Annotated in this window: 106 protein-coding genes (1 of these 106 cut by a window edge); 58 read left to right on the forward strand and 48 right to left on the reverse strand. The window is 31.1% G+C overall.

Annotated features, from left to right (window positions below; genetic code table 11):
- Positions 1-670, forward strand: partial view of a tRNA guanosine(34) transglycosylase Tgt gene (tgt, locus tag V9L04_RS02255; protein WP_338792440.1) — the 3' portion only. 461 nt of this gene lie to the left of the window's left edge; 670 of the gene's 1,131 nt are visible here — the last part of the coding sequence; its start codon lies beyond the left edge, outside the window; the stop codon is at positions 668-670.
- An 87-nt stretch (positions 671-757) separates the two neighbouring features.
- Here tgt and V9L04_RS02260 read toward each other — a convergent pair whose 3' ends face one another.
- Together V9L04_RS02260 and V9L04_RS02265 are read right to left on the reverse strand one after the other, a co-directional pair.
- Positions 758-1,270, reverse strand: a complete 513-nt coding sequence (locus V9L04_RS02260; RefSeq protein WP_338792441.1) for a DUF5362 family protein — start codon at positions 1,268-1,270, stop codon at positions 758-760.
- A 165-nt stretch (positions 1,271-1,435) separates the two neighbouring features.
- Positions 1,436-1,897, reverse strand: a complete 462-nt coding sequence (locus tag V9L04_RS02265) for a DUF4440 domain-containing protein (RefSeq protein ID WP_338792442.1) — start codon at positions 1,895-1,897, stop codon at positions 1,436-1,438.
- A gap of 121 nt (positions 1,898-2,018) precedes the next feature.
- Here V9L04_RS02265 and V9L04_RS02270 point away from each other — a divergent pair, with 121 nt between their 5' ends.
- The 3 genes from V9L04_RS02270 to V9L04_RS02280 all read left to right on the forward strand — a co-directional run bounded on the left by V9L04_RS02270 (position 2,019) and on the right by V9L04_RS02280 (position 7,513).
- The gene (locus V9L04_RS02270; RefSeq protein WP_338792443.1) at positions 2,019-2,471 is read left to right on the forward strand and encodes a hypothetical protein; all 453 of its coding nucleotides are present in this window, start codon (positions 2,019-2,021) and stop codon (positions 2,469-2,471) included.
- Positions 2,472-2,609: 138 nt separating this feature from the next.
- The gene (locus tag V9L04_RS02275) at positions 2,610-5,978 is read left to right on the forward strand and encodes an AAA domain-containing protein (RefSeq protein WP_338792444.1); all 3,369 of its coding nucleotides are present in this window, start codon (positions 2,610-2,612) and stop codon (positions 5,976-5,978) included.
- A gap of 89 nt (positions 5,979-6,067) precedes the next feature.
- Positions 6,068-7,513: a hypothetical protein gene (locus tag V9L04_RS02280; protein WP_338792445.1), complete on the forward strand. Its 1,446-nt coding sequence runs from the start codon at positions 6,068-6,070 to the stop codon at positions 7,511-7,513.
- Between the two features lie 227 nt (positions 7,514-7,740).
- On the opposite strand, the gene V9L04_RS02285 is transcribed toward V9L04_RS02280, so the two are convergent.
- Both V9L04_RS02285 and V9L04_RS02290 read right to left on the reverse strand, forming a co-directional pair.
- Positions 7,741-9,810: a T9SS type A sorting domain-containing protein gene (locus V9L04_RS02285; protein WP_338792446.1), complete on the reverse strand. Its 2,070-nt coding sequence runs from the start codon at positions 9,808-9,810 to the stop codon at positions 7,741-7,743.
- Between the two features lie 338 nt (positions 9,811-10,148).
- Positions 10,149-11,030 (reverse strand): DUF2167 domain-containing protein, encoded by an 882-nt coding sequence (locus V9L04_RS02290; RefSeq protein ID WP_338792447.1) that lies wholly within the window; start codon positions 11,028-11,030, stop codon positions 10,149-10,151.
- A 303-nt stretch (positions 11,031-11,333) separates the two neighbouring features.
- Between V9L04_RS02290 and V9L04_RS02295 the strand changes: the two genes are divergently transcribed.
- Positions 11,334-11,972 carry a vWA domain-containing protein gene (locus tag V9L04_RS02295; protein ID WP_338792448.1) on the forward strand — a complete coding sequence of 213 codons (639 nt, stop codon included), beginning with the start codon at positions 11,334-11,336 and terminating at the stop codon, positions 11,970-11,972.
- Positions 11,973-12,116: 144 nt separating this feature from the next.
- Here the strand turns inward: V9L04_RS02295 and kynU are convergent, their stop codons facing one another.
- The 4 genes from kynU to pckA all read right to left on the reverse strand — a co-directional run bounded on the left by kynU (position 12,117) and on the right by pckA (position 17,463).
- Positions 12,117-13,418: a kynureninase gene (gene kynU / locus V9L04_RS02300; protein WP_338792449.1), complete on the reverse strand. Its 1,302-nt coding sequence runs from the start codon at positions 13,416-13,418 to the stop codon at positions 12,117-12,119.
- A gap of 39 nt (positions 13,419-13,457) precedes the next feature.
- Entirely contained in the window at positions 13,458-14,273 is an 816-nt protein-coding gene (locus V9L04_RS02305) for a polysaccharide biosynthesis/export family protein (protein WP_338792450.1), read from the reverse strand.
- Between the two features lie 93 nt (positions 14,274-14,366).
- On the reverse strand, positions 14,367-15,185 hold the full coding sequence (locus V9L04_RS02310; protein ID WP_338792451.1) for a glycosyltransferase family 2 protein: 819 nt from the start codon (positions 15,183-15,185) through the stop codon (positions 14,367-14,369).
- 664 nt (positions 15,186-15,849) lie between these two features.
- Positions 15,850-17,463, reverse strand: coding sequence for a phosphoenolpyruvate carboxykinase (ATP) (pckA, locus tag V9L04_RS02315; RefSeq protein WP_338792452.1), 1,614 nt, complete (start codon positions 17,461-17,463; stop codon positions 15,850-15,852).
- Positions 17,464-18,126: 663 nt separating this feature from the next.
- Between pckA and V9L04_RS02320 the strand changes: the two genes are divergently transcribed.
- From V9L04_RS02320 to V9L04_RS02370, 11 genes are all read left to right on the forward strand, one after another.
- Positions 18,127-18,615 (forward strand): YHS domain-containing (seleno)protein, encoded by a 489-nt coding sequence (locus tag V9L04_RS02320; protein ID WP_338792453.1) that lies wholly within the window; start codon positions 18,127-18,129, stop codon positions 18,613-18,615.
- Positions 18,616-18,649: 34 nt separating this feature from the next.
- Positions 18,650-19,618, forward strand: coding sequence for a LytTR family transcriptional regulator DNA-binding domain-containing protein (locus tag V9L04_RS02325; protein WP_338792454.1), 969 nt, complete (start codon positions 18,650-18,652; stop codon positions 19,616-19,618).
- A gap of 180 nt (positions 19,619-19,798) precedes the next feature.
- Complete coding sequence (locus tag V9L04_RS02330) at positions 19,799-20,548, forward strand: AraC family transcriptional regulator (protein ID WP_338792455.1); 750 nt, start codon at positions 19,799-19,801, stop codon at positions 20,546-20,548.
- 76 nt (positions 20,549-20,624) lie between these two features.
- Positions 20,625-22,130 (forward strand): serine hydrolase, encoded by a 1,506-nt coding sequence (locus tag V9L04_RS02335; RefSeq protein ID WP_338792456.1) that lies wholly within the window; start codon positions 20,625-20,627, stop codon positions 22,128-22,130.
- Positions 22,131-22,348: 218 nt separating this feature from the next.
- Entirely contained in the window at positions 22,349-23,653 is a 1,305-nt protein-coding gene (locus V9L04_RS02340; RefSeq protein ID WP_338792457.1) for a hypothetical protein, read from the forward strand.
- Positions 23,654-23,666: 13 nt separating this feature from the next.
- Positions 23,667-24,041, forward strand: coding sequence for a hypothetical protein (locus V9L04_RS02345; RefSeq protein WP_338792458.1), 375 nt, complete (start codon positions 23,667-23,669; stop codon positions 24,039-24,041).
- Between the two features lie 18 nt (positions 24,042-24,059).
- Complete coding sequence (locus V9L04_RS02350) at positions 24,060-24,737, forward strand: hypothetical protein (RefSeq protein ID WP_338792459.1); 678 nt, start codon at positions 24,060-24,062, stop codon at positions 24,735-24,737.
- A gap of 70 nt (positions 24,738-24,807) precedes the next feature.
- On the forward strand, positions 24,808-25,548 hold the full coding sequence (locus V9L04_RS02355; protein ID WP_338792460.1) for a hypothetical protein: 741 nt from the start codon (positions 24,808-24,810) through the stop codon (positions 25,546-25,548).
- A 21-nt stretch (positions 25,549-25,569) separates the two neighbouring features.
- Entirely contained in the window at positions 25,570-26,724 is a 1,155-nt protein-coding gene (locus V9L04_RS02360; protein ID WP_338792461.1) for a pepsin/retropepsin-like aspartic protease family protein, read from the forward strand.
- Between the two features lie 17 nt (positions 26,725-26,741).
- Entirely contained in the window at positions 26,742-27,971 is a 1,230-nt protein-coding gene (locus tag V9L04_RS02365) for a serine hydrolase domain-containing protein (protein ID WP_338792462.1), read from the forward strand.
- A 79-nt stretch (positions 27,972-28,050) separates the two neighbouring features.
- Entirely contained in the window at positions 28,051-28,728 is a 678-nt protein-coding gene (locus V9L04_RS02370; RefSeq protein ID WP_338792463.1) for a DUF1684 domain-containing protein, read from the forward strand.
- Between the two features lie 293 nt (positions 28,729-29,021).
- Here the strand turns inward: V9L04_RS02370 and V9L04_RS02375 are convergent, their stop codons facing one another.
- Positions 29,022-30,305 carry a CAP domain-containing protein gene (locus V9L04_RS02375; RefSeq protein ID WP_338792464.1) on the reverse strand — a complete coding sequence of 428 codons (1,284 nt, stop codon included), beginning with the start codon at positions 30,303-30,305 and terminating at the stop codon, positions 29,022-29,024.
- A gap of 246 nt (positions 30,306-30,551) precedes the next feature.
- On the opposite strand from V9L04_RS02375, the gene tyrS reads away from it, so the two are divergent.
- Together tyrS and V9L04_RS02385 are read left to right on the forward strand one after the other, a co-directional pair.
- Positions 30,552-31,877, forward strand: a complete 1,326-nt coding sequence (gene tyrS, locus V9L04_RS02380) for a tyrosine--tRNA ligase (RefSeq protein ID WP_338792465.1) — start codon at positions 30,552-30,554, stop codon at positions 31,875-31,877.
- A 120-nt stretch (positions 31,878-31,997) separates the two neighbouring features.
- Positions 31,998-33,137, forward strand: a complete 1,140-nt coding sequence (locus tag V9L04_RS02385; RefSeq protein WP_338792466.1) for a TIR domain-containing protein — start codon at positions 31,998-32,000, stop codon at positions 33,135-33,137.
- 209 nt (positions 33,138-33,346) lie between these two features.
- Here the strand turns inward: V9L04_RS02385 and V9L04_RS02390 are convergent, their stop codons facing one another.
- The 4 genes from V9L04_RS02390 to V9L04_RS02405 form a co-directional block, all read right to left on the reverse strand.
- The gene (locus tag V9L04_RS02390) at positions 33,347-34,699 is read right to left on the reverse strand and encodes a peptidylprolyl isomerase (protein ID WP_338792467.1); all 1,353 of its coding nucleotides are present in this window, start codon (positions 34,697-34,699) and stop codon (positions 33,347-33,349) included.
- A gap of 180 nt (positions 34,700-34,879) precedes the next feature.
- The gene (locus tag V9L04_RS02395) at positions 34,880-35,788 is read right to left on the reverse strand and encodes a peptidyl-prolyl cis-trans isomerase (protein WP_338792468.1); all 909 of its coding nucleotides are present in this window, start codon (positions 35,786-35,788) and stop codon (positions 34,880-34,882) included.
- Positions 35,789-35,931: 143 nt separating this feature from the next.
- Entirely contained in the window at positions 35,932-36,702 is a 771-nt protein-coding gene (locus V9L04_RS02400; protein ID WP_338792469.1) for a VWA domain-containing protein, read from the reverse strand.
- A gap of 187 nt (positions 36,703-36,889) precedes the next feature.
- Positions 36,890-37,048: a hypothetical protein gene (locus tag V9L04_RS02405; RefSeq protein WP_338792470.1), complete on the reverse strand. Its 159-nt coding sequence runs from the start codon at positions 37,046-37,048 to the stop codon at positions 36,890-36,892.
- A gap of 166 nt (positions 37,049-37,214) precedes the next feature.
- Here V9L04_RS02405 and V9L04_RS02410 point away from each other — a divergent pair, with 166 nt between their 5' ends.
- Positions 37,215-38,315 (forward strand): AI-2E family transporter, encoded by a 1,101-nt coding sequence (locus V9L04_RS02410; RefSeq protein ID WP_338792471.1) that lies wholly within the window; start codon positions 37,215-37,217, stop codon positions 38,313-38,315.
- 267 nt (positions 38,316-38,582) lie between these two features.
- Complete coding sequence (locus tag V9L04_RS02415) at positions 38,583-39,836, forward strand: proline dehydrogenase family protein (protein WP_338792472.1); 1,254 nt, start codon at positions 38,583-38,585, stop codon at positions 39,834-39,836.
- A gap of 345 nt (positions 39,837-40,181) precedes the next feature.
- On the opposite strand, the gene V9L04_RS02420 is transcribed toward V9L04_RS02415, so the two are convergent.
- Positions 40,182-41,048, reverse strand: coding sequence for a hypothetical protein (locus V9L04_RS02420; protein ID WP_338792473.1), 867 nt, complete (start codon positions 41,046-41,048; stop codon positions 40,182-40,184).
- Between the two features lie 228 nt (positions 41,049-41,276).
- Complete coding sequence (locus tag V9L04_RS02425; RefSeq protein ID WP_338792474.1) at positions 41,277-41,477, reverse strand: KTSC domain-containing protein; 201 nt, start codon at positions 41,475-41,477, stop codon at positions 41,277-41,279.
- A gap of 293 nt (positions 41,478-41,770) precedes the next feature.
- On the opposite strand from V9L04_RS02425, the gene V9L04_RS02430 reads away from it, so the two are divergent.
- Positions 41,771-43,996 carry a S9 family peptidase gene (locus V9L04_RS02430; RefSeq protein WP_338792475.1) on the forward strand — a complete coding sequence of 742 codons (2,226 nt, stop codon included), beginning with the start codon at positions 41,771-41,773 and terminating at the stop codon, positions 43,994-43,996.
- 69 nt (positions 43,997-44,065) lie between these two features.
- Here the strand turns inward: V9L04_RS02430 and ruvX are convergent, their stop codons facing one another.
- Positions 44,066-44,485 (reverse strand): Holliday junction resolvase RuvX, encoded by a 420-nt coding sequence (ruvX, locus tag V9L04_RS02435; RefSeq protein WP_338792476.1) that lies wholly within the window; start codon positions 44,483-44,485, stop codon positions 44,066-44,068.
- A gap of 133 nt (positions 44,486-44,618) precedes the next feature.
- On the opposite strand from ruvX, the gene V9L04_RS02440 reads away from it, so the two are divergent.
- On the forward strand, positions 44,619-45,158 hold the full coding sequence (locus V9L04_RS02440; RefSeq protein WP_338792477.1) for a hypothetical protein: 540 nt from the start codon (positions 44,619-44,621) through the stop codon (positions 45,156-45,158).
- A gap of 54 nt (positions 45,159-45,212) precedes the next feature.
- On the opposite strand, the gene V9L04_RS02445 is transcribed toward V9L04_RS02440, so the two are convergent.
- Positions 45,213-45,779: a biopolymer transporter ExbD gene (locus V9L04_RS02445; protein WP_338792478.1), complete on the reverse strand. Its 567-nt coding sequence runs from the start codon at positions 45,777-45,779 to the stop codon at positions 45,213-45,215.
- A 253-nt stretch (positions 45,780-46,032) separates the two neighbouring features.
- Between V9L04_RS02445 and V9L04_RS02450 the strand changes: the two genes are divergently transcribed.
- The 3 genes from V9L04_RS02450 (at position 46,033) to V9L04_RS02460 (ending at position 48,757) form a co-directional block, all read left to right on the forward strand.
- On the forward strand, positions 46,033-47,043 hold the full coding sequence (locus tag V9L04_RS02450; protein ID WP_338792479.1) for a hypothetical protein: 1,011 nt from the start codon (positions 46,033-46,035) through the stop codon (positions 47,041-47,043).
- A gap of 117 nt (positions 47,044-47,160) precedes the next feature.
- Positions 47,161-48,066 carry a hypothetical protein gene (locus V9L04_RS02455; protein ID WP_338792480.1) on the forward strand — a complete coding sequence of 302 codons (906 nt, stop codon included), beginning with the start codon at positions 47,161-47,163 and terminating at the stop codon, positions 48,064-48,066.
- Between the two features lie 52 nt (positions 48,067-48,118).
- On the forward strand, positions 48,119-48,757 hold the full coding sequence (locus tag V9L04_RS02460) for a hypothetical protein (RefSeq protein ID WP_338792481.1): 639 nt from the start codon (positions 48,119-48,121) through the stop codon (positions 48,755-48,757).
- On the opposite strand, the gene V9L04_RS02465 is transcribed toward V9L04_RS02460, so the two are convergent.
- The 4 genes from V9L04_RS02465 to V9L04_RS02480 form a co-directional block, all read right to left on the reverse strand.
- Positions 48,697-49,566, reverse strand: coding sequence for a glycosyltransferase (locus tag V9L04_RS02465; protein WP_338792482.1), 870 nt, complete (start codon positions 49,564-49,566; stop codon positions 48,697-48,699). The two genes, V9L04_RS02460 and V9L04_RS02465, sit on opposite strands and share 61 nt — an antisense overlap.
- Positions 49,567-49,679: 113 nt before the next feature.
- Positions 49,680-51,632, reverse strand: coding sequence for a T9SS type A sorting domain-containing protein (locus V9L04_RS02470; protein ID WP_338792483.1), 1,953 nt, complete (start codon positions 51,630-51,632; stop codon positions 49,680-49,682).
- A gap of 625 nt (positions 51,633-52,257) precedes the next feature.
- Positions 52,258-53,385: an AI-2E family transporter gene (locus V9L04_RS02475; protein WP_338792484.1), complete on the reverse strand. Its 1,128-nt coding sequence runs from the start codon at positions 53,383-53,385 to the stop codon at positions 52,258-52,260.
- Between the two features lie 151 nt (positions 53,386-53,536).
- Positions 53,537-54,172, reverse strand: coding sequence for a rhomboid family intramembrane serine protease (locus tag V9L04_RS02480; RefSeq protein ID WP_338792485.1), 636 nt, complete (start codon positions 54,170-54,172; stop codon positions 53,537-53,539).
- A gap of 337 nt (positions 54,173-54,509) precedes the next feature.
- Here V9L04_RS02480 and V9L04_RS02485 point away from each other — a divergent pair, with 337 nt between their 5' ends.
- Positions 54,510-54,962, forward strand: coding sequence for a DUF2061 domain-containing protein (locus tag V9L04_RS02485; protein ID WP_338792486.1), 453 nt, complete (start codon positions 54,510-54,512; stop codon positions 54,960-54,962).
- A gap of 151 nt (positions 54,963-55,113) precedes the next feature.
- On the opposite strand, the gene gpmI is transcribed toward V9L04_RS02485, so the two are convergent.
- A complete protein-coding gene (gene gpmI / locus V9L04_RS02490; RefSeq protein WP_338792487.1) occupies positions 55,114-56,679 on the reverse strand; it encodes a 2,3-bisphosphoglycerate-independent phosphoglycerate mutase in 1,566 nt (521 codons plus the stop codon).
- Between the two features lie 116 nt (positions 56,680-56,795).
- Complete coding sequence (locus V9L04_RS02495; protein ID WP_338792488.1) at positions 56,796-57,374, reverse strand: DUF1569 domain-containing protein; 579 nt, start codon at positions 57,372-57,374, stop codon at positions 56,796-56,798.
- A gap of 126 nt (positions 57,375-57,500) precedes the next feature.
- Between V9L04_RS02495 and V9L04_RS02500 the strand changes: the two genes are divergently transcribed.
- The 9 genes from V9L04_RS02500 (at position 57,501) to V9L04_RS02540 (ending at position 66,858) form a co-directional block, all read left to right on the forward strand.
- A complete protein-coding gene (locus V9L04_RS02500) occupies positions 57,501-58,406 on the forward strand; it encodes a hypothetical protein (RefSeq protein WP_338792489.1) in 906 nt (301 codons plus the stop codon).
- Entirely contained in the window at positions 58,403-59,692 is a 1,290-nt protein-coding gene (locus tag V9L04_RS02505; protein ID WP_338792490.1) for an APC family permease, read from the forward strand. Before V9L04_RS02500 ends, V9L04_RS02505 begins: the two co-directional genes overlap by 4 nt.
- 123 nt (positions 59,693-59,815) lie before the next feature.
- Positions 59,816-60,955 carry a DUF3800 domain-containing protein gene (locus tag V9L04_RS02510; protein ID WP_338792491.1) on the forward strand — a complete coding sequence of 380 codons (1,140 nt, stop codon included), beginning with the start codon at positions 59,816-59,818 and terminating at the stop codon, positions 60,953-60,955.
- A 99-nt stretch (positions 60,956-61,054) separates the two neighbouring features.
- Positions 61,055-62,509, forward strand: a complete 1,455-nt coding sequence (gene murC / locus V9L04_RS02515) for a UDP-N-acetylmuramate--L-alanine ligase (protein WP_338792492.1) — start codon at positions 61,055-61,057, stop codon at positions 62,507-62,509.
- Positions 62,510-62,620: 111 nt separating this feature from the next.
- On the forward strand, positions 62,621-63,172 hold the full coding sequence (locus V9L04_RS02520; protein WP_338792493.1) for a YtxH domain-containing protein: 552 nt from the start codon (positions 62,621-62,623) through the stop codon (positions 63,170-63,172).
- 256 nt (positions 63,173-63,428) lie between these two features.
- Positions 63,429-63,932, forward strand: coding sequence for a hypothetical protein (locus V9L04_RS02525; RefSeq protein WP_338792494.1), 504 nt, complete (start codon positions 63,429-63,431; stop codon positions 63,930-63,932).
- Between the two features lie 70 nt (positions 63,933-64,002).
- Positions 64,003-65,532 (forward strand): BCCT family transporter, encoded by a 1,530-nt coding sequence (locus tag V9L04_RS02530; protein WP_338792495.1) that lies wholly within the window; start codon positions 64,003-64,005, stop codon positions 65,530-65,532.
- Between the two features lie 310 nt (positions 65,533-65,842).
- Positions 65,843-66,343 (forward strand): hypothetical protein, encoded by a 501-nt coding sequence (locus tag V9L04_RS02535; protein ID WP_338792496.1) that lies wholly within the window; start codon positions 65,843-65,845, stop codon positions 66,341-66,343.
- The gene (locus V9L04_RS02540; RefSeq protein ID WP_338792497.1) at positions 66,340-66,858 is read left to right on the forward strand and encodes a hypothetical protein; all 519 of its coding nucleotides are present in this window, start codon (positions 66,340-66,342) and stop codon (positions 66,856-66,858) included. Before V9L04_RS02535 ends, V9L04_RS02540 begins: the two co-directional genes overlap by 4 nt.
- Positions 66,859-66,902: 44 nt before the next feature.
- Here the strand turns inward: V9L04_RS02540 and V9L04_RS02545 are convergent, their stop codons facing one another.
- Positions 66,903-68,159 (reverse strand): pitrilysin family protein, encoded by a 1,257-nt coding sequence (locus V9L04_RS02545; RefSeq protein WP_338792498.1) that lies wholly within the window; start codon positions 68,157-68,159, stop codon positions 66,903-66,905.
- Between the two features lie 60 nt (positions 68,160-68,219).
- Complete coding sequence (locus V9L04_RS02550) at positions 68,220-68,495, reverse strand: hypothetical protein (protein WP_338792499.1); 276 nt, start codon at positions 68,493-68,495, stop codon at positions 68,220-68,222.
- A gap of 246 nt (positions 68,496-68,741) precedes the next feature.
- On the opposite strand from V9L04_RS02550, the gene V9L04_RS02555 reads away from it, so the two are divergent.
- From V9L04_RS02555 to V9L04_RS02565, 3 genes are all read left to right on the forward strand, one after another.
- Positions 68,742-69,626 (forward strand): alpha/beta hydrolase, encoded by an 885-nt coding sequence (locus tag V9L04_RS02555; RefSeq protein WP_338792500.1) that lies wholly within the window; start codon positions 68,742-68,744, stop codon positions 69,624-69,626.
- Positions 69,627-69,649: 23 nt separating this feature from the next.
- Positions 69,650-70,222 carry a Crp/Fnr family transcriptional regulator gene (locus V9L04_RS02560; RefSeq protein ID WP_338792501.1) on the forward strand — a complete coding sequence of 191 codons (573 nt, stop codon included), beginning with the start codon at positions 69,650-69,652 and terminating at the stop codon, positions 70,220-70,222.
- A 96-nt stretch (positions 70,223-70,318) separates the two neighbouring features.
- Positions 70,319-71,143 carry a DJ-1/PfpI family protein gene (locus V9L04_RS02565; protein ID WP_338792502.1) on the forward strand — a complete coding sequence of 275 codons (825 nt, stop codon included), beginning with the start codon at positions 70,319-70,321 and terminating at the stop codon, positions 71,141-71,143.
- A gap of 44 nt (positions 71,144-71,187) precedes the next feature.
- Here the strand turns inward: V9L04_RS02565 and thrC are convergent, their stop codons facing one another.
- A complete protein-coding gene (gene thrC, locus V9L04_RS02570; protein ID WP_338792503.1) occupies positions 71,188-72,495 on the reverse strand; it encodes a threonine synthase in 1,308 nt (435 codons plus the stop codon).
- Between the two features lie 79 nt (positions 72,496-72,574).
- Between thrC and V9L04_RS02575 the strand changes: the two genes are divergently transcribed.
- Both V9L04_RS02575 and V9L04_RS02580 read left to right on the forward strand, forming a co-directional pair.
- Positions 72,575-73,027, forward strand: coding sequence for a hypothetical protein (locus V9L04_RS02575; protein ID WP_338792504.1), 453 nt, complete (start codon positions 72,575-72,577; stop codon positions 73,025-73,027).
- A 14-nt stretch (positions 73,028-73,041) separates the two neighbouring features.
- The gene (locus V9L04_RS02580) at positions 73,042-73,527 is read left to right on the forward strand and encodes a GNAT family protein (protein ID WP_338792505.1); all 486 of its coding nucleotides are present in this window, start codon (positions 73,042-73,044) and stop codon (positions 73,525-73,527) included.
- Positions 73,528-73,578: 51 nt separating this feature from the next.
- Here the strand turns inward: V9L04_RS02580 and V9L04_RS02585 are convergent, their stop codons facing one another.
- The 4 genes from V9L04_RS02585 to bshB1 all read right to left on the reverse strand — a co-directional run bounded on the left by V9L04_RS02585 (position 73,579) and on the right by bshB1 (position 79,562).
- Positions 73,579-73,893, reverse strand: a complete 315-nt coding sequence (locus tag V9L04_RS02585) for a YbjQ family protein (protein ID WP_338792506.1) — start codon at positions 73,891-73,893, stop codon at positions 73,579-73,581.
- Positions 73,894-73,951: 58 nt separating this feature from the next.
- Entirely contained in the window at positions 73,952-76,375 is a 2,424-nt protein-coding gene (locus V9L04_RS02590; RefSeq protein WP_338792507.1) for a TonB-dependent receptor, read from the reverse strand.
- Between the two features lie 115 nt (positions 76,376-76,490).
- Positions 76,491-78,521, reverse strand: a complete 2,031-nt coding sequence (uvrB, locus tag V9L04_RS02595) for an excinuclease ABC subunit UvrB (protein ID WP_338792508.1) — start codon at positions 78,519-78,521, stop codon at positions 76,491-76,493.
- Between the two features lie 279 nt (positions 78,522-78,800).
- Positions 78,801-79,562: a bacillithiol biosynthesis deacetylase BshB1 gene (bshB1, locus tag V9L04_RS02600; RefSeq protein ID WP_338792509.1), complete on the reverse strand. Its 762-nt coding sequence runs from the start codon at positions 79,560-79,562 to the stop codon at positions 78,801-78,803.
- A gap of 354 nt (positions 79,563-79,916) precedes the next feature.
- Between bshB1 and V9L04_RS02605 the strand changes: the two genes are divergently transcribed.
- A complete protein-coding gene (locus V9L04_RS02605) occupies positions 79,917-81,083 on the forward strand; it encodes a hypothetical protein (RefSeq protein ID WP_338792510.1) in 1,167 nt (388 codons plus the stop codon).
- 84 nt (positions 81,084-81,167) lie between these two features.
- Here the strand turns inward: V9L04_RS02605 and V9L04_RS02610 are convergent, their stop codons facing one another.
- On the reverse strand, positions 81,168-82,310 hold the full coding sequence (locus V9L04_RS02610; RefSeq protein WP_338792511.1) for an SUMF1/EgtB/PvdO family nonheme iron enzyme: 1,143 nt from the start codon (positions 82,308-82,310) through the stop codon (positions 81,168-81,170).
- Positions 82,311-82,749: 439 nt separating this feature from the next.
- Between V9L04_RS02610 and V9L04_RS02615 the strand changes: the two genes are divergently transcribed.
- The 6 genes from V9L04_RS02615 to V9L04_RS02640 all read left to right on the forward strand — a co-directional run bounded on the left by V9L04_RS02615 (position 82,750) and on the right by V9L04_RS02640 (position 89,827).
- The gene (locus V9L04_RS02615; protein ID WP_338792512.1) at positions 82,750-83,604 is read left to right on the forward strand and encodes a glycogen/starch synthase; all 855 of its coding nucleotides are present in this window, start codon (positions 82,750-82,752) and stop codon (positions 83,602-83,604) included.
- A gap of 247 nt (positions 83,605-83,851) precedes the next feature.
- Positions 83,852-85,219, forward strand: coding sequence for a hypothetical protein (locus V9L04_RS02620; RefSeq protein ID WP_338792513.1), 1,368 nt, complete (start codon positions 83,852-83,854; stop codon positions 85,217-85,219).
- A gap of 154 nt (positions 85,220-85,373) precedes the next feature.
- On the forward strand, positions 85,374-87,215 hold the full coding sequence (glmS, locus tag V9L04_RS02625; RefSeq protein ID WP_338792514.1) for a glutamine--fructose-6-phosphate transaminase (isomerizing): 1,842 nt from the start codon (positions 85,374-85,376) through the stop codon (positions 87,213-87,215).
- A 323-nt stretch (positions 87,216-87,538) separates the two neighbouring features.
- Positions 87,539-88,318 carry an arylamine N-acetyltransferase gene (locus V9L04_RS02630; protein ID WP_338792515.1) on the forward strand — a complete coding sequence of 260 codons (780 nt, stop codon included), beginning with the start codon at positions 87,539-87,541 and terminating at the stop codon, positions 88,316-88,318.
- 139 nt (positions 88,319-88,457) lie between these two features.
- Positions 88,458-89,018: a Crp/Fnr family transcriptional regulator gene (locus tag V9L04_RS02635; protein WP_338792516.1), complete on the forward strand. Its 561-nt coding sequence runs from the start codon at positions 88,458-88,460 to the stop codon at positions 89,016-89,018.
- A 116-nt stretch (positions 89,019-89,134) separates the two neighbouring features.
- Entirely contained in the window at positions 89,135-89,827 is a 693-nt protein-coding gene (locus tag V9L04_RS02640; protein WP_338792517.1) for a type 1 glutamine amidotransferase domain-containing protein, read from the forward strand.
- A gap of 63 nt (positions 89,828-89,890) precedes the next feature.
- Here the strand turns inward: V9L04_RS02640 and V9L04_RS02645 are convergent, their stop codons facing one another.
- Both V9L04_RS02645 and rsmI read right to left on the reverse strand, forming a co-directional pair.
- Positions 89,891-90,778 carry an alpha/beta hydrolase-fold protein gene (locus V9L04_RS02645; RefSeq protein WP_338792518.1) on the reverse strand — a complete coding sequence of 296 codons (888 nt, stop codon included), beginning with the start codon at positions 90,776-90,778 and terminating at the stop codon, positions 89,891-89,893.
- Positions 90,779-90,823: 45 nt separating this feature from the next.
- On the reverse strand, positions 90,824-91,558 hold the full coding sequence (gene rsmI / locus V9L04_RS02650; protein ID WP_338792519.1) for a 16S rRNA (cytidine(1402)-2'-O)-methyltransferase: 735 nt from the start codon (positions 91,556-91,558) through the stop codon (positions 90,824-90,826).
- Between the two features lie 244 nt (positions 91,559-91,802).
- On the opposite strand from rsmI, the gene V9L04_RS02655 reads away from it, so the two are divergent.
- Positions 91,803-93,536, forward strand: a complete 1,734-nt coding sequence (locus V9L04_RS02655; RefSeq protein ID WP_338792520.1) for an amidohydrolase — start codon at positions 91,803-91,805, stop codon at positions 93,534-93,536.
- Between the two features lie 164 nt (positions 93,537-93,700).
- Here V9L04_RS02655 and V9L04_RS02660 read toward each other — a convergent pair whose 3' ends face one another.
- Complete coding sequence (locus V9L04_RS02660; protein WP_338792521.1) at positions 93,701-94,582, reverse strand: N-acetylglucosamine kinase; 882 nt, start codon at positions 94,580-94,582, stop codon at positions 93,701-93,703.
- 136 nt (positions 94,583-94,718) lie between these two features.
- Here V9L04_RS02660 and V9L04_RS02665 point away from each other — a divergent pair, with 136 nt between their 5' ends.
- The 4 genes from V9L04_RS02665 (at position 94,719) to V9L04_RS02680 (ending at position 99,313) form a co-directional block, all read left to right on the forward strand.
- Positions 94,719-96,647: an AAA family ATPase gene (locus V9L04_RS02665; protein ID WP_338792522.1), complete on the forward strand. Its 1,929-nt coding sequence runs from the start codon at positions 94,719-94,721 to the stop codon at positions 96,645-96,647.
- Between the two features lie 71 nt (positions 96,648-96,718).
- Positions 96,719-97,780, forward strand: coding sequence for a 5-methylcytosine-specific restriction endonuclease system specificity protein McrC (mcrC, locus tag V9L04_RS02670; RefSeq protein WP_338792523.1), 1,062 nt, complete (start codon positions 96,719-96,721; stop codon positions 97,778-97,780).
- Between the two features lie 19 nt (positions 97,781-97,799).
- Complete coding sequence (locus tag V9L04_RS02675; RefSeq protein ID WP_338792524.1) at positions 97,800-98,558, forward strand: hypothetical protein; 759 nt, start codon at positions 97,800-97,802, stop codon at positions 98,556-98,558.
- Between the two features lie 17 nt (positions 98,559-98,575).
- Positions 98,576-99,313, forward strand: a complete 738-nt coding sequence (locus tag V9L04_RS02680) for a protein phosphatase 2C domain-containing protein (RefSeq protein WP_338792525.1) — start codon at positions 98,576-98,578, stop codon at positions 99,311-99,313.
- A gap of 9 nt (positions 99,314-99,322) precedes the next feature.
- Here V9L04_RS02680 and V9L04_RS02685 read toward each other — a convergent pair whose 3' ends face one another.
- Complete coding sequence (locus tag V9L04_RS02685; protein WP_338792526.1) at positions 99,323-99,691, reverse strand: hypothetical protein; 369 nt, start codon at positions 99,689-99,691, stop codon at positions 99,323-99,325.
- A gap of 229 nt (positions 99,692-99,920) precedes the next feature.
- Here V9L04_RS02685 and V9L04_RS02690 point away from each other — a divergent pair, with 229 nt between their 5' ends.
- Both V9L04_RS02690 and V9L04_RS02695 read left to right on the forward strand, forming a co-directional pair.
- On the forward strand, positions 99,921-100,412 hold the full coding sequence (locus V9L04_RS02690; RefSeq protein ID WP_338792527.1) for a hypothetical protein: 492 nt from the start codon (positions 99,921-99,923) through the stop codon (positions 100,410-100,412).
- Positions 100,413-100,448: 36 nt separating this feature from the next.
- Entirely contained in the window at positions 100,449-100,856 is a 408-nt protein-coding gene (locus V9L04_RS02695) for a hypothetical protein (RefSeq protein ID WP_338792528.1), read from the forward strand.
- Between the two features lies 1 nt (position 100,857).
- Here the strand turns inward: V9L04_RS02695 and V9L04_RS02700 are convergent, their stop codons facing one another.
- The 4 genes from V9L04_RS02700 to V9L04_RS02715 form a co-directional block, all read right to left on the reverse strand.
- Positions 100,858-101,280: a hypothetical protein gene (locus V9L04_RS02700; protein ID WP_338792530.1), complete on the reverse strand. Its 423-nt coding sequence runs from the start codon at positions 101,278-101,280 to the stop codon at positions 100,858-100,860.
- 5 nt (positions 101,281-101,285) lie between these two features.
- On the reverse strand, positions 101,286-101,930 hold the full coding sequence (locus V9L04_RS02705) for a hypothetical protein (RefSeq protein WP_338792531.1): 645 nt from the start codon (positions 101,928-101,930) through the stop codon (positions 101,286-101,288).
- A gap of 19 nt (positions 101,931-101,949) precedes the next feature.
- Entirely contained in the window at positions 101,950-102,987 is a 1,038-nt protein-coding gene (locus V9L04_RS02710; RefSeq protein WP_338792532.1) for a quinone-dependent dihydroorotate dehydrogenase, read from the reverse strand.
- A gap of 189 nt (positions 102,988-103,176) precedes the next feature.
- Complete coding sequence (locus V9L04_RS02715; RefSeq protein ID WP_338792533.1) at positions 103,177-103,791, reverse strand: hypothetical protein; 615 nt, start codon at positions 103,789-103,791, stop codon at positions 103,177-103,179.
- Between the two features lie 343 nt (positions 103,792-104,134).
- Between V9L04_RS02715 and V9L04_RS02720 the strand changes: the two genes are divergently transcribed.
- Both V9L04_RS02720 and folE read left to right on the forward strand, forming a co-directional pair.
- Positions 104,135-104,542 (forward strand): 6-carboxytetrahydropterin synthase, encoded by a 408-nt coding sequence (locus V9L04_RS02720; RefSeq protein WP_338792534.1) that lies wholly within the window; start codon positions 104,135-104,137, stop codon positions 104,540-104,542.
- Positions 104,505-105,305 carry a GTP cyclohydrolase I FolE gene (folE, locus tag V9L04_RS02725; protein ID WP_338792535.1) on the forward strand — a complete coding sequence of 267 codons (801 nt, stop codon included), beginning with the start codon at positions 104,505-104,507 and terminating at the stop codon, positions 105,303-105,305. Before V9L04_RS02720 ends, folE begins: the two co-directional genes overlap by 38 nt.
- Before the next feature lie 119 nt (positions 105,306-105,424).
- Here folE and V9L04_RS02730 read toward each other — a convergent pair whose 3' ends face one another.
- Entirely contained in the window at positions 105,425-106,009 is a 585-nt protein-coding gene (locus V9L04_RS02730; RefSeq protein ID WP_338792536.1) for a T9SS type A sorting domain-containing protein, read from the reverse strand.
- A gap of 497 nt (positions 106,010-106,506) precedes the next feature.
- Positions 106,507-106,896 (reverse strand): fluoride efflux transporter CrcB, encoded by a 390-nt coding sequence (gene crcB, locus V9L04_RS02735; protein WP_338792537.1) that lies wholly within the window; start codon positions 106,894-106,896, stop codon positions 106,507-106,509.
- A gap of 139 nt (positions 106,897-107,035) precedes the next feature.
- On the opposite strand from crcB, the gene V9L04_RS02740 reads away from it, so the two are divergent.
- A complete protein-coding gene (locus V9L04_RS02740) occupies positions 107,036-107,611 on the forward strand; it encodes a hypothetical protein (RefSeq protein WP_338792538.1) in 576 nt (191 codons plus the stop codon).
- 97 nt (positions 107,612-107,708) lie between these two features.
- On the opposite strand, the gene atpG is transcribed toward V9L04_RS02740, so the two are convergent.
- From atpG to V9L04_RS02775, 7 genes are all read right to left on the reverse strand, one after another.
- On the reverse strand, positions 107,709-108,644 hold the full coding sequence (gene atpG, locus V9L04_RS02745) for an ATP synthase F1 subunit gamma (RefSeq protein ID WP_338792539.1): 936 nt from the start codon (positions 108,642-108,644) through the stop codon (positions 107,709-107,711).
- Between the two features lie 147 nt (positions 108,645-108,791).
- A complete protein-coding gene (gene atpA / locus V9L04_RS02750; RefSeq protein WP_338792540.1) occupies positions 108,792-110,387 on the reverse strand; it encodes a F0F1 ATP synthase subunit alpha in 1,596 nt (531 codons plus the stop codon).
- Between the two features lie 134 nt (positions 110,388-110,521).
- On the reverse strand, positions 110,522-111,058 hold the full coding sequence (gene atpH, locus V9L04_RS02755) for an ATP synthase F1 subunit delta (RefSeq protein WP_338792541.1): 537 nt from the start codon (positions 111,056-111,058) through the stop codon (positions 110,522-110,524).
- Positions 111,059-111,183: 125 nt separating this feature from the next.
- The gene (gene atpF, locus V9L04_RS02760) at positions 111,184-111,693 is read right to left on the reverse strand and encodes a F0F1 ATP synthase subunit B (protein ID WP_338792542.1); all 510 of its coding nucleotides are present in this window, start codon (positions 111,691-111,693) and stop codon (positions 111,184-111,186) included.
- A 214-nt stretch (positions 111,694-111,907) separates the two neighbouring features.
- Entirely contained in the window at positions 111,908-112,174 is a 267-nt protein-coding gene (atpE, locus tag V9L04_RS02765; RefSeq protein ID WP_291725959.1) for an ATP synthase F0 subunit C, read from the reverse strand.
- Between the two features lie 292 nt (positions 112,175-112,466).
- On the reverse strand, positions 112,467-113,654 hold the full coding sequence (gene atpB / locus V9L04_RS02770) for a F0F1 ATP synthase subunit A (RefSeq protein ID WP_338792543.1): 1,188 nt from the start codon (positions 113,652-113,654) through the stop codon (positions 112,467-112,469).
- Positions 113,655-113,754: 100 nt separating this feature from the next.
- Entirely contained in the window at positions 113,755-114,183 is a 429-nt protein-coding gene (locus V9L04_RS02775; RefSeq protein ID WP_338792544.1) for a hypothetical protein, read from the reverse strand.
- A gap of 244 nt (positions 114,184-114,427) precedes the next feature.
- On the opposite strand from V9L04_RS02775, the gene V9L04_RS02780 reads away from it, so the two are divergent.
- Complete coding sequence (locus V9L04_RS02780; protein ID WP_338792545.1) at positions 114,428-115,339, forward strand: TIGR01777 family oxidoreductase; 912 nt, start codon at positions 114,428-114,430, stop codon at positions 115,337-115,339.
- Positions 115,340-115,343 lie beyond the last annotated feature (4 nt).

Consider the following 115,343-nt stretch of genomic DNA (forward strand, 5'->3'; position numbering starts at 1 on the left):
TTATGAGTATGCCAAAAAATCAATGGAAATGACACATCGTTGGCTGACACGTTGTATCAATCGTTTTGATTCGACAGAAGGAAAATATGGATACAAACAAACACTTTTTCCTATTGTGCAAGGAAGTACCTATAAAGATTTGCGTAGAGCTTCTGCCGAATTTGTAGCCGAGCAAAACCGAGATGGAAATGCCATTGGTGGACTTTCTGTAGGTGAGCCAGCCGAAAAAATGTATGAATTTACTGAGCTTGTTTGTGATATTTTACCAAAAGACAAACCTCGTTATTTGATGGGTGTAGGAACTCCAGCTAATATTTTGGAAGGAATTGCGCTTGGTGTGGATATGTTTGATTGTGTAATGCCTACCCGAAATGCAAGAAACGGAATGCTTTTTACTACAAAAGGGATTATTAATATCAAAAATAAGAAGTGGGAAAAAGATTTTAGCGTTTTGGATGATGGTTTTGATTGTTATGTCAGTAACACATATTCAAAATCATATTTAAGACATTTGAATAAAGCCAATGAACTTTTGGGTGCGTATATCGCCTCTACTCATAATTTGGCTTTTTATCTTCATTTGGTAGGAGAAGCCAGAAAACATATTTTGGCTGGCGATTTTGCAAGTTGGAAAAAAGAACAAGTAGAGGTTTTGATGCAGAGGTTGTAATTTGATGATGTTCTTTAAAATTATCTTAAAAAAGCACAAGAGGATATAGTCTTGTGCTTTTTTAAGTAACAACAAAACCTATTTAATTTACATCATTTGCGAACCAAAAAACATTCCTCCAATCACTCCTACAACAGCTAAAATAATATACACTACAAAAGTAACAATGATAAACATTCCCAAAAATTTGTAGTGGGATTTGAGGTGAGACATTGATTTTTCTAAACTAATTTCATTTCCTGTACGGATAGCAGCACTAGCATTTGAGCCAAAACGAAATAGATGTGTGATAGGAAATAGATAGATAATTCCTATGAGAATATAAATAATTCCCATTACCAAAGGTAAATAACTATAAGCTCCTGTACTGAGGCTAGAAATATCAAAACCTGCTTGATTCATCTGGTCGGTTGGGAGATTTGGGTTTTGTAAAAGTAAACCAAGATAAGGTAAAAAAGTACCAAAAGACATAAGTCCAATAGCTACTGTAAAAACAAAAAAGACATTTATAAAACCTAAAACAGCTAAAAATTTTGCCCAAGAAGAAGCTGATTTAAGCATCGTTTGAGCTTGTGCAGAAAAAGTAAGATTGTGATTCATAGTTGTGAGTAATTTGATGATAAATAATTCTGTCTTATTTTGTTAAACAACTAAACTACACAAAAAAGCTCACTTTTGAATTATGTATTGCAAACTATACTGTAGTGAAGAACCTTAGGTAATTTGAAAGAAAACCTATAAATGCTGCAATAACTCTCATGTTTTTTAATCTCTAGCAACTCGTGTAGAGTGTAGCATTTGTAATTTCCACCCTTGTTTGGTTTTTATGGCTACAGCACTTTCCAACCATTGTAAATCCATTATTTTTTTACCATCTATACTAAGAGTTGCATAGTTTTGATAGGCAAACCAAATTGAATTTTTAGATTTTACAAATCTGATAAACTCAAAACTATTCGTTCTTTTGGGTAGTTTTTCGGCTGTACGAGCCTTAGCAATATAGCTTTTTATGGTATCATTTGTCCATATTTCACCGTGTTCTAAAAGCAAAAAATCATCAGTATGATATTTTTCTATTTTAGTAGAATCTAATTCTCCCCAAACATCATCAAAAACATTTTGTATGAGCTGTTTTAAAGCTGTTTCTTCTTCTTGTTTTATGTTTTGTGCTTGAACTGAATAAATAGCAGACAAGAAAAATATAATTGCGATGGTTATTCTTTTCATAATTAAAATCTGTGATTTTTGATGTAAATTAGTGAATTATGTAGTTATAGTTTTATCAGAATAATTGATAAATACGATGCTAAGATACGAAAGCTGAATATAGAAAATAAATGTAAACAAAATGAACATACTGAATGAAGCATACCATAATACAAACTGGGGAAAAGCATACTATGATAGCAGAGGTGTATCTATATCGCTTTTGGGAATCAAAAAGAAAATATTTATTGAATGGAACAATGTTGAATTTGTTTGTCCAAATCCTTATTTAGAAAAAAACAATGGAGAATGGAGAGATTTTGAGGGTAAAGATTCACAAGAATTAAAACACTTAGAACTCAAATTATCAGTAAAGAACCGTTACAAAATACTGGACAAAATTCATACTTTACTTAGGATTTGTTTTGGGTTAATTTTAAACATAAAGCCTTTAATAGGAGCAGATGATAACTATCTTTCAGAAAAAGGTGTAATCACAATCAATGTCAAGCTAGGAAGTCTATCTTGTAGTAAAAACGAATTTTTAGATTTATTATCACAACATGCAAAGTTTGGTTTGATTGTATCTTTCTAATTTGCTCAAATTTTTTGCAAAAATCTAAAAAATAGAGTAACTTCGATACTAATTGTATAACAGACTTCCAGTCTGTTGTTTTAAAAAACTTATAGTCATTTTGTTCAGACAGGGATGTCCGAACTACAGGAAAACATTATGCGAAAAACCATTCTCAACGCACTAGAAACGCAATACTATTACGACCAACTTCAACATTTATCTACAAAAGGCGAAGAAACTCCAAAACAGCGTTTGCAGCGTTTGTATGTTGCTTTTTTGAGTCTTTTGAATAATCTGACAGAAGATAGAGAGCAGCAAATTTTTACAGGTTGGTATGCAAAATTGCATTTTGTGTGTCAAGCGTATGGATTGGGAAGTGAATGGGAAAGTGAATTGCAAGGACTACGAAGACTTTTGAGAAAGAACAGTTTGCAAGTTTTTTTTAATCCTTCAGAGGTTCAATTTCTGACGGCTTTGTCGCTACTTACTCGTTTGGTTCAGATTTTTGCAACAGAAGATGCCCCCAAATTATTAAAAGAAAAGTATGAAAATGAAGAACTAATTAGTCTAGCTTTTAAAGAAGAAGCAGAGCAAAAAGTGGGTAGAATTTTCGGAACAGTTCAAGACAAAGACACAGAAATTATTTATGATGATAAAGGACGTGGAACAGCTTCTTTCCAACTTTTCACAGAAGAACATGGAATGATTAGCATTTCGGTTGCTGATGTTCATTATTATTCAAAGAAAAATACTATTTTTCATCAGCATAATTTGAGTAGAGAAATTCCTCGTTTGATGCCCTATCAGCCTGTCAGCGTTACAAATTTGGAATTGGTAGGAGAAAATCAGTTTGTCAGTACAGATAAATCACTCATTATTCTCAATCCAGATTATTTGGTTGATGCTTCTGCCATTGCAAAATGTAAAACTTTTAAAGGGCAAACACCTTATTTGTATCTTCTTTCTAAACTAGAATTTTTTGCAGGAAATGAAGGAACATTTAGAGGAAAAGTAATCAACGAACTTTTAGATAAATTAGTAGAAAATCCAGAAATTACCTTTCAAGAAGCCTATAAAGATGCTTTTATAGAAAATAGCATTGATGCAGCTTTTATTGATAAAGAAAAATTAAAAGAAATTAGCCGACAGCTAAAAGAACATTTTTTTGTAGTTCAAAAACATGTCAGTCCCTATTTTGAGAATTTACTAACGACAGAACCGACTTTTATTTCTAGCAAATATGGTTTGCAAGGTCGTATAGATTTGCTCGTCGAACACAATGAACCTGAACTAAAAGAACGAAAAGATATTATAGAATTAAAAAGCTCAAAAGCTCCTGAAATGCAAATTTCGAACGGTTGGAAAAACGATTTGATACAAGTGGCTTGTTATAATCTTTTGATTGATAGCACTTTCGAAAAACGAACAGGAATTAGTGCGCTTTTATATTCTAGTGATTCTCAAAACGGTTTGCGAGATTGTGGAAGTCTTGATTTTGATAAACAAACGGCTATGGAAATTCGTAATCGAATTGTGGCAATGGATATGTGGATTGCAAATGGAAGTGTAAAAGTTTTTGATAATTTATTGAAATCTGTCGAAATGTCGAATCCTGCTTTTTTTGATATGGATAAAGCAAAAGATTTTAATGATAAATGGCAAAAAGCAAGTCAGTTGGATAGAGCTTATTTTATCGAATTTATTGCGCTTGTGATGCGTGAAGCGATGTTTGCAAAGGTAGGAGGAATGGCAGGAACAGAACCAGTACAAGGTTTTGCAAGTCTTTGGCGAAATACACAAACTGAAAAAAGCGATAATTTTTCACTTCTCAATGAATTAACTTTTGAAGAATGGGACAAAAAAGAAACTTTACTAACTCTAAAACGTCCAGAAAATCAATCTATTACTTCTTTCCGAACAGGTGATATTATTGTTGTTTATCCAATAGAAGAAGAGCAGGAAGGAAAGGCACACTCGCCACTTCGCTATCAGATTTTGAAGGGAAATATTGAAGAAATTTCGTCCGAAAAAGTAACTGTCAAAATTTGGAGTAAACATATAAATCAAATATTTTTCGAATCCTATCCAAAATGGGGCATCGAACCAAATTTGATGGAGCGTACTTTTAATGACCTTAGTGCCTCATTAGCTGATTTTTTGGGTGCTTCTACTCATAAAAAAGGAATTATTTACGGACAACAAGAACCTCGTTTTGATGAGAATTTCAAAATTGATTATATTAAAAAAGGGTTAAGTGAAGAGCAAAACGAAATCTTTAATCGTGCGCTTTCTGCAAAAGATTATTTCCTCTTACAAGGTCCTCCCGGAACTGGAAAAACTTCGGCAATGCTCAAAAATATGGTCGATTATCTCTATAATGAAACCGATCAAATTGTTGTTCTTTTAGCTTTTACCAACCGAGCAACAGACGAAATTTGTCAAAAAGTAAAACTCGTTTGTGGAGATGATTTTGTTCGTTTGGGAAATGTAAAAGAAGACAGCGTTTTCTATCCAAATAGTCTAAAAGCCTCAAAAAGTTTGGATGAACTAAAAGCCAAAATTCATACTTCAAGAGTTTTTGTTTCGACGGTTTCTTCCTTTTATTCTAATCTTCGTATTCTGAATAGAGATGACCCAAATGGAGGAAAACTAACTTTTGACACACTTATCGTTGATGAAGCTTCTCAACTTTTAGAGCCTCATTTGTGTGGAATTTTGCCAAAATTTAAGCGTTTTATTTTGATTGGCGATGAAAAACAACTTCCTGCCGTTGTTACGCAGCCTTCAAAACTCTGTAAAGCAAAAAGTCCGTTATTGCACGAAATTGGAATTGAAGATTTGAGTCAGTCTGTTTTTGAGCGTTTGGTAGAAAATGCCGAAAAAAGAAATTGGAATAAATGTGTAGCTATGCTTTCGACACAGTACCGAACGCATCAAGATATAGCCGAATTTATCAGTACAGAATTTTATAAAACGTTGAAAGCAGGAAGTGAAAGGCAGTTTGAGAAAATGGCATATTATAACTCAAATTCGGAAGACGAATTAGAAAAATTCTTAGCTCAAAAACGAGTTTTATTTATTCCTACCAAATCCGAAAAAGGAACAAAATTTCATAGCGACGAAGCCGACAGAGTAGTAGAGCTTTTACGCAGTATTCATAGAATTTTCGGAGATGATTTTGATGAAGAAACTGTCGGAGTAATTACGCCATATAGAGCGCAAATTGCACAAATTTATCAACGATTAGATGAAAATCTAAGAAAAGTAATTACGGTAGATACCGTAGAACGCTATCAAGGAAGTGAGCGAAAAATCATTATTTTATCAATGGCAACCAATCACGCTGCACAAATGCGCTTTTTGGAATCATTGAATGCAAAACAAACCGTCGATAAAAAACTAAATGTTGCTCTTAGTCGTGCCAAAGAACAGTTGATTTTATTAGGCAACCCAGCAGTTTTGAAGACTGGGAAGTTTTATGGGAAGTTTTTGGAGTGGGTGGAGAAGGAGAAGGTTATAATTTAGACATTATTTTAATAAAAAATTCACTATTTTACAACAAAAAGAATCTTTATAAAAAAATAAATATTAATTAGACACAAAAATAAAATTATATGTTTGATTTTACTGGACATAGCAAAAGACTTCAAGAATTAGAAATCAGAAATGAAAAATTATTGGATAAGGTAAAAATTTTAGAGAATAGTTTAGATAATGTTCAACAAAATTTGGATAAGAAGCCAGAAGATTATGAAAATAATATCAGATATGATTCTAAGATGATTACTCAGTATAAGAATAAGATAAATAAAAATGCAAAAGATATAGAGAAAAACATCACAGAAATAGAATTCACATTACAAAATATTTTGACGAGTAAACAAACTGCTAATGAAACAGTACAAGATATAAATGCGATAGAAGAAAATATAATTGCTAAGAATAATAAAATTGTAGAAACATTCGAAGATTTCAATTCTAAAAATGAAGAACTCAAAAAACATCTTTCTAATTTTGACACCATAATATCAGAGAATCCAAACTTTAAAGATGATTTTAAACATATGATGGAAGTAATAGAAAACTCTAAAGAAGAAGCTAACAAAATCATAGCAATACATAAGAGTGCATTAACTAAGAAAAGTGAAGTAGATAAGTTATATAACTCCATAGTAGGTTATGAAGAAGAGGATGAAAATGGAAATGTTGTTTTGGTAGAAGGTTTAAAAGACAAATTGAAAAAACAATACAATCATTTAAATAAAGAGATAAGCGAGTTAAATAGTATTGTAAATACTGTAAGGGAAGAGAATGCAAAAGAAAACATTAAGTTATTTAACTCAAATAAAAAAAGATTAGATAATACCATAGAAGAGTGGAATTTATCTTATGAATTAATAGAAAAGAAAATAAACAACCTTTTGCCTAGAGCTTTGACAACGGGCTTGAGTTACGCATATTCAGATAAAAAGAAAGAAGAAGAAGTATTATTTGATAAAAGTTCTAGATTGTTTAATAAATCAATAATAGGATTAGTGGGAGTTTCGTTGATACCATTCTTTATAAGTTTATACTTTTTATTTAATGGTTACCTTTTGGATGAGATAATACAAAAGATGCCTAGGTTAGTTTTGACTATATTACCATTATACCTACCAGTTCTTTGGTTAGCTTACTCTGCAAATAAGAGAATAAACTTATCTAAGAGACTAATAGAAGAGTATGCACATAAAGAAGTTCTGAGTAAAACATATGAGGGTTTATCACGACAAGTTAATGATATAGATAGTGAGGATTTTTCAGAAGAATTAAAGGTAAAATTATTATCCAATTTATTGCAAATTTCATCAGAAAATCCTGGTAAACTTATCTCCAATTATGAAAAGTCTGATCATCCAATAATGGATGTTTTAGAAAAGAGTATGGGATTAGATAAAGCAGTTGATAAACTTAGTAAAAGTGACTCTATAGATAAAGTTAGGGAGTTATTAGAAAATAAAAGAAAAAATAAGATACAAGAAACATTAGTTACAATTGAAGAGAAGAATACAAATGAGTAAAGCAAAGTTTTTATAGATAGGTTCTTATATGTCATTGATTCCAATTTAGTTTTATATGAGATGAGAGGAATTGATAACGGTATTTTGGTTATCTATAAATTTATGTTCAATAATCAAAAATGGATGTTGGAAGAGATAGAAAATGCTTCTAATTAAAAATAAAAACACTCCTTCACAGTTAAGTAAAGGAGTGTTTGTGAATAGCAAGTAAAATCTATATGTTGAAATTACTCAACAATTAATTTTGAGATATACTGTTTTTTGTTTTGAGATATAACTTCTACAATATAAAAACCTACACTCAATTTTGAAATATCTATAGTCTTAGTCACTTCTGATACATTTTTATATGATTTAACTAACATACCTCTAGCATCTTTGATTGTGATATATTCTATAACTTCATTTTCAAAAAGCTTGATAGTCGCTTGGTTTTTAGCTGGATTTGGATAGATAACAGAATCATCAATAGGATTGATAGAATTATTTTCTGTCTTGAATAATACTTCTTTATTACACTCTTTTAGTCCAATTAATACGTTTTCTTCAACAGAACAGCCACTTGCATCTGTTATACGTACTGTAAAGCTACCTGATATACCTGTTATACTTGCTCCTGTTGCAAATAAATTTCCACCTTGAAACCATTCTATTGTAGTTCCTTGTGGATATGAATTTGTTACTTTTCCCCAAGTAGTTTGTTCAGGACAAAGAAAACGATGACCTATTTGTACTACTGGTTTCGCTGGAGCACACAATATATTAAAAACACCTGACTGAGATACTAATTGTTGTCCATTACACAGTGTTGCTTCTATTTTTATACGATATCTGTTATCACAAGCATTTCCTCCACATTGAATATCACAAATTGTTGTCAAATCAAGTGTTCTTGCAGTACCTTGATATACACAAGGAGTTTGAAATGGTTTTTCAACTGTAATTGTATAGTTACTGATGCTTGTCGGAAAGCTAAGAATAGCATCACTTTTACATACATTACCTGTTAGATGAGATACATCTGGCAAAGTATAATTAGAACTAATTACTTCTCCATCTACTTGGTCAGGAAGTATATATACTCCATAATCATTGATGTTTTGATAATCATTTAGAGAAGCTCCTGTTTTATCATAAGGAAAATAATCTGTGCTATTTGGAAGAGTTGTTATACTTAATGCACTAATATCTAATAGTGAGTTTGCATTGACTGCATAACATCTGCCGTTACCAGCTCTTTCAATATGAGATTTTACAAATCCTGATGTATTGGCTAATTGAGTCAGAGAGTAGTTTATAAAATTAAAGTTATAAATTCCATCTTTAGCTGTATCTGTTCCAAATGTATTAAAACCTACAAACAGAAAAAAGTTTCCTACACCTTCTCCTACAAATTCAATTCCTGATGCTTTAGGAATATTTGGATTAAACGAAGAGGTAGGAATGTCTTGTTTTGTAAAAACTCCGTTCATATTTCTATCTCCATTACTATCTAATGCCATTACAGCAAAGTCATAATTTACATCATTTGCTCTATCTGTCCAAGCTAAAAAATTCTGGTTAGGAGACAATTCTAATTCCACTATATTCATAATATGGTTTTCAGCATGAATAACATTTGAAACACTAATAATATTTGAATACGATTGAGTAAAATCGATTTTACATTTCACAATATCTCTTTCTGCATTAGTATATAGCCAACGTGTTCCATCTGGTCTTGGTTTTCCAACTGCTTGTGCCTTGCTAGGACAATCTCTATCTAAATTAGGTACTTGATAGGAAGGACTAACTGTATTTGTACCCAAATCTATTACTGTATATACTAACCTAGACCAACAAGGAGCCATAACTTTTTCTGTTTTTCCAAGTTTTTGAACCGTATAAGGAGCAGAGTAAATCAATAAGTATTTATTAGGAGCATTACATCCAAAAGGTATCATAGACATTTCAGCACTATTATCAGGTGTTTGAGTTAATGTTCCTATAATAGCTCCTTGTCCATTGATTACTCGGTACTCTAAAAAACTTCCATTTGATTGTGCAGCTGTATAGAATAGAATATTTCCATTATCATCATAGTGTCCATGTGAATTTCTTGCAAACCCATTTGAAGATGTTCCTCCAAATACAATAGGATACGTTTGAGGTAAACTATTCACTTGAGGTAATGTAGTAGAAAAATCAACTTCAAATTGATTTAGATACCACTTTTTTAATTGTGGAGATTGTGCTTGTAGCTGAGAAATACAGAAAAAAGCAATCAGTAATGAGAAAAAATAACTAGTAATTTTCATAATAAGTTTATGATTAGATATTAAAATTTGGATAAATAATTTAACTATTTAGGTTAAAATAATTATTCAAAAGTAAGTATTAAAGCAACTACCTAGATATGATTTTTCATAAACATCAAGTTTGACTTCATAGATAGTGCAATTTTTTACATAAGCGTTCTATTTATCATTTTTTGTAAAAAATCAGTTAGAAAACAACTCTATCATAATCCTTCAAACTTAGTTTTATCCTCAAATTGTCAGTAGCAAAAATAGAAATATCTCTAATTAGGATGAATCGTAAAAAAAGCCTAACCATTGTATAAATGATTAGGCTTTGTTGTCTTTGTCTAATACTATTAATATTCCTTCTTGCGTCCTTTCAAGAATTTCCAAAGTGTGGTTGCTCCACCTCCAATGGCTACTGCAATAATTTTCCAAAACTTAAGAAGCACAACAAAGAAACCTGTTTTAGCAAGTACTTTTCCTGCTACTAATCCTCCAATTGTCCAAGCAGCTACGTTATCTACATCAGGAATAAAATCAGCATATTTGTGTCCTTCTTTAAATTCCACACTTCCAATAACATTGTCAATATTTGCTTTTACTTCTGGAAGTTGTTTCATAGAAGCCACAGCATTTAACATAAATACTCCTTTACGTCCCAAAACACGTAAGTTATAATTTAATGTATTTTCTAGATTTTCGCCAAATTTTACTTCTTTAGCCCAGTGTAGGATTTTTTTATTTTTGTCATAATAAGGTTTTGATGCCCAACCTACAAAATCAATCGTTTCATATCCCAAACTCTTTCTTTCAGTATTTGAATCTTTTGTTTCTTTCTTCAACTGTTCTAAAAGTTCATCATAATCAATATCATCAGCATCTTCATCTTCTACATAGCCCATTTCTTCAAAGCTAATTACAAAAACCCAACTATTATCAGCTAAAACACCTTTATTAGAAGGAACAAGAAGCCCCAAAATAGTTTCATCTTTTGGATTACCCCATAAATCGCTCAAAACATAATTAGCTTGTTCTTTATTGAGATAACCGAATCCTTCAGGAACAGTTAGTGTTGCATTTCCTGTTTCAAGTTCAATACTACCTGTTTGATAATCAAGTGACTTTTCTATGTTATTGATTAAAATTTGTGTGCTATCTTCTACTACTTGAGCATAAGTAGTCAAACTAAAAAAGGTCATAAAAAGAGCCAAGAAACTAAATACTATTTTTTTCATGTTATAATTTTTGTTTAAATTGAGTAATGTAAATAAGTGTTATGTGAGAAAATTAGGTGCATTGCTTGTGGTATATTTTATTTTTTTATGAAATATCAAATCAAAATTTGATGTAACAAACAATCGATAAAAAGAATAAAGATGTAAATGTAAGCATAAATTTATTCAAAAGAATAATTGTCTTGTAATAATTTTGTGTCACTTATTATCTGCATAGGCTCTCAACATATTTCTAGTTACATAAAGTTCAATAACATTTATTTATTTTCTTATTTATTTCAATCAAATCCAAATTACCTATTTATGTTAAATTCAAATCAGAAAACACACAAAGTATTCAATCTTATTATTCTTGATGAGAGTGGTTCGATGAATTCTATCAAAGAAACTATTATTAGTGGTTTTAATGAAGTTGTCCAGACTGTAAAAGGAGTTGCTGAGCAGTATCCAGAGCAAGGTCATTTTATTAGTCTTGTTACCTTCAATTCTTTGCATACAAAAACACTTTTAGAAAATGAAAGTGTAGAAAAACTAAATGAAATTGACAAGACAAAATACAACCCAACAGCAGGAACGCCCCTTTTTGATGCTATGGGAAACAGTATTTCGCAGCTTCGAAAAATAACTCAAACACATTCAGAGTATAATGTTTTGGTTACAATCTTGACAGACGGAGAAGAAAATTCATCAAAAGAATTCAATGGAGCAACCATCAAAAAAATGGTTGAGGAGTTAAAACAAGAAAACTGGACATTTACCTATATTGGAGCAAATCACGATGTAGAAGCATTTGCAGCTACAATTTCTATTACTAATACAATGAAATTTGAGGCAAATACGCAAGACATTAAAAAAATGTTTAGCAAAGAAAAAGCATCACGTATGAAATATAGTGCAAAGATTAGAAATAACGAAGATACAAAAGATGATTTTTATAGTTAATTCTATACCTGTTTTGTTGTTGGTGTCGCTTCGCTAAAACACCAACAACGGCAGGAAAGTTAATTCTATATGATACTAAAATAGCGTTACAGACTTTTATAAAAAAATAAATAGTTCTGTAACGCTATATTAAAATAAAAAAATCTACAAAGCAATTTCTTTCAAAATTTCATAAAAACGGTAACAATCCATAAAAGAATTATACAAAGGTATAGGTGCAATTCGAATAACATTAGGTTCTCTCCAATCTGAAATAACTCCTTTTTGAGTCAAGATTTCATGATATTTTTTACCTTCTTTATCAAAAACTAAAGACAACTGACAACCTCTTTCGTTTTTATTTTTTGGAGTAATAATTTGAATTTTGATTTTAGATTGTTCTTTATTAAAACTTTCTATCAAAAATTCCATATAAGCTGTTAGTTGTTCACTTTTTTCTCTTAGGTTTTCAAAACCTGCTTCCTGAAAAATATCTAAAGAGGCTTTGTGTGCTGCCATTGGCAAAATCTGTGCATTACTTAGCTGCCAACCTTCTGCACCACGCATCGGAATAAATCCTTTTTTCATCTGAAAACGAACTTTTTCATCGTGTCCCCACCAACCTGCAAAACGTGGAAGCGAATCATCATCAGCATATTTTTCATTTACAAATACTCCAGAAGTTCCACCAGCACCTGAGTTGAGGTATTTGTAGCTACACCATGTGGCAAAATCTACATTCCAATCACTTAGTTTTAAAGGAACATTTCCTGCTGCATGAGCCAAATCAAATCCTGCTGTTGCACCTACTTTATGGGCTGCTTTTGTAATTTTTTCTAAGTCAAAAAATTGTCCTGTGTAATAATTTACACCACCAAACATAACTAGAGCCAATTCATCTCCTAATTCTTCTATTTTTTTTGTAATATCTTCTGTTCTTAGTGTTTCTTCATTTTCTCTAGGAATCATTTCTACAATGGCATCGTATGGCGAAAATCCGTGAAATTTAACTTGAGATTCGACAGCATACTGGTCAGAAGGAAAAGCTCCACCTTCCATCAATATTTTGAAACGCTTTTGAGTGGGACGATAAAAAGAAACCATCAATAAATGCAAATTGACAGTAAGGTTATTCATAACCACTACCTCAATTGGTTTTGCACCTACAATTTTGGCTGTTTGATTTGTAAGGAGTTTATGATAGGAGAGCCATGGATTTTTTCCATGAAAATGCCCCTCTACACCCAAATTTTTCCAATCTTCTAATTCTTGTTCAATATAGGCTTTAGTAGTTTTGGGTTGAAGCCCCAAAGAATTTCCACAAAAATAAACTACCTCTTTAGTATCAGAATTAGTTGTACCTAAAACTGATTTCATTGTAGGAATCCAAAATTTATCTCTAAAATGAGCTAGAGAATCATTATTGTCTAATTGTGCTGCAAAGTCTTTAGTGGTTTCAAAGTTCATTTTTGGTAATTTTGTTTGCGTGATTTTTTATAAATTATTTTAGCGATTTATTATGAAGAAAAAGTTAGTTATGAAAAAAGCAAAGTTCATAATTGTTCCTACAATTCCAATCAGAGACGTATTTGTTTGTAGTGCTTTATTTCCTTTCAATGGTTCTACATAAATAATATCCCCAGGTTGGACATAAAAAAGAGGAGAAGTAAGAATATCATCTTGAGTAAGATCTACATAATAGCTTTCTAATGTAGCTCCTTTTCGTCTCATAATCCTTACTTTTTGTCTGTTGGCTGTAACTAAAGGCTCACCTGCCAAAGCCATTACATCTAAAATGGTAGTCATACGCATATTGTAGATTGTAATCTGTCCTGGTGCAGTTACTTCTCCAAGCATAGTAACTTGAAAAGTAAGCAATTGCACTTTTACTATTACTTCTGTAAATCGCTCTTCTACTTCAGCTTTTATTTTACTAGCTGCTTCATCTACTGTAAGTCCAGCTACCTGTACACTTCCAACTAGAGGAACTTGCACAAAGCCACTATCACTAATTGTATACCCTGATAAAAGAGCATTCCCATTTTGTCCACTTCCTCCTCCTTGTTTAGATTGTATATTACTAGCCTCTGTTGTACCCAAATCATATTTTGAAGGCACAATACTTTGTACGTTAATACCTAAAATATCGTAAGACTGTAATCTATATGAAGTAAAATCTAAAGAATAACTTGAAGGGGTGGTGCTTCCTATATTTGGATTTTCTTGTTGTTTTCCTTTTAAATAAGTGAGGTTACGAGTAGGAACACAACTAAAAAAAGATAAAATAGATAAGAGAAGTAAAAGTAAAGTAATATTTTTCATAATAGCATTTAATAATAAAATAACCTTCAATTCTGTTTTCTCAGAGTTGAAGGTAAAATAAAATACAAATTTGTGGCACAATCTTTTTATGGTTTATACTTCCACTTCATTATTTGAATATGAGTTAGAAGCTGCATAAACAAGTTCTAATTTTTCTTGAGTAATACCATGGAAATACTGAGGTATTTTCGACAAAGGCTTCATAAAACGAGTATAAAACTTAGGTTGTAAGTCATTGATTTTCCAAGCTTTATAGTCTTCTATATTTGCCATCAAACGATTTCTCAAGCTACTATTGCTTTTTCCTCCTGTACGCATACTAGCCATTACCATAGGTATATAAGTTGCTGATATTTTATTTTTCAAAAGCATACGCAAAGTAAGTTCATAATCGGCAGCACTTTTAAATCGGGTATCATACACTCCATATTTTTGATAGCATTCTTTTTTTATAAAAAGAGCAGGATGAGGAGGCATCCAGCCTTTATAAAAACTATCACAGTCAAATTCTCCAGATTGCCAATATCTAATTACTTTTTGAGTATCTTCTTTATCTACATAGAGCAAATCGCCATATACAGCATCGGTATTTTTTTCTTCAAAAGCTTTCACAAAAGAAGAAACTACTTTATTATTTGGATAAAAATCATCAGAATGAAGTAACCCTATAATATCTCCACTACACATACGAATTCCTTTGTTGATAGCATCATAAAGCCCTTCATCTTTCTCTGAAATAAAACGAGTAATACGATTTTGATACATACGTATCAATTCGGTAGTTCCGTCTGTTGAGGCTCCGTCAATAAGAATATATTCTAAGTCAGGATAATCTTGATTTAAAACAGATTCAATAGCGTCTGCTACCATTGATACGTTGTTATAAACTACAGTTACAATGGAAACTTTCAATTTTTTTTAGGTTAAGTTAAATGTCTAGTTGTTCTATTTCTATCTCATGTATAGAAACAACTTGTTATATTTGTAATAGATAGTTTTTACTATTTTAGGTAGAAAAAACTACATTCAAACTTATTAAGATTTAGAATTGATAAATCAGTAAAGCTAAAATTAAACTTATCAGTATACTCAATGGTATCAGATAATTCACTTTTTAACTATACTTATACCTTTAAGGTATCTGAGTGTTTAAATATACACTTCTAAAACTAATTTTGATTGAATATACTATTACATAGTAAAAAATAAAATTATTTTTGTTCAGAATAATTTCACACAAAATTGCAAATTTTTATACAAAAATCAACTATTATTTCGATATATTTTTTATTTTTTGTTGTCTTTCATCACTAATTTAACAAAGCAAAGAATAAATTGTGATATACTATTTTAATAGGCTTTACACATTTGCTTGTTAATTTCACTATGCTGAAACACCTATAAAGACTGTGTTTTTTACTGTATTCTATGACACACAAAATACGATTGTTCTATTTTAAACACTTCAGAAAAAGCTCTCTTAACAAACAAGTTCTCATAAAAATAAGAAGTCTTATTCTAAAACAGTAGAATAAGACTCCTTAAAATTATAATTTGAAATTATCTTGAAATAAGATTACGAATTTGCCATTGCTTTAGGTGCTCCAGCCATAATCTCATCATTTGCATACTCTGCATATTTTTCGAAGTTAGTTACAAATGCAGTCGCTAATTTATTAGCAGTAGCATCATATTCTTCTTTATTTTCCCATGTATTTTTAGGATTCAAGATTTCAGTAGGAACATTTGGACATTCACTAGGAATTTTTACTCCAAAAATTGGTTGTTCCTCAAAGTTTACATTATCTAATTTTCCTTCTAAAGCAGCTGTAATCATAGCACGAGTATAAGAAAGTTTCATTCTTGAACCTACACCATAGCCACCACCAGACCATCCAGTATTGATAAGCCAAACGTTTACATTTGATTCTTCCATTTTCTTACCCAACATTTCTGCATATTTAGTAGGGTGCAAAGGTAAAAAGGCAGCACCAAAACAAGCAGAAAAAGTACGTTGTGGTTCTGTAATACCTACTTCTGTTCCTGCAACTTTGGCAGTATAACCCGAAATAAAGTGATACATAGCTTGTCCTTTTTCTAGTTTAGAAATTGGAGGCAATACACCATACGCATCACAAGTAAGGAAGAAAATATTTTTTGGAACACCACCAACAGAAGGCTCAACAGCATTATCAATATGATAAATTGGATAAGCTACACGAGTATTTTCAGTAACTGAAGCGTTGAGATAATCTACTTTTCTAGTTCCTTCATGGAAGCGAGTATTTTCTAATAATGCACCAAACTTAACAGCATTAAAGATTTGAGGCTCTTTCTCTTCTGTAAGGTCAATTACTTTTGCATAACAACCACCTTCAAAATTGAAAACCGAATCAGAAGTCCAGCCATGCTCATCATCTCCAATAAGAGGACGGTTAGGGTCTGCTGAAAGTGTAGTTTTTCCTGTTCCAGAAAGACCAAAGAAAATAGCTGTATCACCATCTTGTCCAATATTTGCAGAGCAGTGCATCGACAATACTTTGTGTTTATGAGGAAGCAAATAATTCAAGACAGAGAAAATTCCTTTTTTCATTTCTCCTGTGTAACCTGTTCCACCAATCAAAATCATTTTTTTAGTGAAATTGATAATAGCAAAGTTAGCTTGGCGAGTACCATCTACTTCTGGATCAGCTTCGTATTCTGGAACTTGAAGAATAGTGAAAGTAGGATTAAAAGATTCAAATTCTGTTTGTTCTGGACGAATAAACATGTTATGACAAAAAAGATTCGAACAAGCATTTGTATTAATAACACGTAGCTTAAGTTGATAATTTGTATCTGCACCTGCATACGCATCACGCACATAAAGATCTTTTCCTTCTAATGATGCAATCATTTTTTCCATTAGAGCATCAAATTTTTCTGGAGAGAAGGCAATGTTTATATCTCCCCACCATACTGAATTTTCAGTTTCTGCATCTTTTACAATAAATCTATCTTTAGGAGAACGCCCTGTAAATTTGCCTGTATCAAACATTAAAGCTCCTGTATCGTTCAAAACACCTTCTTTTTTATCTAGTGCATGTTCAATAAGCTCTGCTGCTGGCAAGTTCCAATATACGTTCGCTGCATGTTTTATTCCTAGCTCCTCAATTCCTGATTGGTTAGACTTGACTCCGTGTTGTTGCATAATTAAATGTCAGTATAAAATTGGTAAAATCAAAAAAGCCAATCTATTTTCCATACCTAATGAAAAACAAATTGGCAAAATATCAAAATGAGTATATAATTTTTTTAGTAGAAGTAATTTTTCTATTTTTTTCAGTCGTATTCTCTTTTATAACTAAAAGTAAAGACAAAAGAAAACTGCATTTTTCAGCACTCAAAAACATTCCCTTATTAATTTTGGACAGAAGAAGAATCAAATCAGAAAAAATGTTTTCTTGAGATGACTTTTCAAACATTATTTTTAATAAGTTTGATTGTATTTTTAAAAAAAGAGGCTTCAAAAGCAATAGACGCATAAACAGTTATTTGCTGACAAATACAAATTAGTCCCTACACAAATGTAAATTGTAATTATTGCACACAAAGATACAATTATTTTTATGATGTAACGCAAAATTCACACCGAAAAAATGAAATAAATACCCTTGTTTGCCATTGTAAAAGGTTATAGGTGATTTTTAAGTAGCTCATTCTATTAAAATTCAAAAAAAATTATTAATTTAAAAGATTAAGAACTTTAAAAGTCGGCTAAAAAAGCAATATTTTTCAACAAAAGTCTTTATAATCAAGTAATATAATCACTACCTTGATTTGTTGGTTTTGGATATAAAAAACTTCTTTAATTATGAAAAACAAAAAAACACATAGCCTTTACATATTTCTATTTTTAGTGTTTAACGTCCTAATCATAGGAGGCTCACAGGCTCAACAACTAACAGAAAAACACTGTATTACGCATTTTAATCTTGATAAAGGAGTAGCCATTGAGGGTTATGATGTGGTTTCTTATTTTGTAGAAGACAAACCACAAAAAGGAAAAGCATCTATTTCTGCAAAATACTTAGGTGTAATTTATAGATTTTCTACTAAAGAACACCGAGATTTATTTATCAAAAACCCTCAAAAATATATGCCTCAATATGGTGGCTGGTGTGCTTATGCAATGGGTGCAAAGGATGAAAAAGTGGATATGAATCCAGAAAACTATAAGATTATAGATGGAAAACTCTATCTTTTTTATAAAAATTTCTTCACAGATACATTAGATGATTGGAATGAAGATGAAGAAAATCTAAAGCAAAAAGCTAATAAAAACTGGTCAGAAGTGAAATAATACTGTCTTTTTGCTTTGTAAAAATAGTTTTCAAATGAATATTTTACAGTTACTCAAAAAACCTCATCCTTTTATTTTTAATATAGGAAGTATTTTAGTTCCTTCCTTGATTACTTTTTTAGTGATTTTGGTTTTTGCTCCTTTCGGTTTAGTTCAGTCTGATGTGTTGAACCGTTTTAGCTATGCTATTTTTTTTAGTGCAGTAGTTGCTTTTTGTATTTGGGTAGGTGTAAGAGGACTACAAAAAGTATTCTCTAAATCTTTTGAAGAAGAAAACTGGACAGTAGGAAAAGAAATAAGCCTAGTTTTTACGATTCTAACATTTATTATTTTTGTAACCTTCTTTATTTTTGCTTTTCTGAAAGGTTTTGAAAACTTAGGAGCTTTGTTTCAAATCATGTTCGTTCGGACACTTCTCATTTCGTTTTTTCCAATCTTGATAATGATTCTTTACGAGCAGTATTATCATCAAAAACAAAAGTGGAAAGAAGCAGAATCGCTCAATCAAAGACTTCAAGAAAAACAGACTGAATTACAGAAAACACAAATTAAACTCAAAGCAGAATTTGAGAACAAACTTCAAAATCAAGTAGAGGAAAAAATAGAAGAGCAAGTCAGAACAAAAGTAGAGGAAATAGAAAACACTATTTCTCAAAAAAAAATCATTTTAGAAGCCGAAAATGGAAAAATTGCTTTGCAATTAGAAAGCAAACAAATTTTTTATCTGCAATCAGAAGGAAATTATATTGAAGTTTTTTATAAATCAGACAATTCTATTCAAAAAGAATTAATCCGAAATAGCTTAAAAAAGCTAGAAGAAAAATTACCTCCAAAAGATTTTTTTAGGTGTCATAAAAGTTATATCATCAACCTTTCAAAGATTCAGAAAGTAGAAGGAAATGCACGAAATTTAGAATTGGTTTTGCAAAATATCGATACAAAAATTCCTGTTTCACGCTCCAAATCAAAAGAACTTTCAGAGTTTCTCAAAGCAAATTCTTAGTATTTCTTATTTACTTTTAATTTGCTTTTTCCACTTTATACCACCCTCTTCCCATTCTTACCAAATAGAGATAAATGATATAGCTATTGCTTTATTATTATTTATTTTTGAGATATGTCGTGGAATTCTGCAACAGTTTTCAAAAACTTTTGTCTTTACAGATAAAAATAAATCTCTCTTATGCTTACTGACCAAAAAATATATTATCAAGATAGCTCTATTCAAATAGCAAGAAATCATTATGCTAAAACTAAATCAGATATGCCTTTGCATAGTCATGATTTTCTTACCATTAGTTTATTGTTGAATGGAAATATAGCAGAAAAAACTTCTCAAGACCAAATTCATAAAGCAGGTGCAGGGCATGTTTCTATAAAACCACCTCAAGTGATTCATAGTGATTCTTTTGCAGAAGATAGTTCACTTTTATCGCTCAAAATATATGATTGGGAATATTACGACTTAGATTTTAAAGAATGGAGTTGGATTGCAGAACAGACACTTATACCTTACTTTTTGCCTCTCATTCAACAAAAAAATAAAAAAGAAGCTATAAAGCAACTAAAAAAAACATTGGCTATTTGCTTACAGCAACAATCTACACACATCCCTACTTGGCTTTCAGAAATTGCTACTTATATTAATAATAATCACGAAAAAAATATTGTAATAACAGAGATAGCTCAAGATATAAATAAGCATCCTTTTCATGTAGGTCATTTTTTCAAAAAATTTTATGGTATGGATATAAAAACATATCAACAAAACTTGAGAATACGAAATAGCTTTGCTCAAGTAATAGAACAAAATGAAAGTCTAACAGAAATTGCGTATAAAAATGGTTTTTCAGACCAAAGTCATTTTTGCCGAACCTTCAAAAAAATTACTCACTTTACGCCACGAAAAGCTCTAAATTTAATCGATGTTTGATTCGTTCTATTTTTTGGTAAAATACAAAACTACTTTTGTAAAAATATTTTATCAACCACTAAAAACGAATTTGAAAATGATAAGAAAAACTATCTTAGTTGCACTACTTATTTCTATTACTCACTTTAATTTTGCTCAGAAAATAGAAAAAAATCAGAAACTCACTCAATTCATTGAAAAAGTCCAGACAGAGCTAGAAATGATTCCTGCTATCAGTGTTGCAGTTTCTCATCTTGATGATAAAAAAAATACAAAATCTTTTGCATACACCACAGGCTACACAAACCTTGAAACTAAGCAAAAAGCTACTAATTCTACTGGTTTTTATATTGCTTCTACTACTAAATCTTTTGTTGGGCTTTTAGCTAGTGTTTTGGAATATGAAGGAAAAATTGATCTCCAAAAACAAATCATAGAATACAAACCGTTTAGTAATTTCAAAGAAAAAGCAAAATTTGAAGGAATTACGATTAATGATTTGTTGTCGCACCAAATTGGAGTTGATAATGAATATTTATCTATGCGTTTGGCTTATACAGGCGAATATACAGAGGAAGATATTTTGAGAATTATAGAACAAGAAAGTGAAGCCTTAGAAACTGGAAAGCAGTTTATGTATTCTAATTATGGCTATTACCTTTTTTCTATGATTTTGAAAGCAGAACTAGGAAAAACATGGCAGGATTTGCTTCAAGAAAAGGTTTTTACGCCTTTAGGAATGAAAAACACATCTGCAAAAGTTTCTGATTTTGATGAAAATAAATTAGCCAAACCTCATCATAGTACCTTTGGAAAAGATGTTCAGAAATCAGATTTTTTTAAGATAGATAAAACCATGCACGCAGCAGGAGGAATAATTACTTCGGCAGAAGACATGGCAAACTTTCTAGAATTTCAAATCAATAAAGGAACTCTACATGGCAAAACAATTTATCCAAGTGCCGTTATAGAAAAAAATCAAGAAAAGTTAGTTTCTGCTGCTCATGAATATATAACTATTTTTGAGGGAAATGGCTATGCTAGAGGTTGGAGAATAGGCAATTTTGAAGGAAAGAAAGTAATTTATCATTTTGGAGGTTATCATGGTTTTGCTTCTCATCTTTCTTTTTTACCAAATGAAAAAATAGGTGTGAGTGTAAGTATTAATCACTCATTAGGTTTGGATATCGGAAATTTGATTGCTAAATATGCCTATTATTTACATTTAGGAGATGAAAAAGCAGTCAAAAAACTAGAGAAAAAGGGCATTAAATCACTTCAAAAGAAATTCAAACGCTACAATAAATCAGAAGTAAAATATGCCGAAAAATTAGCCAAACGTGAATGGATGCTTTCTCTTCCAAAAGAACAATATATAGGCAGTTACAAAAGTAAAAATATCGGAACAGTAAATGTCAGTTATGAAGATGGTAAACTGTTATTCACTACTGGAAATGTAAAAAGCATAGCAACAGCTTATGAGTTAAAAGAATGTATGCGAATCGAACTTGCCCCTGGGAGTGGCATCGTGATTCGTTTTCAAATTGAAGACGGAAAGCCAGTTAGTTTTTCTTTTGGAGAAGATGTTTTTGAGAAAATCTAAGTCAGTTCAAAACGGTCTTGAACAAAAAACAAGACCGTTTTTTTATGTTTATTTTTTGAGTTTTGATTAAAAAATACGATAAAGATTCAAATCATCTCCCACTTATCCCAAACTCTGCCACTTCCTACCAAAACCATTTTAAAAGGCTGTAAAACTACATTTTATCCCTCATATTTGTCGTATAAGTTTTTAAAAAATCACTAAAAACAAATACACCAATGACAAAATATAGACTATCAGTTTCACTTATTTTTCTACTTATTTTCACACTTGTTTTTTCACTTTCTAGTAATGCACAAGTTTATATAGAAAAAAAATCTCAACATCGTTTTGCTCAATCCTACTTTGGATTTAACACACAAATTATTCCTGCATCGGGTAGCTTAATTTGGCAAGGTCAAGAACAAGAATTTCCTACTGCTATTATGCCTCATCTTACTCTTGGAGGACTGCATTTTTGGGGAAAGTTAGATTTTAATATGACACTTTACTTGACCAATTTAGGAAGTACAAAACTTCAAAATAACGGAGAGGTAGAGTACCGTTCGGCAGGAAGTCTAAGTGCAAAATATTATCCTTGGCGAATGGAATTTAAAAAACTTCGTCCCTATATGGGGGTTTGCCTAGATTTTTCTTCACTAGGTTTGGGAAATGATACCCAAGGAAAACGTTACGATGGTTTTATTACACCGATGCCATTAGGAGGGTTTTCTTTTGCTCTAAAAGGTTGGCAAATCAATGCCGAAGCTATATTTCTAGCCAACAACAAGAAGACTTTTTATAGTAGTGAAACTCAAAGAAACACCTTCGAACTTCCCAAAACTTATTTGTCTTTAGGTGTAGTGAGATATTTTGATACTACAATTAAAGAAGAAAAGCCAAAAGAGTTTGGAAAAACAGCAGAAGTTATGGCAACTTTAGCTGCTAAAAAGAAACTCAATAGTTTCTCCATTGGTGTTGCGCCTAGTTCTGCATTCTTTTTAAAATCTCCCAAATTTTCAGAAGAATTAGAATCTTTACCTCTTCATAAAGCAAGTTTTAATTTAGACATCGGAGTAGGCTATTTTTTCTACAAAGCTAAATTACACACAGGTTTTAGTTATCGCAATTATTCTTCAAAAGCCATTAGTTATAGCTTAGAACGTATTATCAGAAGACAATCCATTGCCTTCGAAACCTACAAATTTTTGTTTGACTACAACGGCTTTGTTCCTTTTGTGGGAGCAAGTATTAGTTCTGAAAAGTGGGCGACTGGTCTTTTCAAAAATGACATACAACAAGGCGAAATAGCAAGAACAGAAATGATTTCTCTTGGAATTATCTTCGGTTGGGACATTGTGCCATCGTCTTTAGATACTTGGGTGTTGCGTACTAATCTGCGCTATTATCCTTTTCAAGAAATTAATGATGTGGGAGGGAAAAAATCAAGAGTGGATCAGTTTGAGTTTAATTTTATTCAGTTTGTCATCTATCCAAATCGCATTATCAATTTTAGAAAAGCAAAAAAAGGATTTTATAAATAAAAACCTATTAGTCATGAAAACACTCCTCTTAAAAATTAATAATGACAATGACCTCAAGCTATTAAAGGAATTAGCAGATAGCTTAGGTGTTACTTACTTTGAGGCAAATAGGGTAATACAATATGAAGGAATACGAGAAATTACTGAAGAACAAGCCTACAAACTGGCAGAAGGAGCAAAAGACTTTCCTGTTCTTGTAAAAGAAGAAGACGAAATAACAGAATCTGCTGTTACACTTAAAAAATTTCCAACAGGATATTTATTAGGGGTTAGCTGTGATACAAAAGATTTGTTCAAATTATTTTTTTCTCCAAACCTAAATGAAATGACTTTGCTCACAGAAAGCTACATAATGAATCTAAGAGAAAAAGGAAATCCTTTTGCATAAAACTAAACTTTAAAAATTATGAAAGACTTCGTTCAATACACACTTTTTTTTCACGTCTTGGTGGGAAGCATTTCTCTAATCAGTGGCGCAGTTGCTATTTTGTCTAAAAAGGGCAAAAAGTGGCACAAATACTCGGGTAAAATTTATTTCTGGGCAATGACTTTAGTTTTCATTACTGGAATTATCGTGGCTGGTTATCGCTTCAATCGCTTCTTGTTTTTGATAGCTTTTTTGAGTTATTACAGCGTTTTTTCTGGTGTTCGTTTTCTTAGTTTAAAGAAATTACACAAAGACCAAAACCCAAAATGGTACGACTGGGCAGCAGGAATTATCAATGGACTTGCTAATATTATTTTTATCGGAATAGGTTTGTATTACCTTTTGAGAGAAAATCATAATCTAGCTGGGGCATTGCTTTCTATGGGTTTTGGGATTGGTGGCTTTATGATTTCTTATACCAACTTTAAGATGTTTATTTTCCGTCCTACAAAACATTATCATTGGTACACAGCCCATATCGGAAATATGATGGGAGGTTATATTGCTACGTTTACGGCTTTTTCAGCGACAGTAGTTTCTCGCTTCGATTTGATGAATCCTTTTGTAGCCTTTGCTTTGCCTCCTCTTATTGGTGTTCCTATCCTAATTTATTGGACAAGCCAAGTAGAGAAAAAATTTCAAAAACCTACTATCTAATCTAAGTTTCTTATTCTCACTTTATACATTTAAAATTATTTATTAATTCAACTCAAAAACTCAGTTTTCAATGAAATATATTATTTCTTTTATTTTGGTTTTTCTCTGTTTGAATTCACTTAAAGCACAAATAGATACTGTAAATACACAATCTGATGTGTTAGAAATCAAGCAACTTCAAGAAAATCAAACTTCTTATATCGTCTATATTCAAGACTCTATTTATAAATCAAACTTTGAAATTTGGGACAGAATAATTTCTAAAAATGAAAATACATATCAACTTCATTGGACAAGACATTCTAATAATAAAAATAATTTCCATAAGTATCTCATTACATTTGATAAAAAGCTACGTACTTTGAGTGAAAAAGTCTTTCATCAAGATGTGAGTGAAGAAAAGACACTTATCGAAAAAAAGCATTTTATCTACGAAGAAAATAAAATGTACTCAGATTCTGATACCACACAACACAATGTTTTGCCTTTTGAAATAAATGATTTGGAATATTCATTCAATTGGGAACTAGATTTAGAAGTTTTGTCTGCATTGCCATTGGAAGAGGATAAGCAATTTGCTATCAGCTTTTATCATCCTGCCTCAAAAACGCCTCCTAAATATTACAAATATTGGGTAGATAGAAGCGAGGAAATTTCATCAAATAATAACTCAATGGATTGTTGGGTAGTAAAAGTAATTTATTCAGAATATCAATCAAGTGAATTTTGGATTGATAAATCTACACATCGTGTGCTTCAAATGAAGGAAGGCTTTTTTGGGAAATACCGATTTAAGAAATTGATACTCTAACCTAAATCTAATTAAAAAACAATGATAAATTACAAATATACTTTACTTTTAATATTGCTTGTCTTTGCTACTTCTTGTTCCTACATTAAAAACGTAGGATTACTTTCAGGAGGAGAATTGAAAGCCAAAAACTTTGTTCAAGAAGTACCTTTCGAACTCAAAAAAGACTTGATTGTCGTAAAAGCCAAGCTAAATGCTGATACTGTTTTGCGTGAATTTATTTTTGATACAGGAGCGTTTAATAGTAAAGTAGAAAATAACTTAGCGACTGATTTAGGTTTAGAAACAGTTACCACTAAATCAAATTCGACAGCACAAGGCGTAACCAAACAAATTAAAGTTATTCGTTTGGATTCAATAACTTTTGGAGAAACTTCTTTTTATAAAATTGGAGCAGGAAAGGTCATCTATTCTGAAAAATCGGCTAGTCCTTGTATTGCCAAACACGGAATTATTGGAGCAAATCTAATGAAACTGGCGCATTGGAAAATTGATTATCAAAATCAAAAACTCTACTTTTCAGATACGCCTTTTTCTATAAATGGGGAACATTATACCTTACCTTTTGACAGTCCTACTTTGTCTGGAACACCAAAAATTAATCTAAAACTAGGCGATAAAACCGTCGAAAACGTACTTTTTGATGTTGGTTTTAATGGTAGTTTGGTTTTGCCTTTGTCTTTAGCACAGCATTTTGAAACAGCCGAAACACAAATTATTTTGGATAAATCTACTTCTGGAATTTATGGTTCAAATACAGATTCAATTATTGTAAAGAAGTTAAAAGTAGAAATAGGAGGTTATCAGACAGAAATGTTGGTAGAGTTTTCGGCTATCGGAAAAGCACTTTTAGGAAACGAGTTTTTGAAGCATTTTACAGTTTGTATTGATTATGAAGATGATAAAATTTTGCTCAAACCTCAACAAGAAGTAAAAATCGAATCTACAACAAAATTTTTGCTAGGAATACTCAATGATTCTCTTTGGGTTGTCAATCGTACCAATTCAGAATTAGATTTACAGTTGGGCGATACTGTCCTTTCCGTTAATAATCGTAAGCCAAAAGATTTGTTTTCTTCGCATTGTGATTACATAATGAATGCTAAAAAAATGTTTGAAGCCGATACTTTAGTTTTAGAACTCAAAAATGACAATAAAATAAATTTATTTCCTTAATCTTCAATTAATTAAAAATGAAAAAACACAATTTATTTACCCTACTTACTTTCTTTTCTCTAATTGTATTTGGCTGCACAGAAGATGAAACTATCACTCCTATTACTTCAAATGAAGAGCTTACAGAATACTTACAAGAAGTCTATAATGAATCTCAACTTCCTGCTTTTTCTTTAGCGATTGTGAAGAATGGAGAACTTGCTTATCAAAATTCTTTTGGGCATAAAAACATCGAAAACAATGAAATTTATACCAATCAAACATTACAACCCATTGCCTCAATTAGTAAAACAGTTTTGGGTGTAGCTACCGTCAAAGCAATAGAATTAGGTTATTTTGATTTGGAAACAGATATTAATAGCATTCTAACAAATCCAATTATAAATCCTAATAACCCAAATGATATTATCAAAATTCGTCATTTGGTAACTCATACTTCTTCATTATTGGATGTTTCAGAAGCCTATTTTGATGCGTATTATATTCAAAATGGCGAAAATATGAACACAGAAGGAGCAGCCTTGTTGCAAAATTTTATGGGAATTGAACAGCGAAATAAAAAGTCTTTAGAAAGTTTGATTTCAAATTATTTTTATCCAAGTGGTATCAATTATTCTCTTGACGCATTTTCAAATTCTAAAGCTGGAGAAAAATGGGCATATTCTAACCTTGCTTCTTCTTTGATGGCATACTTAATTGAAATAAAAGCAAATCAGCCTTATCATCAATTTTTAGAAGAACAGATTTTTGAACCATTAGAGATGAATAAAAGCACTTATTTTCCTTCTTTGTCAGAAACTCAGTTGGCTACTTTGTATTTTGATAAAAATACACCTTTGCCTAGATATGGAAATGATTCTTATCCAGACGGTTCTGTATTTACCTCAAATGAGGAGCTTAGTTTATTTTTAGTGGCAATGATAAAAGGCTTTCATTTTTCAGAAGCATCTATAATTTCATCAGAAGGATTTGAAACTTTATTTTCCCCTCTTTTAGCAGAAGAAAAACTAATTTTACAAGCTCACAACAACCACGGAGTTTTTTGGGTACACAATAATAATACCTTGCAACATAGTGGAAGCGACCCTGGTACGACTTGTTTATTAGAATTTTCAAAAGAAAAACCAGAGGGTTTTTTATTACTGACTAATAGTGATGCTTCCGTTGAAGAAACGCAAACAGTATATAATCAATCGGCTAGACAAATAAAATCGGCTATATCTTCTTACTTATCGTCCTCTGAATAATTTTTTATTATTTGAAGTTCGAATAAAATAGATATTTTTGTAGAATATGTCTTTCACTAAAATCTATAAAAATATTATAATGAAAAAGATAATTTCGTCTTCCTTTACTTCATTACTCTTGGCTTTATTTATTATTTCATCTTGTCAAAGTTCCAAAACTGCAATTACAAGTGATAATTCTAAAGAAATGAGTTATGTTTCTCAAATAAAACTGTTTCAGGAAGAAATGAATATAAGCTACAAAGATTCTAAAGAATCACCTTTAGAAGCAAGTAAGCGCAAGAAATTCAAATCCTTACCTTTTTTCAAAATTGATGAAAGCTATAAAGTAGAAGCTGATTTTGTTAGAACAACTGAGGGAAAGCCTTTCGCAATGCAAACGACGACAGATAGGAAACCAATTTATCAAAAATTTGGAGAAGTTAGTTTTGAGTTGCACGGAAAAAGGCACACACTAAATGTCTATCAAAGTGAAAATTTGACACAACAAGAAGAGTACAAAGATTATTTATTCTTGCCTTTTACAGATTTGAGCAACGGACAAGAATCGTATTATGGGGGGCGTTATATTGATTTAAAAATTCCAGAAAGAGAAGCAGCAGACGGACAAGAACTAGATAAAATTACAATTGATTTTAATAAAGCCTATAATCCGTATTGTGCTTATAATAAGAAATACTCTTGTCCAATTCCACCAAAGGAAAATCATTTGGATGTGAAGGTTTTGGCTGGTGTGAGTTATGAAAATCACGACTGATTTTAAATACAGAGTTCACAAAGGAACATACACTTGAACCACAGAGAAATAAAGAGTTTAGAGAGAATACAAATTATTTTTTACTAATGTGAACTCGGTATTAGAATTTATGTAAATATCAGTCTATGCTTCTTTATTAGCTGATTTGCTAACTATCTTGTCAGTACACCTGCAAGGTGTCAGACAATTTAGCCCAACATAACTGTCTGAAACTTTGAAGTGTCTCACAGGGACATAAAAGCAAGAATATAATACCGAGTTCACGTAATACTAGAACTTTCCTTAATCTCTAGTTATCTCCCAAAGTCTAAAACACTATTAAAACGATAGGTTTTGTGAGGTTGCACCGAAACACCTAATGTTTTGTAACTTCCACTCAAGCAAATTTTTCTATGTCCCAAACTCGGCACACCTGAATCGACGAGTAATTGCATTACAATTTCAAGTGCATCAAATTGTCCGTACGAGCAACATTCGCCAGCAAATTTTGATTTACAACCCGAGTTTGGAAGACGTGTATGTCCAACATATCCTTTTTTTCCTGAAGAAATAGCGTGACATCTTGCACTTTCAAATAAATCTTTTTGAGGAGAAAGTACGCCCACAGCTTTCATGTTTTTCATTGTTTTGTAAAGTGACCCTGTATAATAATCTGATAAACTCAAATTTTCATACGAGTTCCACTTTTTATATTTCACCAAAAAAGTTTCTGCAAAAAGAGGAGGATTAAGACGAGCTAAATTGAGATAATAATAAACTAACTTTTCATTTTCGGTTAGATAATCTGTACTTTGAGCTGTGTAGGCTATAGTATACTTTGCATTTTTCCATTCTGGGACTACTTCTTGAAACTCTTTTTGGTAAGGTTTTATTCCTAGAGTCTCATTTGATTCATTTACATTTTCTGTGTAATCTTCTATAATTTCATCGCCACTTTGATTTTCTTTTATTTCTAATACTTTTTTATCAAATTTTGTCAAACGAGCAGAAGTTTCACCTTTTTTTAGTGTAGGAAGAATAGAAATTCCAAAATAATCTGTTTTATTAGAAAGTAAAATCTGTTTTGCTTGACTATTGGACTGAGATTTCAAAATTGACATCAACAATCGCATTCCTGTATTTTCATAATACATAGAAGAAGAAGTTCCACTTACTTGGAAGTTTTCACATTTTTCCTCTTTATTATAACATGCCGCCAAAATACATTCTTCTCTCATCGGAGAAATAACAGGAAGTGGACGCAATCTTTTGAGTTCACTAGCCAATGTCTTTGTATCTTTTCCAAACATTACTACATAACCGAGTGAGTTTGTGCTATTCCAATCTGTACATTTGTCTAAAAAAGTTTCAGCAAAAAGTGGTGGATTTAGACGCATCAGATTCAAAAAATAATAAAATTGTTTTTCTTCATCGTTCAAGTAATCTGCATATTGTGCTGTATTGGCTGAACTGTATTTTTGCTCTTTCCATTCAGGAATCCATTTTTTGAACTCGTCACATTGGGCAAAAGAATTTTTAGAAATCCCAAAAAATCCTATAAAAAACACAAATACTACAAATAAAAATGGTTTTCTCATAATTGAATTATTTTTTTGATGTATTTATCTACTTTTCAATTTTATTGCCAAAGAAAAGCTGATTTTAGAATTGAAGTTATTTAAAAATTAGTTTGCATGTATTTGTTGGTGTCGCTACGCTAAAACACCAACAAAGGCTGAAGTGAAAATTGTTTTTAAGACACAAAAAAGTTTACTCAAAAAATTATTTCTTATTCTTTTTCAAAAAAATAGGAACTTAATTAAACGAATTTCTATTTTTGTACTATGGAAAAACAAATACCCAACCTTATAGAAGAACTTCGCTGGCGTGGCATGTTACAAGACAGCACCCCAGACACAGAAAAACATTTGCTTGAAAACAAAATTTCAGGCTACATTGGTTTTGACCCTACTGCTGATTCGTTGCATATCGGCAACTTAGCGACAATAATGCTTTTGGTTCACTTACAGCGTGCAGGACATACACCTTATGCGCTCGTTGGTGGGGCAACAGGAATGGTAGGCGACCCTTCAGGAAAATCTGCTGAACGTAATCTTTTAGATGAAAAAACACTTCGTCATAATGAAAAATGTATTGGCGAACAACTTCAAAAATTCTTAGATTTTGAAGGAGAAAATGCAGCCGTTTTAGTAAATAATTACGACTGGTTTAAAAACTTTAGCTTTTTAGAGGTTTTGAGAGATGTCGGAAAGCATTTGTCGGTCAATTATATGATGGCAAAAGATTCTGTCAAAACACGCCTTGAAACAGGAATTTCATTTACAGAATTTTCTTACCAATTACTCCAAGCCTACGATTTTTATCATTTGTATAAAAACCATGGGGTCAAACTTCAAATGGGAGGTTCTGACCAATGGGGAAATATTACTTCAGGAACAGAATTAATCAGAAGAATAAGTAATGCCGAAAGTAATAATAATGACGATACTAGAGAACACGCTTTTGCAGTTACTTGTCCGTTAGTTACAAAAGCAGATGGAACAAAATTTGGGAAGTCTGAAAGTGGAAATGTTTGGCTTGATCCAAATCTTACTTCACCTTACAAATTTTACCAGTTTTGGCTCAATGCAGATGATGATGTTGCACCTCGTTTGATTCGTGTCTTTACTCTTTTAGATAAAGAAACTATTGAAAGTCTAGAAATCGAACATAATAAAGATAAAGGACAAAGAATTCTTCAAAAAGCTCTTGCTGAAGATGTAACTGTACGAGTTCACGGTCAAGAAGCCTATGAAAATGCTGTTGAGGCATCAGGAATTTTGTTTTCAAAAGATGTCTTAAAAAAGTTGCAACAAACTGATGAAAAAACACTTTTAGAAATATTTGAAGATGTACCACAAATTCATATTTCTTTAGATGAATATCATCAAGCTGAAAATGTAACTGAACTTCTATCAACTATCGCTAAAGATGAAATTTTTGCATCAAAAAGTGAAGCAAAGAAAATGATAAAGGGAGGAGGAGTAAGCATTAATAAAGCCAAAATTGCTGACCCAGTAATGGAAGTTGATTTTGCTCTTTTACAAGATAAATACTTACTTGTTCAGCGAGGAAAGAAAAATTATTATTTGATTTGTGTAAATAAGTAAATTCTGAATAAGTAATAAAGTAAAAACGGTTTCAAGTTATAGTATAATTTGAAACCGTTTTTTTATGGCTTTTTTAAAAGAAAATGAGTATTTTTCTTAAATTTCTTTCTAAAAACCCACATGATTTGTAATACTCATCAATGTAAAGTTCCAACACCTATGTCAGAAAAAATAACACAACTAAAAAAACAAGTTGAAGCAGGAAAGTTTCAAGAATTATTTGATTATTTGAATTTGTATTTTGAAGAAAATCCGTATAATCAATATTCTACTATCAAAATGAATATTTTGCATCAAATAAATATGGGATTTGCGCCTAATCCTATGCAAGTTCAAGGATTACAAATATTTTTGAATAGCTCTAAAATTAAAGAAGTTGTTCCAATTATTGAACAAAATCATAAAACTACACCTCAAAAAACTACTGAAACTATGGCTTATGGAACAGAAAAAGAAATTGAAGGAATCAGAAAAGCGATTGATTTGATTTTAGAAAAAAAGGAGTTTTTACAAGAAGAATTAGGAATAGCAAGTGGAAATCAAAAATTTGCATTAAAAAAGCAATTACAAAAAGAGGAAATAGATTTAGAAAATTATCGTCAGAAAATCCAAAAATTAAGAGAAGAGAATCCTTCTAATTCAGAATTGAACGATTTAGATGCAAAAACTCAAAAAGCACAAGAGGAAATGAAAGATAGTTTGAAGGAAGAAAAGAAAACCTCTGTCTTTATTTCCTACAATCACAAAGACAAGGAATTAGCCAATAGAGTAAAAGACTTTTTGAGAAAACAAGAAATTGATGTTACCATAGATTCAGAAGCAATGAAATCAGGTGAAGACATAAAAACATTTATTGAAAAATGTGTGCGAGAAAATGATATTACGCTTTCTTTGGTTTCAGAAAATAGCTTACTTTCTGCGTGGGTAGCGATGGAAAGTGTGCTTACTTTTGCAGGAGAAAAATTAGCTGATAAAAAATTTATTGCTGTTTATGAAGATGATTCTTTCTTCGGACGTTCGTTTGTTAGAGAAAGTATGAAAGTAGTTAGAAAAGAACTACAAGAAATTGATGAAGAAATTGACGAATGTAGAAAAGAAAATATTGGAATCGAACATTTGCAAGATGAGCGTACTCGTTATAGAAAGCTAGAAACTAATTTAGCTGAAATAGTAGGACGTTTAAAAAATTCTCTTTGTAGAAAAATAAGTAAGAATAATTTTGAAACAGGAATGCAGAAAGTTTGTGATGATATAAAGTAATATTCGAAATCCTCAACGACGGCAACACCTTAACGACGGCAACACCTTGTTGACGGTTGAAATAGTAAAGTAAACCGTCGTTGAGGCTCAAATGCAGCCGTCAACGAGGATAAAAAAAAATGGTTTCAAGCAAAATACTTGAAACCATTTTTTATAATTATCACTTACAATTTAGCCGTTTTCGGTGTCTCTACCAACGACTTCAAAAATTAAATTCCCTCTATAAGATTACATTTATTGTAATCTTCATCAATATCGATATAAAGTTCTTTTATGGCTGTAAAGAACCACTCATCAAGCATTTTTGCCCTTTCGTCATTTAAAGCTGCTTGATAGATTTTTTCATAATCATCATTCAAATTTGCTTGGTGAGGTTTTGTTTTATCTATAAAATACAAAAGACGCACAGCTTCTTTTCCGTCAGGACTTCTAAATGGCAACGGCTGACTAACTGATTTTAATTTCATTGTATCTAAAATCAAATATGTATTATAATCAAAATCTTCAGCTACTAGTTTAGAGCTTCCTGTTTGCTGACTCAAAATACGTCCACCATTATTTTTTGAACTTCTATCAGCTGAATGCTCAAATACAGCTTTTGCAAATGTCAAACTATCTTTTATAATCAAATTACGAAGACTATCAACAAAATGATTGGTATAAACCATATCTTCAGCACTCGGTTTTGGACGAATGAGAATATGACGAGTATTAATCAAGTTTCCACGTCTTTCTAAAAGTTGAATCAAGTGAAAACCATATTCTGATTCAATTGGTTCTGAAATCTCCATTGGTTTAAGAGCAAAAGAAGCTGCTTCATATTCAGGAACAAGTTCTCCACGTTCTCTGTATCCTAAGTTTCCACCTTGAGCAGCCGAACCCAAATCGGCAGAAAATTCTTTAGCTAGAGCTGCAAAATCTTCTCCTGCCTTGATACGTGTACGAATATCTAAAAGCTGTTTTCTTACTCTGTCTTTTTCTTGCTTACTTACCTTTGCATAAACTAGCATTTGAGCTACTTCATATTCTGCTGGCAAAAATGGCAAACTATCTTGAGGGATAGATTTATAAAATTTACGAACCTGTGAAGGAGTTACTTTTGCATCTGTTGTTATTTCAGAGCGCATTTTTTGAATAGTTAGCTGTTCTTTGATAGGTTCTAAAAGCTCTTCTTTTATATCAGCTAAAGATTTGCCTAGATACTCCTCTAGTTTTTTCTCATCACCACCTGCACGTTCGACCATCATAGAAAGACGATTTGATGCTTCACTTTCTACTTGTGCATCTAAGACAATCACAGAATCTATTTCTGCTTTAGCATACATTACTTTATTAAAAAGAAGTTGACGCAAGATTTCGCATTTTGCATTTGGACTTTCTTTTCCCTCTTGAGAACTTAAATAGTTTTGATATGAAAGTTCTAATTCTGATTTCAGAATGATATAATTATCTACCTTAACGATAATTTTGTCTGCTACTTGTTGCGAAAAACTAGTTGTAGAAATCAGACAAAATCCCAATAAGAGTAAAAAAGTAGAAAATTTGATTTTGAAATTGTTCATATATAAAATTAGTGAATTGATGTTTAGTTTTTATTGTGTATTTGTTGGCTTGGCTACGCTAAAATACCAACAAAAGCAAATTTTAATATTTATTGTAAGTTCAATAAAAGTAAAGTTTCATTGAGGACTTAACCAAAAGGAGTACGTAAAACAAGGCGTTTTTGTAGCAAAAAAATAATTTTATTCTACCACAAAAATTTTATAGTCCTGATTTTCTTTTGCTCTGTCCATTACTTTTGTTTCAAGTTCCTTTTGTAACTCTACTTTTCTTTTGTTCAGAATCACACTAATAATTTGACTTTTGACATAGTCTAATGGAGAAACTTGGTCTTGAATTTTGAAATCGTTTATCTTTAAGAAATAATAATAGGCTGCGTCTTCACTTTCTACAAATTTATTTTTTTGAAGTAATAAATTTCTATCAAAAGGCGTATTGGCAACAAGCTCTGAAATAGGTAACCATTTATCGTCTTGCAGAAAATAACTTGCTGCAAAACCATAGCTATATGATTTTAATTTCTCAGTTTCGTCTGAGTTAGGTTCTAAATCAGAACGCATCCATTTACGGAGATCATCTAATTGAGTTTGAGGTGTATTTAATTTTACTTTTACAAAATAAGCTTTTACAATAGGCTGTTTCAATTCAAAATTTGCTTTGTTTTCTTCATAATATGTGCTTATTTGAGGCTCTGTAACAAGTGTATCCAAATATTCATTGACATAGTTTTGTTTGTAAGCATGAACCAAGAGTTGATATTTATAATCTTCTAATCGTTCTTCTAATTCTTTTTGGTCAATGCCACTTTTAGATTCTGCTTCTTTGAGTAAAAGTTTTCTTTCTATCCAATTATCAACATATCTTTTTACAATATTTGTGCTGTCTTCTTGGCTATAATTAGGAGGTAAAAGTTCTGTTATTTCTTCTTGAAATAGATAACTCTCTCCTACTTGTGCCACAGGAGTTCCTGTTATTTCTTCTTTTGTTTCAGCTTCTTGACAAGAAAAAATAAAACTTGTCAAAAATAAAAATATAATTAAAAAATTATTTCCTTTCATAGAGAAAATAACTCTACATCTATTATCACTCATAATTTGCTATTTGTTGTACTCAACTCAAAACCCTAAGAATCTTTAAAGACCCTTAGGGTTTAAAATATAAGAATGCAAAATTACAAAAAATAAATTTGATTCGTGACAAATTTCTTCAAACAGCCAAGAAGTCCATCCTAGCTCTATTTAGAATTAAGAAGAAGAGATATTTCTTCAGCTATCTTACTCATCTCTTCAAAACTTTCTGCGTGATAATATTTTCCATTTGTAAAAATACTAATTTGCTTCAAAGATGCATCATTATAAGGACTTTTGATAGTAATATGCTCTTGATCAGGCGTAGTAATGGCAGCTTCTCCTCCACCTCCAACACCAATTGCATACACTTCTACGTCACGCTTACTAGCCAAAAGTAAAGCACGTTTGAAAATATTGTCACTTTCAGAAGTTGCACCATCACTAAAGATAATAATTTTTCTATCTGTAGAACCTACACGCTCAAACTCTTTGATTGAAGTATCAAGAGCTTCTCCAAGTACTGTTCCTGTTCCATCTACCAAATCAGTCGTAATTTGCTCTAAAAGTTGATACAAATCGACTTCTTGATCACCCAAGCGAGCATAAATCATAGATTCTCCAGCAAAAAGCACAATACCATAACGTGCTGTTGCATGTACACTCATAAGTTGTTGTGCTGCCGATTTTACAGCTTCTAGTCGGGTTGGTGTTACGTCCTCTACTTTCATAGATGAAGAAACATCAATCGCCAAAATAATATCCATGTGTTCTTCTAAAACAATTTCTTCTTTTACTTCTTCTGTTAAAACACTATCTGTTGGTGCTTCATCTTGTGCATAAGAATGAGTTATAAAAGAGAATAAAAAGCAAATGGCTAAAAAAGAAGAGACAACCAATTGTTGTATGAATTTTTGTAAAGAATTAGAATATGTCATTGAAAAGATTTTTTAGTAGTAAACTAGGAATAGATTAGGAAGAAATGAATTGTCAAATTTATAAAATATTTAAATAAAATTAGGATTTTACAAATAAAAAATTGACTTAAATTAGTGATACTTTAATTCAAAAATCAATCCGAAGTAGTCATAACTAGTCTTAGTTTTCTCAAATCATTAAATTAATTTACATTTTCAATAGACCTTCCAATGCATCTTTCCAGTTTACTTCAAAGCCTCCCAAAATAAGAACTGTTCCAGCAGTAAGTAAAGCCACAAAAAGTAAAGCTAATGTCCGAATTGTTTTTTGGGATAGAATAAAAGGTCGTTGTTTATTATTTTTCATAACTAATAAAACTTTAAGCACATAATAATTTTCTACAAATTAGCTAAAAAACACTCAAATTAGAAAAAGTTAGTATTTTGTATCTGATTTTTTCAAAGATTTTTTTATTAATAGTAAATTAGCGTTGATTTAATCTGTATTTTTGTAAAAAAAACGCAATCAAAAAATGATAAGACGCTTAGTTATTTTTTACCTAATAGTTCTTCCAATTTTAGTTCTTCTAGGTATTTTTAGTTGGTTCTTTTCTACCATTGTAGGATATTTCGTAGTTGCCATGGTTTTTAGTGCTGTTCTTCAAACTCCCACCAACTATATTAGTCAGATTCAGATTGCAGGGATTCAATTGCCTCGTGCTTTTGCTGTGATGCTTTCCTTTTCTATTTTTGCTGGCATTATTGCTCTTTTTGTTCTGCTTTTTATTCCACTAGTTTCTGAGCAAATAGAATTTATTTCAGCTCTAGATTACAACTCCCTTTTTGAAAATATTGTTTCTCCTATTGATTATATAGAGAATTTTTTAATAGAAAGAAGATGGGTAAAAGAAGAAAAAGGTTTTTTGATGAATGGAATTCAAGACTATTTTTTCTCTTTTTTTGTAGAAATGAAAATTGGAAATGTTATCAATGAGATTCTCTCAACGACAAGTAATATTTTTATAGGAACAATTTCGGTACTTTTTATTTCTTTCTTTTTGCTCTACGAAAAAGGACTTTTTAGAAGAAATGTAATTGCACTGATTCCAAATGCCTATTTTGAGGTTTCGATAAGTGCTATTTATAAAATTGAAAAACTACTTTCCAATTACCTTTTCGGACTGCTAATTCAGATGTTCTCTATCTTTACTTTGGTTTCGATTGGACTTATTGTTTCAGAAGTAAAATATGCTGTTACAATTGCTATTTTTGCAGCCATTGCCAATCTAATTCCTTATATAGGTCCTATTTTGGGAGCTTCTTTTGGTCTTATTGTTTCGCTTTCTACTCAACTTCAACAAACTCAAGATACTGCATTTTCTATTTTAGCAATCAAAGTAATTATCGTATTTTTGATAGTCCAACTTTCTGATAACCTTTTGCTTCAACCCATTATTTTTTCAAGAAGTATAAAAGCACATCCTTTAGAAATATTTAGTGTTGTTTTTATGGGAGCAGCTTTGGCTGGTGCTGTGGGAATGATTTTCGCTATTCCTGTCTATACTATTTTAAGAGTTATGGCTTTAGAATTTTGGAAAGGATATAAAGAATATAGAATTTTCGGAAGAAGTTAGAAATAAACTGTAAAGGATAGATAGTAAATAATCAAAATCATACTTCTGAGTTATTTTAAGACCTGAAGAGTAACAAAACTAATGGCTTTGTGCATTTATTTAGTGGTGTCACTTCGCTAAAATACCAACAAAAGTTAGTGTTTTTTAGGAAATCAAAAATTAGTTTTCCTAGATAAATTTTGAATTTAAAAATTACATATCATAAAAAAATAATTTGACGATTTGCTAGTCTGTTTACTAGCAATTCTTCACTGAGAACTGACCAAAATGGATACACAACCTAACACAAACTTGTCTGATTTGTCTGCTTTAGAGATTATTCAGATGGCAAAACAGCACGTTTCTTTTGATGACACAGAAACAGCTTTTGCTACTCGTTCAGATTTTGATTTAAAAAAGATGAATCTTCTTTTTTGGACAATGAATAACCCTACACTTGTAGGGTCGGGAACGCCTCTCTTAAAATTGGCTTTCAAGATTAAAATGCCGTTTGTAAAACCTGTTGTAAAAAATACTCTTTTCGAACATTTTTGTGGTGGAGAAACTATTGAAGACAGCGAACGAACCGTTATCCAGCTTTCTCAAGCAGGAATTGGGACAATTCTAGATTATTCAGTAGAAGGTGAAAAATCTGTAACAGGTTTTGAGAAAACAAAAAATGAAATTATCAGAACCATAGAAAGAGCAAAAGGAGACACAAATATTCCTTTTTGTGTTTTTAAAATTACAGGTATTGGACATTCCAAAATTTTGGAAAAAATACAAGCAAAAGAGCCTTTGAATAATGAAGAGCAAATCAATTGGGAAAATTTGAATAAACGACTCAACGAAATTTGTGAAACAGCTTATCAAAATAATGTTCGTCTTTTTATAGATGGAGAGGAAACTTGGTTTCAAGAAACTATAGACGATTTGACGTATCAAATGATGCAAAAATACAATAAGGAAGAAGCTCTCATTTATAATACCTATCAAATGTATACAGTTGATAGACTTGAAAAATTAAAAACAGCTTATCACAATGCAGTTGAGGGAAACTATTATGTAGGAGCAAAACTTGTTCGTGGTGCATATATGGAAAAAGAACGCAAACGAGCAGAAGAAAAAGGCTATCCAGATCCCATCCAACCCGATAAATTAAGTACAGATAGAGATTTTGACGCAGGAATGGAATTTTGTGTAGAAAATAGAGATCGTATGGCTCTTTGTGCAGGAACACATAATGAACTGAGTTGTTATTCACTTGTTGTTTTGATGGATTCTCACAATATTAAAAAAAATGACCCTAGTTTTTACTTTGCACAACTTTATGGAATGAGTGATAATATGTCAAATAATTTGGCAGCAGCAGGATATAATGTAGCAAAATATGTTCCTTATGGTGCAGTAAAAGATGTTATGCCCTACTTAATGCGAAGAGCTGACGAAAATACAGCCATTGCAGGACAAACCAGTAGAGAATATTTATTGATACAGAAAGAAATAGAACGAAGAAAACAAGTAAGACAAATCAAATCATAAAAATAGATTACAACCCTGTTCAATTCAGAGTTAATACTATTTTCAATTGAATAGGGTTTTAACTTCTATCGTTTACCCACATGTTTTTTAAAAGCAAAAAATGTATTCATTCATTGCTTTTTCGTCGTATTCCCCATTGACAACGTCCATTTTCTTCGAAAATGCACGCTTGCCAAGGGAAAAACTTAATAGTGGTGTTTCATTTTGCCTTAGCAAGCGTCAGTTATCGAAGATAACAAGACGTTGATAATGGCGAACTGAAACAGAAATACAGCTCTTTTACCTATTTCAAGCACGTTTCAGACTTGTGGGTAAACGATAGGGTTTTAACTTGTCGTTTATTCATCAATACAAAAGTACGTTTTCATTTTCTGTTTCCCACTTTCGTAGTTTTACACGGTCGTTATAAGGCAGATTTCTAACAAAAATATTGACTTTTTCATCAAACTGAACCAAACTATGAAGCAGTTGATTAATTTGTGTAACAGTATTTAGTGAAGTTGAAAAATCATAGATTTTATTTCCTTTCTTCACAACTTGTAAACTATACGAGCTACTAGAATAAATTAAATTAATTGCCAAAATAGACTTCAAAATAATCCTAACGTCTTTTTTTGTATCCTTGAATCGAATTGAAATATGTTTTGAATGAATTTCTATACTTTCAATTTCTTTTTTCTTTTTAGAGGGAGCAAATAGTTTTTTGTCTTTAAAAAACATGGATTTTATTCCTATGGTCATAATTGCCACAAATGTAATTCCTATTGAAAGTGGTGCAACTCCTTTAATCATTGTCAGAAGAATCAAAACAGCAGAAATACAAATTACCCAAATAGAAAAAGTGTTTTTTTGATAAAATGAACGCTCATCAACAACTACTGGCTGATTCATAAAATGATTATCTGTTTCATTTGAAAACTCATTCGTATAAGAACTAGAAATTTTGTCATTACATTGAATCACATACAAAGGAGGGCGAGTAACTCCACTAATTTCTAGCTTTTCACTTAAAGGAAATTTTCCTAATGTTTCGCTTTGATTGCAATGTGTCTTAGCTAAATAAAGCCACGTATCTTTTAAAAAAGCAGATTTACAAACAGCACAAAACACAATTTCATCGCCTTCTTTTATATCGTCGCCAGTAATTGGGTCACTTCTATTTTCATCAAGAAATGCCTTATGTCTAGGATTTTGTATTATATGAGTGTGCATAAATCTATATTTTTACTTTATTTATTCTGAATTGACTAACAAACAGACATTTGTTAGCTATTGCATTTTCGAAAATACAAAAAAGTAAGTAAATTTTACATTTTATGATTATTTATCTTGTCTTAATTGCTCTATAAAAAAGAAGGTCAAATAAAAAAAGTCTTTACTAGATTATTTCTAATAAAGACTTTTCTGTTTTTAAAATTATCAATCAAAATTAATAGTATATTATTCTGCGCTTAATTCTTTGCTAAACTTTGAAAGCAACTTTTCACAAAGCGAACGATTCATCAAATGTGTATAAATCTGTGGTGTAATATCACGAAGACGTTTAGAAGAACCGTCTTTAAACTCAATTTCAAGAGTTTTTTCTGCTAAATTATAAACAGCAGAACGAATTGTTTGATAAGAAAATGGGAAATGTCTCATGGTTGTGTGATTTTAGAGTAAAGGATAAAGAAATTATTTTTCCTAATGGCTAAGTTCCGAGTTAAAGCAAAATACTACTTTAATGGTCTATTAATATAAGTATTTTTTTTGAGAAATCATTCCATTTTCATATTTTTTTTTCAACAAAAAATAGTTAAAATTCTATATGTTATTTTTTCTTATAGTTGAGAAAAAGAAAGGGTTTTTTGCTTCAATTAATTGCATATTTTGAATAATTAGTCAAAATTTGCGAACTTGATAGTTTATATCCAAAATCAATTATAATCTCTACTATGTTAAAGAAAAATTACTTTTTATCCCTCTTTTTAGGGATTTTTGCTTTCTCTAGTGTCTATTTGTCCTCAGAGGCAATAGCACAAGATGATAAAAAAACAAAAATTAGTGTTACAGACATTTATTCAAATGGAACACTTTACGCAAAAAATCTACAAGGCGTAGACTGGACAAACAATGGTCAGTTTTATACTCGTATGGATGGCAATTCTATTGTTCGTTATGATATAAAAACCAATGAAGCTGTCGAAACTATTTTTGATGGTGATGCTTCCGACCCAAAAATTACCATTGCAGAATATTCTTTTTCAGATAAAGAAGACAAAATTTTGATTCAAACGAACCGTCAGTCTATTTATCGTCGTTCGTATGTAGCTGAATATTATGTAGTTGATACAAAGGATAAATCAGTAAAGAAATTATCAGAGAAAGGTCGTTCTGCATACTCTACTTTTTCTCCTGATGGCTCAAAAGTAGCTTTTTTTAGAGATAATAACCTCTTCTATACAATTTTATCAGACATGACAGAAGTTCAGATTACAGATGATGGACTTTTCAATAAAATCATAAATGGTGCAGGAGATTGGGTTTATGAAGAAGAATTTAGCCTTACAAAAGCCTTTGATTGGTCGCCAGATGGAAAAAATTTGGCTTTTGTTCAGTTTGATGAGAGCAAAGTAATGGAATATAATATGCAATATTGGGCTGATAAATCTCAATTATATCCTATTGATTACAAATTCAAGTATCCAAAAGCAGGTGCAGATAATTCTACACTCAAAGTTTTTGTTTATAATTTGGATTCTAAAGAAAAAAAAGAAATTGATTTAGGAGAAGAAAAAGATATTTATGTTCCTCGTTTGCAGTTTACAAATGATGCTGATATTTTGGCAATTCGTAGAATGAACCGTCTACAAAACAAAATTGACCTTATTCATGCTGACATAAAAACAGGTAAAACGAAAGTAGTTTATTCTGATGAAGATAAAGATGGTTATGTTGATTTTGAATATACTCAAGATTTGATTTATCTTGAAGATGGTAAGCATTTTATTGTTTCTAGTGAGCGTACAGGATACAAGCATTTGTATCTTTATACAATGGATGGAAAGCAAGTCAGTCAAATTACAAATGGAGATTGGGAAGTCATTGAGCTTTTAGGAGTAGAAGAAAAAGGATTAAAAGTACCGATGTTGTATTATATTTCTACACAAGATTCTCCTTTAGAGCGTCATTTGTACATGGTAGATTTGAAAGGTAAAAAAACTCGTAAGCTAACAGACAGACACGGAACAAACTCTGTTGATATGAGTAAAGATTTTGCTTTCTATATCCTTACCCATGAAAGTACAGAAATGCCTGTCAATTATCGTTTGTATCAAACAAAAGGAAATTTGTTATTGAGCAAAATTCAAGATAACGATGGACTTATTCAAACATTCAAAGAAAATGACTTGCCTCAAAAAGAGATTTCTTCTTTTAAAAATAGAAATGGTGAAACCCTGAATTATCAAATTTTTAAGCCAGTAGATTTTGATAAGAATAAAAAATATCCTGTTTTGATGCACGTCTATGGAGGACCAGGTTCTCAACTTGTAACTGATTCTTGGGCAGGTGGAACAAACGACCTTTGGCACGGAATGCTAACTCAAAAAGGCTATATTGTAGTTACTGTAGACAATCGTGGTACACAAGGACGTGGCGAAGCATTCAAAAAGGCAACTTATAAAAACCTTGGAAAGCTAGAAGTAGAAGATCAAATTGACGGAGCAAAATTTCTTGGTGATTTGCCTTATGTAGATAAAGACAGAATTGGTATTTGGGGCTGGAGTTATGGTGGTTATATGTCTTCGCTTTTAATGACACTTGGAGCTGATTATTTTAAAGCTGGAATTGCTGTTGCTCCTGTTACTTCGTGGAGATATTATGATACAATTTATACAGAACGTTTCTTGCAACGTCCACAAGATAATCCTAGTGGTTATGATGATTTTTCGCCAATTACACACGCTGCAAAACTAAAAGGAGAGTTTCTTTTGGTTCATGGAACAGGTGATGATAATGTGCATGTTCAGAATGCTATTGCTCTTCAAAATGCTCTTGTAAATGCAAATCGCCCTTTTGAAATGTTCTATTATCCAGATAGAAATCACGGAATTTATGGTGGAATGACACGAATTCACTTATATAATATGATGACAAAATTTGTAGAAGATAATTTATAGAATCTATATTTTTCTGTCAGTTAAAATCCTCTCTGTTAGATTAATTCTAATGGAGAGGATTTTTTACTTTTATTGATTACTTCTTCTTTCCATATAGGTTTGTAAAATCAAAACAGCACTTATTTTGTCTACATTAGATTTATTACGACGGTTTTTCTTACTCATTCCACCACTAATCATGGCATCTAAGGCAAGCGAAGAAGTAAAACGCTCGTCTTCCAAAGCAATCGGAATATCTGGGAAAAGAGTTTCTAATTTTTTCTGAAATTTTACCACGGCTGCTGCATTACTAGAAGGTGAATTATCTAATTTTTTAGGCATTCCTAATACAAAAACTTCTACAGGTTCGGTTTCTATATAATTTTTAAGATACTCCAAAACTTCTTTTTCGGCAACAGTTTCTAAAGCTGTCGCAATTATTTTTTCAGAATCTGTAACGGCTAAACCTACTCTTTTTTGTCCGTAATCAATGGCTAATAATCTTCCCATACTATATTTTTCTTTATACAAATTTTAAATTTTACTCAAAAATACACTAAAACAAATCCATTTTTGTTAAAAACTCTAATTTTATACTTAAATTTCACTTTTAAAATAAATTTATTATCAAAATATCCAAAAAATGATAAAGCAATTATCTTCAAAACTACTTATTGCAGGAATCTTATGTGCATTTTATGCGTGTGGAACTCCAAACAATACAGAAAGCACAACAGAAGCTGACTCAAATACAGAAATTCAGCAAGCTGTAAATGCAGAAGCAAATACAGAACAAGAAAATTTGGAATATGCTGAAAAAGCAGAAGCAACTGAGCAAGCTATTTCTTTTTATGAAGCATTAAAAAATGGTTTGTACGAAAACACTACTGCAATGGTAGAACAGAATATGTACACCAATTTTTCAGAAACTACTTGGTTAGAAATGCTTAAAAAAGAGGCAGAAACAAACGGACAAGTAGAAAAATATGCTCTACAAGCCTCTAAATATGAAAAGGTAGAAGGTACTAATAGTGGACACAAAGTAGAGTTTACTTTTGAAGTAACACGAAACGGAAAAAAATATATAGAAGAAATGGACTGGTATAAAACTGATAGTCAGCCTTTTTTACTAACAGAAATAGAGTACAAAAAAGAAAATAGTACAGAAGAAGATGATGACTAATTTTTATCAAACCTAAACCTATAAGATTTTTAGAAACCTTATAGGTTTTTTTGTTTAATTAGAATTATTTTGTTCCAAAATATTGACTGGAAACTCTTTTTGCAAGAGCTGATACATTTCTTTTTCTTCTAATGTTTTTTGCTGTGCAAAATCTATAATTTCTATTGCATTATATTTCACAACCATTTTTTTAGTCAAAAAATCTGCCTTCGAATCATTATATCCTGCTTTGATTTGATCTAAAACTTCAATATAAAAATTATAATCAGTTTGGCGTTGGCTACTCAAAACGACAACTGCTTTTTGTGGATTTTGTGAATAATTGTCCTCTTTTCCATAATTCATCAAATGCGTTTTGACAAGTTTTTTTATATCTGAAACTGTTGCATTTCTATCAGACTCAATCAAAATTTTGTTTTCAGAATTGATACTAACTCTCAAAACATCTCTATCTAAAGCTGGTGTAGGCTGTATTTTTTGTTCTTGTTTTGGTGGTAAAGACATTGCAAATCCTTTTTCAGATGCTATTCGTGTACTGACTAAAAAAAAGATAAGTAATAAAAAGGCAATATCTGCCATCGAACTAGCATTAACAGTGGCTTTTTCTCGTTTAAGATTCATAAAATTGAACGTTTAAATAATTAAAAAATGAGACCTAATTAGTAATTAATAAGCTGTTTTATATTTATTTTGAAGTAAAATCTAAAAGCTCGCTTTATTTTTGAATCCTTTTTTATCAAATTAGTAACAATTCTATTTTTAAAATCTTAAATACTATAAGCAACGTAACTTAAAAAAACTGCGTTTCTGAATTAAATATGTAATTGTACTACACCAAAAAATTCTACCTATTCTATATATTTAAAAAAAAAACATGAAAAGTCATAGCAAAAACCTGTGGGTGTGTATTTTATCTTTATTCACAACTCTCTGTTTATCAAATCATACATTTGCTCAAAATGTAAATCCAGCAAATACTAAAAAATTAGTTTTAGACAAACCTTTTGTTGATTACAAACCAGTCTACAAAAAATGGCAGAATAATTATATTTTAGATAAAATTGATTATACAAAAGACCGTACTATTTTTCATTTTCGTTATGTTTCTCATTATGAGCAAGGAACAGCAACCTATTATGGACCAGGAGAAGATTTAGCATGGTTCTTAAAAAATGACGAAAATCCTTCAGAGGTTTTTGAATTGATAGAAATAAAGAATATTGCTGTCCATGATATTATCAAACGTCCTATTTTGAACACAAAAGAAGCAGTAGTATTTGAAACTGAGGAAGGAGCTGTATTTACCTGTGAAGTGCATTTTGAACGATTGCCAAAAGATGTAAAAGTTGTAGATTTTATAGAAGGTATAGGGGCTGAGGAAAAAACAAATCATTTTAATTGTCTTGATGTTGAAGTAAAAACTATTGATAACGAAAATTTAGGTTCACTAGATGATATGATTGATAATATCTTAGACTTTGAACAACAAATTGATGGAGTATTAGCAGAGAAATTTTTAGACTTAACAAATGAATTAAGACAAGAAGGATGTCATTGTGGTGGAAGTTATTTTCCTCCTGTAGAGCCTGTTGAATGGGATAGTACTATTGCTATTTCTACAAAAAGGTTAGTTATTGCCTTATGGCTAAAAGAGGGTATGACAACTGATATAGATGGCAAAAGTACACAACAAAGACTTTCAGAAGCAGGAATAAAAACAGAAAGAGCCTACGAAAACATGTCATACAGTTTTACAGAAATTGAGCAGGCTTTTCGTGGTTGGAAACTCACCCCTCCACAATGTAAACGCTTAATGGATGCACAAGTAAAACGAATTGGAGCAGCTAGAAAAGAAAGATACTGGTCAATGGTTTTGATTTATTAAAAGTTCAATTACAGATTACGGATTAAAAATTACGAGTTGTTTAGCTTGACTTACAATTTACTTATCATAACAGTTGTTATCTTTCCTATTAATTTCTCAAGCAAAACTATTTTCATATTGAACACTCACAAAATAAATTCTACCTCTCATTCAGATTTTTTGAATGAAAGTCGACAAGATCCAATTACAGGTGATTTGATTGTAGAAGGCGATGAAATCGTTTTTTGCAAGGAATGTAAATCGGCTTTTTTAAAAAGCTCGTGGGAATATCTAAACGAAAAACATTGTAATCAGAACAGAACTTTAGCCATTTTTCCAGTAAAAAAGACACTCAATTTAAAATCGAAGAGGCAATATTTTAAAGCGTATCTGCACAGTATTTCAGATTGGAAACAGTTTGACACACAGCTTAAAACATTGCCTTGGTTACTTTCTAGTTTGGATTTGAAGGAATATAAAAAGACGAAAAATGATATAAATTTCACATTTGGAAAAGTAGTTTCAATTTCTATATTATCAATTTTTTTATTTATGGAAGGAGTACAAAACGATTTTATAAATAATGATTTAGCTATAATAGGTTTTATAATTCTTATGATTATTTCAGTTTCAGCTATCATATTTTTTTGGTCTAAAATAGCATCAAAAGATACTGAATTTGTATTAGACAAAAATAGCGCACCTTCCATTAGCATAGAAAAAGACCAAATTATTGTTTTTATGCCTTATAAAGAGCAAAAAGTAACTCTAGCAAAACACAAAATCGAAGAAATTGAGCTTATTCCGAAAGAAGAAAATAATTACAAATTACGTGTTTCATACAAAACAGGAACTATGTTTTTCTCCATGAATCTAAATCATTTAAAGTTTGAAAATTTGATAGAAACACTTTATGAGTGGTCAAATACCGTCAGAATTGATTTAACAAAAGTAAAATTTGCAGTAAGTGGAATGAGAGATTATAGTTATTTGTATGCTTCCTTGGATGATGATGATGAAAATCCGAATTTACTTTTGCCTTAATTTTTTAAACTTTGAATGTAAATAACAAAAATTTAACTAAAACAATTTAATTTTGGAAAAAATACTCATTTCAAAGCATAAAGAACACTATTTCAAAACCCATTTGATTAACCTTTCAGATTGGAAACAATTTGAATTACAACTCAAAACATTGCCATGGGAAGTTTCTAGTTTGGACATGAAAGAGTTTAAAGAGAAACCTAAACATTCAGTTGCACGCTTAGGCATATTTATAAGCTCATTATTATTATTTTCTCTTTTGATTTATCTAATTTCCATTATCACTCATTCCTATCTAATACTCTTTTTATTTATAACAGGAATTATGCTTATTGGAATGTTTTTAAGTGAAGGTTTGAAGATGATAGATAAGCTAAAAAAACCAATCATAAGCATAGAACAAGACCAAATCATTGTATTTATGCCCTATAAAGAACAAAAAGTAATTTTGGAAAAACATAAAATTGAAGAAATTAAACTGATTCCAAAAGAGGAGAATAATTATCAATTACAGATTTCATTCAAAGAAGAAGTATTGTTCTTTTCAATGAATCTAAATGAAGATATGCTCAATAATTTAATAAAAATACTTACAGATTGGTCAGATACAGTAAAAATTGATTTATCAAATTATAATAATTTCAAAATCAACTTACTTAATAACCAAAAAAATCCCTTTGCAGCTTTATAGTTCTTATATTTTAATGATTCTTTGAAATGATATAGTACAGAAATAGAGAGTGATTTATATTCTTCTTTATTTCGACACAAATAAAATCCTTTTTGACAGACTTTAAAAGTAGAATAAAGATGAGGGTTATTTTTTTTCTTAAATGTAGAGGAATGAGAATGATTTGTCTTTCTATAAAAAGTCAGATTTTCATTAAGGAAAATATATTTCCACTTTCTACTACTTCGCACCCAAAAGTCATAATCTTCATACGAAAGTGATTCATCATAACCTCCTAATTCTTCCAAAACCTCTCTTTTAATTAGCATTGTAGGCGAACAAATCATTCCTCCTGCTCTGATTAGTTCTTTAAAAATAAAACCGTCTTTTGGTAGTTTTTTGTACCAATCAAAATAATAGTTTCCTAGTTTGTTGCTGTTTTCATCAACTTCTTCATTTATTAGGGTAGCATTTGTAAAACAAACTCCTGTTTGAGTATCAGCACTTTCTAAAATCTTGACTTGTTTCTCTAGTTTATCAATTTCAAATTTGTCATCGGCTGCCAAATCTATGATATACCTTCCTTTCGAAATTCTAAAACCTTCATTAAAAGCTGCACAGTTTCCTTTATTATGTTCTAAATGAATAGTTTGAAGATTTTGAAGAGGATTATTTTTTACAATTTTATCTATAATTTCTTTGCTGTTATCCGTACTGGCATCATTTACGATAATCAATTCCCAATTTTTATAGGTCTGATTAAAGATAGAATACAGAGCTTCTTCGATAAAATTGGAATGATTGTAACACAAACAAATTATTGAAACCATTTTTAGATAGAATATTCTTTAGGACTTTCGCAAATGTAAAAACCTACAAAATTTCTGATTCAAGTGTCGACGCTTGAATCAGGTTTATAAAATAAAAATTTCGTGTATTTGCTCTATTTTTGAATCACTAGTTTCTTAACAGTAGTAAAATTTTTGTACTGACATCTAACTAAATACATTCCATTTTTCATAAAAGCAGGAAGTTTTATTTCTTTATCAGTAGCAAAAGAAGAATATGGATTTAATGAATATTCTCCTAAAACTTTTCCAGTTAAATCTATAATTTGAACAGCCTCAACTTTGCCATTCAAATTTATTTTATCCTGTGCAGGATTAGGATATAACACTAAATTTTGTTGCCACAGCTCATATCCATTATTTTCTGTAACATCTTCAATTGCTGTAACGACATCTTCTTTTGAAAAAACAGGACGTAGCATCAGACTTCCATCAACAAATTCGTTTTGCTCCCAATAATTTCGAACATTAAAAAACATTTTGCTTTTAGAATCTGTCTGCAAATCCAATCCGATAGGCAACATATTTTCGCCTAATTGTTGAATTCCTATATAAATAGTGTCTGAAACATCAATAGAACGAGAAAGAGCAATGCGTTTAAATTCATTTATGTTATCAGAATATCTAAGAATGGTATTTTGAGTAAGCATAACAGAATCTGTGATTTCAGTTTTTGAAAAATCAATTTTTTTCCAAACTTTAATATTAAAAGTTTGATTTTCTACACTTGCTCCAATTCTTGCAAAATAAACATCTATATGAGTCAGCACATCAGGTTGTGAGACATAATACTGATAGGCAAGTTGCCCAAATTTTTGATTAATTCCTGCTGCATATTCTGCTGTTCCGTCATCGTAAGCATAATAATCTTTAAATACAGAAGTTTGGCTAATTGTATCATTGCTTCTAGTATAAACTCCTCCAAAATTCTCATCTGGTTCTCTTGTATTTACTTGAAACTGATGCGTAATGGTCATCGAATCCTGTCCTTGTGGTAATAGATTGGCATAGGGAATAGCTACAATTTTTTTGTTTCTCTCAAAACCTTCAATTAATGTAGAAGAAGAAGCTCTCTCATCATCCAAACCATACCAATAACCTAAAATATCTTTTGTTTCTTCGTTTCTGACTTCACACAAATAAGAAATTACATTGAATGTTTGATCTAAATTATTTACAGTAGAAAAAATAGAATCTGTTAAAAATTGTGTTGTATCACTCCAAAAATGATCATAAGGAACAGCCGAATAAGGTTTGATAAAATGAGTAGGAGATTGGCTTGTGGCTACATCTAAGAAAACAGTATCAGTGGCATTTCTATTTGTATTAAAATAAATATAATCTACATTCCAAACATCAAATGCTCCTGAGAGACGATTATAAGAAGTAAAACGAAACTGCAAACTATCATGAAAAAACTTTTCGTCTTCTATTTTGAAGATAATATGTTCGAAGCGTTTGGTATCAATTCTACCTCCTCTTTTTTCCCATTGTTGCTCCCAGTTTCCTTCATCATCTAAAAACTCTACTTTCAAAAAGTCTGTTGTATCAGGTGTTTCTCCATTTCCACGAGCCTGTACCATAAAAGAAAAGAAAAGTTCTTCACTTGGATCGACTAAGGTCAAATCAAAACGTTGAGAAGTAAGTGTGTCTCCCAAACCCTGACGAGTTGGAAAAAGTTGGTCATAAGGCTTTCCATTTGCTGCTACACCATCAAAAGTAGCCACATTTTTTGTTGGTGGATTCAATGGAATTCCGTTATTGATAAAAACGCCACTCCCTTTTATCCATTTAGCCGAATCAGCCATACCTACTGAAGTAGTGGAAAAATCTTCAAAGAAAGGTAATGTAAGCACAATTGTGTCTTCTTCTATACGTTGAATTTTGTTCAGACGAGGAGATAAAGAGTTCGTTTTTTTAGTGTCTTTGTGTTTTTGAGAGCTGTTTTGAGTTTGAATAGGAAAAATCAAAATTTGAGCAACAGCTTGAGTATATATTCCTGTACCTATAAAAATAAGCAGGAAAAGTGTTATTATCGTTTTGTTCATAACTACAAAAATAAGGAAAAATAGATTTTTTTATCGAATTGAATCGATTTGGAAGGTTAAAATTTAATTTTGTAGATATTTTTCCGATAAATAAAGTGGGAGTTGGGTGGATGTATTTTTAATTTATTTACAAAGATAATTGTTTGTCAATAGTTATCAAACTTATACAGAGCATGTTCTTTAAAATCTTTGTTTTTAGGGCAACCCATGTACTCTATGAAGTTGTTTGAGAATAGAAAAATTATGTTCTGTCTGCTACAAGTTTTATTTTTCCACAAAGTAGGGTTTGCAAATCCTATTTTATGGAAAAGTACATAGCCTTTGATTGGTGTTTTTTAGCGTCGTGACACCAGCAAATACACTTACAAAACCTATTCTTACTGTACTCTACTTTTTTTAAAAGTGTTTTTTAGTTGCAGCGCAACATTATATAATTTATAATATTCAGAAAAAAATATCAATATTGCGTTGCGCTGCAACTTTTATAACTTTATAATTTTACTTTTTTTTACAAATATTGCGTTGCGCTGCAACTTGAATATCAAATCAAAAAAAAGTAGGGTACAGTAACCTATTCTTAAACGACTTCTAAAAAATAAAAATGATTTATCAAAAATCCTGACTATTATTTGAATAGTTTTTTCCAAAAAGGCTTTCTAGGAGTATGCTCTTTTCCTTTTATAATTTCATCTCCTTGCGTAATTTCATCCCCCATAAGTCCAGAGATAGGTTCTAATTCTTTATAATTCTGACACACAATCTTCAATATTGCAGCTAGAGGGATAAACAAAACCATTCCAGATACTCCCCATACAAATCCACCAGTCACCAAAGATAAAATTGCAGCTAAAGGATTCAAACTTACTTCTCCACCAATAATTTTTGGAGTAAGAAAATTTCCTTCTACAAACTGCACAGCCCAAAAAGCAATCAAAACATATAATGCCATTGTTGGACTATGATTCATGAGGGCATACAAAGCAGGTAAAAGCGCACCAACTCCTGTTCCTACATAAGGAATAATTGCCAAACAAGCAGCCAAAAAGCCAAAAAAGAAAGGAGAATCAACACCAATAATCCACAGTGCAATACTATCTAAAAGACCAATAATAAAAATAATTGTTATGAGTCCCCCAATATATTTTTGTCCTACTTGTTGTACGTCTGCTAACAGATGAGTAAAAGCAACACGATAATCTGTATGCACAAAACGCAACAATACTTTTCTTATTCCTGTACGATAAAGTAACAAAAGAAAAACATAAATTGGAACAAGTATTAATCCTGAAAAAAAGTTACTTGTCTGATTGAGAGTACCTGAAAGCAATGAGCTTTCTGTAAGCCAAGTTTGTGCTTTTTTGAGTAAACTCTCATCATCTAGTTTTGAGTTGGGAACAATTTTGTTATACTGTTCAATTCCTTGATGTACCAATCCTAATAATTTTCCTCTAAAATCTTCAAACTCACGCACAATACTGACTACTTGAGTAGAGAAAAAATAAAACAGACCAAACAAGCCCAATATAACAATAAAAAAACAAATGAGAATACTCAGAATACGAGGTATGCCTTTCTTTTCAAAAAATTTACACATCGGATAAAGAATAAAAGAAATTAATACCGAATAAGTAAAAGGAATTAAAAGACCTTTAGCCTCTATTATTGCAAAGACAAAAAGCACTAAAAAAGCAACAATATAAAACGCTGTCTCGACAGAGAAAGGAAGTTTGGTAAATTGGAGATTATTTTCCATAAAAAGATAAAAAAAATAGAGTTTAAAAAATGATATTCCTGAAATTTGAATTAGAAGATGCAAATTTACCTAAAAAAAGCAAAACATAATCATACAACTACATTTTGCTTTTTATGTTGAATAAAGCTAGAAAAAAATTACCTTTTTTAAACTAAAAAGGTAAACGATAATGAGAAAGTTGAACAAAAAAATCAGAAACTGCACTAGGAATAAGTATTGCACTAATCACAAAGCCAGTTACAGCTCCGTATAAGTGAGCCGAATGATTGATATTATCAGATGAGTTTTTGCTTTGATAATAAGAATAAATCACATACAGAGTACCCAAAATAAATGCAGGAATTGGAATCGGAATTAATAATAGATATAAATCACTTGTAGGTTGAAATAAAATAGAAGCAAAAACAATCGCTGAAACTCCCCCTGATGCACCTAGTGAACTATAAGCAGGCATATCTTTGTATTTAAAAAACGAAGGTAAATCAGAAAGAATAATGGCAATCAAATAAACTCCTAAAAAAATAGCTGAACCCAAAATGTCTCCATAATTATTTCTATATACCTTTTCTACCACTCCTCCAAAAAAGAAAAAAGTTAGCATATTAAAACCCAAATGTGATAGTCCATTATGAATAAACCCTGATGAAAGAAGACGGTAGTATTCCTTATTTTTATTAGCCAAAAAAGGATTATGTAATAACTTGGCTTGTAGTTCTGGATTATTAAATCCCAAAACACTAATAATAATTGTAACTACTAAAATAGCTAAAGAAACTGAAATGACCATTTTATATAAATTTTGATGTGAATTGCTCAATACAATTAGTAAGTAAATAAATAATCTAACGAAAAAATAAGTGTATTAGATAAAAATACACTAATTTTAAATAATTTTTTAAGGAATTTATAGAATTAAATTCCTTAAAAACAGAATTAAGTCAAATAAAACAACGTGCAAACGAAACACTATCAAAAAGAACTCGTTATGTAAATAAATTGATAGCTTTACTATTATCTTTTAAGAATAGTTTGTAGGATTTTATTTAGTTAAACAAATCTATTGAAAGATAACTTTATTTAAGTAAATCATTTCAAAAATCATCCAAAAGTAAAAAATAAAAATTGTGAAAGAAACTATATATAGAAGCATTGTAAAAGGAATCAGTTGGCGAGTATTTGCAACCATAGATACTATTTTATTGTCATGGCTCATTACAGGTCATTTTGGAGATGCCCTAAAAATTGGTTTAGGAGAAGTTTTTACCAAAACCATTCTCTACTTTTTACATGAAAGAGCTTGGAATCGTATCAAAGAGAGTGATAATCGTTTGCTTTCTCATGGTAAAAGTTTTTTAAAAGGTGTTAGTTGGAGAATCTTTGGAACAATAGATACCTTTATGATTGCCTTCTTTTTTACAGGAACTCCTTTTGCAGCTTCACAAATCGCAGCCTTTGAGGTAATTACTAAATTATCTCTTTATTATTTCCATGAGCGTGTTTGGGAACGTGTAATGTGGGGAAAAATAGACCGTACTCCTCATGCTACAACTGTTGAGGAATGTATAAATTGTCAATAAAACACGATTCAGAGATTAGCTTTCAAATTATTTATAAAAAACACGCAATAAAATAAATGAATCTATTGCGTGTTTTTTACATTAAAAAAAATGTTTTTTATTTTCTAAGCTGAAACAAAATCAACATTCAAAAATAAACGTTCTTAAACTATTAAACACGCTCCAAACTACTTTCTGTAATAATTTCACCTGTCATTTCTTTTGGAATTTCTATATTCATCAAACTCAAAATAGTAGGGGCAATGTCTCCTAGTTTGCCATCTTTGAGAGAATAATTATTCTTTATTGCTTCATTTGAAAGCAAAAACATAGGAACTTCGTTTGTGGTATGTGCTGTATTTGGCGTTCCATCTTCATTTTTCATTTTATCTGCATTTCCGTGGTCTGCAATAATGATAACTTGATAGCCATTTTTCAAAGCTGCTTGAGAAACTTCTTTTGCACAACTGTCTACTGTTTCACAGGCTTTTACGGCAGCCTCAAAAACTCCTGTATGCCCGACCATATCAGGATTAGCAAAATTTAGACACACAAAATCAGGTTTGTTTTGATTTAAATCTTGTATGACTTTATCTTTTAGTTCAAAAGCACTCATTTCAGGCTTCAAATCGTAGGTAGCTACTTTTGGAGATGCACACATGATTCTGTTTTCGCCTTCAAATTGTTTTTCTCTTCCTCCCGAGAAAAAGAAAGTAACATGAGGATATTTTTCAGTTTCGGCTGCACGAAGTTGAGTTTTATTATTGCTCTCCAAAACTTCTCCTAGCGTATTATTCAAATTTATATCATCAAAGATGACTTTGACATTCTTAAAATTCTTATTGTAATTAGTCATTGTAACATAATATACATCTAATTTTTTCATGTCTTGCTCTTCAAAGTCTTGCTGACTCAAGGCTTGTGTTATTTCTCTACATCTATCTGTACGAAAATTGAAAGCAATTACAACATCATCTTTTTCTATTTTTGCTAAAGGTTCGTTATTTTCATCTGTAATAATGATGGGTTTCAAAAACTCATCTGTTACTCCTTCTTTGTATGATTCTTTCAAAGCCAAAACTGCATTTTTCACTTTTTTGCCTTCGCCTTTTACCATTGCATCATAAGAAAGCTTTACTCTTTCCCATCGGTTATCTCTATCCATTGCATAATAACGACCAACTAAAGAAGCCATTTTTGCATTTGTAGTTTTTAAATGATTCTCCAAATCTGTCAAAAAACCTTCTCCTGAATTTGGGTCTGTATCTCTTCCATCTGTAAAACCATGAATAAAAATATTTTTCAAACCAGCTTCTGTAGCAAGTGAGGTTAGAGCTTTTAGATGAGAAGTATGAGAGTGAACTCCACCTTCTGAAATCAAACCCACAAAGTGAAGTTTTACGCCTTTTTCTTTTGTATAACTAAAGGCATTTTGTAGTATTTCATTTTTATCTAATTCATTATTTTGAATAGCAGAATTTATGCGAGCTAAGTTTTGATAAACTACTCTTCCTGCACCAATATTCATGTGTCCAACTTCTGAGTTTCCCATTTGTCCCTTTGGAAGTCCTACAAACTCACCATCAGTTCTGAGTTTTGAATTTGGATAATTAGTATATAAACTATCTACAAAAGGCGTTTTGGCTGCATCAATAGCTGAAACGGTTGCATCTTGAGCAATTCCCCAGCCGTCCAAAATCATTAAAAGGACTTTTTTAGTATTTTCTGTGTTGTTCATTTCTTGGTTATTGTATTGTTAGTGATACACCAACAAGGGCTTTATTTTTTATCAAAAACGAAGTTAAAAAAAATACTACAAAAATTAAGATTATCATCTTGACTTCTTATATAGAGCTACCCATTCAATCCTGTCAAATGGTCAGCAAGATGTAAATAATGCGCTCTTTCGTATTGTGATTTAGAAAGATTCCCATACATAAAATGAGGTTCGTAAGCCGTATTATGATTTTCAAAATCGGAAATAGACTTTCTCACTCTATCAAAAGCAGCTTGTAAGTTGCCCTCTTTTTCTATTGGCGTAGCATCTGGAATAGGGTCATTTCTATCGTGTATCATATAACCTTGTGCATCAAATTTTTCAAAAACTATCTTTCCTATAGTATTTTGAATAATTTTTGGACGATGTTTGGGAAATCCTACCAATGAGTATTCTATACTTTGAGCGCAATGAACAAGATTTTGATGCAACGACCAATCTCCGATTAACTGAATTTTTTTAGGGTCTAACAAGACTATTTTTTCTAATCTATCTAGTTCTTCTTGGGCTTCTTTTAATGACGAGAAAGAAATATTTCTCAGTATTTCTTTTTTTGTAGATAATTTGTGGTCAAGAGCAAAGCTTCCTCCTGCTGCTCCCACAAGAACAACACCTGATGTAATTGCTCCGATTTTTAAAAATTTTCGACGATTCATAAGTAAGTGTTTTTTAAATTCTGTTTATAACATATAACTCATAATTTACACAAAAAAAATGCTATTTTTCAAAACTTAGTCTATCTTTTTTTACCTTCGTAGCTGTATATACTCAAACAGCAAATTATGAAAGTTACTGAAAGCGAGCAATTATTATTAAAACACCTTCAAGGAACAATTTCGCCTTATGAGCGAACTATTTTGATGCGTATAATTGAAGAAGGTGAGGAAGAAGAAGATGCTGAAAAGGCAGAATTACCACCTCAAAAAATTTTGGCATGGGAAGAAATTTGGCAAAGAACTAATTTAGAAACTCCAAATTTTGATACAAATAATAACTCTGATAAACAAAATAATGAGATTTTATATTTTGAAGAAATTGTAAATCAAATCAATCAGAAATTGGGTTTTGAAGATATAGAAAGTAATAAAACAGACAAATCTAAAAAAGAAAAACCAACTCAAAACTCAAGTCAAAATAGAACTGTTCCATCAGCAACAGCTCTATCAGAACGAAAAGAGTATGAAGAATTTGAAGAGTCTGAACTTAAAAAACGATTAAAAAAACGAAAATCAAAAAATTCTTGGTTTGCTTTTTCTGTTGTGATTGTTTTTGCTATTGGTTTAGGCATTGGTTTGCAATATCTCAATAGTTATGTAGATAACCAACCAAAAGAATGGCGAGACAAACTACTTTCAGATAGCTCAAAAGTACGTTATACAACAGATTCTCGTTTTGTTTTTCCAACTGAATTTAGAAGCGATGAAAGAGCTGTTCAGCTTGTAGGTTTGGCAGAATTAGAAGTAAAACCAAATTTAATTTCCTTTACATTAGATGCAGGAAGTTTCAGAGTCAAAACCAAAGAAGCTACTTTTGACGTATCTAGTCAAGATAGTTTGTTTGTTTTTGTGAAAAAAGGAGAAGTTATCGTTTATACTATTTCAGATACACTAGCAAGATTAAAAGAAAATCAATTATTGCGTTATCATCCAAAATTAAAAAAATGGGATATTAAAACACTAGAAAAATGAGTAATTCGGATTCAAAAAATCAACAACAAAATACAGATAAAAAAATGGGTTTCAATGCCACTTGGTCTATGGCTGTTGGTGGAATGGTTGGAGGTGGAATTTTTTCTGTTTTGGGAGTTATTATCAGTACAGCAGCAGAATGGGCTTGGCTTAGTTTTATAATAGCAGGAGTGATTGCACTTATTTCAGCGCATAGTTATGCACAACTTTCTATTACTTATGAAAAAAGTGGTGGAGCTTTTACTTTTCTTTCAGAAGCTACTCATGAAAAAATAGCCACAAGTTTGTCTTGGATTCTTATTTTAGGCTATATTCTTACTATTTCTGTGTATGCTTTTACTTTCGGACATTATGTAGCTAATGTGGTAAACTTGGGCGATTGGTTGCCTCGTGTACTTGCTTTTGCTATTATTTTTGGACTTGCACTTATCAATTTTAGAGGTATAGGCGATTCATCTAATGTAGAAATTATTACTGTTTGGGGAAAACTCTTTGTTCTTTTAGGTTTGGCTATTTTCGGACTTTCACAATGGGATATGCCACAACTTACAAAAGGAATTGAACCCAAACCTTGGCATACTGCTATTATTGGGGCAGCTACTATTTTTATGGCGTACGAAGGTTTTCAACTTCTTTCCTATGATTACGACGACATGAAAAACCCTAAAAAAACACTTCCTAAAGCTACCATTTCAGCAGTTATTGCAGTTATTGGTATTTATGTTTTGGTTTCTTTGGGTGCAACTATGCTTGTAGGTGCTGATGTGCTTATCGAAAAAAAGGAGGTGGCTTTAGCTTTAGCAGGAAAACAAGCATTAGGAACAACAGGGCTTATTTTGGTGACAATTGCAGCAGCATTTTCGACAGGCTCTGCCATTAATGCAACTTTATTTTCAACAGGAAGATTAGTCGAAACAGTAGCACAAAATAAAGATTTACCTTCTTTTTTGGCAAAAGAAAACAAATCAAAAGTTCCCTTTTATGCCATTTCTATCCTTGCAGCATTAGCTATTTTACTTGCCGTTATTGGTTCTTTGGATAGTTTGGTAGAAGCTGCTAGTTTGATTTTTCTGATTACTTTCGGAATTGTCAATTATTTAGCTTTCAAGAAAAAAGTAAAGTACCATTGGTTTTGTCTTTTGGGAAGTATAAGCTGTTTAGCAGCCATTCTGATTTCTTCTTACAGACAGTTTCAAGAAAATCCAATTCCATCAAGTATTGTTTGGGGAATTATTATTTTGATTTTTATTACCAGTCCTTATCTTTCAAAAAAGATAAAGCAGTAGTTTAGAAATTAGAGAATGAAAATATTATTGAATTATTTTTAATAGTTGAAACTAAAAAATCATCTTTTTTTTGTAAAACATTCTATATCTTGAGATATTTTTTCATACTTAAATACAAACAAAATGAGTAAATTTATTGCTTTTGCTGATGAATTTGGTACTAATTCTTTTAAATTTGATATAGGTAGTCATTTTATAGCAGCTAGTGTAATTATCAGAAAAGATGAGTTGGAGGACGTTGAGAAACAAATAGAAGAAATACGTAAAAAATATTTTCAAACAGGAGAAATAAAATCTAGTAAAGTTTCTGATAATCATCGAAGAAGATTGATTATTCTTGAACAATTAACAAAGATAAATTTTACAGTTTATGGAGTTGTAGTTGATAAAAGAAAATTATATGGAGAAGGTTTTAAATATAAAAAGTCCTTTTATAAGTTTTTAAATGGTCTTTTATACAAAGAGTTATTTAGAACATTCCCTCAATTAGAATTAAAAGTAGATGAACATGGAGGAAATGATTTTATGAAAGGATTTAAAAGCTATGTAGAAGAAAACCATATTCGTGATTTATTCTCTGGCTCTGAATTTCATATAAAGAAAAGTCATAATGAGTTAGGCGTTCAATTAGCTGATTTCATTGCAGGTACATTAGGGTTTATTTTTGATGAAACAAAAAAATCTAATAAATCAGATGAATTTTTAGAGATTTTGAATAATAAATTGATAAGTTTAAATCGTTTCCCTAGAGAATTCAATATAAAAGATCTTGATGAGGATGTAACATTTTCTGAAGACAACAAAATTATAGCGAATCTTAGTTTAACAAGAATATTTGATTTTATAGATAGAGCAAAAGGTAATAAAGAAAATGAAAGAGATAAAATCAATTTCTTAAAACTACTTTTATTATTTCATCAGTCAAAACATCATAAAGAATATACTACTTCAGGAGAATTTATCAAACATCTAAACATAAACCGTGATAAAAAAATTAGTAAACAATATTTCAGTTCTAAAATTATTGCTAGTTTAAGAGATGACGGAATTATACTTGCAAGTAGTAGAAGTGGTTATAAAATTCCAACATCTTCGGATGAACTAAAAAAGTTTATAAATCATAGTAACGATATGATTTTACCGTTATTAAAGCGAGTAGAGGATTGTAGAAATGCAGTTCTACTTGCTACTAACAAAGATTATGATATATTAAATGAGCCAAAATTTCATAAATTGAAATCTATAATAGATAAAACTAAATAATTTTGTAAATCTAAAAATTCTTATCGTTTTTTGTATAAAAAAAAGCAAACAAACCCTAAGGAACTATGAAGTCCCTTAGGGTTTAAAACTATAAAAATAATGAACGCTCAAAATATACAATTAGAAAACATAAAATACGTTTATTTCATCGGCATTGGTGGAATTGGAATGAGTGCCATTGCTCGTTGGTTTGCTCACAATCAAAAAACGGTGGCAGGTTACGACAAAACAAAAACACCTCTTACTCAGAACCTTGAAAATGAAGGAATCAAAATTCATTTTGAAGATAATGTCGACCAAATTCCAAAAGAAGTAAGAGAATTTCCAGACGAAACGCTTATCGTAATTACACCTGCTGTTCCTAGTTCACATTCTGAACTGTTATTTTTTCAAAGAAATGGCTATACCATTCTCAAACGAGCTGCTGTTTTGGGACTTCTCACTCACTCTTTAAAAACAATTGCCGTTGCAGGAACACATGGAAAAACAACTACTTCGACAATGGTAGCACATCTTTTGAAAGAAGGTGGAATAAATTGTACAGCTTTTTTGGGTGGAATTTCGGCTAATTTTAATTCAAATTTGGTAGTCAATGATATAAATAATACTGATGAAGTTTGGGCAGTTGTGGAGGCTGATGAGTTTGACCGTTCATTTTTGCATTTGTATCCAACGATTGCCATAGTTACCTCAACTGATGCCGACCATTTGGATATTTATGGAGAAAAGACAGAACTTGAAAAGTCATTTGGCGATTTTGTAAGTCAAGTAAAAGAAAATGGTCTTTTGTTCGCTCAAAATAATATAGCTGATTCAGTTAAAGATTCGCTACATGAAAATGTAGAATTGATAAATTACAGTTCTAGTAATAAAACTCAAATTTATGCTGAGAATATTTGTTTAGATGAACTTCAAAAAGATTCATGTCGTTTTGATTTTGTAGATACTCAAAAAAATGAAAGAATAGAAAATCTACAACTCTTTATGCCTGGATTTCATAATGTGGAAAATATGTGTGCTGCCATTGCTGTAGCTCGTGAACTTAATATTTCTACTGAAAAAATTAGAAATACAGTAGCTAGTTTTAAAGGTGTCAAAAGACGTTTTGAGTATGTTTTTAGAAGCAAACAAATTACTTATATTGATGACTATGCACATCATCCAACCGAAATTTCGGCTTTACTTTCTTCTATCAAACATTTATATCCAAATAAAAAAGTAACTGCTATTTTTCAGCCTCATTTATTTTCACGCACTAGAGATTTTCAAGAAGGCTTTGCTGAGAGTTTGAGTTTGGAAAATCCTAATGACCAACTTATTTTACTTAATATTTATCCAGCAAGAGAATTGCCAATTGAAGGAATTACTTCAGATATTATTTTAGAGCAAACAAAAGCTAAAAATAAAATATTACTTTCTGATACCGAATTACTTACTTATATAGAAGATAAAATTAATAAAAATGAGGTAGAAATTTTGCTGACAATAGGTGCAGGAGATATAGACCGTTTTGTCAAACCACTATCTGATTTTTTACACAAAAAAATATTTTAAATTTTATCAAACCTTTTTTGGTAGTTGCCGTTAATTATACAAGCAATGACCATTAATATAAGTCATTTTTAAAATTGCTTCATTTTTTTAAACTATAATTTTTATATTCCTATGAAATTCCAAGAAAACCTTAAAGACGCTCAAAATAAAGTCAAAAATAGAGTTGATAATTTTGATTTTGATTCAGTAAAAAATGATGCTAGACATTTAGCTCATGATGTACAGGATTATGCAAAACATAAAGCAGAAGATGTAAAAGAAACATTGACTGATAGCGTAGAAAAGTTTATTCCTCTAGCTCTTGCAGCCTATGGTGGAATCAAAACTTTCTATGGTAACCAAAAAGACAAATATACAGAAAGTGATAACAGTTCAAGTGCAGCAACAAACGCTCTTCTATTTGTAGCAGGTGCAGCAATTGGTGCAACTGTTGGTATTTTATTAGCTCCAGCAAAAGGTTCTGAAACTCGTGAACGCATTTCAGGCGAAACAAAAAGAGTGGTTGCAAATGCAGAAGCAAAAGGCAAAAAACTTGCTAATGAAGCACAAGATATTATCAATAAAAATACAGAAGCTGTAAAAACGAAATTTCAAGAAGGAAAACAAAAAGCTACTACATTAGCTAACAATGCTAAAGAAAAAGCAAATTCTAGTGTAAACTAAAAAATTCTCTCTTTTTATTTTATTTATTAAGTGAAATAAAAATCAAAACCAAGATTTAGTAAAATAAATCTTGGTTTTTTTTGTGCCTAGTACAGGATTCTTTCATTCTTTAGTAAAAAAGATGGTAATTTAGTATATTTAATAGTGTTAGTAGTTTATTTTTTACAATTTTTAGACGTAATAACTAAAATTATGGATTGATTTTAGTGGATTATAACTTAGAAAACATCCTATTACACACAATTAATTATAATTTATGAAAGATAAAAATTTACTCTTTTTGTTTCCCCTTTTATGTATTATTTTATCTTCATTCAATTTTTATCATTTAGAGTCAAAATCAGTAGAGAATGAAGTGTTTTTAGGCTCAATTCCTAGAAAAGACCGAGATTGTATTGTAGAAAATTATCAAAAAATAGAACTTTGTCTGATCGAAACATTTAGTAAAGAATGGTATGATGATTTGTGTGAACAAGATAAAGCAAGTAATCATCGCTTCTATTTTCATATTATTACCAATTCTCAAGGAAAAATTCTAACTATAGAAAAAGACAAACTTTTTAAGGGAATGACAGAATACGAATTCGAACAGTTTGCTCTTAGCTTTAAAAGAAATTATGATGTTTGTATCTTTCCTCCTCGTGGAAGCACTTTGCAAGAGTTTAAAGCAAAACATGGAAACCGTTTGCCTTTTACTTTTCTCTATTTTCCTAGTAAAACCCGTGCTTTTTTGGAAAACTGGAGGTTAAATAATGGGTAATTCAAAAAATAAAATAAATATATAAACGCCCTTGTAAACAAAAATCTAAGATTGACTTAGTATTTATTTTATGAAAAATATTCTTCTCACATTATCTTTAAGTATTTTACTCTTCTTTTCGATTTTTATTTTTTTTGACACGACAGGCTTTTATGAAATAGTAGAAATAACGTCTCTTTTAGTTCGTCAGTATTTTGGACGATTTTATCTTTATCTAGGTCTTTTTTGTGTCTTATTTATTTTAGGAATTGCTTTGTCTCCTCTAGGAAAACGACAATTAGGCAATTTAACAGGAAAATCAAAAAGTGATAAAAAGCTAAAACCAGAATACAGTCTTTGGGCATGGATAACAATGTTATATAGTGCAGGAATGGGAGCAGGAATTTTACTTCGTGCTGTTCAAGAGCCTGTGTTTATGTCTCAAAATCCACCTCTCAAAACAGGTATTTCTGCTGATGTTTTGGCTTTAGAATATACATTTTACCAATGGGGTTTCACAGCTTGGGCTTTTTATGGACTTTTTGCCCTTCTAGTTGGATATTATTTTTTTGAAAAGAAAAAACCTATTTTAGTTAGTGCAACTTTAGGAGATTTGCCTAAAAATACGTCGTCAAAAGTAATTACTTTATTTGTCGATGTTTTAGCTATCCTGACTACCATTTTTGGTTTAGTGGGTGCGATAGCATTAGGAACAACACAAATAAATGGAGGACTAAATCATTTGTATGGAAATGGAATCACAAGTAGCTTTGGATTTGAAACTACCATTTTACTAACTGTTCTTATTTGTGGATTAGCTTTTTTGTCTGTTTGGAATGGAATCGATAAAGGAATAAAGATTATTTCAAAGGCTAATATAGCTGTTACAGCTTTTTTACTTCTTTTTATAGTAGTCCAAAGTGATTTTTTAGAGGTAATGATTCTTTTTGCCAAGGCATTTTTTCACTATATTATTGATTTTATTCCTCTTAGTGTAGCTATTGGAAAATATAATGCAGGTGAAGAGTTTTTGACAGATTGGACATATTATTATTGGGCATTTTGGTTGGCTTGGAGTCCTTTTACAGGAATTTTCATTGCTCGTATTTCTCAAGGCAGAACGATTAGACAAATGATTTTGGGAGTTTTGATTTTACCCTCTCTAGGTACTTTTATTTGGTTTGCTTTCTTTGCTAATTCAGCTTTTGTGTTTATTGATACATTAGAAACCTATCAAAACGAATTTGGAAATGTATTTACTTCTCTTTTTGTTTTTTTGAGTAATTATCCTCTTTCTAGTCTCACCAACTTTATTGTCGTTCTACTTCTAATTAGCTTCTTAGTCACCTCGGTAGATTCGGCTGTTTTTGTTTTGAGTATGTTTACTGATGATGGAAAATCTGAGCCTAAGCGTTCTCACCGTCTTATTTGGTCTATATTTATAGTAGTTTTTGCTATTGCTGTTTTACTTTTAGGACAAGCCAAACCAAATATTGATGTTTTGACAGCACTTCAAAAACTTCTTATTATTACCTCTCTTCCCTTTGCCTTACTGATGCCTATAATGAGTTTTATTTTTCTTAGAAATATTTATTTTGATAGAAAGAATAAAATAGAATAATTCTGACTAACTGGTGTTATTGAACATTTTTTAGCCTAGAATTACAAAAACAGAAAATTTATCAAACTATCTCATTTTTACCACCTTTCTTTATAATCTTCCCTGTATTAAGTGAAGCTAAAAAAATAAGTCAAAAATTTCGTATCTTAGTAGTTCTATTACTTTCTTATCCTTTTGTGTCATTTCCTTCAATTCTTTTCTGACACAAGGATAGACATACCATTATTTCTATAAAAATCAAGACTTTATTTCTATAGATTCACTTAAAACTACTTACTATTTTTTACTTTACTATTTTTTTTGAATTAACATGCAAGAATTAGAATACCCAATCTATGTTTTTAATAGACCTGTGCGAACTCCAATAAGCAAACACAATCTTTATTTAGAACTTGAAAAACTCAAAGAAACAATGGATAAATTATCTTTCAAAAAAAAGGAGAAAGATATTATCAACTGTATTTTGGGAACCTATTTCAATGAATTAGAAAATAAATCAAAAGAATTAGAATACCAACTCATCAAACAAACTGAAACTTCTGCTTTATTTTACGTTTGGTGTCATGGAAATGACTGCGAAGAAATTATAGAAGCTGTTGAACATTGTAATCCTATGTTTTTGAAAGGAGGAATTGATAAACTTTTAGAGCTTTTTAGTGATGCTTTTGATGCTGCTAAACACCCTTTTTACACACTTCCTATTGCAAATATTGTCAAACAAACATTATCTCCCATAGAAATACAAAAAGGACAGACCAACGGGCAAACAGGAATGACAAAGTTTATTCATAAAATTACTATGGGCGTATGATAGAAAAAGAGTTTCCTATTTTTGCTTTTGAAGAAATGAGAAGGTTTGGAGTTAGTAGGCACGAAATAAAGAGTGATATTGACCCATTGGAAGAGTTTTTAGACAATCAAGGAGTAGAATACAAAGCAAAATGTTCAATTTTTAGTATTTTTGTTGAAAATCTGCATCAACAATATCGGAGAAGTACATCTTCATTTTATCAAATTATTCGATATGAAAATTACATTTTACTTGAGTTTTTGATAGAACATTATGATTTTGAAGATTTAGATAAAGTTTGTTATGAAATAGAAAACTCTAATAAAGTATTTCTTGAAGAAGGAAGAGAAGGAATAAAGAAAATGATTAAATCAATCATAAAGGGAAAAAATAATTTATCTATTTTTTTAGAAGAATATTATACTGGATACAGCATAGACTTTATGGTATTAATACATAAAAGTAGAAATTCAATCCAAGTAGAAAAAACAGAGCAAGAACACACCTTGAAAATCACTTATAAAATTGATTTGTAGAAAAAGTAGGGACAATATACATAGCGTCCCTACTTTTTAATGGCTTAATTTGTAACTGCGTTCAGTTCCTTAGAATAATAGTAAAGTGTACTACAATTTTCTTTTCTTAATGTCTTTTTAGCAGTCTGCATCAATTCTTCTTTGGTAACTTTTGCCATTTGGTCAGCTATTGTATTTACCATTTCCACATCTCCTAAGATTGCATAATAGGCAATATTCATAGCACGATTTAGTACCTCAATTTCTGAAAAAATATGTGAGGCTTCTGCCTGATTTTTTACTTTTGTAAGTTCATCATCAGAAATTCCATTTTCTAAAAAGTCATCAATTACAGTTTGAATGGCTTCTTCGCCTTGTTCAGGTGAGTAAGCAGGGTTTAGTTTTCCAGAAATAACTAATAAACCTTCATCTACCGAACCCATAATATATGCTCCAATAGAATTGAACATTTCCTTTTCTTTGACAAGTTCTTGATATAAACGAGCTGATTTATCTCTTCCCAAAACATCACTTACCAAATCAGTAGCATAATAATCATTTGCTTTCCTATGTCCCATTCTATACGCCTTATAAATAGCGTTTAAAGGAACTTTTGCCTCTACTTTTTTGTGTCTAGCTTCAGTTTGTGGTGGTTCGTTTTCTAAGTTTCTCATAGGTCGGTTTCCTTTCGGAATATCTCCAAACCATTTTTTAACCATCTTTTCTACTTCGTCTTTTTCTACATTTCCTGCTACTACCAAAACGGCATTATCAGGTCTATAATGTTTGTAAAAAAAGGCTTTTACTTCCTCTAAAGTTGCATCTTCAATGTGCTTGATTTCTTTTCCAATGGTTGCCCAATTATAAGAGTGTTTTTGATAAACTAAAGGACGTAAATGAAGCCAAATATCGCCATAAGGCTGATTCAAATAACGCTGTTTAAACTCTTCAATAACTACTTTTCTCTGAACTTCCAACGAATTATCATTAATAGAAAGCGACAACATTCTATCAGCTTCTAACCAAAGAGCCGTTTCTACATTTGGCGCAGGAACGATCGTATAATAATTGGTTACATCAGGCGAAGTATAGGCATTATTCGAACCTCCAACTTGTTGTACAATCGTATCAAAATTTGGAATATTTGCAGAGCCACTAAACATCAAATGTTCAAATAAATGAGCAAAACCTGTACGTTCGGGTGATTCATCTCTTGAACCCACATCGTACATAATATTTACTGTAGCTATTGCAACTGTTTTATCTTGGTGAACAAAAACACGTAAGCCATTATCAAGTGTGAAGTGTGAAAAGTCTATCATATAGTTAGTAAGGAATAATTAGTTTTTAGTGATTAATTAGGATTCAATTAAAACAAATAATTAATTGGGTTCATGTTTTAGAAATTTCTTGTAGTCGCTTTCTAGTTCGTCTGTCATAAAATTTTTAAATTCGATAGTTTCATCAACTTCTTTCAATATTTCTATCAAAGAATTGATTTTTCCTTCATTAGTAAACATTTTATTGACTATAATAATAGGTGTACCTTTTACCAAACAAGCACCCGAACGAAAGTTGCCTTTTTCATACCGAACTTTATATCCTCCTAATTCGAAAATGTTTTCTAGTTTTTCTAGTGTTTCTCCTGTGTATCGCATAAAATTTTATTAAGTATAACAGACTTCCCAGTCTGTTTAGAAGTATGCATTTTGTTCTGAAACAGACTGGGAAGTCTGTTATACATATTCAAAATACAAAAAAATATCACTCAAAAACAAGTCAGAAATAAGTAATGAGCTTATCATTTATTAAATCTGATAACTTTACTTTGTAGAAATGGTTAGAATTGCATCAAAAATTAACCATAAACCTTTCCCTTCTCGCTCTGAAGAGTGAGCCATATTATGAAAAACACTTTTTTAACTTTATTTTTACTCTTTTCACTTCTTACAATTACATTAATGTTTTCTAATTGTGCCTCCAAAAAATATGAAAATGTAGCTTATTTAGATAAAGCTGTTTCTGAAAAAACAGCCAAAGAACCTTTACCGACATTAAATATTTTTTCGCCTAAAAAACTCAAAAAGAATTTCAAAAAATTTGATTCTAAAAATGAAAAATTACCTGTTTTGATTTTTGTTCATGGAGGAAATTGGAATAGTGGAGATAAAGAAACCTATAATTTTTTTGGTAGAAATTTCGCTAAAAAAGGAATTGTTACAGTTGTTGTAGGTTATACATTAAGTCCAAAGGCAAACTATGACGATATGGCAAAACAAGTTGCAACAGCTATAAAATGGACAAAAGAAAATATTGCAGAATATAATGGAAACTCAGATAAAATCTTTCTGACAGGACATTCAGCAGGAGGACATTTAATTGCTCTTTCTACTATGAATCCAAAATATGACATAAAAGATAATACTGTTTCAGGTCTGATTTTGAATGATGCAGCAGGATTAGATATGTATAATTTTTTGCAAGAAGAACCACCCACAAGCAATAGCAGTTATGATACAACTTGGACAAAAGACCCCAAAACTTGGAAAAAAGCATCGCCCATTTATTATATTGATGAGCAAACTCCCCCAATTATGCTTTATTTGGGTAAAAAAACCTATGAATCAATAAAGGTTTCGAATAGAGATTTTGTAGATTCTTTGCATCATTTTCAGCCAAATGTAGAGCCTATTTTACTCAACAAATCACACATTCCGATGATGGTTCAATATTTCTTTCCTTGGAGTAATCGTTATGATGAAATAATCAAATTTATAAAGGAGAATTAGAGTAAAAAATATTTCTATTCAAAATGAAAGAAGAATTATATAATCACTTTAATAAATTTATTAGCCTAGATAAAAAAGATATGTCTAAAATCCTTTCTTATTTTGAACATAAAACCTTAAAAAAGAAAGAAATTTTATTGGAAATTGGTAAAAAATGTACTTCAAATTATTTTATCGCTAAAGGTTGTATTCACATGTTTTTTGTGAATGAAAAAGGCACAGAACAAACTATTCAGTTTGCTATCGAAAACTGGTGGCTTACTGATTATTTAGCTTTTGAGCAGCAAAGCACAACTGATTTTTGCATTCAAGCCGTCGAAAATTCTGAAGTGTTGGCTATTGATTATCGAAATCAACAAGAATTATTTGCAGTTTTTCCAAAGCTAGAAACTTACTTTAGAATCGTTTATCAAAAATCTTATGGTGCTTCTTTAATGAGAGTAAAATACATGTTTGACTATTCTAAAGAAGAAATTTTCTTTGAATTTAGAAGGCAGTTTCCTGATTTTGTAAAACGAGTGCCACAGTATTTATTGGCTACTTATCTAGGCTTGACACCCGAATATTTGAGTCAGTTGAGAAATAAGAGAACGTAAAAAATAGTAATTATTTTTCTTAAACCAGTTTAAGTTTTTTGTAAGAGAAAGCAAGTAGCTTTGTTAAAAATTTTAATTACATCAAAACATTAAACAATGAAACTTCTAAAAATTCTATTTGCAACTTTTATTTTATTTAGTTGTACTTCTAAAAATGCACAAAAAAATAATTTTACCCAAGCAGAATTAGATTCTATAAGATTGGATTCTTTGGCAAGTTGTAGCCCCAATGCTAAGAATAAAAATTCACAAAATGAATCTTCTTCATTAGATGAAAGTTCTAAAAATTCATTAGCTCAACATCTAAAATCATTGAATCCTGATTTGCCTATCATTGGCGTATTGATGTACGATAATGTTTTGACTACTGAACTGACTGCACCAATGGACGTTTTTACAAAACAAAGTGAAGATGGAAAACAGCTTTTTAATGTCATTACAATTGCTGAAAAATATGAAATCATTACAAGTGAAGAAGGATTAAAAATGTTTCCCGATTATATTTTAGAAAATGCACCAAAATTGGATATTCTTATTGTACCAAGTGCTTATGATATGAGCTTACAAGTAAAGAATAGGAATTTGGTAGAATTTATCAAAACGCAAAATCAAAATACTGATTATACAGTCAGTAATTGTGCTGGTGCTAGTTTGATTGGAGAATCTGGAATTGCAGACGGTAAAAAAATTGTTACTTGGATTGGTGGAGGTAAGGATTTGCAGAAAAATTATCCCAATCTGAAAGTACAAGATGATGGAAAAGTGAGTTACATAGAAGACGGAAAATTTTTGTCCTCAAATGGAAATTTAGCTTCTTATATTTCTTCTTTAGAGCTTTTGGAAAAACTCAGCAGTAAAGAACACAGAAAATTTGTAGAATCGTATCTTTATTTGGATAGACTTCAAGATTGGAAAAAATAATTTCAAAACCCTAAGGGACTATGAAGACCCTTAGGGTTAAATAACTATTCTAAAATAATCTCTACCAATTTATCATAATTATTCTCAATAGAAAGTTTCTTTGCCTTAGATAAATCTACCTTTTCAGATTCATAACTTGGAATGGCTTTTTGTATAATTTCTGAAAATTTTTGTGGGTGTGCCGTTTCCAAAAACAAACCAATTTCATTTTCATTCAAACTGTTGTGTAAAGCTAATTTTCCAACTGCGCCATGTGGGTCTAAAAGGTAATTATTTTTCTCAAAACAATCTGCAATTTCTTTTATAGTAGAATTATCATCGATTGTAAAAGCCGAAATATCTTTTTTGGTGGCTTCTAAATTGCCTTTGTATAAATATTCTATTCGTTCAAAATTACTAGGATTTCCTACGTCCATTGCATTCGAATAGGTCAAAACAGACGATTTTTGTTCATATTTTCCTGTTTGGAGATAATTATAAAATGTGTCATTTGCATTGTGAGCAGCTATAAAACGCTCTATTGGCAAACCTATTTTTTTGGCTATAAGTCCTGCCGAAATATTTCCCAAATTTCCAGAAGGAACAGAAACAACTAGTTTTTTACCTTTTAAATTATCCTCTTTTTTTAATTGTTTGTACGCCAAAAAGTAATACAACATCTGAGGAAGTAAACGAGCTACATTGATAGAATTTGCACTACTTAGCGTTACTTTTTCTCTTAATTCTGTATCATTAAAGGCTTCTTTTACAAGTTTTTGGCAATCATCAAAAGTTCCTTCTACTTCAACGGCTTGAATATTTTTGCCTAAAGTTGTCATTTGAAATTCTTGATACGGACTTACTTTTCCTTTTGGAAATAAAATCTTTACATCAATTCCTTTTACATCAAAAAAACCATTGGCTACTGCGCTTCCTGTATCACCAGAAGTAGCAACCAAAATAATTACGTTTTCAGTAGTTGAATTTTCATTTTTATAAAAATGCGACAAACACCTAGACATAAAACGTGCGCCAACATCTTTAAAAGCCTGTGTGTTACCGTGATAAAGCTCTAAAGAAAAAATATTATTTTCTACCTTCACAACAGGAATAGGAAAATTGAGCGTTTCTGCAATGATTTGTTTTAGTTGCTCATCATTCAAAGAATCTTTGACAAACGGCTTCAAAACCTCAAATGCAATTTGATGGTCTTCTACATTTTCGATATTCTCAAAAAAAGAAGTGGGTAAAGAAGGAATATTCTCTGGAAAATAAAGACCACTATTTTTTGTAAGTCCATTGATGACAGCTTCTTTAAAAGAAACTTTTTCCTCATTGTTTGTTCCGTTTTTTCTTGTGCTAAGGTAATTCACTAGATTTGCTTTTTAGAGATGATATACTTTTTGACAAATTTACTATGAAAAATTGTTTTTTAATCATAAATCGAAAAAAATGGGTTACGCAAAAGAAATAAACTGCTACAAAAAACAAGAGTTTTTGGATTTTAATGCTCTTGATTTGATTGAATTATTGCAATCTACTTCTTGGGAAGTTAAATTAGGGATTATAGATAGAGGAAATGATTTTGATTGGATTAGCTTAGAAGACAATCAAGAAGGCAGAGAAGAGTTTGTAAATATCCTAAAATATAAAATTGAACATAACGAATATATAGGTTTTTCAATCTTCAATAAACAGATAGAAAAATGTGTAACTATTAATATAGATAACAATTCAATTTGTTTTGATTTAGATATTGGAAGAGAGGAAAATGAATCTGAATGGTTTGAATGGTATCATCAAAATCTAATTGCTCCAATAGAAAAGCAAAAAACAGTTTTCTCAAAAATAGAATGGGAAACTGGATATGAATGTAAAATCTTGAAAACTTTTGAGAGAAATTAAAAACAAACACAAAAATGATAGAACTAAAACCCTTCACAAAAAACGACTTTGAAACTTTCAAAAGTTGGATTAAAGACGAAGAGCAAATGATTCAGTTTGGAGGAGAAATGTTTATCTTTCCTATTACAGATGAGCAGTTAGAAAGTTATATCAATAAAAAAGATATACAACCTTTGAAAGTAGTTTTGCAAGAAACAGGCGAAACTATTGGACATTGCGAACTTAATTATCAAGAGGGAAACAAACGACTTTCACGTATTTTGATTGGAGATGAAAAATGGAGAGGTAAAAAAATAGGAGAACAAATTGTTCTCCAAATGGTAGCGTTATTCTTTGAAGATGAAACTACAAAAAAGGTAGATTTGAATGTTTTTGATTGGAAAAAAGGAGCAGTTAAATGCTATGAAAATGTAGGCTTCCGAATCAAACATGACAAAACTACCCTTATGAAAGTAGGAAATAAAACGTGGACAAGGCTGAATATGGAATTAGAAAGATAAAGGTGTTTTGTTGGTGTCGTTACACTAAAACACCAACAAAGGCTAGGTAATTTATTTTAATTTTACAGCCGTTCCATACGCAAAAATTTCAGAAGCTCCTTGCGAAATCATAGAGCTTTCAAAACGAATATTTACGATAGCATCAGCTCCCAACTGCTCAGCATCTTTGATGACACGTTCTAATGCTTGTTCTCTTGATTGAGCTTGCAATTTTGTATATTCTTCTATTTCTCCTCCAATGAAATTTTTTATAGAGGCTACAAAATCTCGCCCTGCATTTCTAGCCCTTACGGTACTACCTCTTACAAGTCCTAAAACTTCTGTAATTTCTTCACCATGAATTGTTTCTGTGTTTGTAACTAACATAATTTTATGAGGTTTTGATGATAAATAATTGGTTTGCTAATATATCAAATAAAAATTATTAAAATTCAATCTTATAGGCAATATTTGGAATAACTAAAGTTTGTTGGTCTTTATCTATTCTATTTGTTCTGAAATTATATTGATAACCATAAAATTCTTTTGCTCCAAGCGCATTCAGCACTTGTAAAGACCATATACTACGGTGTTTTGATTTGTTTTTCTGATAATTGAAAGACACATGAGTAAGGAATGGATTTGGTTTCTGTTCTTCAAAAGCACGATTTTCATCAAAAACAATTTCTTGATTCGAAATGGAAGTTGCATAATCCACAGGCATAATACGCTGTCCTCCTTGGTAGGCAATTCTCAAACTAAGCCCTAATACATTATTATTTTTATTACCAACACTCCACTCTTTTCCAACTAAAAAATTACTAACAAACTGTTGATTAAAACGAGTATCACGCCAAACTTTATCTCCTCCTTGATAGGTAGAGTTGAATAATGAGAGTGTAAATAAATAGAAAAAACCTTTATCCAAAAACTTTTCTGCTGTAATATCTAAACCATAATTTCGTCCCTTTCCTTCATTAACAAAAGCATCATTGATAAACCAACTTTGAGTTAAATTAATTAGAGAAGACGAAGTATTTGCAATTACAGGAACATTAAATAATTCTTGATAATAGGTTTCTACTTTCAAACGCAGCGTAGAAGAAAGCATTTTTTGATAACCCAAAGTAAAATGATGTGCCTTTGTAAAATCTAAATCTTTATTCAAATATTCAGAGGTATTTCTGTCTTTTACTAAGTAAATATAAAGTGGCTCAACTCGGCTATGAAGTCCATATCCAAAAGTCAGTGTTTGTTTTTTAGGTAGTCTATATTCAAAAGACAAACGAGGCTCAATACTAAACTTTTCTGTAATAGCTAAATATTGAAAATGACTTCCAATATTCATTGTAAAATTAGGACTTATGTCTATTAAAGATTGTGTATAGGCTTGAAAATGAAGAGCTTGGTCATTAGATTTTACCAATGTCTCCAAATTATTAGTTTCTTGTTTTTCCTTTAGTTCTATATCATACTGCAAAAGATTGGTAATAATTCCTGTGCGATTGATATGTTTTTTTCCTAACTGAACATTCAAATAACTAGAAAAAGTATGTTTGAGAAGGTTATTTTTTATTTTATTAGTAGGCTGTAAAATATCTGTTTCTATATTTAGACGACTTGTCTTGATAGAAATACCACTTCCAGAACTTGTAAAATTAGTATTCAAATAACCTATTTTTCCTAAATGAATACGATGGTTTAGTCCTACTGCGCCCATATATTGTTTATTGTCAGCTTCTTCAAAATCACTTTCATACTCACGTTCTGTCGAATCTTCTTGAACAAATTGTCCTGATTTATCTAAGGCACTAATTCCCCAAATTGAAAATGTACCTGCTTTTTTGGTGGGTAAATTAATCTTAAAAGTAAAATCTTGATAGTTTGTTCCTCCTGCATTTTCAGGTAATAAAGGAGAAATCAAACCTAACATAGAATATCTATAATTAAAAATATAAGAGGCTTCTTTTCCTTGTTTGAAAGCTCCTTCTGAAGCAAAATCTACTCCCAAAGCACTTACTTGAAAAGCATGAGTTCGTTTATCTGTTTTTCCATTTCGGATTTTTATATCAAACACTCCTGATAAAGCATTTCCATATTCAGCAGGAAAAGCACTCAAAAGAAAATCTGAATTTGCAATCAAATGACTGCTCAATGCTGTCAGTCCTCCACCACCAAACGTTTCTAAATCAGCAAAATGATTAGGGTTCGGAATTTCTACACCCTCTATACGCCAAAGCATTCCCTTTGGGCTATTTCCACGCACAACTACACCATTATTGTCTATTTCGCTAGTTGCTACACCTGCAAAAGCAGAAGCCAAACGAGCAGGGTCATCAAATCCACCTGCATAACGACGGGCTTCTTCCATGCTTAGGGTTCTTCCTCCTGATAAAATCATTGCATTTTGTGGTGTTCCATGTTCTTCTTGTGCTGTAATGACGACTCCTTCCAATTCAAAACCATCATCTTTCAAACGCATTTCAACAACAGTTTCATTGACTGAATTGACAATCACTTCCATCTGACGAGTTTGAAAACTCACATAACTTACCTGCAAAATATGACGACCAATAGGAACATTTTTGATTTTGAAATTTCCTGCACTATCTGTAGTCACTCCCATTAGAGGTTCTATATCTAATATAATTACATTAGCGAAAGGTACAGGTTGTCCAGTTCCCTCTTCCAAAATTTTTCCACTGATAGTTTGTGTAAGTGTTTGGCTATTTGCCTTATCAATTAAAAATAAAGAAAAAAGAGTGAGTAGTGTAAATTTTGATAAATTGAAAAATGAATGAATTGCAGTTTTGTAAAAAGCAGCAAAATTAGTTTTCTTATTATTTGATTTATTTTGTAGTGTTTTCATTGTTGCGTTTTAAATTTGAGTGAATTAAGAAACTTTCTTTACTCAAACGACGCATACAAACCGTACTTACCCTACCTTTGTATTTATTTAAATCTTGTTAATTATTTTTATTAGCTTACTCTGCCTTCACTTTTTCCTCTCTCAAATTCTGTAATTCTTGCCATTCATCACGCAGTCGTGCAGCTTCCATAAAATTGAGTTCTTTGGCTGCCGTTTCCATTTTTCGTTTGGTTTGGTCAATTACTTTCGATAGTTCTTTTATATTCATTCCCTTAATAACTGGGTCAATAACGATAGTCATTTTAGATTCTTCATAGAATTCTTTTGGTAATGATTTAGCATCTGCAACCGAAGTTTGTTGCATAATAGCTTCCTTAGATTTGAAAACAGTTGTTGGTGTAATTCCATTGGCTTCGTTGTATTCTTGTTGAATTTTACGACGACGGTTTGTCTCATCAATCGAAAGGCGCATTGAAGGGGTAATTTTGTCAGCATACATAACCACATGACCGTTTGAGTTACGAGCAGCACGTCCGATAGTCTGAATAAGCGAACGTTCGTTTCTCAAAAATCCTTCTTTATCTGCATCTAAAATAGCCACCAAAGAAACTTCTGGCAAATCCAATCCTTCACGTAACATATTTACTCCAATCAAAACATCAATTACACCCAAACGAAGTTCACGAATAATTTCTATTCTATCCAAAATCTTTACGTCAGAGTGAATATAACGTACTTTCATTTGTAGCTGCTCAAAATAACGACTGAGTTCTTCTGCCATTCTTTTGGTAATTGTGGTAACTAAAGCACGTTCTCCATTGGCTATCGTTTTATCAATTTCATTCAAAAGGTCGTCGATTTGTGTGCGTGTCGGACGCACCTCAATAAGTGGATCAAGAAGCCCAGTAGGTCGGATAATCTGTTCTACAATAACGCCTTCACTTTTTTGCAATTCATAATCAGCAGGAGTAGCTGTAACAAAAACAGCTTGGTCAATCATCGATTCAAATTCATTGAAAGTAAGTGGACGATTATCAAGCGCAGCAGGAAGTCTAAAACCATGATCAACAAGCGAAATTTTACGAGAACGGTCGCCTCCCCACATCGCACGAATTTGTGGAACAGTTACGTGGCTCTCATCAATTATCAATAAAAAATCTTTTGGGAAATAATCTAACAAACAAAATGAACGTTCGCCAGCCTTACGATTATCAAAATAGCGTGAATAATTCTCAATTCCAGAACAATAACCTAACTCTTTCATCATTTCCAAATCCGATTCGGTGCGTTCTTTTACACGAGCAGCTTCTTCAAAACGTCCGTCATTTTCATAAAAACGGATTCTGTCTTCTAAGTCAATTTCTATTTCTTCCATCGCTCTTGTAATAGTGTCTTTGCTCGTTACAAACAAACTAGCAGCAAACAAAAGCATATAATCTTCATCATTGATTTTCTTTCCCGAAACTGGATCTATGCGCTGAATTGCCTCTATTTCATCTCCCCAAAAGTAAATTCGGTATGCAATATCAGCATACGCAGGATAAATATCGACGGTATCTCCTTTTACTCTGAATGTTCCTCGTGCAAATTCTTCTTCGCTTCGGCTATACATAATGGCTACCAAATCCAATAAAAAGGCATTGAGAGAAATTTGGTCGCCTGTACTTATTTTCAAGCTGTTTTCTGCAAACTCATTCGGATTTCCCAAACCATAAATACAAGAAACAGAAGCAATTACGATTACATCTTTTCGTCCAGACAGAAGAGATGCTGTTGTACTCAATCTTAGTTTTTCAATATCTTGATTGATTGCTAAATCTTTTTCGATATAGGTATCTGATGCCGAAATATAGGCTTCTGGCTGATAATAATCATAATAAGAAATAAAATATTCGACTGCATTATCAGGAAAAAATTGTTTAAATTCTCCGTAAAGCTGAGCTGCCAAGGTTTTATTATGACTAATAATCAGTGTCGGACGACCAAGTTTTTCAATGACATTTGCCATCGTAAATGTTTTACCTGAGCCTGTTACACCCAAAAGCACTTGAAAGTCTTCACCTTCTTCGATGCCTTTTACTAAAGCAGCAATGGCTTTTGGTTGATCGCCTGTTGGTTTGTAGGGAGAATCTATACGGAAATTCATATTTGAGTCTTCAGTTATCAGTAAACAGTTATCAGTAAATTTCTTTTTTTGTTTCTTCGAAACTCTCTAAAATTTCTGATTAATCTAAACAAAGATAACTAACTAATACGAAAATGTTTTTTGAATTTTGGAGAAATTATTTTGAAAGGTAAGACAAATGCACAAAATTTTTCTGTGTCTATTTAATTAAAGCAAATCATACTAGTTATTCACTTTGTAAATTGATATTACTCTGACAAATAAAATTTCGTGCATTTGACCTAGTAGAAATTCACAAAGCTATATTAAATCTGTAATGTCTTTTACTCCAAGTTGTGCCGTTTTGATAAAACCTTCGCCATAATTTACTTGAATAGCTTGTCCAAACTCTTTTGCTCGTGCTTCCAAAAACTGCACAAAACGAGGCGAAGAAATAAATGTTTCTTCTTCATCAGATTGATAATTTGGATTATGAAATTGTGACTCAAAAGCTAAAATAGATTTCATTTTTTGTTCCCAAAACGGAGTTACATCCACTACAAAATCAGGTACAAGCATATTGCTTTGAATATAATGATAGACGTGTTTTGGTCGCCAATGTTCTTGTTTTTCACCTTCCCACTGAGTTTCTATTTTGATAAGTCCACTCAAAAAACATGACGTTTTGGAAAGTTCTGCACCTTTTCCGTGGTCGGGATGTCTGTCAGAGGGTGCATTTATCAAAACTATTTCAGGTCTAAATCTTCGGATAGCTTGAATTACTTTTAATCTATGTTCATTATCATCATAAAAAAAACCATCTTTAAAAGCTAAATTTTCTCTTACTGAAAGTCCTAAAATTTCACCTGAGTTTTTGGCTTCCTTATCACGAATTTCTGCGCTTCCTCTTGAGCCTAATTCTCCTCGTGTAAAATCTACAATTCCTATTTTTTTTCCTTTGGCTGCTGCTGCTAAAAGTGTTCCCGAACAGCTAAGTTCTACATCATCTGGATGTGCAGCAAGTGCTAAAATATCTAATTTTATAGCTGACTTTGAGTTTTGTTTGTCGTTTTGACTGGTCATAAAATAACTTGAATTTATTTTTTCTGTTTTGTTTATTTTTATTTCTAATGATTTGCAAAGATATGAATTTGAAAACTATTTGTAGGTACAATTATCTAGTAAAATCAGCTAAGGTTTATTGCTACTTTATTAATTTGAAAGATTTTAACATAAATATTTGCTATCTTCTGCAACTTATTGCCCAACTTTCGCATCTAATAAGTAACAGAAGCATCATTTTTGAGTTAATAAAATATAGAAACTAGTCAAAAACTAGATATTTGACTCTTATTTGATAGCTTCATCAAAGTAAATCAAGCCAACAATTAGTAAATTACTAAATCAAAAATACATTCAAACTATACCTATATTATTATGAAAAATACAAGCAAAAATAAAACAAAATCGCACCATATCATTGGTTCGATTATCGGTTCGCCTCCTTCTATATCATCTATAATAGGAGTTTTGGTAGCTTTCTTTATCTTCTCTGCAAACTCTTTTGCACAAGATTCAAATTATGATTATGATGATGTTTACGGTTCTAAAAAAGACCGTGTTGCCTTATCTAATAAAAAAGCAAAAGAAGAAGCCTTAGCACAACAGCGTGCTGATGAAGCTCGTGCAAGAGCAGAAGCAGAATATGCACAACAAGCCGAAATAAGAGCAAAATTAGATGCTCAAGAAGCACAAGCAAATCAATTTACACCAACTTATACACCATATCAGCAACAAAACTGTAACGAATGTGGACAGTTTAATCAATTTAGATCTCCTTGTGGGTTCAATAACCCTTGTGGAAATACGGGCTTTAATAATCCTTGTAACAACCCTTGTGGAAGTCCGTGTGGCTCACCTTGTGGTGGTGGTTATGGTTATAACAATTGGAACAATGGTTGGGGAAACAACTGGAATAGTGGCTGGAATTCAGGCTGGTCAATAGGTTGGTCTTCTCGCAGAGGTTGGAACTCAGGTTGGTCGTATGGATATGGTTACAACAACTGGAACAGATGGAATGACCCTTACTGGAATAGAGGTTGGGGAAATGGCTATTATGGATACGGAAATTCTTGGAATAGAGGATGGGGAAATAACTATTATTATGGAAACAATTGGAATAGTTATGATAGAATTTATAGAGGAGACACTCGCAGTCAAAGTGTAACAGCAGCACGTCAGCGTAGAGGTGGTAATATTGTTATTCCTACAAGAACAGACAATACAAATAACAACAACACTCGCACACAAGGAAATACAAACAATAACCGTTTTTCAAATACTAGAAATAGTAATAACGGAAATTATAATAATTCTAATCAACGAGGAAATAATAGTAATACCAGAACAAATACTCGCACTAATACAAACTCAAATCGTAGAAACAACACAGGAACAAGTACAAGTGGAAGCTCAAATACTCGTTCCAATAATAGAAGTGGAAGTTCTACTCGTAGCTCTGGAGGAAGCTCAAGAAGCAAGTCTGGAGGAAGTCGTAGTGGTGGTGGAAGTAGCCGTTCACGCAGAGGTGGAGGAGGAGAATAATTTTTTCTCTTTAATCTAATTAAAATACAAAAAAAAGGCTTTTTACAGAAAATGTAGAAAGCTTTTTTTGTTTTATAAAATCAATCATTCTGTTTCTTTCTTCCTAACCACCACTTCGCCTACACAACGAAAGCCTAACCAAGCCTGTGGAGAATCATAAACTTGAACTCTATCAGCAGCACATTCTTCTAAGGTATGAGCAAAACTACCTCCTTTGGCAATGCCTTTTTCGGAAGTCATTTCGGCTACATGTTCTTTAGATTTTTTATTCAAAATATATTTTGTAGCTACATATTCCCATTCTTCTTCTGTTGGTAATCTATAATAAACTATTACTTCGTAATCCTTATCTATGTTTCTTTCTCTCAAAAAATCATTCACCATATTTGCTCTCCAAATGCAATAATGTTGAGCTTGCTCATAAGTAATTCCGACTACAGGAAAATCTTTATAAACTGGATGTCTCAAATAATGGTAATCCAATTCATAAGAATTATGTAGTTTGTTCCAAACTGTACTATCTGGCAAACTTACAACATATCCTTTCCCTAAAGAATCCTCTAATAGAAAGTGTAAGTATTCTATCCAATGAATATTTGCTATTTCTGTTTTGTCTATTAATTTATGATTACCTATTTTTTTCTTTTTACCATCTGGAAGTTTTATTTTTGAATAAATCTTATCAATGTTTTTTTTATCTTTTTCTGTTAGATTTTCTTGAGGTTCTTTGAGCTTTTCAAAGCGTCTTTGATGATATTCTATGGCTGATATTCTATTTAAAGAATCTTTTATCTCCTGTTCTTTGATTTGTATAGCTTTTTTAATATCAACTTCATTAAGGATAAATAAAGAAGAAATCACTTTGTCTTCTTTGAAAATATATAGATTATCTTTATCCCAAATAATTCTTTCTGTTGTAAAATAGAGCTTATCGCTTGTTGAGGAAACTGTTCCAATAACTCTTCTTCCTCTAGCTTGAGTAATATCTATATTGGAACATTCAAGAGAATCTACATCTAAAAAAATAAAATTCAATGACTTTGGAGGGTATTTTATAATGATTGTATCTCTCTGAATAGCCTCCTTACTTTGAAAATCACTTAACTTATTTGTTGTATCTGACTTCATAAAAACAGTCAAAATACTATCTTCCAAAGAATGCGAAACTACTTGAGAATAAGAAACAAAAGGCAAAAATAAAAAGACTACAAAAAGAATATTTTTCATGGATGTAAAGTAGAACTAGAAAGATAAAATTACAGAAAAACTAACTATTGATTTTCTAACGTCGTCTAACTTTTTTTAGTTTACAATGAACAAGTAAGTAGATAATAAATTGCACTTATTAAAGAATGAAATTAGGGAGTCAATTTTAATATCGAATCTGAGTATTCGAAAGAGCATAAGTAGTGCAAATTGGAGTTTGAAAAGCAATAATACAAGTTATTTTTGACAAACCTATTGTTTTCTGAAAAAAAATCCGTATTTTTGTAAAACATTTTGAATTACTATAAAGAAATTGTAAAACAAATTTTAAAAGAAATACACAAAAGTAGATTTATTATTTAAATTTAATGAATTGCTTTTTTAGTGTTAAGTGAATATGTAATTCAAGAGGAAAAATAAAGAAAATTTTTAAAGAATATTTTACCAAACTTTTTATACTATGTCGGAGAGCCTACGCATACTTTATGTAACGAGCGAGATTACACCATTTTTGAATAAGTTAGGAGTTGGAGATTATGTACGTCCGTTGCCAGAAGCAATGCAGAATAAAGACATCGAAATCCGTATTATCGTACCACGTTGGGGAGTTATTAATGAGCGTAAAAATCGTCTTCATGAAGTAGTCAGACTTTCTGGAATTAATATTACAGTTGGAGAAGAAGATAAGCCACTTACTATCAAAGTTGCTTCTATTCCACAAGCCAAAATGCAGGTGTATTTTATAGATAATGAAGATTATTTTCACCGTAAAAAATTATATAAAGACAAAGCAGAAAATCTTTTTGAAGATAATGATGAGCGTGCTATCTTCTTCTGTAAAGGTGTTGCCGAAACAGTAAAAAAACTAGGTTGGGCACCTGATATTGTACATTGTAATGATTGGTTTACAGGTCTTTTACCTTTATATCTTCGCACAACTTATCAAAACGAACCACTTTTTAAAGAGTCTAAAATTGTCTCTACAGTGTATGATAACCTTTTTGAGCAAAACTTTGATGTCGCAACACTGGCTGATAAGGTAGCCTTAGACGATATTAATGAAGAAATGTTAGCTTCTCTTATCGCAAATCCAACACCACAAGGATTTATGGAAATGGGTGCAAAATATTCTGATTGTGTAGTAAATGCACAAGATTCAGGCAAAACCAATGATGTTATTGCAGCTTCTTTATCTGAAAATGTAAGTACGATTGTAGGAGACAAAGATGCAATTTGTGATGGATATTATGATATTTACAAAACACTTTTAGGAGATAGAATGGCAGAACTAGTTGAAGAGGAAAAAACAGTTTAATTGGATATACTTTTTATAAAAAACAGACAGAATAAAATTATTCTGTCTGTTTTTTGTTTGTAAAAAAGTTTCTATTTTCTCAAATCTGACAAATATTCCAATATATCCATATAATTTGTACTTTTGCAAAAGCATTTCAAAAAAGGGTATTTCTAAAGCCTTCTTTGCAACAAAGTAAGACAGTTAATTCGTACTGCTTTCATCAAGCTTCAAAAACCACTAAAACAGTTGTCATAAATTTAATTTAATGAAAAAGAATAATTTTTTATCTCGCCTTTTGATAATATCCTCAAAAAAACTTCCTTTGATTCGTTCTTCTTTCTTTGGTATCATTTCTCTATTTTTCTTTATCACTTTGACCAGTTGTGAGAAAGAACCTGAGCCTATTGATATTGGAGAAGAACAATTTATAAATACTTTTTATACAGATACACTAACAATAAACGTAAAAGTTTTTCAAAGTGATAGTGTAAATACAACTAGCAGAACTGGAAACTCTCGCCTTTTGATGGGTTCATTGTCTGATGAATATGTAGGTAGATATTCAGCACAAGGTTTTGGAAACATTGGACTTACCACACTTACAGAAGACCTAAAAAATGATGCAGGAGAAGTAGCAATTTATGATTCATTAGTTGGTTTTTTCCAAACAAATTATGTATACGGAGATACAACAGGACAAAGTACAATACAATTATATGAAGTTTCAGAGCTTTTTGAAAGTAAAAATTATTATCAGTTTGATACACTTCAAACTTCAAATGCAGTTGTAGGCAGTGCTGTTTATCCCAATGCTTTGGATAGTAATAAAGTATTGCGAGTTTCTCTTTCAGAGACACTTGGAAGAAGATTGTTTAATTATGGAGTAGAAAATAAATTTGCAAATGACTCTTTATTCCAACTTTTTTCCAAAGGGCTTGCCTTTAGAAATACTTCTCCTAATACGTCCATCATAGGAATAAATCCACTAGCACCTGCTACCAACCTTACTTTATATTTTCATTACCCAAGTGATACCGTTTCATCTTCTTACAAATTTGATATGCCTGTGAGCTTTTCAAATATAGAAAGTGATTTATCTAATTCGGCTTTAGCACCTTTAACTACACAAAATTTTGTTTCTTCTGAAAACACAAACAACCTTGCTGCCATACAAGCAGGAACAGGAATTGGTGTAAAATTAGAATTCCCTTATTTAAGTGACTTTGTAAATAGGCAAAGTATGGTTATTCAGCGTGTTGAATTAGATATTCCTACGTTAGAAACTGCCATGAGTTCTACTATTACAGCACCAAACCAGCTTTTGTTTTTATTTGGAGATGGAGATGGTTTTTATTACACTTCAACTGGTGCAATTGAGTTTTTGCCAGCTGAATCAGGAGGTAATACAGGACTTACTATGGGCTATTCTATACAAGGAAAATCATATAGTTATGCGACGATTACAAGTTATATCAATCAACTAGCAAAAGGGTTAATTGTGGATAGTGATGGTTTGATTATACAACCTTCTGAAAATAATATCAGTCTAAATAGACTTATTTTTTCTACTCAAAAGAATACTAATAACCTTCCTGCTATCAGATTACGTATGTATTATAGCATTGCAGAATAAAAGGTAAAAAGAGAGGAAATAAAATGAGAAATACTTATTTTTTTATAAATCTCTTTTCAAATCAAAAGTGAATTAAAATTATTCTGTAATTTGCTAATAGTAAAGAGTTTAAATTTTTCAAAGAACTCACTAAATCATTAAAAAATACGAATTTATGTGTGGAATTGTAGGTTATATCGGACAACGTGAAGCGTACCCCATCCTTATAAAAGGATTAAAAAGATTAGAGTATCGTGGTTATGATAGCTCTGGAGTAGCATTAATGGACTCTGGTATCAATATTTATAAGAAAAAAGGAAAAGTAGCCGAACTAGAAAGTTTTATACAAAATAAGAGTAAAGAAGGCAAAGTAGGAATTGGACATACTCGTTGGGCAACTCATGGAGAACCTAATGATGTCAATGCACACCCTCATTATTCAGGTTCTAGTCGGTTAGCAATTATTCATAACGGAATTATTGAAAATTATTCCGTCTTAAAACAAGATTTAATCAATAAAGGACATACTTTCAAATCAGACACAGATTCAGAAGTATTTATTCATTTTATCGAAGAAATTCAAGACCAACACAAATGTAGCTTAGAAGAAGCCGTTCGTTTGGCTCTGCATAAAGTGGTAGGAGCGTATGCTATTATTATTATGTCAGAAGATAGTCCTCATCAACTGATTGCAGCACGAAAAGGAAGTCCTTTGGTTATCGGAATTGGAAAAGACCAAGATGAGTTTTTTATTGCTTCTGATGCTACTCCTATTATAGAATATACAAAAGAAGTAGTTTATCTAAATGATGGCGAAATAGCACTTCTGACAAATGACTCACTTACTATCAGAAACATTGAAGATATTCCAACTACTCCTTATATTCATACTTTGGATATGGAATTAGAATCTATCGAAAAAGGGGGTTATGACTATTTTATGTTAAAAGAAATTTTTGAACAACCAAAATCTATTCGTGATGCACTTCGTGGAAGGCTTATTGCAGCCAACGGACACGTAAATTTGGGTGGAATTCATAAATATTTAGATAATCTTGTTAATGCAAAACGTATTGTCATTGTAGCCTGTGGAACTTCATGGCATGCTGGTTTAGTGGCTGAATATATCATTGAAGAATTTGCACGTATTCCTGTTGAAGTAGAATATGCTTCTGAATTTCGTTATAGAAATCCAATCATAGAAGAGGGTGATGTAATGATTGCTATTTCACAATCAGGAGAAACAGCTGATACACTAGCAGCTATTGAATTAGCAAAAAGTAGAGGAGCAATTATTTTTGGAGTCTGTAATGTAGTTGGTTCTTCTATTGCACGAGCAACACACGAAGGCGCATATATTCATGCAGGACCTGAAATAGGTGTGGCTAGTACAAAAGCATTTACAGGACAAGTAACCGTTTTGGCTCTTCTTGGACTTATGCTTGCTAAAGAAAGAAAAACACTTTCTGAAAATCAATTAAAAGACCTTTTACGTCAATTAGAACGTATTCCTCAAAAAGTAGAACAAGCTCTAAAACTAAATACGCAAATAGAAAAAATAGCAAAAGACTTTGTCAATGCTCGTAATTTCTTATATTTAGGACGTGGATATAATTTCCCAGTTGCTTTAGAAGGTGCTTTAAAACTCAAGGAAATATCTTATATACACGCAGAAGGTTATCCTGCTGCCGAAATGAAGCATGGCCCTATTGCGCTTATCGATGAAGAAATGCCAGTAGTGGTAATTGCAACTCGTGATAATTCGTATGATAAAATTTTATCCAATATCGAAGAAGTAAAAGCAAGACGAGGAAAAGTAATTGCTGTTGTGACAGAAGGAGATGCTGCTATTCCAAAAAAGGTAGATTATGTTATCGAAGTACCAAGTACACACGATGCCTTTATGCCTTTAGTTTCAGTTATTCCTCTTCAACTTTTATCGTACCATGTTGCTTTGATGCGTGGTTGTAATGTTGATCAGCCTAGAAATTTGGCTAAATCAGTTACCGTGGAATAAATAAAATTATCCATTATGAAGTAAAATTCAAACAAGAACTCTTTTATTAGAAATAATGAAAGAGTTTTTTATTTTTGAAATTGTGTCTTAATCAGGATGTCAAGCTAAAGGCAATTTGAGAAAATCTAAATCTTGAATGGATTTTTTATTTCCTTAAAGTAAGTTATAGAATTGAAATAACATATAGAATTTGATTACTTTTACACTAGCTTTTTAATAGTAAAAATCGAAGAAAAAGAAGTTTACTTAAGACTAACTAGTTAAAAACAAACAAGTTATTTTCAATAGCAACAACAACCAATAAACACACAAATAATTAAGAAATGAAGTTAGACAATTATCTACGTCGAATAGATTATCGGCAAACCCCACAAAACAACCTACAAACGCTAAACGAGCTACACAAAAAACATGTCTTTGCAATTCCTTTTGAAGATTTGGATATACATTTAAAGAAACCTCTACGTATTGATATAGCTTCTTTGTATCAAAAAATAGTTGTAGAAAAAAGAGGTGGTTTTTGTTATGAACTCAATTTTTTGTTTTATAACCTTCTCAAAGAACTTGGATTTGATGTTCAGATTATCTCAGCAAGAATATATGAAAAGAGAGAAAAATTAGGAGTAGAATTTGACCATTTAGCTATAATTGTGCAGCTAGAAGAAAAGTGGCTTTTAGATGTAGGATTTGGAAATCTTTTTACAGAACCTATGAAAATCCCTTCAAAAATTGATAATTATGTTTATAAAGAAAGAGATTCAATTTACAAAATAAATCAATTGAGCGAATCTAATTATATTTTATCAGAATCTAAAAAGGGCTATAAATTCAAAAAAATCTATGCCCTTGATACAACTCCTAGAAAGATTGAAGAATTTTATGAGCAAATAGACTTCAAACAATATTCAGAAGAGTCTTATTTTGTGAAAAATAAAATTTGTACAATTCCCACAGAACAAGGAAGAATCACCTTGTTCAATAATAAATTTATCAAAACAATGGGCGCAGAGAAACAAGAACGTACAATACAAAATGATGAAGAATTTTACCAAATTTTGAAAGAAGAATTTGATATACATATTTTGGAAGAAAAAGTCTGTTAGTATATAAAAGGAATTTCAAACTAGATTTGGAATTCCTTTTTTTGTTTGAAGAAATCAAAACTATAGAAGATGTAGACAAAATAGTTTACCTTAGAATTTACAAACTCTATTTTACAAATCTGTTTAGCTTTTTGATTCAATGAACCAACATCCTTTATACCATCATATTAATGAAATAGTTGATTTAGAAGAAGAAGAATTTCAAGATATTATAAACTATTTCAAGCCTATATATCGCAAAAAACATCAATTTATTATTGAAGCAGGAAACGATGTAAATTTTGAGTTTTTTGTAATAAAAGGTTGTCTCAAATCCTCAGTTTTTGATGAAGGTGGCAAAGAACATATTATTCAATTTGCCATGGAAAACTGGTGGATTACAGATTATAATGCTTTCCTTCATCAAGAAAAAGCAAAGCTAAATATTGATTGTCTTGAAGATTGCCATTTGCTTGCTATATCCTATCAGCAAAAAGAAGAAATCAGTATTAATAACCCTAAGATGGAGCGTTTTTGGTCAAAAAAGACAAAAACAGGACATGCAGCTCTACAAAATAGAATTCTTTCTCTCATTAAAGATTCTGCCAAAGAACGCTATGAAAGTCTTACCGAAAGTTATCCAGAGCTAATTCAGCGAGTTCCTAAAAAATATATTGCTTCTTTTCTTGGTGTATCAAGAGAAACACTGAGTCGATTATAGTAGATTATAAGTGACATACATCACACTAATTTGGTGACATACATCCTTTGTAAAGGCTACTAATTATCTGACCTTTGTATCAAATAAATTAGAGTAACCAAAAAAATACTATCAAAATGAGCAACACAAAAAATATATTATTTGTCCTTACCTCTCACGACGAATTAGGAAACACAGGAGAAAAAACAGGTTTTTGGATTGAAGAATTTGCAGCACCTTATTACTATTTAGTGGATAAAGGTATAAATGTAGATATTGTAACTCCAAAAGGAGGACAAGCACCAATAGACCCAAAAAGCAATGAGCCTGATTTTCAAACGGAAGCTACAAAACGATATTTTGAAGACGAAAAAACTAAAAATGCAATCGCTAACACAGCTAAACTTTCTGACGTAAATCAAGAAAAATATGATGCTGTATTTTATCCTGGTGGTCATGGCCCTCTTTGGGATTTGGCAGAAGATGCTCAATCTATTAGTTTGTTAGAGTCATTTTATGCAAAAAATAAGCCTTTAGGTCTTGTATGTCATGCTCCTGCTGCTCTTAAACATGTAAAAAATACAGAGGGTGAGCCATTAATAAAAGGAAAAAAAGTAACAGGATTTTCAAATACAGAAGAAGAAGCTGTACAACTTACAAATGTAGTTCCTTTTCTAGTCGAAGATATGATAAAAGAAAACGGAGGACATTATGAGAAAGCTGGTGATTGGTCAGAATTTGCTGTTGAAGACGGACTTTTAATTACTGGTCAGAATCCACAATCTTCTAACTTAGTAGCTGAAAAATTATACACAAAATTGTATTCTTAGATTTATAAAGAATCAATTAAAAGGAATTTCAAACTAGCTTTGAAATTCCTTTTTTTATACCACTTATTTCTTTTTTTCTTCTTCTTTCTTATAAAACTTTTCAAAGGCTTTATAAACAGCTAAATGTAAAATAGTAGCATGATTTTGGTCTAAAATTGGTTCATAAAAAAGGGTAATTGTTCCATTTTTAGTTTCCTCTAGTTTCTTAATTGAATCAACCAGCTTATCAGCCACTTTGTGCATAGTAGGATGCTCTTCGCCTAAAGAAACAAAAATTCGTTTTTTATACTTTGTATTTTCTGCTTTATTTTCAGCAACACTTTTTGATAGATTTTTCAGAAAAAAAATTGAATCTTTAACCATTTTTTGATTATCCCACCAAAGCGACGGACTTACAATTATGTAATCATCAAACAAATAAGGTTTTTTGAATAGAATTTCTGTTGCTAAAAGTCCTCCTAACGATTGTCCGATAATAGTTTTATGAGAATCTGTTTTGTAGTTTTTTTCTATTAAAGGCATCACTTCATTTTCTAAATAGGCTATAAATTTTTCAGAACCTCCATTATTTGGAATTGCTTTTAAATCCTGTTTATCATCACTTGGATACGTAAAATCTCTATATCTTGACTTTCCTAAATTCGAAATTCCGACTACAATAGATTTGGGCAAAATTTCATACATATTCATAAACTGAGTTAATCCTGCAATATGTGGAAAATCCTCATATTGAGAACCATCAAGCACATAGATAACTGGATAAACGATTGCTGAATCTGGATGATAACCTTGTGGTAAATAAATATTCAGAGTTCTTTTTTCTGATAGTTCTTTTGATTCAATTTCTTCAATTACACCAAAAGGAAATACTTGTTTTTCTTGCGCAAAAGATTGAGAAATAATAAATTGAGTGATTAGGATAAAAATTAATGATAAACTGTGCTTTTTCATTTTAGTTGATTGATAAAGTTAAAAATCTTGAGTATATAAAAAGTGTTACTTTTTAATCATAACCGATTTACTTGGTTTGGTCTGTCCTTCTACCACAATTACAAATTCGCCTTTTATTGTTCCTTCATTAGAAAAATAACTTATTATTTCTTCTAAAGTTCCATTTTTGGTTTCTTCATACACTTTTGTAAGTTCACGAGAAACAGACGCATTTCTATCAGTTCCACAAACTTCGGCAAGTTGTGTAAGTGTTTTGATAAGTCGGTGAGGAGATTCGTATAAAATAAAAGTTCGTTTTTCTTCTGCTAGAGCATCCAAATGAGTTTTTCTTCCTTTTTTGTGTGGCAAAAATCCTTCAAAACAAAAACGCTCACTTGGCAGTCCTGATTTTACAAGAGCAGGTACAAAAGCTGTCGCACCTGTCAAACATTCTATATTTAGATTTGCTTTCAAGGCTTCACGAACAAGCAAAAATCCAGGGTCAGAAATGGCTGGTGTTCCTGCATCTGAAACAAGCGCAAAAACACTTCCTTGTTGCATTTGTTCTATCCATTTCTGAACAGTATGATGTTCATTATGAGCATGATAACTCTGTAAAGGTTGTTTTATCTCATAATGTTTTAACAAAACACCTGTCTTGCGTGTATCTTCTGCTAAAATTAAATCTACTTTTTTGAGTGTTTCTAAGGCTCTGAGTGTAATATCTGCCAAATTTCCGATTGGTGTCGGAACAAGGTAAAGCGAAGTCTGATTTTCTATATTTTTTTCTGTATTTTCCATATCACAAAGGTAGAAATAAAGTTAGAAGTATGAAGGCAGAATTTAGAAATCAAATAAAAATCTATACTCATTTTTTAAGAAACTAAAATTTAGTAGAGTCAAAACATATTGCTTTTACTAAAAAGCATATTCAAGTTTAAAAAAAGAAAGAGAAACGACTAAAATTAACTAATTTTGATGCTTATCATAAGTTAAATAAAATTTCATTTAGTTTCTCGTTCTATTTTCAAAGAAAAATCAAATTATGAAACTACCTTTACTTCAATTATCTTTCTTTTCTCATCTTTTCGTTTTAGTCCTTTTTATAGTTATGTCTAGTACACTCTCATCTTGTTCTTCTAAAGAAGCCGTTGATTTAATTGTTCATAATGCAAAAGTTTATACTGTTGATAGCACTTTTTCACAGCAAGAAGCCTTTGCTATTCGTGATGGAAAATTTGTAGAAATAGGTAAAAGTAGAGAAATTTTAAAAAAATATACAAGTGCAAGAATTGTTGATGCTCAAAAAAACTATATTCTCCCAGGTATTATTGATGCACATGCTCATTTATATTGGCTCGGACAAAAACTAGAAGAAGCAGACGTAAGCAAAGCCAAATCATTGGAAGAAGTAATTACTATTTTACAACAATATAGAGAAGCAAATCCAGATAAAAAATGGATAAAAGGCTATGGATGGAATCAAAACAATTGGAGTCCTGCTATTTTACCTACAAAAGAAAAATTAGATGAGGCTTTTCCAGACATTCCTGTTTTTTTGAAACGAATAGATGAACATGTCGCTTTAGTCAATCAGAAAGCATTATCAGAAGCTCGTATCAATCAATATTCCAGAATGCCAAAAGGGGGAACTTTGGGAGTTTATGAAACTAAGGGTGAACAAGGAAAGCTCAATAAAGAACAAGGATTAAAAGGACTAAACGGACTTTTGTACGAAACAGCTATAAACTTAGCAACTGATAAAATGCCTACATTGACAGAGGAAGAAATGAAAAGAGCCTTTCAGGGAGCTGAAAAAGTTTGTTTTCAGAATGGTGTAACTTCGGTAGGAGATGCACTTATGGATAAGAAAATGTTTGAGCTTTTAGATAGCATGCACAGAGAAAAGTCTCTAAAACTGCGTATCTATGCAATGATTGACCCCACAGAAGAAAATCAAGACTATTTTTTAGATAAAGGAACTATCAAAACAGATCGTTTGCATGCAGGAGCTTTAAAACTTTTTGCTGATGGAACGTTGGGTTCGTATGGTGCTGCAATGTTGGAAGCCTATTCAGATAGTGCATCTATGTATGGTGCAATGTGGAGAAGTACAGACGAATATAGACAATTAATCAAAAAATTTGCTGATAAAGGCTTTCAAGTCAATACACATTGTATTGGAGATTCGGCAAATCGTATATTTTTAGATTTATATGGCGAATTTTTGGGAACAGAAGAAAACAAAAATAAAGATTTGCGTTGGCGTATCGAACATGCTCAAGTAGTTCATCATGACGATTTAAAAAAATTCAAGAAATTCAAAATTATTCCTTCTGTTCAGCCTACACATGCTATTTCGGATATGCCTTGGGTAGAAACTCGTTTAGGGAGAGTTCGTATGGGTCATGCCTATGCGTATCGTGAGCTTTATGAACAAAATAATAGGATTGCTTTTGGAACAGATTTTCCAATAGAGGCTGTCAATCCATTTGCTACTTTTCATGCAGCCGTTGCAAGACAAGATGGTTTGGGAAATCCAAAAGAAGGTTTTCAAATAGAAAATGCTGTTACTCGTGAGGTAGCATTGAAAGCCATGACAATTTGGGCAGCTCATGCAGCTTTTGAGGAAAATGAAAAAGGAAGTATTGAAGCTGGTAAATTTGCTGATTTTATCCTTATTGATACCGATATTATGAAAACAGACAACAGACTTTTACGAAATACACATGTTTTGCAGACCTATGTAAATGGCGAGATGGTTTATATTAGTAACTAAATTAGCTTATAGATAAATTTATAATTTAGAGCATAAAAATAGCCTTTTAAATCAATTCAGAGTTGATTTAAAAGGCTTTGTAATTTCTTAGTTTCTTTTATTTTTTGAAATATACTGATAAGTTTAGTTTTTCCAAATCTCAATACATTTGAGTATAATAAATTCTAACTTTTCCCTACCAATCCTTCAATCGGACTTTTAACGACTCTTACTAAATTTCCTTTGCGCTTAGCAATTCGTTCTTTCAAAATCTCTTCAAAAAAATAAGCTACTGAACCCACAGCATAAAAATTGAGATTCAAATCTTTAAATTCTTCTTCTATCCTATTCAAAAATTCGTCAAAAGTAGTAGCTATTAAGTTTCGCACAAAAGAATCATCTTTATATTTGTAAAGAAAAGGAACAAAAGAAGCAAAAAACTCATTTGGTTTTGGTTCTTGATAGGCTCTTTTCAAAACTATTTCTCTATTTAATTTATACTTTTGATAAAACAAATAATGAATTTCTTTAGACAAACGGTTATACAAAAAATCAATAACTAATTTCTTTCCTAAAAATCCTCCACTTCCTTCATCTCCCAACCAAAAGCCTAAATTTGTGAGTTCCTGAGTTATTTTATTTCCATTGTAAAGACACGCATTTGAGCCTGTTCCCAAAATAAGAACGATTCCTTTTTGATTTTCTGAATCATTGTAAGCAGAATGAGCAGCTCCCAAAAGGTCGTGAGCCACTTCTATTTTTTTAGCTTGTGGAAAAAGAGTTTCTAGAGCTGCACAAACAATTTTTCTATTTTCTTCTGTCGAACAGCCAGCACCATAAAACTGAACTTTGGTTACTTTATATAAATACTCTTCCAAATAATCAGATGATTCATTTTGATTTTCAAGATAAGATTTATTGATAAAATCTTTACCTTCTTCTATCATTTGCTGTGTAGAAAGAAAGTAAGGATTCCAACCTCCACTTTTCCAAGTCAGTATTTTTCCATCTTCGGTTTTTAATGCCCAGTCTGTTTTGGTTGAGCCACTATCTGCGTAAAGAATCATTTTTTGGGTTTCGTTTTACTATTTTTTGTAAGTTTATAGCATCAAATTTAGATAAATTATACTATAAAACCTTTTCGTACACTAAAGTGTACGGTACATTTTCGCACCTTAAAAGGTACGCTACAAAAGTACACTTATGCAGAAAACTAAAGAAGAAATTGCCAAAAGTAATAATGAAAATCATAATTATTTTAAATTTTCACCAGGAGAACAAGCTACAAAATGGATACAGTTTTACAAAAAAAATATAATAGCTGTTAATTATCAAAATTTGGGAGTTGGAGATATTTCGACTTATACTTCTCAAGAAGAATTAACGAATGCCATCGATAAATCTTTACATAACAGAACAAATCTGATATGGAACTTGTGGCTCTTCAAAGACGCAAATATTGGCGATGTGGTTTTTGCAAATGAAGGTGTCAATAAATGTATCGGAATTGGAATTATAGAAAGCAATTATTTTTATGATGAAAATACAAATGAAGATGGATTTAATCATATCCGAAAAGTAAAATGGATTACGAATAAAACATACCAACATACAGGAAAAAATGGTAGGCTTTTTCGTCCAGATACATTTAGTCCAACCAACAATTACAAAATTATTTTAGAGCAATATCTATTGAAATATCCTGAACTGATAGAGATTTTTGAAAAGTATAATCTACCAGTCAATATAGATATAGCACAAGAATTAGATGAACAAAACGAATACGAAGAGCAAAAAAACGAAATAGAAAATGAAAACTATTGGTGGCTCAATGCAAATCCAAAAATTTGGAGCATTAGTGAAAGCAAAGTAGGAGATACTCAAACCTATACAGCACTTACAGATAAGGGACACAAACGAAATACATACAGAAACTTTGAAAATGTAAAAAAGAAAGACATCGTTTTAGGATATGAAAGTACGCCCACAAAGCAGATAAAAGCAATTTATGAGATTACGAAGCCTTTGCACGAAATAGAAAATGAAAAACTCATTGAATTTAAACTCATCGAAAAACTAGAAATTCCTATTAGTTGGAAAGAGCTAAAAAATAATGAAGAATTAAAAGACTGTCCTGTTTTGCGTAATAATCAAGGAAGTTTGTTTGAAGTCAGTAAGCAAGATTACAAAATTATTAGAGCTATTATAGAAGAGAAAGAAGAAATAGAAAGGCAGTTAACTAAAAAGGAAAATATCAAAAAATATCACTTCCTAGAAGACAAAGACAAACCATTCATCAGTGAAGAACAATTTCTTCAAACTGTAGAAATTCTGAAAAGAAAGAAAAATATCATTCTGCAAGGCGCAGCAGGAGTAGGAAAAACATTTATTGCTCGCAAACTTGCCTATCAGATTATGGGAGAAACCAATAATCTCAATATCGAAATGGTACAGTTTCATCAATCGTATTCTTATGAAGATTTTATACAAGGACTTCGACCAACAAAAACAGGAGGTTTTGAAGTGCAAAATGGTGTTTTTTATGATTTTTGTAAGAAGGCATTAGCACATCCCGAACGTCATTTTTTCTTTATTATCGATGAAATAAATAGAGGAAATTTGAGTAAAATTTTTGGCGAACTCATGATGCTCATCGAAGCCGACAAAAGAGATGAAAAATTTTCGTTAAAACTCACTTATTCCGAAGAGGAAGAAGACCGTTTTTATATTCCTAAAAATCTCTATCTTATTGGTACAATGAATACAGCTGACCGTTCGCTGGCAATGGTGGATTATGCGCTCAGAAGGCGTTTTGCTTTTGTGAGTTTGAAACCTGACTTTGGAGAGAAATTTAAAAGTTTTCTTTCTCAAAAAGAGATTTCAGAAACTCTTATAACTCATATTTCGAATTCTATTCAAAAAGTAAATCAAGAGATAGCTAAAGATATAAATTTGGGCGAAGGTTTTCAGATTGGACACAGTTATTTTTGTGATTATGAAAAGAAAAAACAAGAAGAAAATGTTTGGTTTAATCAAGTAATTCAATTTGAAATACAACCTCTTTTAGACGAAATTTGGTTTGATGATAGTGAAAAGGTAAGGGAAATGATGAAGATTTTATGGATTAACTAATGATTTAATAGCTAGAGCTAGTTAAAATGAAATTCATTTCGTAATTCGTAATTTTTAATTCGTAATTCTCTATGGCAATCCCAATAAAAAACATTTATTATCTACTTTGTTATGCGTGGAACAAACTAGATGAAAGTCAGCGCATCAACGTTTCGATAGATGACAAAACCGAGCTTTTAGATTTGTTTGCAAAAGTATTGATTACTGCTACAAAAGTGCTTTTAAAACGTGGAATTGATAGAGATTATATCGAAAATGTACAGGAAATAAATGCTGTAAAAGGAAAGTTGCAAGTCAGTCAGACCTTAAAACAAAATCTTTTATCAAAACAAAAAACGGTTTGTAGTTTTGATGATTTTTCATTTAATATTCTTCAAAATCAAATTTTGCTTTCTACTATTCAAAGGCTTATCAACACAAGAAATATAGATAGAAACCTGAAAACAGAACTCATTTTCTTGCAAAAAAAACTTCCCCAAACGATAGAAAAGATTGAACTCAAAAACTCTCTTTTCTCTCAAGTCAAGATTCATAGAAATAACCGTTTTTATGGTTTTGTAATGAATGTTTGTTACATTATTTTTGAAAATACATTGCCTTCTGAAAGTGAAAAAGATAATGAGAAAAGGGATAAAGGAAGTTATATATTTTCAGATTTTACAAGAGATGAGCGGAAAATGAATCAGCTTTTTGAAGCATTTATACGAAATTTTTATAAAATTGAACAAACAAAATTTATAACTGTAAAAAAAGAAATCATAAAATGGGATTTTGAAAATGATTTGGAAGCTGACACGTATTTACCAAGAATGGAAACAGATATTTCGCTAGAAAATGAAACTGAAAAAATAATTATTGATGCCAAATACTATCAAGAAACGATGAAGAAAAATTATGGCAAAGACAAAATACAATCCACTAATTTATATCAATTATTCAGTTACTTGCTCAATCAAGAAGACGGAAATGAAAAGACCATAACTGCAAAAGGGATTTTACTTTATCCAACTATAGAAAAAGAGTACAATCTGAGTTATCAATTCAAAAATCATCAAATCCAAATAAAAACACTAAATTTGAATGCTGATTGGAGAGAAATTGAAAAACGTTTGAAGGAAATTATCGAAGTTTGATTATAACTAGAAATCTAAAATGAAAATTACATTATTTGCCTTACTAATTTTATTATTTTTCATATCCTGTAGTTCTGAAAAAGAAACTCAATCTAATACAGATGCAATCCAGATAAGTAATAGTAAGAATCAAGAAACAAGAAATAATTTTGTTGAAATAAATCAAAAACAGGTAAATCTACAAAAGAAAAAGATTAAAAAAAGAATTGGAAAGGATTCTATTTTTATTGTAAAGTTTGAGAAATTAAATATCAAATTTGTTTCTTCTGATATTGAAAATGGAAGAGAAGAGTTTGAAAAATTTTATAAAGATTCTATTAAAATTAATTCAGGACTTGGAGAAAATTTTGAAAATAAATCATTTGAAATTATTCAAAAAGATTCTTCTATTGCAAATGTAGAAGTATTTGAGAGTTACCAAACTAGTTTAGGGGTTTCTGATGAAGGAGCGCATCTTGATTTATTGAACTGGAAGCATTTTAACTCAGAATGGCAGAAATTAAGTGTAAAAAAGAATTCATTTATTTCTAAAGAATATTCTAAAAAGGAGTCTGAATTATTTCCGAAAGTAAGTACAAAACAGATTTTAGAAGCTGTTAGTATTGAATATGGAGGCGAAGAAAATAAATTTACAGAACGAGCTAAAAATTGTAAAAATGCAAATGGTTATCCTTGTTCTGTTATGATTAATCGATTTAATTTTAAAATTGTTGTAACAGATAAAGATGGAAGCAAAACGAATTATTTTATATTGATAAATTTGCCAATGGGTTGTTAGGAAATAAAATAATAGAAATGAAAATATACACCACCTTACAAATTGGAGAGTTCCATACCAGTTACTGCGAAGATTTTTTGATAAAAGAACAACTTGCTTCTAATCAAATCTTGATTGCTGTTATGGATGGTTGTACGATGGGAACAGAGTCTGTTTTTGCTTCCATTTTATATGGTAAAATCCTTAGAAAAATAGCTAAGAATACATTTTATCAAGAGTTTATCTCAAAGCAAAATCAAGAAACAGATTTGCAATCAAAACTCAAAACTATCCTTCAAGAACTTATAGAAGACACAAAAGAAATAAAGAACAAATTAGGTTTAGAAACAAACGAACTGCTTTCTACGCTTATTTTGGGAATTATTGATACAAAAAATTACAACGCTGAACTAATAACAATAGGCGACGGACTCATTTGTGTAGATGCAAAACTCACAGAATACGAACAAAACAACACGCCAGATTATTTAGGGTATCATTTGACTGAAAATTTTGAAGAGTTTTATAAAAAACAACAACAAAAACTTTCTATTTCTAATTTTGAAGATTTATCAATTTCTACAGATGGAATATTTACGTTCAAGAATTTAAAAAATCAAAATCAGCAGAAAAGTGAATCTGAAATAATTGATTATCTTTTAGTAGATTATCAAGAATCCGAATTTGATAATTTTTTAGATAGAAAAATCAGGAATTTAAAGAAAATAAATCACCTAGTTACAGATGATTTGGCTATTATTCGCATCAAAAAATAATTACTACTTTCATTTTTTCATTGAATCTTTAGTGCTATTTTCTTCAATTCTTCCTTTTGTTTCAGCTATTTTTTCTATCAAATACTTTTTTGTTTCAGCATCAGTAACATTATTTAAAGCCATGTCATAGAGTGTTTGAGCTTGTTTGAAGTTACTGGCAAAATAGAAACTATCTGCTTTTTTGATAAGCAGACCTTCAAGTTTGTTTTTATTGCGTTTTTGTGGATTTTGAGCTTCTTCTTTATGTATCTGCACACCCAAAACCTCTTTATCTATTGTATTTTTAACTTGATTTTTAGAGGTACAAGCAGCACAAAGAACAACAAAGAAAATAGAAAAGGAATTTAATACCCTTTTTTGAAGTAAAAAAAAATTCATAAATTATATTGTGAAAGTAGAGTCAGAAGAATAAAAAGTCAAATGCTTTTACAAAATTGCAATCTAATGAGGAAATTTAGTAAATTATTGCTGTTTTATAAAATTTATAATTACATTGTTTAAGTGCAAGTTTGATTGGTTTTGATATGCTAGAATATCAATAAAGAGATTGCTATTTCCGTGACATAATTGAGTTAATCTGAATTATTATTTTTAAAATTTGAATAAAATGCAAACTATCAATGCTTTTTTTTATGGTATAATTACTTTCATTTTGCTAATAGCTGTTGGTGTTATCTACTTTTTTGGAAACAAATTTTTAGAGGATGAAAATGATTTAGTTGGAGATTGGAAAATAGAAAACGTCAATTCAAATCCTATTAAAAATAAAAAGTATTACTCCAAAGAGCAAGAAAAAATTCTTTTGCAACGAGATTCTATTCTAAATTTAAAAAAAGATTCCCTATTTTTAGAGTTTACAACCAATACATTTGTTTTTAGAAATACAAATAATGGAAAATTAGAAACTAATTTCTTTGAAACAGAGAAACCTATTTCTTGGCATTATTTGAAGGACCGAAATCAAATTGCCTTATACAGAAAAAAAGAACCTGATGTCTTTTGGGAAATAAAAAAACTTTCAAATTCTACTTTGATTATCAAAACTATTTATGGAGTTAGTGAATGGGAAATAGAATTTTCTAAAAGAATGAGAAGGTAAAACTCACAATCTCAAATAGTTAAATTAAAAACACTTATGAAAAACAACATATCTTTAGGCAAACGTATTATGAACCTTGCCAATCAACTCAATGATAAAATTTATGACCTTTTGTACAAAACTGAAAGCAGCACAACCGAAATACATGCACAATTACAAAAATGGTTTGATGAGTATGTCGCCCAATTTGTAGAACTAGGAAAAGAAAAAGAAGCTTTATCAGCCGAAGAGCGTGAAAAAGTAGATAATAATATTATGCAAGAGTATTTCAAATTAGACCAAGAAAGGCATAATGCTATTTACATAAAAAAACATGAAGAACTTAATGAAAAAAGTGAAGATACGGCAAATCTACTTTTAAAATTTAATATTATTACACAATACAGTGATTTTACATTACTCAAAAAACAAAACCCAGAAGAAGCCGAACGATTGGGTTTATAGATTACGAAACATAACATTCCAATTCCTTCAAAGCTGTCCAAAGTCCTAGTTTTTTGGTTTTGTCAGAATGAAGAGCTACAAAATTATGTGAAATAATCCACGTAATGGCTTTTATCTTAGTAGGTTTATAAAGTTCAAATTCATGAGGAACACCTAAGTTTTTTGTATCAACGCCAAAAACAAGAATATAAATAGGTCTTGCTTGTTTACGAATTTCCAAGAATGAAAAACCCTCTTGTTCTGTATTTACTACCATTACATCATCTAGTGAAAGCAAACCTGCCTTCAAAATATTTTTTAATAGAGTGAGATTATTTTCTTCTAGTATTTCCTCATTTTTCTGACTTACAACAATCAAAAAACTTCTCCTATTCTTTCCTAAATAAGAAATATAATCATCATATTTTTTAGTTTTCTTATTCATAAGTTTTAGGAAACATAACATTCCAATTCCTTCAAAGCTGTCCAAAGTCCTAGTTTTTTGGTTTTGTCAGAATGAAGAGCTACAAAATTATGTGAGACAACCCATGTGATTGCTTTTATCTTAGTAGGTTTATAAAGCTCAAATTCATGGGGAACACCTAAGTTTTTTGTATCAACGCCAAAACTTACTACTGAAGTAGGTTTTAGTTTTTTATACATATCCAAAAAAGTAGCCTTTGTTTTTGCCATGTTTACGATAGCAACATCATTGAGAGAAAGTTGTCCTGCTGCCAAAATACCTGTCAGGAGTTTACTATCTGTTTCTTTTAAATTTTCTTGCTCCGTTTCTTTTATCAAAATCAAGAAGTTTTTACGGTTCTTTCCAAAATAAGAAAAATCTATATCTGAATTTTCTTGATTTAATTTACTTATAACCTTTTTACTTTGTAAATCAGAGTTTTTTGATTTAATATCACTTATTTCTTCTTTTAGAGTCTTTGTTTCTGTAACTTGATTTTGAGAAACTTGGTTTGTTGGTTCTTGATTTGCACTTGCTTCAATTTCCCATTCTGATTTTACGCCATCGATATAATAGATATTTTCTGTAAAAACGTAGGGCAAAAAATCGTATTCTTGTTCTTGATTGTCCATAATTGTAACCTTTAAACCCTTAGGATTTGGTGTCTAGAATTTCTTTATTTATTTTACTAATCAGCTCCCAACCTTCATAAACAAAACCTGTATAGAGTTGTATCAAACTTGCACCTGCATTTAGTTTTTCTAGTGCATCTTCTGGGCTATGAATTCCCCCCACTCCAATAATTGGAAAGGCTGCATTTGATTTCTGATGAAGATAAGTAATTACTTCTGTACTTCTGTCTTTCAATGGCTTTCCACTTAGTCCACCATTTCCCAAATTTTCTACTTTTTGAGATTCTGTTTTTAAGTTTTCTCTACTGATGGTTGTGTTTGTTGCAATTATTCCTGCTAGTTTTGTTTCTTTAGCTATTTCTATAATATCATCAAGTTGAGAATCTGTGAGGTCTGGTGCAATTTTGAGAAGTAAAGGCTTTGGAATTAAATGTTCTTTATTACGATTTTGAAGTGTTTGTAGAAGCTCTGTAAGTGGCTTTTTTTCTTGCAACTCTCTAAGATTTGGCGTATTTGGAGAACTTACATTGACCACAAAATAATCTACATAATCAAAAAGTGCATCAAAACACATCAGATAATCGTTTGTAGCTTCTTCATTTGGTGTAACTTTATTCTTTCCAATATTTCCACCAATAATAATATGTGGCTTTTTAGCTTTTATTTTTTTTAATCTTTCCACAGCAATTTCTACTCCTTCATTATTAAAACCCATTCTATTGATGAGCGCATTATCTTCTTTCAAACGAAACAAACGAGGTTTTTCATTTCCATCTTGGGGTTTTGGTGTAAGTGTTCCTATTTCTATAAATCCAAAACCGAGTTGATCTAACTCCTCAATCCATTTTGCATTTTTATCAAAACCTGCTGCCAAACCCACAGGATTTTTGAATTTTAATCCAAAAACTTCCTTTTCTAATTTTTTATTTAAATTTATGGGATTTGTTACAATCGTTTTTCCTCCTAGTTTTAGAAGTGTTTGTAATCCTGCAATAGCTGTATAATGTGCTTTTTCAGCATCAAGTTTGAAAAAGAGAGGGCGTAAAAGTGAATACATAGAATAAAATAAGAAGTTAGATTTCAGAAATAAGAAGTCTGAATGAACTTTAGAAACAAAAATTAAATAAATTACTCTTTTTAATTTTGCAATTTATTGACAATCAATCATTTGTATTCATTTACCATTCATCATTAATAATTTACCATTCCTTAGTTTTGCAAAAATACAATTTTTTACTACAAATCCTTATTTCAAAACCTTCTCTACAAGTTCCTCAAAAGGTAATGCATCAAGAAAAAGTCTATCTGAATAAATATTTGCTAAAAGACGAATAAAACTAGGTTCTCCGTCAATTTGAATATATTCTATCAATACATTTCCATAAAACTGAGGAAGTTGTCCATCTGTTTTAAGCTCATTTTTTACTTCATTACTTGTTCCATAAACAGGTTTTAGATAGTGTTTTTCTATTGTCTCTATATAATTTGTTCGCTCATAATGTGCTCGGTCAGAAGTGTAGAGCTTGTAAGGATACGGAAGTTGTAGAACAGACTCCTTTAATTTGTCAAACAAAAAACGGAATTGCTTGCTACTCATCGCATTCGTATAAGTAATTGCAACTCCATTTGAGGCAGCCGAAGCAAACAAATGAACCTCAATATCTTTGGAAGTCAAGCCTTCCCTTTTAAGATGATAGGATTCATAAATCCTTGCCAACCAATACTTTGCATCAGCACTTGAACTCCAAATCTGAAATGCTAGTTCATCTTTCTCTGACCTCTTTAAATTTTCTTTTATTAAAGGAATTGTTTTATTTCGCTTGGGAAAGAGTTTTTTGAATATATCGTCGAAAAAATCCATAAATTGAAAACCTTTTAAATAAAAGTAAAGTTTGAGAATATATTTTGTTTAATTATTACCTATCGTTTATTAAACAATTTGATTAAGTCTGACTAAATTATAAACAAATATAATTCATCTATTGGCATACTATTTAATATCTTTGATTTATTATTTGTTCCAAGCTTTCCACTAAATTTTTTCATAAAAGTAGTTTATTTTCAAAACAAAACTTCTCACAAAGTCCTTATTGCCTTTGATAGCCAATTAATTAAATTTAGAAAAATATTTTTCTATTAGAAGAATAAATATAGAATTTTAATTTTTGTTATCCTTTTTATCTTAAAAATAGTATATAAAAATTATGCGTGTTTCCGTTTTCAGAAAAGAACATTTCAATGCAGCCCATCGTTTAAATAATCCAAACTGGTCAGCCGAAAAAAATCAAGAAATATTTGGTAAATGTAATAACGAATATTATCACGGTCATAATTACAATCTTATCGTACAAGTGACTGGTGAAATTGACCCAGAAACAGGATATGTTGTAGACATGAAATGGCTTAGTGATTTGATAAAAGAACATATTGCTGACCGTTTTGACCACAAAAATCTCAATTTAGAGATTCCAGAATTTAAAGACCTAAATCCAAGTGCTGAAAATATAGCAGTTGTGATTTATAATATCTTGCGTCCAAAACTTAATTCAAACTTAGACTTAAAAATCAAACTTTATGAAACTGAACGGAACTTCGTCGAATGCCCAGCCTAAAAAGGTAGAGGGTATTCATAATCATGACAAACAAGTGAGTCAAACTTCTACTACTTCTAACAAGAAAAAACAAGTGAAAAAAACGACAAAACAAGTACAACTTACAGAGAAAGAACAGGAAGAAAAATCGCAAATTATTGGCGAAAACCATATCGCAACATCTATAGAAACACCTTTACGAAAAGATGCTTTTGAACTTGATGATGCTACAAAAATAGAAAAAATAGCAGACCATTTTAAAGAAATAATGGATATTTTGGGACTTGATTTGACAGATGATAGTTTGCAAGGAACACCAAAGCGAGTTGCTAAAATGTATGTAAAAGAAATTTTTAAAGGACTTAATCCAGAGAATAAGCCAGCCACAAAAATGTTTGATAACAAGTTTGGCTATAATCAACTCTTAGTAGAAAAAAATATTAGTTTTCATTCGCATTGTGAACACCACTTTGTTCCAATTCACGGAAAAGCACACATTGCTTATATTTCAAATAATGGAGTTGTAGGTCTTTCAAAACTACACAGAATTGTAGATTATTTTGCTCGTCGTCCACAAGTACAAGAAAGACTGACAAATCAAATAGGTGAAGAATTAAAGAAAATGTTAGAAACAGAAGATATAGCTGTTGTTTTAGATGCTGCTCATATGTGTGTATCAATGAGAGGAATACAAGACCAAACTAGCACTACAATTACAAGTTTTTATAGTGGTAAATTTAATGAAGAAGCTACTCGTAGTGAATTTTTGAAGTATATTCAATAATTAGATTTCTGTTAGCATCATCAGTATGCTAAAATAGCAACAAAAGCAGTGGTATTTACAATTTTTCATAAAAAAAGCAACCTATCTCTAGGTTGCTTTTTTAACTTTATGAAAGATAATTAGTTGATAACATACGTTTCATAAAATGCTTTATCTTGTCCAATAACTTGTAAAAAATATGTTCCTTTTTCTAAGTTATCAAGGTTAATTGTGCATTTTGCATTTTCTGATGTAACTGTTTTTTCTTGCAAAATATTTCCCTCTTCATTAGTAAGAGTTATTGTAACTGTACTTTTGTTATTTTTGATAGTTGCAATAGCTTTATTATCGCTAGTCTTTGGTGCAAAATCAGCCATAAACTCATTTGTTATGGTATTTTTAACAGTTACTTCTCTTTTTTCATTATAGGTTTCTCCTTTTAGGATTACAGTATACGTTCCATTTACTTTAAGGTCATAAGTACGCTCAATACTTTCTTTTTTTCCAAGAGATTCAGAGTACAACAAACCTAGATTTTTATCATAAATCTTTACTTCTAAGTTTTCTTGTTTAACATTTTCAAATGTTAATACAAACTTTGTCGTATTTGGAATTACTTTAATAATAGTTGCTCGGTCATTTTCTCCCAAAGGAGCATTTGCAAAAGAATTAAATGAAAGTGTAAGAGCAAAAATAACAGCGAAGATTGATTTTGATAAGTTCATAGTAATTTGTTGTGATTTGTTTGAAGAGGTAGTATAAAAGAAATACTTTTTAAAATAAAAAGTAATAAAAGCATATAAAAAAGAGTTAAAGAATAAATTATTTTTTCTGCTATTCTTTTTCGTTGCTTATAGTCTTCCTAACGGCTTCTGTTACTGTAGGTTACAGTTTTTCAATGCTCCTTCAAAAGGATTTTTTTTAACTAAAAAGTATGCAACCCCAAATATAAATCACAAAAAACAACAAAAATAAAAATATTATTTTGCATAACATCAAATATTATTCATATTATTCTACTTTTGCTATTTTTTATGTTAAAACCTGTTTTAGCTAAAAACAGTAATCATAATAAATCATAAGAACAAAATAGTCTGCAACCCCACACTCAACACCAAATAAAATTCTTTAAAAACATATTAAACAAAATATTATACTTAAAACCAGCAGACATATCGGTTTTTAGATTTTGTATTTTTTATTTCTTAAAAATATTTAAATTCTATTTAAAAATATTTATAAGCCAAAAACCAACAGCAATTCCGATAAACCCTAGAATTACATTGGAAAAAGTATATAAAAAAGCAATTTGATAATTTTGTACTTGAATAAGTTTAAAGGTTTCTAAGTTGAGGGTAGAAAATGTACTAAAGCCACCACAAAAACCTGTCATAAATAAAGCTGCTAGGATTTTCTCACTTTCTAGTTTTGCTTCCCCTAAGTAATTAGCTAACATTCCCAAGATAATACAAGCTAAAAAATTAGTAACAAAAGTAGCCGTTGGAAAGCCTGTAGAGTGTTCCATAATCCATTTAGAAGCTAAAAAACGAACTACTGACCCTAAGCCTCCTCCAACAAAAACTGCAAATAATGACAATGTAGAAATATTCATTTTAAAAGTTTCTTTTTTATAAAATTTTACAAAAATAGTTTAACCTTAGTGCAACGCATTAAAATTTAAAAGCGTCATTATTATAATTATAGCGCAAATTATTTTTATTTAACTCTATTTACTCTAATTTTTTTATTTTATGAAATCAAATTTTAAATTTGTCTTATTTGTTCTGTTTTTTATGAGTACAAGCATTGCTTTTGCTCAAGTAGATAGTGTTTATATTGTCAATAAAGAAGATGTCGTAACACATGACCCTCATTTCCGAGCAAATGAAATCAAAATAAATGGATTATATACTTTGCTGGGTCTTCCAGAAATCACCTATGAAAGAGTATTAAGTGATGAAACAGCAGCAGGTATTTCTTTGGCTTTAGGAGGTGGAAATACGATTAATTATAATTTTATGCTAACTCCTTACTATCGCATTTATTTTGGAAAAAAAGATAATGCTGCAGGATTTTTTATTGAAGGTAATGGTTCAGCTTTTAGTTACGAAAATTATTATTATAACAACTACAACCCTTATGGAAATGATTATAAAACTGAATTTGGTTACGGATTAGGACTTGCAATAGGAAGTAAATTTATGAGTAGAAGTCAAAAATGGTTTGGAGAAATGGTGTATGGATTAGGACGAAATTTTGCTCAAAGTGAAGAATATGGAGAAAGTATTTATCCAAGAGTAGGAATAAATATTGGTAGAAGATTCTAAAAAACTAAAATCAAAATATTTTCTATGAATCAAAAAACCGTCTGAAATAAATAAATTTCAGACGGTTTTTTTAATATTCTTGATTTAGAACTAACTATTAACTTTGCTCTAATGCTTCTGCACCACCAACAATTTCCAAAATTTCTTTTGTAATGTTAGCCTGTCTAGCTCTGTTATAACTCAATTTCAACTCTTTGAGAAGTTCTCCTGCATTTTCAGTTGCTTTATCCATAGCAGTCATACGTGCGCCTTGTTCGGCTGCATTTGATTCTAGGATTTTGCTATAAAACTGTGTTTTGAGAGATTGAGGAATAAGGTCTGCTAAAATTTCTTTTTTATTTGGTTCAAAGATATAATCTACGTTTGCAGAAAATTCTTCTTTTTTAACCAAAGATGGTTTTGCTGATACTTTTTCTTCCACTTTCTCAGTAGGAGGAGCAATTGGCAAAAACTGTTCTACACGTACAATCTGTGTAGCAACATTTTTAAATTCATTATAGACAATTTCTATTTTATCGTAATTTCCTTTTGTAAACTCATCCATTGCATATTCTGCTGCTTGGCGAACATAATCAAATGTAAGTTCTTTTTGAGAGAATATTGCTGAATAATCATTTACAGATTTCATATTACGACGACGAACATAATCCAAAGCACGCTTTCCAATAGGCATAACTGTTACGTTTCCTAAAGAATTCTGACGGCTATAATTACGATTAATCAAACTTTGCATAGCACGAAGTACATACGTATTGAAAGCTCCACAAAGACCTTTATCTGATGTAATAGTTACAATCAATATTTTTTCTTCTGCACGAACTTCACTATACTTGCTTTCAAAATCATCTCCAACAAGAGAAGCCGTTACATTTTGCAAAATTTGACTCAATTTTTGAGCGTATGGACGCATTTGCATCATACGATTTTGAGCTCGGCGCAGCTTTGCAGCAGCTACCATTTTCATTGCTTTTGTAATTTGCTGGGTGGATTTTACAGATACAATCCTTCCACGAACTTCTTTTAAATTTGCCATAGTATATTTTGAAGGCTTTTGTAGCACAGACTTTAGTCTGTGTAAATCTATATGTTTTGAATAACCGTGTTTCATTTTAAAAATAAAACACGGAAATTAAATTTGACTATTTAAAACAGACTAAAAAGTCTATTATACAGAATTAAATTATGCTTTTGCAGTTGCAACATTATACGTTTTAGCTACATCTTTAGCTACTTTAGCAAGAACGTCAGTTTGTTCTGGCGTATATTTTCCTGCACGAAGTTCGTCTAATGTTTTTCTATGATTTTGCTCCAAAATGCTTAGATAATTTGATTCATAATCTTTCATTTTTTCAGTAGGAACATTATCAGTAATACCATTTGTAGTAGCATAAATGATAGCAACTTGCTTCTCTACTTCTACTGGAGAGAATTGTTTTTGCTTCAACATTTCTGTATTTCTACGTCCACGTTCAATAACAAGTTTAGTAGCTGCATCAAGGTCAGAACCAAATTTTGCAAATGCTTCTAGTTCTCTAAATTGTGCTTGGTCTAGTTTCAAAGTACCAGATACTTTTTTCATAGACTTAATCTGAGCCGAACCCCCTACACGAGATACCGAAATACCTACGTTAATTGCTGGACGGATACCAGAGTTAAATAAGTTAGTTTCTAAGAATATCTGACCATCTGTAATCGAAATTACGTTAGTTGGGATATATGCCGAAACGTCACCTGCTTGTGTCTCAATGATTGGAAGTGCTGTTAGTGAACCTCCACCTCTTACGATACCTGCTTTTTGCAAAGATTCAGGAATATCATTCATACCTTGTGCAATTTTATCATCATTGATAACTTTTGCAGCACGCTCCAAAAGACGAGAGTGAAGATAAAATACGTCTCCTGGGTATGCTTCACGCCCTGGAGGACGACGAAGAAGAAGAGAAACCTCACGGTAAGCAACAGCTTGTTTTGAAAGATCATCATAAACTACAAGAGCAGGACGACCAGTATCACGGAAAAACTCTCCGATTGCAGCACCAGCAAATGGCGCAAAAAATTGCATTGGAGCAGGGTCAGCAGCCGAAGCTGAAACAATAACTGTATAAGCCATAGCTCCGTAACGCTCTAATGAAGCAACGATACCAGCCACCGTAGAGGCTTTTTGTCCGATAGCTACATAGATACAGAAAACTGGCTCTCCTTTGTCATAAAATTCTTTTTGATTGATAATTGCATCAATCGCTACAGCAGTTTTACCTGTCTGACGGTCACCAATGATAAGCTCACGCTGACCACGACCGATTGGAATCATTGCATCAATCGCCTTTATACCTGTTTGAAGAGGCTCTGTTACTGGCTCACGATAAATTACACCTGGTGCTTTACGCTCAAGTGGCATTTCATAAAGGTCTCCTGCAATAGGACCTTTACCATCAATAGGATTTCCAAGTGTATCAACTACACGTCCTACCATACCATCACCTACTTTAAGTGATGCAATACGTCCAGTAGTTTTGACAGAATCGCCTTCACCTACGTTAGTATAATCTCCAAAGAGTACAGCTCCTACATTATCTTCTTCAAGGTTCAAGACCATTCCAGTCAAGCCGTTGTTGAATTCGATAAGCTCACCAGCACGAGCGTTTGTAAGTCCGTAGATACGAGCAACACCATCACCTACTTGAAGTACAGTTCCTACTTCTTCGAGTTGAGCGTCTGTTTTTGCATTAGAGAGTTGTTCTCTTAGAATTGCTGAAACTTCATCAGGTCTGACCATTTATTCGTGAATTTAACAGTTACGATTGAATTTTTATTTTTTTTGAATAGATTGCAAAGGTACAAAATATTTCTTAATGACAACCATTGACAAGGTCAAGACCATTGTCAAGGTAATTTTAATTTACGATTTTTCTATTTACCTAACGACTGTTCTATTTTTTGAAGGCGAGTTTTGACAGAATCATCAATCTGCTTTCCTTCAATATTCAAAATAAAACCTCCGATAAGACTTTTATCTATTGTCTCTTTTAATTCTACTCCTTGTTGTCCAGAAAGCTGACGTATTTTCTCTTTAAAAGAGTTACGCAAATCATCTGTAAGTTCAAAAGGAGTAATTACTTCTGCCATTTCAACTCCCTTTTGAGAATTGTAAAGCAAATGAAATTGTTTGGCAGTTTCAAAAAGGTCTGCTTCACGTCCTTTTTTTACTACAAGCGTAAAAAATTTCTTTGTCAAATCATTACTACTTCCAAAAAGAGCATTTAAGATAGATAGTTTTTTAGAAGGATTGACAATAGGGCTTTTCAAAAGCACCTCTAATTCTCTGCTTCCTTCAACTGTTTCTTTGATATTTACCATATCATTATGCACTTCTTCCAAAGTAGAGTGTTCATTGGCTAAATCAAAAACTGATTTGGCATATCTAGAAGCAACACGAATATCTGACATAATTTATTATAATTGAAAATTGATAATGGAAAATTGATAAGTTAGTTATGCTAAATTTCAGTTGAAAATTTCAAAAAACGAAAAATAAATTTTATGTTATTTAATAATCAACTGTCAATTATCAATTAATTTACTTTAATATCATTCAAATAATTTTCTACCAATTGTTTTTGAGCAGAATCAGAACCTAATTGTTCTTTTACTAATTTCTCAGCAATTTGTAAAGAAAGAGTTGCAACTTGCTTTCTTACATCAGCCATAGCATTTTGTTTCTGTGAGTCGATTTCACGTTTTGCATCTTCCAAAATACGATTGTATTCTTTTGTTGCACGTTCACGAGCATCTTCTTCCATTTTAGAAGCAACTACACGAGTTTCTTTCATCATTTGCTCACGCTCAATACGTCCTTCTTGACGGATTTTTTCAATTTCATTTTCTAAATCTGCCTTTGCCATACGAGCAGCTTCAGCAGCTTTAAGAGCTTCTTCGATAGAACGCTCACGAGTTTCTAATGCTTTTGTGATAGAAGGCCAAACAAATTTGCCTAAAACAACAACAAGCAAGATAAAGATAAGTCCTGTCCAAAAAATAAGACCAACATTAGGCGTAATAAGTGGATTGAGTTGAAGAAGCATAATGATTAAATATATAGGTATTAAATTAAATTCTTTTTTTAGTTGTTATTTATGCAAAACATAAAATAACGGAATATTTTTTTTATCTTTTATTTACCTGACACTTTGAAGTATCTGACAAGTATAGGATAATTTTCTTTTTATAAAATTAGATAGAACTAGTTAAAAACGAAGTAGCAATAACTAATTTATTACTACTTCATTTTTGTATGTCTTACTTCCAGCCACCGATAAGGAATGAAACTACGATAGCAAAAAGAGCTGCACCTTCAATAAGGGCTGCTGCAATAATCATTGCAGTTTGGATTTGACCTAATTTTTCAGGTTGGCGAGCCATAGCTTCCATAGCACGACCACCTACTTGACCGATACCAAGACCAGCACCCAAAACAGCTAAACCAGCACCAAGACCACCACCGATAGCAGCATAAGCAGAATAATCAGCAACAGCTTGCAATAACATAGCAATAAATGCGAACATAATATCTAAATTTAAAGAGTATAAAAAGAAAATGAATTGATATATATAATGAATACTATTTTTTTAATAAAAAACCTACCGTTTTTAATTAAAATAAGACTAAAATAAGTGTCTTGTATTCTGAAATTTATCCGAAAATAAAGGTAGAAGTTAGAAATTAGATTTTAGAAGTAATACAAAAATACTAATGAGTAATTATATTTTCTTATTCTAATCTTTTCCTTCTAAAATAACTAGTTTTTCAGTAATTGCATTTAACTGGTAACTACATTACTGATAACTGGTTACTGATTTAGTGATGGTCGTCTGCAATAGCTTGACCAATAAATAATGCTGTAAGAAGAGTAAAGATATATGCTTGTAAAAGGGCAACAAATAACTCTAAACACATCATCAAAAATACAAAAGGAACAATAGGCACACCCAAAATATAGTTTTTGAATATAAAGATAATTCCAATCAAGGCTAAAATAATTGTGTGTCCTGCTGTTATGTTAGCAAAAAGACGAATCATAAGAGCTATTGGCTTAGTAAAAATACCAATAATCTCTACAGGAATCATAATCAACAAAAGTGGAATTGGCACACCTGGCATTGCAAAGACGTGTTTCCAATAATGTTTGTTTGCTGAAACATTTGTAATAATAAGAGTAAGAGCTGCTAAAGTCATTGTAAAGGCAATGTTTCCTGAAGTGTTTGCGCCAGAAGGAAGCAAACCTAAAAGGTTATTAAACCAAATAAAGAAAAACAAAGTCAATAGATACGGAAAATATTTTTTGTATTTGTGTTCGCCAATGTTTGGAATAGCCAAATCATCACGAAGATAAACAATAATAGGCTCAAAGAAAGATTGCATTCCTTTTGGTGCTTGTCCTTCACGTTTTTTGTATGCTCCTGCAATGCTAAATCCAATTACTAAAAGTAAAAGTGAAGCAATCATCATTGAAGCGACATTTTTTGTAATTGATAAATCAAGAGGATGAATATCTTCAATTAACTTTCCATTATTATCTACCACTTTTACATGTTCGTGGTCTAAGATGTAGTTGTATTGTCCTTTTGTGAGAACGGCACGAGTATTATCGTGTCCTGCTGTTACTTTTTCATTTGGAATCTCAACAGTTTTGATAGGCGCATGATGAAATTCACTAGACATAAATACATCAAACTGTCCATTTGTATAAACAATCAGAGGCAATGGAATAGAGTAATGATGCTCTTCTTTGTTTTCATCAACAGTAGTAAAAAGATGCCATTCGTGAGAATCCAAAATGTGATGATTAATCATCTCAGTAATATCAAACTTATCTTCATCGACGTGTTCAATGTCTAAATGTCCGTCTGTTTCATTACTATTAATTCCATCTTTTTGTCCATCTTGAGCAAATAGATTAGAAAAAGTAAGTAGAGAAAACAAAACACTCAAAAAAGTAATTTTTGAATAGTTGAATTTGATGAAAGGTAAAATGTTATTCTTCACTTGATTCCGTATTAGTGTAATTTATAATTTACGCTGAAAATTAATTTCTTTTTATCTAAACCTAAATTGAACTAGAAACGTATAAGGAACGTTGGCTAATTTATGGTTTCTCTGAGTCTTGTTCTGAATTGCGCTGCAAGTTAGGTAACAATGCACGAATTTCAAACAATAAATAACCAAAATATAGAAAAAGCATCACAAAAGCCAAACTAATTACTCCTTCGCCACTTATCATAACATAAGCAAGCATCACAGAAGCACAAAAAAGCATTCTTACCATTTTGGAAACCATCATAGCATAACCAAAATTAGCACTCCCCAAAAAACGCAAGGTAATCATTCCTGTAATCCAGTATAAAAGTGTAATTCCAATATAAACGCCCCAAACTTGAGGAATATAATATTGAGTTACAAAAAACTGAAAAGCCAACATACAAAGAAGCATTACTAATGCAAAACCTCCAAATTGAAGGTGATACGAACGAGCAATTTTTTTCTTCGCAGAATCAGATAATTGGTTCTCAGACACTTTTATAGGAGCTTTTTAGGTACTTTTTAAAGAGATTGATTTTTCAAGGCTTATCCTTAATTTGGGTGCAAAAGTACAGACTATAATATTTAAAAGCAAGAATTATTTGAAAGTATTTTTGATATTCTTTGTTTAATCTCACTAAGAACGTTTACATAAAAACTCAAAACGTTTTTACAAAAATAGAGTTAGATATAATATTGATTCATTTTTACAACTACATTTTTTTGATTTTATTTATTTTATGAAAAAAATATTGATTACAGGAGGTTCTGGACTTGTTGGAACTCGCCTTACAGAGCTTTTATTAGCAAGTGGAAATTATGAAGTAATGCACCTTAGCCGTTCGGGAAGTCATATTCCAGGGGTTACAGTCTATGAGTGGGATGTAGAAGCTGGCGAAATGGAAGAAGAAGCCATCCAAAAAGCTGATTGTGTCATTCATTTGGCAGGAACTAGCATTATGGAAAAGGCTTGGATAGATTCTCAAAAGGAAAAAATAATAGAAAGTCGCACTCTCTCAACAGCTCTTTTAGTAGAAAAACTAACTGTTTTAGACCATCATGTTAAAACCTATATTGGAGCTTCTGCTATTGGTTATTATGGTTTTGAGAAAGAACATAGCCGTAATTTACATAAAGAAGATGCTCCAGCTGGAAATGACTTTTTGGCGCAAGTTTGTGTAGAATGGGAAAAAGCACACGCTGAAGTTCCTTCAAATATTCGTTCTACTATTATTCGTATCGGAATTGTTTTGAGTGATAAAGGTGGCGCACTTGTAGAAATGGCAAAACCTGTAAAAGCGTGGGCTGGTGCTGCGTTGGGAGATGGAAATCAAGTCGTTTCTTGGATTCATATTGATGACCTTTGTAGAATTTTTATCAAGGCAATTGAAGATAATAAAATGACAGGAACTTATAATGCTGTTGCTCCAAATCCTGTAACAAATGCAGAACTGACACGCATTATTGCAAATTCTTTAGATAAGCCATTGTTTTTGCCAAATGTTCCCGAACCTGCTATGTATTTGCTTTTAGGACAACAAGCAGAATCAGTTTTGAGAAGTATAAAAGCAAGTGATGATAAGATAGTAAAAGCAGGTTTTGAATTTGATTTTGTAGATGCTCAAAAGGCTGTTGATGATTTTTATAAGTGATTTT

The sequence above is a fragment of the Bernardetia sp. MNP-M8 genome (assembly GCF_037126285.1).
GTDB lineage: Bacteria > Bacteroidota > Bacteroidia > Cytophagales > Bernardetiaceae > Bernardetia.

Bases quoted from the DNA above. Each gene is read 5' to 3' on its own strand.
- V9L04_RS02260 (WP_338792441.1), bottom strand. From the start codon at position 1,270: ATGAATCACAATCTTACTTTTTCTGCACAAGCTCAAACGATGCTTAAA.
- V9L04_RS02265 (WP_338792442.1), bottom strand. From the start codon at position 1,897: ATGAAAAGAATAACCATCGCAATTATATTTTTCTTGTCTGCTATTTAT.
- V9L04_RS02270 (WP_338792443.1), top strand. From the start codon at position 2,019: ATGAACATACTGAATGAAGCATACCATAATACAAACTGGGGAAAAGCA.
- V9L04_RS02275 (WP_338792444.1), top strand. From the start codon at position 2,610: ATGCGAAAAACCATTCTCAACGCACTAGAAACGCAATACTATTACGAC.
- V9L04_RS02280 (WP_338792445.1), top strand. From the start codon at position 6,068: ATGTTTGATTTTACTGGACATAGCAAAAGACTTCAAGAATTAGAAATC.
- V9L04_RS02285 (WP_338792446.1), bottom strand. From the start codon at position 9,810: ATGAAAATTACTAGTTATTTTTTCTCATTACTGATTGCTTTTTTCTGT.
- V9L04_RS02290 (WP_338792447.1), bottom strand. From the start codon at position 11,030: ATGAAAAAAATAGTATTTAGTTTCTTGGCTCTTTTTATGACCTTTTTT.
- V9L04_RS02295 (WP_338792448.1), top strand. From the start codon at position 11,334: ATGTTAAATTCAAATCAGAAAACACACAAAGTATTCAATCTTATTATT.
- kynU (WP_338792449.1), bottom strand. From the start codon at position 13,418: ATGAACTTTGAAACCACTAAAGACTTTGCAGCACAATTAGACAATAAT.
- V9L04_RS02305 (WP_338792450.1), bottom strand. From the start codon at position 14,273: ATGAAAAATATTACTTTACTTTTACTTCTCTTATCTATTTTATCTTTT.
- pckA (WP_338792452.1), bottom strand. From the start codon at position 17,463: ATGCAACAACACGGAGTCAAGTCTAACCAATCAGGAATTGAGGAGCTA.
- V9L04_RS02320 (WP_338792453.1), top strand. From the start codon at position 18,127: ATGAAAAACAAAAAAACACATAGCCTTTACATATTTCTATTTTTAGTG.
- V9L04_RS02325 (WP_338792454.1), top strand. From the start codon at position 18,650: ATGAATATTTTACAGTTACTCAAAAAACCTCATCCTTTTATTTTTAAT.
- V9L04_RS02330 (WP_338792455.1), top strand. From the start codon at position 19,799: ATGCTTACTGACCAAAAAATATATTATCAAGATAGCTCTATTCAAATA.
- V9L04_RS02335 (WP_338792456.1), top strand. From the start codon at position 20,625: ATGATAAGAAAAACTATCTTAGTTGCACTACTTATTTCTATTACTCAC.
- V9L04_RS02340 (WP_338792457.1), top strand. From the start codon at position 22,349: ATGACAAAATATAGACTATCAGTTTCACTTATTTTTCTACTTATTTTC.
- V9L04_RS02345 (WP_338792458.1), top strand. From the start codon at position 23,667: ATGAAAACACTCCTCTTAAAAATTAATAATGACAATGACCTCAAGCTA.
- V9L04_RS02350 (WP_338792459.1), top strand. From the start codon at position 24,060: ATGAAAGACTTCGTTCAATACACACTTTTTTTTCACGTCTTGGTGGGA.
- V9L04_RS02355 (WP_338792460.1), top strand. From the start codon at position 24,808: ATGAAATATATTATTTCTTTTATTTTGGTTTTTCTCTGTTTGAATTCA.
- V9L04_RS02360 (WP_338792461.1), top strand. From the start codon at position 25,570: ATGATAAATTACAAATATACTTTACTTTTAATATTGCTTGTCTTTGCT.
- V9L04_RS02365 (WP_338792462.1), top strand. From the start codon at position 26,742: ATGAAAAAACACAATTTATTTACCCTACTTACTTTCTTTTCTCTAATT.
- V9L04_RS02370 (WP_338792463.1), top strand. From the start codon at position 28,051: ATGAAAAAGATAATTTCGTCTTCCTTTACTTCATTACTCTTGGCTTTA.
- V9L04_RS02375 (WP_338792464.1), bottom strand. From the start codon at position 30,305: ATGAGAAAACCATTTTTATTTGTAGTATTTGTGTTTTTTATAGGATTT.
- tyrS (WP_338792465.1), top strand. From the start codon at position 30,552: ATGGAAAAACAAATACCCAACCTTATAGAAGAACTTCGCTGGCGTGGC.
- V9L04_RS02385 (WP_338792466.1), top strand. From the start codon at position 31,998: ATGATTTGTAATACTCATCAATGTAAAGTTCCAACACCTATGTCAGAA.
- V9L04_RS02390 (WP_338792467.1), bottom strand. From the start codon at position 34,699: ATGAACAATTTCAAAATCAAATTTTCTACTTTTTTACTCTTATTGGGA.
- V9L04_RS02395 (WP_338792468.1), bottom strand. From the start codon at position 35,788: ATGAGTGATAATAGATGTAGAGTTATTTTCTCTATGAAAGGAAATAAT.
- V9L04_RS02400 (WP_338792469.1), bottom strand. From the start codon at position 36,702: ATGACATATTCTAATTCTTTACAAAAATTCATACAACAATTGGTTGTC.
- V9L04_RS02405 (WP_338792470.1), bottom strand. From the start codon at position 37,048: ATGAAAAATAATAAACAACGACCTTTTATTCTATCCCAAAAAACAATT.
- V9L04_RS02410 (WP_338792471.1), top strand. From the start codon at position 37,215: ATGATAAGACGCTTAGTTATTTTTTACCTAATAGTTCTTCCAATTTTA.
- V9L04_RS02415 (WP_338792472.1), top strand. From the start codon at position 38,583: ATGGATACACAACCTAACACAAACTTGTCTGATTTGTCTGCTTTAGAG.
- V9L04_RS02420 (WP_338792473.1), bottom strand. From the start codon at position 41,048: ATGCACACTCATATAATACAAAATCCTAGACATAAGGCATTTCTTGAT.
- V9L04_RS02425 (WP_338792474.1), bottom strand. From the start codon at position 41,477: ATGAGACATTTCCCATTTTCTTATCAAACAATTCGTTCTGCTGTTTAT.
- V9L04_RS02430 (WP_338792475.1), top strand. From the start codon at position 41,771: ATGTTAAAGAAAAATTACTTTTTATCCCTCTTTTTAGGGATTTTTGCT.
- ruvX (WP_338792476.1), bottom strand. From the start codon at position 44,485: ATGGGAAGATTATTAGCCATTGATTACGGACAAAAAAGAGTAGGTTTA.
- V9L04_RS02440 (WP_338792477.1), top strand. From the start codon at position 44,619: ATGATAAAGCAATTATCTTCAAAACTACTTATTGCAGGAATCTTATGT.
- V9L04_RS02445 (WP_338792478.1), bottom strand. From the start codon at position 45,779: ATGAATCTTAAACGAGAAAAAGCCACTGTTAATGCTAGTTCGATGGCA.
- V9L04_RS02450 (WP_338792479.1), top strand. From the start codon at position 46,033: ATGAAAAGTCATAGCAAAAACCTGTGGGTGTGTATTTTATCTTTATTC.
- V9L04_RS02465 (WP_338792482.1), bottom strand. From the start codon at position 49,566: ATGGTTTCAATAATTTGTTTGTGTTACAATCATTCCAATTTTATCGAA.
- V9L04_RS02470 (WP_338792483.1), bottom strand. From the start codon at position 51,632: ATGAACAAAACGATAATAACACTTTTCCTGCTTATTTTTATAGGTACA.
- V9L04_RS02475 (WP_338792484.1), bottom strand. From the start codon at position 53,385: ATGGAAAATAATCTCCAATTTACCAAACTTCCTTTCTCTGTCGAGACA.
- V9L04_RS02480 (WP_338792485.1), bottom strand. From the start codon at position 54,172: ATGGTCATTTCAGTTTCTTTAGCTATTTTAGTAGTTACAATTATTATT.
- gpmI (WP_338792487.1), bottom strand. From the start codon at position 56,679: ATGAACAACACAGAAAATACTAAAAAAGTCCTTTTAATGATTTTGGAC.
- V9L04_RS02495 (WP_338792488.1), bottom strand. From the start codon at position 57,374: ATGAATCGTCGAAAATTTTTAAAAATCGGAGCAATTACATCAGGTGTT.
- V9L04_RS02500 (WP_338792489.1), top strand. From the start codon at position 57,501: ATGAAAGTTACTGAAAGCGAGCAATTATTATTAAAACACCTTCAAGGA.
- V9L04_RS02505 (WP_338792490.1), top strand. From the start codon at position 58,403: ATGAGTAATTCGGATTCAAAAAATCAACAACAAAATACAGATAAAAAA.
- V9L04_RS02510 (WP_338792491.1), top strand. From the start codon at position 59,816: ATGAGTAAATTTATTGCTTTTGCTGATGAATTTGGTACTAATTCTTTT.
- murC (WP_338792492.1), top strand. From the start codon at position 61,055: ATGAACGCTCAAAATATACAATTAGAAAACATAAAATACGTTTATTTC.
- V9L04_RS02520 (WP_338792493.1), top strand. From the start codon at position 62,621: ATGAAATTCCAAGAAAACCTTAAAGACGCTCAAAATAAAGTCAAAAAT.
- V9L04_RS02525 (WP_338792494.1), top strand. From the start codon at position 63,429: ATGAAAGATAAAAATTTACTCTTTTTGTTTCCCCTTTTATGTATTATT.
- V9L04_RS02530 (WP_338792495.1), top strand. From the start codon at position 64,003: ATGAAAAATATTCTTCTCACATTATCTTTAAGTATTTTACTCTTCTTT.
- V9L04_RS02535 (WP_338792496.1), top strand. From the start codon at position 65,843: ATGCAAGAATTAGAATACCCAATCTATGTTTTTAATAGACCTGTGCGA.
- V9L04_RS02540 (WP_338792497.1), top strand. From the start codon at position 66,340: ATGATAGAAAAAGAGTTTCCTATTTTTGCTTTTGAAGAAATGAGAAGG.
- V9L04_RS02545 (WP_338792498.1), bottom strand. From the start codon at position 68,159: ATGATAGACTTTTCACACTTCACACTTGATAATGGCTTACGTGTTTTT.
- V9L04_RS02550 (WP_338792499.1), bottom strand. From the start codon at position 68,495: ATGCGATACACAGGAGAAACACTAGAAAAACTAGAAAACATTTTCGAA.
- V9L04_RS02555 (WP_338792500.1), top strand. From the start codon at position 68,742: ATGAAAAACACTTTTTTAACTTTATTTTTACTCTTTTCACTTCTTACA.
- V9L04_RS02560 (WP_338792501.1), top strand. From the start codon at position 69,650: ATGAAAGAAGAATTATATAATCACTTTAATAAATTTATTAGCCTAGAT.
- V9L04_RS02565 (WP_338792502.1), top strand. From the start codon at position 70,319: ATGAAACTTCTAAAAATTCTATTTGCAACTTTTATTTTATTTAGTTGT.
- V9L04_RS02575 (WP_338792504.1), top strand. From the start codon at position 72,575: ATGGGTTACGCAAAAGAAATAAACTGCTACAAAAAACAAGAGTTTTTG.
- V9L04_RS02580 (WP_338792505.1), top strand. From the start codon at position 73,042: ATGATAGAACTAAAACCCTTCACAAAAAACGACTTTGAAACTTTCAAA.
- V9L04_RS02585 (WP_338792506.1), bottom strand. From the start codon at position 73,893: ATGTTAGTTACAAACACAGAAACAATTCATGGTGAAGAAATTACAGAA.
- V9L04_RS02590 (WP_338792507.1), bottom strand. From the start codon at position 76,375: ATGAAAACACTACAAAATAAATCAAATAATAAGAAAACTAATTTTGCT.
- uvrB (WP_338792508.1), bottom strand. From the start codon at position 78,521: ATGAATTTCCGTATAGATTCTCCCTACAAACCAACAGGCGATCAACCA.
- bshB1 (WP_338792509.1), bottom strand. From the start codon at position 79,562: ATGACCAGTCAAAACGACAAACAAAACTCAAAGTCAGCTATAAAATTA.
- V9L04_RS02605 (WP_338792510.1), top strand. From the start codon at position 79,917: ATGAAAAATACAAGCAAAAATAAAACAAAATCGCACCATATCATTGGT.
- V9L04_RS02610 (WP_338792511.1), bottom strand. From the start codon at position 82,310: ATGAAAAATATTCTTTTTGTAGTCTTTTTATTTTTGCCTTTTGTTTCT.
- V9L04_RS02615 (WP_338792512.1), top strand. From the start codon at position 82,750: ATGTCGGAGAGCCTACGCATACTTTATGTAACGAGCGAGATTACACCA.
- V9L04_RS02620 (WP_338792513.1), top strand. From the start codon at position 83,852: ATGAAAAAGAATAATTTTTTATCTCGCCTTTTGATAATATCCTCAAAA.
- glmS (WP_338792514.1), top strand. From the start codon at position 85,374: ATGTGTGGAATTGTAGGTTATATCGGACAACGTGAAGCGTACCCCATC.
- V9L04_RS02630 (WP_338792515.1), top strand. From the start codon at position 87,539: ATGAAGTTAGACAATTATCTACGTCGAATAGATTATCGGCAAACCCCA.
- V9L04_RS02635 (WP_338792516.1), top strand. From the start codon at position 88,458: ATGAACCAACATCCTTTATACCATCATATTAATGAAATAGTTGATTTA.
- V9L04_RS02640 (WP_338792517.1), top strand. From the start codon at position 89,135: ATGAGCAACACAAAAAATATATTATTTGTCCTTACCTCTCACGACGAA.
- V9L04_RS02645 (WP_338792518.1), bottom strand. From the start codon at position 90,778: ATGAAAAAGCACAGTTTATCATTAATTTTTATCCTAATCACTCAATTT.
- rsmI (WP_338792519.1), bottom strand. From the start codon at position 91,558: ATGGAAAATACAGAAAAAAATATAGAAAATCAGACTTCGCTTTACCTT.
- V9L04_RS02655 (WP_338792520.1), top strand. From the start codon at position 91,803: ATGAAACTACCTTTACTTCAATTATCTTTCTTTTCTCATCTTTTCGTT.
- V9L04_RS02660 (WP_338792521.1), bottom strand. From the start codon at position 94,582: ATGATTCTTTACGCAGATAGTGGCTCAACCAAAACAGACTGGGCATTA.
- V9L04_RS02665 (WP_338792522.1), top strand. From the start codon at position 94,719: ATGCAGAAAACTAAAGAAGAAATTGCCAAAAGTAATAATGAAAATCAT.
- mcrC (WP_338792523.1), top strand. From the start codon at position 96,719: ATGGCAATCCCAATAAAAAACATTTATTATCTACTTTGTTATGCGTGG.
- V9L04_RS02675 (WP_338792524.1), top strand. From the start codon at position 97,800: ATGAAAATTACATTATTTGCCTTACTAATTTTATTATTTTTCATATCC.
- V9L04_RS02680 (WP_338792525.1), top strand. From the start codon at position 98,576: ATGAAAATATACACCACCTTACAAATTGGAGAGTTCCATACCAGTTAC.
- V9L04_RS02685 (WP_338792526.1), bottom strand. From the start codon at position 99,691: ATGAATTTTTTTTTACTTCAAAAAAGGGTATTAAATTCCTTTTCTATT.
- V9L04_RS02690 (WP_338792527.1), top strand. From the start codon at position 99,921: ATGCAAACTATCAATGCTTTTTTTTATGGTATAATTACTTTCATTTTG.
- V9L04_RS02695 (WP_338792528.1), top strand. From the start codon at position 100,449: ATGAAAAACAACATATCTTTAGGCAAACGTATTATGAACCTTGCCAAT.
- V9L04_RS02700 (WP_338792530.1), bottom strand. From the start codon at position 101,280: ATGAATAAGAAAACTAAAAAATATGATGATTATATTTCTTATTTAGGA.
- V9L04_RS02705 (WP_338792531.1), bottom strand. From the start codon at position 101,930: ATGGACAATCAAGAACAAGAATACGATTTTTTGCCCTACGTTTTTACA.
- V9L04_RS02710 (WP_338792532.1), bottom strand. From the start codon at position 102,987: ATGTATTCACTTTTACGCCCTCTCTTTTTCAAACTTGATGCTGAAAAA.
- V9L04_RS02715 (WP_338792533.1), bottom strand. From the start codon at position 103,791: ATGGATTTTTTCGACGATATATTCAAAAAACTCTTTCCCAAGCGAAAT.
- V9L04_RS02720 (WP_338792534.1), top strand. From the start codon at position 104,135: ATGCGTGTTTCCGTTTTCAGAAAAGAACATTTCAATGCAGCCCATCGT.
- folE (WP_338792535.1), top strand. From the start codon at position 104,505: ATGAAACTGAACGGAACTTCGTCGAATGCCCAGCCTAAAAAGGTAGAG.
- V9L04_RS02730 (WP_338792536.1), bottom strand. From the start codon at position 106,009: ATGAACTTATCAAAATCAATCTTCGCTGTTATTTTTGCTCTTACACTT.
- crcB (WP_338792537.1), bottom strand. From the start codon at position 106,896: ATGAATATTTCTACATTGTCATTATTTGCAGTTTTTGTTGGAGGAGGC.
- V9L04_RS02740 (WP_338792538.1), top strand. From the start codon at position 107,036: ATGAAATCAAATTTTAAATTTGTCTTATTTGTTCTGTTTTTTATGAGT.
- atpG (WP_338792539.1), bottom strand. From the start codon at position 108,644: ATGGCAAATTTAAAAGAAGTTCGTGGAAGGATTGTATCTGTAAAATCC.
- atpA (WP_338792540.1), bottom strand. From the start codon at position 110,387: ATGGTCAGACCTGATGAAGTTTCAGCAATTCTAAGAGAACAACTCTCT.
- atpH (WP_338792541.1), bottom strand. From the start codon at position 111,058: ATGTCAGATATTCGTGTTGCTTCTAGATATGCCAAATCAGTTTTTGAT.
- atpF (WP_338792542.1), bottom strand. From the start codon at position 111,693: ATGCTTCTTCAACTCAATCCACTTATTACGCCTAATGTTGGTCTTATT.
- atpE (WP_291725959.1), bottom strand. From the start codon at position 112,174: ATGTTCGCATTTATTGCTATGTTATTGCAAGCTGTTGCTGATTATTCT.
- V9L04_RS02780 (WP_338792545.1), top strand. From the start codon at position 114,428: ATGAAAAAAATATTGATTACAGGAGGTTCTGGACTTGTTGGAACTCGC.